The sequence below is a fragment of the Salmonella sp. SAL04157 genome (assembly GCF_046551635.1).
Lineage (GTDB): Bacteria > Pseudomonadota > Gammaproteobacteria > Enterobacterales > Enterobacteriaceae > Salmonella > Salmonella enterica.
In genome coordinates this window covers 228,079-342,346 of record NZ_JBGDVS010000006.1, presented here as the reverse complement: position 1 = coordinate 342,346, position 114,268 = coordinate 228,079, and the positions used below count along the sequence as shown (strand labels likewise).

The 114,268-nt window shown below is 53.7% G+C and carries 110 protein-coding genes, 1 other RNA gene, 2 pseudogenes and 1 other annotated feature (2 of these 114 running past the window's edge); of the genes and pseudogenes, 56 read left to right on the top strand and 57 right to left on the bottom strand.

Going from position 1 to position 114,268, the window contains the following annotated elements; translation table 11 throughout:
* The 5 genes from ribD to pgpA form a co-directional block, all read left to right on the top strand.
* Nucleotides 1–647, top strand: the 3' portion of a protein-coding gene (gene ribD / locus ACLJRE_RS15770; RefSeq protein WP_023212893.1) for a bifunctional diaminohydroxyphosphoribosylaminopyrimidine deaminase/5-amino-6-(5-phosphoribosylamino)uracil reductase RibD. Its footprint begins 457 nt before the window's first position; the window shows 647 of its 1,104 coding nt (coding positions 458–1,104); the start codon falls outside the window, past its left edge; it ends in the stop codon at nt 645–647.
* Nucleotides 648–735: 88 nt separating this feature from the next.
* On the top strand, nt 736–1,206 hold the full coding sequence (ribE, locus tag ACLJRE_RS15765; protein ID WP_001021370.1) for a 6,7-dimethyl-8-ribityllumazine synthase: 471 nt from the start codon (nt 736–738) through the stop codon (nt 1,204–1,206).
* A 20-nt stretch (nt 1,207–1,226) separates the two neighbouring features.
* Nucleotides 1,227–1,646: a transcription antitermination factor NusB gene (gene nusB, locus ACLJRE_RS15760; RefSeq protein ID WP_000801129.1), complete on the top strand. Its 420-nt coding sequence runs from the start codon at nt 1,227–1,229 to the stop codon at nt 1,644–1,646.
* 78 nt (nt 1,647–1,724) lie between these two features.
* Nucleotides 1,725–2,702 carry a thiamine-phosphate kinase gene (thiL, locus tag ACLJRE_RS15755; protein WP_023212894.1) on the top strand — a complete coding sequence of 326 codons (978 nt, stop codon included), beginning with the start codon at nt 1,725–1,727 and terminating at the stop codon, nt 2,700–2,702.
* On the top strand, nt 2,680–3,195 hold the full coding sequence (gene pgpA / locus ACLJRE_RS15750; protein ID WP_000154063.1) for a phosphatidylglycerophosphatase A: 516 nt from the start codon (nt 2,680–2,682) through the stop codon (nt 3,193–3,195). Before thiL ends, pgpA begins: the two co-directional genes overlap by 23 nt.
* A gap of 4 nt (nt 3,196–3,199) precedes the next feature.
* Here pgpA and ACLJRE_RS15745 read toward each other — a convergent pair.
* The 5 genes and pseudogenes from ACLJRE_RS15745 to xseB all read right to left on the bottom strand — a co-directional run.
* Nucleotides 3,200–3,291, bottom strand: a pseudogene (locus ACLJRE_RS15745) (hypothetical protein); the annotation flags it as partial.
* Between the two features lie 7 nt (nt 3,292–3,298).
* Nucleotides 3,299–4,273 (bottom strand): aldo/keto reductase, encoded by a 975-nt coding sequence (locus ACLJRE_RS15740; RefSeq protein WP_023212895.1) that lies wholly within the window; start codon nt 4,271–4,273, stop codon nt 3,299–3,301.
* A gap of 56 nt (nt 4,274–4,329) precedes the next feature.
* Entirely contained in the window at nt 4,330–6,192 is a 1,863-nt protein-coding gene (gene dxs, locus ACLJRE_RS15735; RefSeq protein WP_000006768.1) for a 1-deoxy-D-xylulose-5-phosphate synthase, read from the bottom strand.
* 23 nt (nt 6,193–6,215) lie between these two features.
* Nucleotides 6,216–7,115 carry a (2E,6E)-farnesyl diphosphate synthase gene (gene ispA, locus ACLJRE_RS15730; protein WP_000348074.1) on the bottom strand — a complete coding sequence of 300 codons (900 nt, stop codon included), beginning with the start codon at nt 7,113–7,115 and terminating at the stop codon, nt 6,216–6,218.
* Nucleotides 7,116–7,358, bottom strand: coding sequence for an exodeoxyribonuclease VII small subunit (xseB, locus tag ACLJRE_RS15725; protein ID WP_001124944.1), 243 nt, complete (start codon nt 7,356–7,358; stop codon nt 7,116–7,118). It lies immediately after the preceding gene.
* A gap of 209 nt (nt 7,359–7,567) precedes the next feature.
* Between xseB and thiI the strand changes: the two genes are divergently transcribed.
* Nucleotides 7,568–9,016, top strand: a complete 1,449-nt coding sequence (gene thiI / locus ACLJRE_RS15720) for a tRNA uracil 4-sulfurtransferase ThiI (protein WP_000668648.1) — start codon at nt 7,568–7,570, stop codon at nt 9,014–9,016.
* A 43-nt stretch (nt 9,017–9,059) separates the two neighbouring features.
* On the opposite strand, the gene phnV is transcribed toward thiI, so the two are convergent.
* The 5 genes from phnV to phnR all read right to left on the bottom strand — a co-directional run bounded on the left by phnV (nt 9,060) and on the right by phnR (nt 13,768).
* Entirely contained in the window at nt 9,060–9,857 is a 798-nt protein-coding gene (gene phnV / locus ACLJRE_RS15715) for a 2-aminoethylphosphonate ABC transport system, membrane component PhnV (RefSeq protein WP_000909790.1), read from the bottom strand.
* Between the two features lie 2 nt (nt 9,858–9,859).
* Nucleotides 9,860–10,720 carry a 2-aminoethylphosphonate ABC transporter permease subunit gene (phnU, locus tag ACLJRE_RS15710; protein ID WP_001527315.1) on the bottom strand — a complete coding sequence of 287 codons (861 nt, stop codon included), beginning with the start codon at nt 10,718–10,720 and terminating at the stop codon, nt 9,860–9,862.
* A gap of 2 nt (nt 10,721–10,722) precedes the next feature.
* A complete protein-coding gene (phnT, locus tag ACLJRE_RS15705; protein ID WP_023212896.1) occupies nt 10,723–11,832 on the bottom strand; it encodes a 2-aminoethylphosphonate ABC transport system ATP-binding subunit PhnT in 1,110 nt (369 codons plus the stop codon).
* 5 nt (nt 11,833–11,837) lie between these two features.
* Nucleotides 11,838–12,851 (bottom strand): 2-aminoethylphosphonate ABC transporter substrate-binding protein, encoded by a 1,014-nt coding sequence (phnS, locus tag ACLJRE_RS15700; protein ID WP_001527485.1) that lies wholly within the window; start codon nt 12,849–12,851, stop codon nt 11,838–11,840.
* 197 nt (nt 12,852–13,048) lie between these two features.
* Entirely contained in the window at nt 13,049–13,768 is a 720-nt protein-coding gene (gene phnR, locus ACLJRE_RS15695) for a phosphonate utilization transcriptional regulator PhnR (RefSeq protein WP_023212897.1), read from the bottom strand.
* Between the two features lie 139 nt (nt 13,769–13,907).
* On the opposite strand from phnR, the gene phnW reads away from it, so the two are divergent.
* The 3 genes and pseudogenes from phnW to ACLJRE_RS15680 all read left to right on the top strand — a co-directional run.
* Complete coding sequence (gene phnW / locus ACLJRE_RS15690; protein WP_001527479.1) at nt 13,908–15,011, top strand: 2-aminoethylphosphonate--pyruvate transaminase; 1,104 nt, start codon at nt 13,908–13,910, stop codon at nt 15,009–15,011.
* 9 nt (nt 15,012–15,020) lie between these two features.
* The gene (phnX, locus tag ACLJRE_RS15685; RefSeq protein WP_001527428.1) at nt 15,021–15,830 is read left to right on the top strand and encodes a phosphonoacetaldehyde hydrolase; all 810 of its coding nucleotides are present in this window, start codon (nt 15,021–15,023) and stop codon (nt 15,828–15,830) included.
* Nucleotides 15,831–15,835: 5 nt separating this feature from the next.
* A pseudogene (locus ACLJRE_RS15680) lies at nt 15,836–15,918 on the top strand (hypothetical protein); the annotation flags it as partial.
* An 8-nt stretch (nt 15,919–15,926) separates the two neighbouring features.
* On the opposite strand, the gene yajL reads toward ACLJRE_RS15680, so the two are convergent.
* Together yajL and panE are read right to left on the bottom strand one after the other, a co-directional pair.
* Nucleotides 15,927–16,517 (bottom strand): protein deglycase YajL, encoded by a 591-nt coding sequence (yajL, locus tag ACLJRE_RS15675; RefSeq protein WP_001527209.1) that lies wholly within the window; start codon nt 16,515–16,517, stop codon nt 15,927–15,929.
* Nucleotides 16,480–17,391 carry a 2-dehydropantoate 2-reductase gene (gene panE / locus ACLJRE_RS15670; protein ID WP_000705816.1) on the bottom strand — a complete coding sequence of 304 codons (912 nt, stop codon included), beginning with the start codon at nt 17,389–17,391 and terminating at the stop codon, nt 16,480–16,482. The genes yajL and panE overlap by 38 nt, the downstream gene beginning before the upstream one ends.
* A 125-nt stretch (nt 17,392–17,516) precedes the next feature.
* Between panE and ACLJRE_RS15665 the strand changes: the two genes are divergently transcribed.
* Nucleotides 17,517–18,008, top strand: coding sequence for a YajQ family cyclic di-GMP-binding protein (locus tag ACLJRE_RS15665; RefSeq protein ID WP_001138913.1), 492 nt, complete (start codon nt 17,517–17,519; stop codon nt 18,006–18,008).
* Nucleotides 18,009–18,054: 46 nt separating this feature from the next.
* Here the strand turns inward: ACLJRE_RS15665 and ACLJRE_RS15660 are convergent, their stop codons facing one another.
* The 8 genes from ACLJRE_RS15660 to ACLJRE_RS15625 all read right to left on the bottom strand — a co-directional run bounded on the left by ACLJRE_RS15660 (nt 18,055) and on the right by ACLJRE_RS15625 (nt 26,983).
* Entirely contained in the window at nt 18,055–19,419 is a 1,365-nt protein-coding gene (locus ACLJRE_RS15660) for an MFS transporter (RefSeq protein ID WP_001000935.1), read from the bottom strand.
* 220 nt (nt 19,420–19,639) lie between these two features.
* Nucleotides 19,640–20,530: a heme o synthase gene (gene cyoE / locus ACLJRE_RS15655; protein WP_000971352.1), complete on the bottom strand. Its 891-nt coding sequence runs from the start codon at nt 20,528–20,530 to the stop codon at nt 19,640–19,642.
* 11 nt (nt 20,531–20,541) lie between these two features.
* Nucleotides 20,542–20,871 carry a cytochrome o ubiquinol oxidase subunit IV gene (locus ACLJRE_RS15650; protein WP_000019878.1) on the bottom strand — a complete coding sequence of 110 codons (330 nt, stop codon included), beginning with the start codon at nt 20,869–20,871 and terminating at the stop codon, nt 20,542–20,544.
* Nucleotides 20,871–21,485 (bottom strand): cytochrome o ubiquinol oxidase subunit III, encoded by a 615-nt coding sequence (locus ACLJRE_RS15645; RefSeq protein ID WP_000179833.1) that lies wholly within the window; start codon nt 21,483–21,485, stop codon nt 20,871–20,873. The genes ACLJRE_RS15650 and ACLJRE_RS15645 overlap by 1 nt, the downstream gene beginning before the upstream one ends.
* Nucleotides 21,475–23,466 (bottom strand): cytochrome o ubiquinol oxidase subunit I, encoded by a 1,992-nt coding sequence (cyoB, locus tag ACLJRE_RS15640; protein WP_000467158.1) that lies wholly within the window; start codon nt 23,464–23,466, stop codon nt 21,475–21,477. The genes ACLJRE_RS15645 and cyoB overlap by 11 nt, the downstream gene beginning before the upstream one ends.
* A 10-nt stretch (nt 23,467–23,476) precedes the next feature.
* Nucleotides 23,477–24,433: a cytochrome o ubiquinol oxidase subunit II gene (gene cyoA / locus ACLJRE_RS15635; protein WP_001239448.1), complete on the bottom strand. Its 957-nt coding sequence runs from the start codon at nt 24,431–24,433 to the stop codon at nt 23,477–23,479.
* 452 nt (nt 24,434–24,885) lie between these two features.
* The gene (ampG, locus tag ACLJRE_RS15630; RefSeq protein ID WP_000098466.1) at nt 24,886–26,361 is read right to left on the bottom strand and encodes a muropeptide MFS transporter AmpG; all 1,476 of its coding nucleotides are present in this window, start codon (nt 26,359–26,361) and stop codon (nt 24,886–24,888) included.
* A 43-nt stretch (nt 26,362–26,404) separates the two neighbouring features.
* Nucleotides 26,405–26,983: a lipoprotein gene (locus tag ACLJRE_RS15625; protein ID WP_001539323.1), complete on the bottom strand. Its 579-nt coding sequence runs from the start codon at nt 26,981–26,983 to the stop codon at nt 26,405–26,407.
* A 303-nt stretch (nt 26,984–27,286) separates the two neighbouring features.
* On the opposite strand from ACLJRE_RS15625, the gene bolA reads away from it, so the two are divergent.
* The 9 genes from bolA to fadM all read left to right on the top strand — a co-directional run bounded on the left by bolA (nt 27,287) and on the right by fadM (nt 37,851).
* Nucleotides 27,287–27,604, top strand: a complete 318-nt coding sequence (gene bolA / locus ACLJRE_RS15620; protein WP_000973433.1) for a transcriptional regulator BolA — start codon at nt 27,287–27,289, stop codon at nt 27,602–27,604.
* Between the two features lie 346 nt (nt 27,605–27,950).
* The gene (gene tig / locus ACLJRE_RS15615; RefSeq protein ID WP_001198403.1) at nt 27,951–29,249 is read left to right on the top strand and encodes a trigger factor; all 1,299 of its coding nucleotides are present in this window, start codon (nt 27,951–27,953) and stop codon (nt 29,247–29,249) included.
* A gap of 247 nt (nt 29,250–29,496) precedes the next feature.
* On the top strand, nt 29,497–30,120 hold the full coding sequence (gene clpP / locus ACLJRE_RS15610) for an ATP-dependent Clp endopeptidase proteolytic subunit ClpP (protein WP_000122257.1): 624 nt from the start codon (nt 29,497–29,499) through the stop codon (nt 30,118–30,120).
* 250 nt (nt 30,121–30,370) lie between these two features.
* Complete coding sequence (gene clpX, locus ACLJRE_RS15605) at nt 30,371–31,642, top strand: ATP-dependent protease ATP-binding subunit ClpX (protein WP_000130314.1); 1,272 nt, start codon at nt 30,371–30,373, stop codon at nt 31,640–31,642.
* A 185-nt stretch (nt 31,643–31,827) separates the two neighbouring features.
* Entirely contained in the window at nt 31,828–34,182 is a 2,355-nt protein-coding gene (lon, locus tag ACLJRE_RS15600) for an endopeptidase La (protein ID WP_001067723.1), read from the top strand.
* A gap of 190 nt (nt 34,183–34,372) precedes the next feature.
* Complete coding sequence (hupB, locus tag ACLJRE_RS15595) at nt 34,373–34,663, top strand: nucleoid-associated protein HU-beta (protein WP_254888479.1); 291 nt, start codon at nt 34,373–34,375, stop codon at nt 34,661–34,663.
* A 290-nt stretch (nt 34,664–34,953) separates the two neighbouring features.
* Nucleotides 34,954–36,825, top strand: a complete 1,872-nt coding sequence (ppiD, locus tag ACLJRE_RS15590; protein ID WP_000969434.1) for a peptidylprolyl isomerase — start codon at nt 34,954–34,956, stop codon at nt 36,823–36,825.
* 149 nt (nt 36,826–36,974) lie between these two features.
* Entirely contained in the window at nt 36,975–37,349 is a 375-nt protein-coding gene (locus ACLJRE_RS15585) for a helix-hairpin-helix domain-containing protein (RefSeq protein WP_000680324.1), read from the top strand.
* A gap of 103 nt (nt 37,350–37,452) precedes the next feature.
* Complete coding sequence (fadM, locus tag ACLJRE_RS15580) at nt 37,453–37,851, top strand: long-chain acyl-CoA thioesterase FadM (protein WP_001194543.1); 399 nt, start codon at nt 37,453–37,455, stop codon at nt 37,849–37,851.
* 107 nt (nt 37,852–37,958) lie between these two features.
* On the opposite strand, the gene queC is transcribed toward fadM, so the two are convergent.
* Together queC and ACLJRE_RS15570 are read right to left on the bottom strand one after the other, a co-directional pair.
* Nucleotides 37,959–38,654, bottom strand: coding sequence for a 7-cyano-7-deazaguanine synthase QueC (gene queC, locus ACLJRE_RS15575; protein ID WP_000817203.1), 696 nt, complete (start codon nt 38,652–38,654; stop codon nt 37,959–37,961).
* A gap of 64 nt (nt 38,655–38,718) precedes the next feature.
* A complete protein-coding gene (locus ACLJRE_RS15570; RefSeq protein WP_001238163.1) occupies nt 38,719–40,419 on the bottom strand; it encodes an SgrR family transcriptional regulator in 1,701 nt (566 codons plus the stop codon).
* A 100-nt stretch (nt 40,420–40,519) separates the two neighbouring features.
* Here ACLJRE_RS15570 and cof point away from each other — a divergent pair, with 100 nt between their 5' ends.
* Nucleotides 40,520–41,338, top strand: a complete 819-nt coding sequence (gene cof, locus ACLJRE_RS15565) for an HMP-PP phosphatase (RefSeq protein WP_000113033.1) — start codon at nt 40,520–40,522, stop codon at nt 41,336–41,338.
* Nucleotides 41,339–41,387: 49 nt separating this feature from the next.
* Here cof and cdsH read toward each other — a convergent pair whose 3' ends face one another.
* Nucleotides 41,388–42,443, bottom strand: a complete 1,056-nt coding sequence (cdsH, locus tag ACLJRE_RS15560; protein ID WP_000987850.1) for a cysteine desulfhydrase — start codon at nt 42,441–42,443, stop codon at nt 41,388–41,390.
* Between the two features lie 112 nt (nt 42,444–42,555).
* On the opposite strand from cdsH, the gene decR reads away from it, so the two are divergent.
* From decR to amtB, 5 genes are all read left to right on the top strand, one after another.
* On the top strand, nt 42,556–43,014 hold the full coding sequence (decR, locus tag ACLJRE_RS15555; RefSeq protein ID WP_000884593.1) for a DNA-binding transcriptional regulator DecR: 459 nt from the start codon (nt 42,556–42,558) through the stop codon (nt 43,012–43,014).
* 40 nt (nt 43,015–43,054) lie between these two features.
* Nucleotides 43,055–44,827 carry a SmdA family multidrug ABC transporter permease/ATP-binding protein gene (locus tag ACLJRE_RS15550; RefSeq protein ID WP_001235560.1) on the top strand — a complete coding sequence of 591 codons (1,773 nt, stop codon included), beginning with the start codon at nt 43,055–43,057 and terminating at the stop codon, nt 44,825–44,827.
* Nucleotides 44,820–46,601 (top strand): SmdB family multidrug efflux ABC transporter permease/ATP-binding protein, encoded by a 1,782-nt coding sequence (locus ACLJRE_RS15545; protein WP_001256074.1) that lies wholly within the window; start codon nt 44,820–44,822, stop codon nt 46,599–46,601. Before ACLJRE_RS15550 ends, ACLJRE_RS15545 begins: the two co-directional genes overlap by 8 nt.
* A gap of 212 nt (nt 46,602–46,813) precedes the next feature.
* The gene (gene glnK, locus ACLJRE_RS15540) at nt 46,814–47,152 is read left to right on the top strand and encodes a P-II family nitrogen regulator (protein WP_000780341.1); all 339 of its coding nucleotides are present in this window, start codon (nt 46,814–46,816) and stop codon (nt 47,150–47,152) included.
* 31 nt (nt 47,153–47,183) lie between these two features.
* Entirely contained in the window at nt 47,184–48,470 is a 1,287-nt protein-coding gene (amtB, locus tag ACLJRE_RS15535) for an ammonium transporter AmtB (RefSeq protein ID WP_023212899.1), read from the top strand.
* A gap of 99 nt (nt 48,471–48,569) precedes the next feature.
* Here amtB and tesB read toward each other — a convergent pair whose 3' ends face one another.
* Nucleotides 48,570–49,430 carry an acyl-CoA thioesterase II gene (gene tesB / locus ACLJRE_RS15530; protein WP_000084176.1) on the bottom strand — a complete coding sequence of 287 codons (861 nt, stop codon included), beginning with the start codon at nt 49,428–49,430 and terminating at the stop codon, nt 48,570–48,572.
* A gap of 214 nt (nt 49,431–49,644) precedes the next feature.
* On the opposite strand from tesB, the gene ACLJRE_RS15525 reads away from it, so the two are divergent.
* A complete protein-coding gene (locus tag ACLJRE_RS15525; protein WP_000779802.1) occupies nt 49,645–50,214 on the top strand; it encodes a YbaY family lipoprotein in 570 nt (189 codons plus the stop codon).
* 32 nt (nt 50,215–50,246) lie between these two features.
* Here the strand turns inward: ACLJRE_RS15525 and ACLJRE_RS15520 are convergent, their stop codons facing one another.
* Nucleotides 50,247–50,636, bottom strand: a complete 390-nt coding sequence (locus ACLJRE_RS15520) for an MGMT family protein (protein ID WP_000961285.1) — start codon at nt 50,634–50,636, stop codon at nt 50,247–50,249.
* A gap of 84 nt (nt 50,637–50,720) precedes the next feature.
* Between ACLJRE_RS15520 and ffs the strand changes: the two genes are divergently transcribed.
* An RNA gene (ffs, locus tag ACLJRE_RS15515) (signal recognition particle sRNA small type) lies at nt 50,721–50,817 on the top strand.
* A gap of 49 nt (nt 50,818–50,866) precedes the next feature.
* Here the strand turns inward: ffs and ACLJRE_RS15510 are convergent.
* Entirely contained in the window at nt 50,867–52,417 is a 1,551-nt protein-coding gene (locus tag ACLJRE_RS15510; RefSeq protein WP_000213140.1) for an EAL domain-containing protein, read from the bottom strand.
* A 224-nt stretch (nt 52,418–52,641) separates the two neighbouring features.
* Between ACLJRE_RS15510 and ACLJRE_RS15505 the strand changes: the two genes are divergently transcribed.
* Both ACLJRE_RS15505 and ykgO read left to right on the top strand, forming a co-directional pair.
* Nucleotides 52,642–52,902 carry a type B 50S ribosomal protein L31 gene (locus tag ACLJRE_RS15505; protein ID WP_000801415.1) on the top strand — a complete coding sequence of 87 codons (261 nt, stop codon included), beginning with the start codon at nt 52,642–52,644 and terminating at the stop codon, nt 52,900–52,902.
* 5 nt (nt 52,903–52,907) lie between these two features.
* On the top strand, nt 52,908–53,048 hold the full coding sequence (gene ykgO, locus ACLJRE_RS15500; protein ID WP_001197749.1) for a type B 50S ribosomal protein L36: 141 nt from the start codon (nt 52,908–52,910) through the stop codon (nt 53,046–53,048).
* A 55-nt stretch (nt 53,049–53,103) separates the two neighbouring features.
* Here the strand turns inward: ykgO and ACLJRE_RS15495 are convergent, their stop codons facing one another.
* The 6 genes from ACLJRE_RS15495 to acrA all read right to left on the bottom strand — a co-directional run bounded on the left by ACLJRE_RS15495 (nt 53,104) and on the right by acrA (nt 59,903).
* Nucleotides 53,104–53,574 (bottom strand): YlaC family protein, encoded by a 471-nt coding sequence (locus tag ACLJRE_RS15495; RefSeq protein ID WP_000136183.1) that lies wholly within the window; start codon nt 53,572–53,574, stop codon nt 53,104–53,106.
* Between the two features lie 117 nt (nt 53,575–53,691).
* A complete protein-coding gene (gene maa, locus ACLJRE_RS15490) occupies nt 53,692–54,243 on the bottom strand; it encodes a maltose O-acetyltransferase (protein ID WP_001278791.1) in 552 nt (183 codons plus the stop codon).
* 178 nt (nt 54,244–54,421) lie between these two features.
* Entirely contained in the window at nt 54,422–54,640 is a 219-nt protein-coding gene (locus ACLJRE_RS15485; RefSeq protein ID WP_001280991.1) for an HHA domain-containing protein, read from the bottom strand.
* A gap of 27 nt (nt 54,641–54,667) precedes the next feature.
* Complete coding sequence (tomB, locus tag ACLJRE_RS15480; RefSeq protein ID WP_000344807.1) at nt 54,668–55,042, bottom strand: Hha toxicity modulator TomB; 375 nt, start codon at nt 55,040–55,042, stop codon at nt 54,668–54,670.
* Nucleotides 55,043–55,537: 495 nt separating this feature from the next.
* On the bottom strand, nt 55,538–58,687 hold the full coding sequence (gene acrB / locus ACLJRE_RS15475; protein WP_001132508.1) for an efflux RND transporter permease AcrB: 3,150 nt from the start codon (nt 58,685–58,687) through the stop codon (nt 55,538–55,540).
* 22 nt (nt 58,688–58,709) lie between these two features.
* Nucleotides 58,710–59,903, bottom strand: a complete 1,194-nt coding sequence (gene acrA / locus ACLJRE_RS15470; RefSeq protein ID WP_001039202.1) for a multidrug efflux RND transporter periplasmic adaptor subunit AcrA — start codon at nt 59,901–59,903, stop codon at nt 58,710–58,712.
* A gap of 141 nt (nt 59,904–60,044) precedes the next feature.
* Here acrA and acrR point away from each other — a divergent pair, with 141 nt between their 5' ends.
* Together acrR and mscK are read left to right on the top strand one after the other, a co-directional pair.
* Nucleotides 60,045–60,698, top strand: coding sequence for a multidrug efflux transporter transcriptional repressor AcrR (acrR, locus tag ACLJRE_RS15465; RefSeq protein ID WP_000101755.1), 654 nt, complete (start codon nt 60,045–60,047; stop codon nt 60,696–60,698).
* A 118-nt stretch (nt 60,699–60,816) separates the two neighbouring features.
* Entirely contained in the window at nt 60,817–64,179 is a 3,363-nt protein-coding gene (mscK, locus tag ACLJRE_RS15460) for a mechanosensitive channel MscK (protein WP_000178238.1), read from the top strand.
* A 41-nt stretch (nt 64,180–64,220) separates the two neighbouring features.
* On the opposite strand, the gene ACLJRE_RS15455 is transcribed toward mscK, so the two are convergent.
* The 3 genes from ACLJRE_RS15455 to priC form a co-directional block, all read right to left on the bottom strand.
* Nucleotides 64,221–65,144: an Rpn family recombination-promoting nuclease/putative transposase gene (locus tag ACLJRE_RS15455; RefSeq protein WP_023207518.1), complete on the bottom strand. Its 924-nt coding sequence runs from the start codon at nt 65,142–65,144 to the stop codon at nt 64,221–64,223.
* Nucleotides 65,145–65,213: 69 nt separating this feature from the next.
* Nucleotides 65,214–65,381: a pleiotropic regulatory protein RsmS gene (rsmS, locus tag ACLJRE_RS15450; protein WP_000051161.1), complete on the bottom strand. Its 168-nt coding sequence runs from the start codon at nt 65,379–65,381 to the stop codon at nt 65,214–65,216.
* Nucleotides 65,382–65,394: 13 nt separating this feature from the next.
* Nucleotides 65,395–65,922: a primosomal replication protein N'' gene (priC, locus tag ACLJRE_RS15445; protein WP_023212900.1), complete on the bottom strand. Its 528-nt coding sequence runs from the start codon at nt 65,920–65,922 to the stop codon at nt 65,395–65,397.
* A gap of 68 nt (nt 65,923–65,990) precedes the next feature.
* Between priC and ACLJRE_RS15440 the strand changes: the two genes are divergently transcribed.
* The 8 genes from ACLJRE_RS15440 (at nt 65,991) to hemH (ending at nt 74,213) form a co-directional block, all read left to right on the top strand.
* A complete protein-coding gene (locus ACLJRE_RS15440) occupies nt 65,991–66,368 on the top strand; it encodes a DUF454 family protein (RefSeq protein ID WP_001189860.1) in 378 nt (125 codons plus the stop codon).
* 152 nt (nt 66,369–66,520) lie between these two features.
* The gene (gene apt, locus ACLJRE_RS15435) at nt 66,521–67,072 is read left to right on the top strand and encodes an adenine phosphoribosyltransferase (protein WP_000127350.1); all 552 of its coding nucleotides are present in this window, start codon (nt 66,521–66,523) and stop codon (nt 67,070–67,072) included.
* 113 nt (nt 67,073–67,185) lie between these two features.
* Complete coding sequence (gene dnaX / locus ACLJRE_RS15430; protein ID WP_023212901.1) at nt 67,186–69,114, top strand: DNA polymerase III subunit gamma/tau; 1,929 nt, start codon at nt 67,186–67,188, stop codon at nt 69,112–69,114.
* Nucleotides 68,447–68,511: a sequence feature (DnaX frameshifting element), on the top strand. (Overlaps the previous gene by 65 nt.)
* 45 nt (nt 69,115–69,159) lie before the next feature.
* Nucleotides 69,160–69,489, top strand: coding sequence for a YbaB/EbfC family nucleoid-associated protein (locus ACLJRE_RS15425; protein WP_000467098.1), 330 nt, complete (start codon nt 69,160–69,162; stop codon nt 69,487–69,489).
* Complete coding sequence (gene recR, locus ACLJRE_RS15420) at nt 69,489–70,094, top strand: recombination mediator RecR (RefSeq protein WP_001195023.1); 606 nt, start codon at nt 69,489–69,491, stop codon at nt 70,092–70,094. Before ACLJRE_RS15425 ends, recR begins: the two co-directional genes overlap by 1 nt.
* A 110-nt stretch (nt 70,095–70,204) precedes the next feature.
* Nucleotides 70,205–72,079 (top strand): molecular chaperone HtpG, encoded by a 1,875-nt coding sequence (htpG, locus tag ACLJRE_RS15415; protein ID WP_001543201.1) that lies wholly within the window; start codon nt 70,205–70,207, stop codon nt 72,077–72,079.
* 299 nt (nt 72,080–72,378) lie between these two features.
* Nucleotides 72,379–73,023, top strand: coding sequence for an adenylate kinase (adk, locus tag ACLJRE_RS15410; protein WP_001220237.1), 645 nt, complete (start codon nt 72,379–72,381; stop codon nt 73,021–73,023).
* 227 nt (nt 73,024–73,250) lie between these two features.
* Complete coding sequence (hemH, locus tag ACLJRE_RS15405) at nt 73,251–74,213, top strand: ferrochelatase (RefSeq protein WP_001250078.1); 963 nt, start codon at nt 73,251–73,253, stop codon at nt 74,211–74,213.
* Here the strand turns inward: hemH and aes are convergent.
* The gene (aes, locus tag ACLJRE_RS15400) at nt 74,210–75,181 is read right to left on the bottom strand and encodes an acetyl esterase (RefSeq protein WP_023212903.1); all 972 of its coding nucleotides are present in this window, start codon (nt 75,179–75,181) and stop codon (nt 74,210–74,212) included. The two genes, hemH and aes, sit on opposite strands and share 4 nt — an antisense overlap.
* A 152-nt stretch (nt 75,182–75,333) precedes the next feature.
* Between aes and gsk the strand changes: the two genes are divergently transcribed.
* Nucleotides 75,334–76,638: an inosine/guanosine kinase gene (gene gsk, locus ACLJRE_RS15395; RefSeq protein ID WP_000671592.1), complete on the top strand. Its 1,305-nt coding sequence runs from the start codon at nt 75,334–75,336 to the stop codon at nt 76,636–76,638.
* A 48-nt stretch (nt 76,639–76,686) separates the two neighbouring features.
* Here the strand turns inward: gsk and ybaL are convergent, their stop codons facing one another.
* Nucleotides 76,687–78,363: a YbaL family putative K(+) efflux transporter gene (gene ybaL / locus ACLJRE_RS15390; RefSeq protein WP_000546202.1), complete on the bottom strand. Its 1,677-nt coding sequence runs from the start codon at nt 78,361–78,363 to the stop codon at nt 76,687–76,689.
* A 214-nt stretch (nt 78,364–78,577) separates the two neighbouring features.
* Nucleotides 78,578–79,798: an MFS transporter gene (locus ACLJRE_RS15385; RefSeq protein ID WP_001251593.1), complete on the bottom strand. Its 1,221-nt coding sequence runs from the start codon at nt 79,796–79,798 to the stop codon at nt 78,578–78,580.
* Between the two features lie 172 nt (nt 79,799–79,970).
* On the opposite strand from ACLJRE_RS15385, the gene ushA reads away from it, so the two are divergent.
* Nucleotides 79,971–81,623 (top strand): bifunctional UDP-sugar hydrolase/5'-nucleotidase UshA, encoded by a 1,653-nt coding sequence (gene ushA, locus ACLJRE_RS15380; protein ID WP_001642907.1) that lies wholly within the window; start codon nt 79,971–79,973, stop codon nt 81,621–81,623.
* A gap of 116 nt (nt 81,624–81,739) precedes the next feature.
* Here the strand turns inward: ushA and ybaK are convergent, their stop codons facing one another.
* The 4 genes from ybaK to copA all read right to left on the bottom strand — a co-directional run bounded on the left by ybaK (nt 81,740) and on the right by copA (nt 86,782).
* Nucleotides 81,740–82,219 (bottom strand): Cys-tRNA(Pro)/Cys-tRNA(Cys) deacylase YbaK, encoded by a 480-nt coding sequence (gene ybaK / locus ACLJRE_RS15375; RefSeq protein ID WP_023212904.1) that lies wholly within the window; start codon nt 82,217–82,219, stop codon nt 81,740–81,742.
* 201 nt (nt 82,220–82,420) lie between these two features.
* A complete protein-coding gene (locus ACLJRE_RS15370) occupies nt 82,421–83,215 on the bottom strand; it encodes a TraB/GumN family protein (protein ID WP_023212905.1) in 795 nt (264 codons plus the stop codon).
* A 76-nt stretch (nt 83,216–83,291) separates the two neighbouring features.
* The gene (locus ACLJRE_RS15365; protein WP_023212906.1) at nt 83,292–84,128 is read right to left on the bottom strand and encodes a lysozyme inhibitor LprI family protein; all 837 of its coding nucleotides are present in this window, start codon (nt 84,126–84,128) and stop codon (nt 83,292–83,294) included.
* A 152-nt stretch (nt 84,129–84,280) separates the two neighbouring features.
* Nucleotides 84,281–86,782 (bottom strand): copper-exporting P-type ATPase CopA, encoded by a 2,502-nt coding sequence (gene copA, locus ACLJRE_RS15360; protein WP_000083913.1) that lies wholly within the window; start codon nt 86,780–86,782, stop codon nt 84,281–84,283.
* 109 nt (nt 86,783–86,891) lie between these two features.
* On the opposite strand from copA, the gene cueR reads away from it, so the two are divergent.
* Complete coding sequence (gene cueR / locus ACLJRE_RS15355; protein ID WP_001026760.1) at nt 86,892–87,308, top strand: Cu(I)-responsive transcriptional regulator; 417 nt, start codon at nt 86,892–86,894, stop codon at nt 87,306–87,308.
* Here cueR and ACLJRE_RS15350 read toward each other — a convergent pair whose 3' ends face one another.
* Together ACLJRE_RS15350 and ACLJRE_RS15345 are read right to left on the bottom strand one after the other, a co-directional pair.
* Complete coding sequence (locus ACLJRE_RS15350; protein ID WP_000561177.1) at nt 87,309–87,761, bottom strand: NfeD family protein; 453 nt, start codon at nt 87,759–87,761, stop codon at nt 87,309–87,311.
* Complete coding sequence (locus ACLJRE_RS15345) at nt 87,758–88,675, bottom strand: SPFH domain-containing protein (RefSeq protein ID WP_000906146.1); 918 nt, start codon at nt 88,673–88,675, stop codon at nt 87,758–87,760. Before ACLJRE_RS15345 ends, ACLJRE_RS15350 begins: the two co-directional genes overlap by 4 nt.
* Nucleotides 88,676–88,821: 146 nt before the next feature.
* Here ACLJRE_RS15345 and fetA point away from each other — a divergent pair, with 146 nt between their 5' ends.
* Entirely contained in the window at nt 88,822–89,499 is a 678-nt protein-coding gene (fetA, locus tag ACLJRE_RS15340; protein ID WP_000140195.1) for an iron efflux ABC transporter ATP-binding subunit FetA, read from the top strand.
* Nucleotides 89,486–90,265, top strand: coding sequence for an iron efflux ABC transporter permease subunit FetB (fetB, locus tag ACLJRE_RS15335; protein ID WP_001002130.1), 780 nt, complete (start codon nt 89,486–89,488; stop codon nt 90,263–90,265). Before fetA ends, fetB begins: the two co-directional genes overlap by 14 nt.
* 85 nt (nt 90,266–90,350) lie before the next feature.
* On the opposite strand, the gene cnoX is transcribed toward fetB, so the two are convergent.
* From cnoX to tesA, 3 genes are all read right to left on the bottom strand, one after another.
* On the bottom strand, nt 90,351–91,205 hold the full coding sequence (gene cnoX, locus ACLJRE_RS15330; RefSeq protein WP_000116066.1) for a chaperedoxin: 855 nt from the start codon (nt 91,203–91,205) through the stop codon (nt 90,351–90,353).
* Between the two features lie 59 nt (nt 91,206–91,264).
* Complete coding sequence (locus ACLJRE_RS15325; protein ID WP_001172804.1) at nt 91,265–92,035, bottom strand: SDR family oxidoreductase; 771 nt, start codon at nt 92,033–92,035, stop codon at nt 91,265–91,267.
* Between the two features lie 154 nt (nt 92,036–92,189).
* Nucleotides 92,190–92,804, bottom strand: coding sequence for a multifunctional acyl-CoA thioesterase I/protease I/lysophospholipase L1 (gene tesA, locus ACLJRE_RS15320; RefSeq protein WP_001010574.1), 615 nt, complete (start codon nt 92,802–92,804; stop codon nt 92,190–92,192).
* Between tesA and ybbA the strand changes: the two genes are divergently transcribed.
* The 6 genes from ybbA (at nt 92,775) to ACLJRE_RS15290 (ending at nt 99,983) form a co-directional block, all read left to right on the top strand.
* Nucleotides 92,775–93,461, top strand: coding sequence for a putative ABC transporter ATP-binding protein YbbA (gene ybbA / locus ACLJRE_RS15315; protein ID WP_001603001.1), 687 nt, complete (start codon nt 92,775–92,777; stop codon nt 93,459–93,461). The genes tesA and ybbA overlap by 30 nt on opposite strands.
* On the top strand, nt 93,458–95,872 hold the full coding sequence (gene ybbP / locus ACLJRE_RS15310; protein WP_000561765.1) for a putative ABC transporter permease subunit YbbP: 2,415 nt from the start codon (nt 93,458–93,460) through the stop codon (nt 95,870–95,872). The genes ybbA and ybbP overlap by 4 nt, the downstream gene beginning before the upstream one ends.
* Before the next feature lie 185 nt (nt 95,873–96,057).
* On the top strand, nt 96,058–97,191 hold the full coding sequence (locus ACLJRE_RS15305) for a porin (RefSeq protein ID WP_000152866.1): 1,134 nt from the start codon (nt 96,058–96,060) through the stop codon (nt 97,189–97,191).
* A 256-nt stretch (nt 97,192–97,447) separates the two neighbouring features.
* A complete protein-coding gene (locus ACLJRE_RS15300; protein ID WP_000524317.1) occupies nt 97,448–98,278 on the top strand; it encodes a MetQ/NlpA family ABC transporter substrate-binding protein in 831 nt (276 codons plus the stop codon).
* A 36-nt stretch (nt 98,279–98,314) separates the two neighbouring features.
* Nucleotides 98,315–99,331, top strand: a complete 1,017-nt coding sequence (gene sfbB / locus ACLJRE_RS15295; RefSeq protein WP_000569656.1) for a virulence-associated ABC transporter ATP-binding protein SfbB — start codon at nt 98,315–98,317, stop codon at nt 99,329–99,331.
* The gene (locus ACLJRE_RS15290) at nt 99,324–99,983 is read left to right on the top strand and encodes a methionine ABC transporter permease (RefSeq protein ID WP_000342247.1); all 660 of its coding nucleotides are present in this window, start codon (nt 99,324–99,326) and stop codon (nt 99,981–99,983) included. Before sfbB ends, ACLJRE_RS15290 begins: the two co-directional genes overlap by 8 nt.
* 38 nt (nt 99,984–100,021) lie before the next feature.
* On the opposite strand, the gene mnmH is transcribed toward ACLJRE_RS15290, so the two are convergent.
* From mnmH to ppiB, 5 genes are all read right to left on the bottom strand, one after another.
* On the bottom strand, nt 100,022–101,107 hold the full coding sequence (mnmH, locus tag ACLJRE_RS15285) for a tRNA 2-selenouridine(34) synthase MnmH (protein ID WP_023212908.1): 1,086 nt from the start codon (nt 101,105–101,107) through the stop codon (nt 100,022–100,024).
* A 95-nt stretch (nt 101,108–101,202) separates the two neighbouring features.
* Complete coding sequence (gene purK / locus ACLJRE_RS15280; protein WP_000815601.1) at nt 101,203–102,270, bottom strand: 5-(carboxyamino)imidazole ribonucleotide synthase; 1,068 nt, start codon at nt 102,268–102,270, stop codon at nt 101,203–101,205.
* On the bottom strand, nt 102,267–102,776 hold the full coding sequence (gene purE, locus ACLJRE_RS15275; RefSeq protein WP_000098736.1) for a 5-(carboxyamino)imidazole ribonucleotide mutase: 510 nt from the start codon (nt 102,774–102,776) through the stop codon (nt 102,267–102,269). The genes purK and purE overlap by 4 nt, the downstream gene beginning before the upstream one ends.
* Before the next feature lie 117 nt (nt 102,777–102,893).
* Nucleotides 102,894–103,616 (bottom strand): UDP-2,3-diacylglucosamine diphosphatase, encoded by a 723-nt coding sequence (gene lpxH, locus ACLJRE_RS15270; RefSeq protein WP_000212281.1) that lies wholly within the window; start codon nt 103,614–103,616, stop codon nt 102,894–102,896.
* Nucleotides 103,617–103,618: 2 nt separating this feature from the next.
* Nucleotides 103,619–104,113: a peptidylprolyl isomerase B gene (gene ppiB / locus ACLJRE_RS15265; protein ID WP_000255991.1), complete on the bottom strand. Its 495-nt coding sequence runs from the start codon at nt 104,111–104,113 to the stop codon at nt 103,619–103,621.
* A 172-nt stretch (nt 104,114–104,285) separates the two neighbouring features.
* Between ppiB and cysS the strand changes: the two genes are divergently transcribed.
* On the top strand, nt 104,286–105,671 hold the full coding sequence (cysS, locus tag ACLJRE_RS15260; protein ID WP_000912375.1) for a cysteine--tRNA ligase: 1,386 nt from the start codon (nt 104,286–104,288) through the stop codon (nt 105,669–105,671).
* Between the two features lie 43 nt (nt 105,672–105,714).
* Here cysS and ACLJRE_RS15255 read toward each other — a convergent pair whose 3' ends face one another.
* The 5 genes from ACLJRE_RS15255 to folD form a co-directional block, all read right to left on the bottom strand.
* Nucleotides 105,715–106,539 (bottom strand): DUF2145 domain-containing protein, encoded by an 825-nt coding sequence (locus tag ACLJRE_RS15255; protein WP_000819112.1) that lies wholly within the window; start codon nt 106,537–106,539, stop codon nt 105,715–105,717.
* Nucleotides 106,536–106,973 carry an STM0539 family protein gene (locus ACLJRE_RS15250; RefSeq protein WP_001038577.1) on the bottom strand — a complete coding sequence of 146 codons (438 nt, stop codon included), beginning with the start codon at nt 106,971–106,973 and terminating at the stop codon, nt 106,536–106,538. Before ACLJRE_RS15250 ends, ACLJRE_RS15255 begins: the two co-directional genes overlap by 4 nt.
* Entirely contained in the window at nt 106,966–107,511 is a 546-nt protein-coding gene (locus tag ACLJRE_RS15245; RefSeq protein WP_000108748.1) for a metal-dependent hydrolase, read from the bottom strand. Before ACLJRE_RS15245 ends, ACLJRE_RS15250 begins: the two co-directional genes overlap by 8 nt.
* A gap of 127 nt (nt 107,512–107,638) precedes the next feature.
* The gene (gene ybcJ, locus ACLJRE_RS15240; protein ID WP_000190278.1) at nt 107,639–107,851 is read right to left on the bottom strand and encodes a ribosome-associated protein YbcJ; all 213 of its coding nucleotides are present in this window, start codon (nt 107,849–107,851) and stop codon (nt 107,639–107,641) included.
* A 1-nt stretch (nt 107,852) separates the two neighbouring features.
* A complete protein-coding gene (gene folD / locus ACLJRE_RS15235) occupies nt 107,853–108,719 on the bottom strand; it encodes a bifunctional methylenetetrahydrofolate dehydrogenase/methenyltetrahydrofolate cyclohydrolase FolD (RefSeq protein ID WP_000729165.1) in 867 nt (288 codons plus the stop codon).
* Between the two features lie 546 nt (nt 108,720–109,265).
* On the opposite strand from folD, the gene fimA reads away from it, so the two are divergent.
* From fimA to fimH, 5 genes are all read left to right on the top strand, one after another.
* Complete coding sequence (fimA, locus tag ACLJRE_RS15230) at nt 109,266–109,823, top strand: type 1 fimbrial protein subunit FimA (RefSeq protein WP_000681026.1); 558 nt, start codon at nt 109,266–109,268, stop codon at nt 109,821–109,823.
* 74 nt (nt 109,824–109,897) lie between these two features.
* Complete coding sequence (gene fimI, locus ACLJRE_RS15225) at nt 109,898–110,431, top strand: type 1 fimbrial protein subunit FimI (protein ID WP_023212910.1); 534 nt, start codon at nt 109,898–109,900, stop codon at nt 110,429–110,431.
* Between the two features lie 43 nt (nt 110,432–110,474).
* Nucleotides 110,475–111,167, top strand: coding sequence for a type 1 fimbria chaperone FimC (fimC, locus tag ACLJRE_RS15220; RefSeq protein ID WP_023212911.1), 693 nt, complete (start codon nt 110,475–110,477; stop codon nt 111,165–111,167).
* 30 nt (nt 111,168–111,197) lie between these two features.
* Nucleotides 111,198–113,810, top strand: a complete 2,613-nt coding sequence (locus ACLJRE_RS15215; RefSeq protein ID WP_023212912.1) for a fimbrial biogenesis usher protein — start codon at nt 111,198–111,200, stop codon at nt 113,808–113,810.
* A 14-nt stretch (nt 113,811–113,824) separates the two neighbouring features.
* Nucleotides 113,825–114,268: the 5' end (the start) of a type 1 fimbria D-mannose specific adhesin FimH gene (gene fimH, locus ACLJRE_RS15210; RefSeq protein WP_023212913.1), read on the top strand. Its footprint extends 564 nt past the window's final position; only the first 444 of its 1,008 coding nucleotides appear in the window; its start codon is at nt 113,825–113,827; its stop codon lies beyond the right edge, outside the window.

Here is a 114,268-nt window from a genome sequence, read left to right as displayed (position 1 = left end):
TGGGCGCCTCCGTGGATGGACGGACGGCGATGGCCAGCGGCGAAAGCCAGTGGATCACCTCGCCGCAGGCCCGGCGCGACGTTCAGCGCTTGCGTGCGCAAAGCCACGCTATCTTAACCAGTAGCGCGACGGTATTGGCTGACGATCCGGCCTTGACGGTGCGTTGGGCGGAGTTAGACGCCTCTACGCAGGCGTCTTACCCGCAGGAAAATCTGCGCCAGCCGGTGCGAATTGTTATCGACAGCCAAAACCGGGTAACGCCTGCGCATCGTATTGTGCAGCAGCCTGGCGAAACGTGGATTGCGCGTACCCAGGAAGATAGCCGCACGTGGCCCGATTCGGTTCGTACTATCAGCGTACCAGCGCACAACGGACATTTGGATCTGGTTGTGCTGATGATGCAGTTAGGCAGGCAGCAGATTAATAGCATATGGGTTGAAGCCGGACCGGGACTGGCGGGCGCGTTGCTGCAAGCCGGGCTGGTGGATGAACTGATTGTCTATGTCGCGCCTAAATTGTTGGGAACCCAGGCGCGGGGATTATGCGAATTGCCAGGGCTTGAGAAGCTCGCCGACGCGCCGCAATTTACCTTCAGCGAAATACGACATGTCGGCCCGGATGTTTGCCTGCATATGGTGAGCGTATGAGTTCTCCCGTCGAAAGGGGAGCAGCGCTCAAATTATTATGATAAAATCCGCCCCCCTGCGGGGCCAAATGAACCCTGGAAGAGAGAATATGAACATTATTAAAGCTAACGTTGCAGCCCCTGACGCTCGCGTCGCCATCACTATTGCGCGTTTCAATCAGTTTATCAACGACAGCCTGCTGGATGGCGCGGTTGATGCCCTGACGCGTATTGGTCAGGTAAAAGATGATAATATTACCGTAGTGTGGGTGCCTGGCGCCTATGAACTGCCGCTGGCGACCGATGCGCTGGCGAAAAGCGGTAAATATGACGCCGTGGTTGCGCTGGGAACCGTGATTCGCGGGGGGACTGCGCACTTTGAATATGTGGCAGGCGGCGCCAGCAATGGCCTGGCAAGCGTTGCCCAGGACAGTGGCGTGCCGGTAGCCTTTGGTGTTCTGACCACCGAGAGTATTGAACAAGCCATCGAACGTGCTGGTACAAAAGCCGGTAATAAAGGCGCAGAAGCTGCGCTGACCGCGCTTGAAATGATTAATGTATTGAAAGCCATTAAGGCCTGATTTTTTGTAAGGGGAATTCCGTGAAACCTGCTGCTCGTCGCCGCGCCCGTGAGTGTGCCGTCCAGGCGCTTTACTCCTGGCAGTTGTCCCAGAACGACATCGCTGATGTTGAATACCAGTTCCTGGCGGAACAGGACGTAAAAGACGTCGACGTTCTCTATTTCCGTGAACTGCTATCCGGGGTGGCGACTAACAGCGCGTACCTGGATGGTTTAATGAAACCGTATCTGTCCCGCCTGCTTGAAGAGCTGGGACAGGTTGAAAAAGCCGTGCTGCGTATTGCGTTGTTTGAGCTGTCAAAACGCAGCGATGTGCCTTATAAAGTGGCCATCAACGAAGCGATTGAACTGGCGAAAACCTTTGGCGCTGAAGACAGCCACAAATTCGTCAACGGCGTACTGGATAAAGCAGCTCCGGTGATTCGTCCCAACAAAAAGTGATTCACAGGCCGGAAAGATAGCGGGCGATGGATACCCGCCGTCTCCGGCCTTTTCTTTTTTTCTGCTGAGGCATAACGTATGGCATGTGGCGAGTTTTCCCTGATTGCCCGTTATTTTGACCGTGTAAGAAGCTCTCGTCTTGATGTTGAAACCGGTATTGGCGACGATTGTGCGCTCCTGAATATTCCTGAAAAGCAGACCCTGGCGATCAGTACCGATACGCTGGTGGCGGGCAACCACTTCCTCCCTGATATCGATCCTGCCGATCTGGCTTATAAAGCGTTGGCGGTGAATTTAAGCGATCTGGCCGCGATGGGGGCCGACCCGGCCTGGTTAACGCTGGCGTTAACGTTGCCGGAAGTGGATGAGCCGTGGCTGGAGGCTTTTAGCGACAGTCTGTTTGCGCTATTGAATTACTACGATATGCAGCTGATTGGCGGGGACACCACGCGTGGACCGCTGTCGATGACGCTGGGTATCCACGGTTATATCCCGGCAGGGCGCGCACTCAAGCGATCTGGCGCGAAGCCGGGCGACTGGATTTATATCACCGGTACGCCGGGCGACAGCGCTGCCGGGCTGGCGGTTTTGCAAAACCGGCTACAGGTGTCGGAGGAGACAGACGCTCACTATTTAATTCAACGGCATTTACGCCCGACGCCGCGTATTTTACACGGCCAGGCGCTGCGTGATATCGCCAGCGCGGCTATCGATCTTTCCGATGGTTTGATTTCCGATCTGGGGCATATCGTCAAGGCCAGCGGCTGTGGGGCAAGAGTAGATGTTGATGCGCTGCCAAAATCCGATGCGATGATGCGCCATGTTGATGACGGGCAGGCGCTGCGTTGGGCGCTTTCCGGCGGCGAAGACTATGAGCTGTGCTTTACGGTGCCGGAACTGAACCGTGGCGCGCTGGATGTCGCCATTGGTCAACTGGGTGTTCCCTTTACCTGCGTAGGTCAAATGAGCGCAGATATTGAAGGGCTGAATTTTGTACGTGACGGAATGCCTGTCACCTTTGACTGGAAAGGATATGACCATTTTGCCACGCCATAAAGATGTTGCGAAAAGCCGCCTGAATTTGCGCAATCCGTGGCACCTGCTCGCTACCGGCTTTGGCAGCGGGCTGAGCCCCGTGGTGCCGGGCACGATGGGCTCGCTGGCGGCGATCCCCTTCTGGTATTTGATGACGTTTCTGCCGTGGCAGCTTTATTCGCTGGTCGTGATGTTTGGGATCTGCATTGGCGTTTATCTTTGCCATCAGACGGCGAAAGATATGGGCGTACACGACCACGGCAGTATTGTCTGGGATGAATTTATCGGTATGTGGATAACGCTGATGGCGTTGCCGACGACGGACTGGCAGTGGGTGGCTGCCGGGTTCGTTATTTTCCGCATTCTGGATATGTGGAAACCCTGGCCGATCCGTTGGTTTGATCGCAACGTGCACGGCGGCATGGGGATTATGATCGATGATATCGTCGCCGGGGTGATATCCGCCGGCATACTGTATTTTATCGGTCATCACTGGCCGCTCGGTATTATTTAAAGGGTTTGCCGGATGGCGGCGTAAATGCCTTATCCGGCCTACCCCCGAACAATATGTCGATTTCGCAGGCCCGATAAGCGCCGCGCCATCGGGCAATGGCACATTATTTAAATCCCACCACCGGATGCTGTTTGTACGGCGTTTCGAGTTCGGCAATCTGCTCCGGTTTGAGCGTTAAATCAACGGCATTCAGCAACTCATCTAACTGCTCTTCACGCGAAGTGCCGATAATCGGCGCGGCGACGCCTCGTTTACTGAGTAGCCAGGCCAGCGCAACCTGCGCTCGCGTTGCGCCAAGCGCCTCGCTGACGCCAGCCAGCCGTTCCGCTATTTGCGCATCATTTTTATCGCTTTCAGCGTATAAATTTTTACCCACGTCATCCGAGACCTGGCGGGCCGTGGTTTCTCCCCAGGGGCGAGTTAAGCGTCCGCGCGCCAGCGGACTCCACGGAATCACGGCGACGCCTTCCTGCCAGCACAGCGGTAGCATCTCTCGCTCTTCCTCGCGGTAGATCAGGTTATAGTGATCCTGCATTGTGACAAACGGCGCCCAGCCGTGTTGTTTTTGTAGCGCCAGCGCCTGGGCAAATTGTGAGGCGTGCATTGAGGAAGCGCCGATATAGCGGGCTTTACCCGCCTTCACCACGTCGTTTAGCGCTTCCAGAGTTTCTTCTATCGGCGTGGTGTAATCCCAGCGGTGGATTTGCAGGATATCGACATACTCCATTCCCAGACGGGTGAGGCTATCGTCAATAGAGCGCAGGATTTGCGCGCGGGACAATCCTTCCGGCAGATCGCCGACGCGATGGAAGACTTTCGTCGCTACCACCACCTCGTCGCGCCGGGCGAAATCACGCAGCGCGCGACCGACAATCTCTTCGCTGCTGCCGTCGGAGTAGCTGTTGGCGGTATCAAAAAAGTTAATGCCGCCCTCAAGGGCGCGCTTGATGATGGGACGGCTGCTCTCTTCGGGAAGCGTCCAGGCGTGATTGCCGCGACTCGGCTCGCCGAATGTCATGCAGCCCAGACAAAGGCGGGACACCCGAAGATCTGTATTTCCTAACGTGTTGTATTGCATGACTCCGCTCCTGTTATACCCGTCACTCTTCAAGCATAGCAGGAGCAAAGAGGGGATTATGCCAGCCAGGCCTTGATTTTGGCTTCAATGCCTGCGGCGTCGAGCCCCAGTTCCGCGCGGGCTTCTTCCTGCGTTCCTTGCGGGATAAAGAAATCCGGAAGACCGATATTCAGCACAGGTACAGGTTTACGATGGGCCATTAGCACTTCGTTTACGCCGCTGCCAGCGCCGCCCATAATGGCGTTTTCTTCCAGCGTCACCAGCGCGTCATGCTGCGCGGCCATCTCCAGAATTAACGTGTCGTCCAGCGGCTTAACAAAGCGCATGTCGACCAGCGTGGCGTTCAGCGCTTCGGCGACTTTCGCCGCCTCAGGCATTAAGGTGCCAAAGTTCAGAATCGCCAGTTTTTCGCCATGACGCTTTACAAGGCCTTTACCAATAGGCAGTTTTTCCAGCGGGGTTAGCGCCACGCCCTGCGCATTACCGCGTGGATAACGTACTGCCGTCGGGCCGTCGTTATAGTGATACCCGGTAAATAACATCTGGCGACATTCGTTTTCGTCGCTTGGCGTCATGATCACCATATCCGGGATGCAGCGCAGATAGGAGAGATCGAACGCGCCCTGGTGCGTTTGCCCATCCGCGCCAACGATACCGGCGCGATCGATGGCGAACATGACCGGCAGTTTCTGGATAGCGACGTCATGGATAACCTGATCGTAGGCGCGTTGCAGGAAAGTAGAGTAGATCGCCACGACGGGCTTATAGCCGCCAATCGCCAGGCCTGCGGCGAAGGTGACGGCATGCTGCTCGGCGATGGCGACGTCAAAATAGCGATCCGGGAATTTACGTGAAAATTCCACCATGCCGGAACCTTCGCGCATTGCCGGGGTGATCGCCATCAGTTTGCTGTCTTTGGCGGCGGTTTCACACAGCCAGTCACCGAAGATTTTTGAATAACCGGGCAGACCGCCGCTGCTTTTCGGCAAACATCCGCTGGAAGGATCAAATTTAGGCACCGCATGGAAAGTGATCGGATCTTTTTCCGCGGGCTCATAGCCGCGGCCTTTCTTGGTCATGATATGCAGGAACTGCGGGCCTTTCAGGTCGCGCATGTTCTTCAATGTGCTGATAAGCCCCATGACATCGTGACCATCGACCGGCCCGATGTAGTTAAAGCCCAGCTCTTCGAACAGTGTTCCCGGCACAACCATGCCTTTAATATGTTCTTCGGTACGCTTGAGCAGTTCTTTAATTGGCGGTACGCCGGAGAAGACCTTTTTTCCGCCTTCGCGCAGAGAAGAGTAAAGCTTACCGGAAAGTAGCTGCGCCAGATGGTTGTTGAGCGCGCCGACGTTTTCCGAAATCGACATTTCATTGTCGTTCAGAATGACCAGCATGTCGGGCCGGATATCGCCTGCGTGATTCATTGCTTCAAACGCCATACCGGCGGTGATGGCGCCGTCGCCGATCACACAGACGGTGCGGCGATCTTTGCCTTCTTTCTCCGCCGCCACGGCAATGCCGATACCGGCGCTGATGGAAGTGGAGGAATGCCCAACGCTCAGCACATCGTATTCGCTTTCTCCGCGCCACGGGAACGGGTGCAGACCGCCTTTCTGACGAATGGTGCCGATTTTGTCGCGACGACCGGTAAGGATTTTATGTGGATAAGCCTGGTGTCCAACATCCCAGATTAGCTGGTCAAACGGGGTGTTGTAGACATAATGCAGCGCCACGGTAAGTTCTACCGTGCCCAGCCCGGAAGCGAAGTGCCCGCTGGAACGGCTTACGCTGTCGAGTAAGTAGCGGCGTAGCTCGTCGCAGAGTTTCGGCAGAATCTCTTTCGGTAACAGTCGTAACTCCTGGGTGGAGTCGACCAATGCCAGGGTAGGGTATTTGGCTATATCAAAACTCATCGCAAGCTCATTGGATATGGGGTTTATTTATCACGCTGGATTATGTAGTTCGCTAGCGCTTCCAGTGCCGAGGTGTCCAGTGATTGCGCGGCCAGCTGATGTAACGACTGACGGGCGTCCTCTATCAGGTCCCGGGCTTTATTCCGGGCTTGCTCAAGACCCAGAAGTGCAGGGTAGGTACTTTTGCCAAGCTGCTGGTCTGCGCCCTGACGTTTACCTAACGTTGCAGTATCGCCCACCACATCCAGAATGTCATCCTGAACCTGGAAGGCAAGGCCGATACTCTCTGCATAGCGGTCAAGTATCGGCAGAGTATTCCGTCCTTTATCGCCCGCGCTCAACGCGCCAAGTCTAACGGCGGCGCGAATGAGCGCGCCGGTCTTATGGCGATGAATGCGTTCCAGCGCGTCCAGAGTGATCCGCTGGCCTTCTGCCGCCAGATCCAATGCCTGACCGCCGCACATACCGGCGATGCCGCTGGCGTTCGCCAGTTCGGCGATCATCGCGATACGATCGCGATCGGCGACTTCCGGCATCGGCGCGTCGCTGATAATGGCAAACGCCAGCGTTTGCAACGCGTCTCCTGCCAGGATTGCGTTGGCTTCGCCAAATTTAATATGGCAAGTCGGCAGGCCGCGACGCAAATCGTCATCGTCCATTGCTGGCAGGTCGTCATGGATCAGCGAATAGGCATGAATGCATTCGACCGCCGCAGCTGGCGCATCCAGCGTTGCCGTACTGACGCCAAACATTTGACCGGTGGCGTAAACCAGAAATGGCCGCAGGCGTTTACCGCCTAATAATGCGCCATACTGCATGGCTTCGACCACGGGAGTGTTCTGAAAGGGCAGTGGCGCGATAAAACGGCTCAGCGCCTGATTCGCTTGCGTTACGCAAGCCTGTAGCTGCTGCGTAAAGTCCATTTACTCATTATCCGCGATAAAAGGCTCAGGTGAAGCCTCTTCATTATCAGACAGCAAAATTTGCACGCGCTGTTCCGCCTGCTGCAGTTTTGCCTGCCCCTGACGCGCCAGTTGTACGCCGCGCTCGAATTCATTCAGCGCGTCTTCCAGCGGCAAATCGCCGCTTTCCAGGCGGGTAACAATATGTTCCAGCTCGCTCAGCGCAGTTTCAAAGCTGGCGGGCGCCTCATTTTTCTTCGGCATGATGACTGTTTGACTCTCTGTAATGGCAGCACAAGTCTATGGTAACGGACTCACACTGATAAGCAAATAACGCGCAATGGTAAGGGGAAATGCGCAAGATGTCCGTGATAGTGATATACTTCCGCGCCTGGATGCAGCCGTAGGTATGGGCTGCTGTACTATTTCTCCACGACAAGCCTTAGATAGCTTGCTAAAGAACCATTGCCGCCATGAAGTTTATCATTAAATTGTTCCCGGAAATCACTATCAAAAGCCAATCTGTGCGTTTGCGCTTTATAAAAATTTTAACCGGGAACATCCGTAACGTTTTAAAGCACTACGATGAGACCCTCGCGGTTGTCCGTCACTGGGATAACATTGAAGTTCGCGCCAAAGATGAAAACCAGCGTCTGGCGATTCGCGACGCGCTGACCCGCATTCCGGGGATTCACCATATTCTTGAAGTCGAAGATGTGCCGTTCACCGATATGCACGACATTTTCGAGAAAGCGTTGGCGCAGTATCGCGAGCAGCTTGAAGGCAAAACCTTCTGCGTGCGCGTAAAACGTCGCGGTAAGCATGAGTTTAGCTCCATTGAGGTGGAGCGCTATGTCGGCGGCGGATTAAATCAGCATATTGAATCGGCGCGCGTGAAGCTCACTAACCCGGATGTGACGGTGCATCTGGAAGTGGAAGATGATCGCCTGCTGCTGATCAAAGGGCGTTATGAAGGTATTGGCGGTTTCCCGATTGGCACCCAGGAAGATGTGCTGTCGCTGATCTCCGGCGGTTTTGACTCCGGCGTCTCCAGCTATATGCTGATGCGTCGCGGCTGCCGCGTACACTACTGCTTCTTTAACCTCGGCGGCGCGGCGCATGAAATCGGCGTTCGCCAGGTGGCGCATTACCTGTGGAACCGCTTTGGCAGCTCCCATCGCGTGCGTTTTGTGGCGATTAACTTCGAACCGGTGGTCGGCGAGATTCTGGAGAAAGTTGACGACGGCCAGATGGGCGTGGTGCTCAAACGTATGATGGTACGCGCGGCGTCGAAAGTGGCGGAACGTTACGGCGTACAGGCACTGGTGACCGGCGAAGCGCTGGGCCAGGTATCCAGCCAGACGCTAACCAACTTGCGCTTGATCGATAACGTATCTGACACGCTGATCTTGCGCCCGCTGATCTCTTACGATAAAGAGCACATTATCAACCTGGCGCGCCAGATTGGTACGGAAGATTTTGCCCGTACGATGCCGGAATACTGTGGCGTGATTTCAAAAAGTCCGACGGTGAAAGCCATTAAAGCGAAAATTGAAGCCGAAGAAGAAAATTTCGACTTCAGTATTCTCGATAAGGTGGTAGAAGAAGCGAACAACGTCGATATTCGTGAAATCGCCCAGCAGACCCAGCAGGAGGTGGTGGAAGTAGAAACCGTGAGCGGTTTTGGCGCCAACGATGTGATTCTGGATATCCGTTCTGTCGACGAGCAGGATGACAAGCCGCTGAAAGTGGAAGGCGTCGACGTCGTTTCGCTGCCTTTCTACAAGCTGAGTACTAAATTTGGCGACCTCGATCAGAGCAAAACCTGGCTGCTATGGTGCGAACGCGGCGTAATGAGTCGCCTGCAGGCGCTCTATCTGCGCGAGCAGGGGTTTGCCAATGTGAAGGTGTATCGTCCGTAATTCCTTTGCCGGGTGGCGGCTATGTCCTACCCGGCCTACCGTTTTATTTGTGCCCCAACCGTTTTGCAATGCGCTCCAGCTTCATCATCAGCAGCAGCGTAATGGCCACCAGCACAATGGTCAGCGCCGCGCCGTCGGCGATATTTCCACGGTCGGTCAGGCTAAAGATAGCCACCGGTAGCGTCGTCCAGCCCGGCGGATAAATCATCATTGTCGCGCCCAACTCCCCCATGGAGAGCGATAAACTCAGCGCCAGCGCTGACATCATCCACGGCATCAATAACGGCAACGTCACGTGACGCAGACGATACCAGGGCGATGCCCCCAGACTCGACGCGACGTTTTCAATATCGGCGGAAATTCGCGCCAGTCCGGTCGACACGTTACTGAAGGTAAAGGCGGAAATCAGCACAAAGTGCGCTGTCAGCACAATCCATAGGGTGCCGTTCATTTGCAATGGCCCCTGGCTGAAAGCAACCAGAATGCCCAGGCCCACGGACACTGACGGAATCGCACTCGGCAGATAGAACACCATACTTAACCATTTCTGCGTTTTCACCCCATATTGACGCAGCGCCAGCGCCGCCCAAACGCCGCAAAGCAGCGCAAACAGGCTGGCGCAAAAGCCAATCGTGAGGCTGGCAAGTAGGGCATCCCATGCCGCACCGTGCAGAGCGTTAACAAAGTGGTTCAGTGTGAAGCCACTCGGCAGAATACCGTTCCACTGCTGGCTAAGGCTGGACATCAGAATCACTGCCAGCGGCAGGAAAAAGAACACGATAAACAGTACGCTAGCCACAACGCCCGCCGCTGCGCGTCCTTTAGGTGACCAAATTAGCATGGCTAGCTCCTTACGCTGGTACGCGATGCCGCCAGGCGATAGAGGGAGAACAGCCCCAGCGACAAGACAATGTTAATCAACGCAATCATGCAGGCGACCGTATAGTCGGACTCCAGAATCGCTTTGCTGTAAACCATCATCGGCAGGGTGTTAACTCCCTTCGCGCCAATAAACAGTACGATGCCAAACTCGTTAGTGGTCAACAGCAGGCACAGGCTGCCACCAGCCATCAGCGCCGGTAGCGCCGCCGGGAAAATCACCTGCCCAATCACCCGTAATGGGTGCGCCCCCAGAATGCTGGCTGCCTCTAGCTGGCTTTTATCAATTTGCCGCAGCGCGGCCATCAGTGGCCGCATCACCAGCGGAGTGAACACCGTGATCTCCGCCAGAATGACGCCCTGCATCGAGTAGAGAAAATCTACCGGCGGTAGCTCAAAGGCAAACAGGCTCATCAGCGTACCGTTGAGCAGACCCGCTGACCCATAAATAAAGGTGAACGCCAGCGTAATCAGGAAGGTCGGCAGCGCAATAAAAGTATCGACGACCCGACCAATCCACTCGCTGCCGGGGAAAGGAATAAACACCAGAATCAGCGACATCACGCTGCCCAGCAGCAAGCAACCGGCGGTGGCGAAAAAGGCGATTTGCAACGTGTTCAGCAACGCGCCGACAAAGCGTTTCGAGTCGACCACCTGGCGGAAGGTCTCGAGCCCGATCTCGCCATTGGCACCGCGTAGCGCCTGTTCAACGATGAGCGACAGAGGCCAGAAAAACAGCGTCGCCAGCACCAGCAACGGGAGCAGCAGCCACAGCAGCGGGCGTAGGTTAAGCGCCGGTTTTTCCAGTGGTAAAATGAGTGACATGGTTATACCTCAATCAGGACCGCATCATCCGGTTCGAACCACAGCGCCAGCTTGTCGCCCACGCGCGGCAGTGGATTGACATGCGTCAACACCATCCGCACCGTTTCGCCAGCAACGTCACACAACAGATGGGTTAAATCGCCCTGCCAGTGCACCGATTGCAGTGTGGCGTTGAAGCGGTTGCTGTAGGCCGAACGCGGCGTCAGGCTGAGGTGCTGAGGACGAATGCACAGCAGTTTGTTGTAACCGTGGTGGCTGCCCCGGCTGAACGCGCGAATCACCGCACCGCCGCAGCTGACGTCCACCAGCCCAGGAACCTCCGTTATCCCCAGCGCGATGGCGGAGAGAATATTGGCGCGGCCTAAGAATTCGGCGGCAAAACGATTGGGCGGATGCTGATATAGCGCGCGGGTTTCGCCGTGAGCAATCAGCGAGCCATCCTTCATAATGCCGATTTTATCGGCCAGGGTGAGCGCTTCCGTTTGATCGTGGGTGACGTAGAGAATAGTGAGTTCCGGCAGCTCACGGTGAAGACGGGCGATTTCTTCCACTATATTATGACGAATCTGTGCGTCCAGCGCTGACAGTGGTTCATCCAGCAACAGCACGCGCGGGCGCACGGCAATCGCGCGGGCGATGGCCACGCGTTGCTGCTGGCCGCCGGAAAGTTGATGCGGATAACGGGTGGCGTAATCACTCATGCCAACCGTTTTCAGCGCCTGCGTGACACGCTCATTAATTAGCGCCTTTGGCTGCTTCTGCGCACGCAGACCAAAAGCGACGTTGTCTTCCACTTTCAGATGCGGGAACAAGGCGTAGTTCTGCACCACCATCGCCAACCCGCGTTTATAGGGTGGCAGATGGGTGACGTCCGTATCGCCAATCAGAATACGACCGCCTGCAGGTTGCACAAAGCCCGCAACCGCACGCAGCACCGTCGTTTTTCCAGATCCTGATGGGCCAATCAGCGCCAGCACTTCGCCAGGTTCAATCGTCAAAGAGAGCGGTTTAAGCACCACGTTGCCGTGATACGCAACGCGCAGCGAGTCGAGGACTATCCCCGATGTCCCCTGCGATGCAGGGGCGTGAACGGCGGTCGTTTTCATCAGCATCAGGCTTACTCGCTTTCGGTCACTTTGTGCCAACGGCTAATATCTGCCGACAGCGAAACGGCTACGTCATCCCAATTGGGCTGCCAGATCTGCACGCCTTCTAACGCGGCAGTGGCGGCCTTATAATGTTCGTCGCTCGGCGTCACGTCGCTGCGTACCGGCATTCCCCAGGAGAGTTCGCTGACGCGAGTCTGCGCTTCTTTACTCAGCAGGAAGTTAATCAGCTTTTTACCATTTTCACTCTGCGGCGCCCCCTGGACCAGGCCAATGACATAAGGGATGGCCAGCGCGCTGCGCTCGCCTTTGTCGTTGGCCGGCCAGAAGATTTTCACGTTCGGGTTACGTTCCATCTGCGCGAGGTTCATTTGCAGGTCGCCGTTAGCGACGTAGATTTCACCTTTATTAACCAGCGCGGTTAGCTTGCCGGTAGAGGCAGATGGCCCGACGTTATTGGCCTGCAGCTTGCCGAGATACGCAAAACCGGCATCTTTACTGCCGAAGCTGTGGAAAGCCTGCAGCATTACCGCCGTGCCGTCAGCGGCCTGGCCTGGCGTGGAATACTGGAGTTTATTTTTGAATTTACCGTCAAGCAGATCCTGCCAGCTCGCCGGGGCAGTTTTCAGCAGCTTGCTGTTGTAGATAAAGCTCAGATAATTCTTTACCAGCGGCGAATAAAGGTTGTTGGCATCGGGGATAGCCGATGCGGCGTCGGTGTTAAAGTTCGCCAGCAGCTTTTCGGCGGCGGCGCGCTGAATGAATGGCGGCGCGGTTACCAGCACGTCGGCTTGCGGATTCGTACGCTCTTTTGCCAGACGTTCCACTACCACGCCACCACCGCCTTCAACATAGCGTACGGTAATGCCGGTCGCTTTAGTGAATGCGTCAAACTGCACCTGGTACCAGCTGTTATCGCCATCGTGCAGCCCGTCGATGGAGTACACTGTGACCACTGATTCCGCCCATGACGGGGCGCTGGCGAGAGCGAAGACAGACAGCAGAGCAAGTCGGGAAAGTTTCATCGTAATAGCCTCATAGCGTACATTGCATTTTCTGGCCTATACCAGGTTTGCTTTTTACGCTAAACGGCTTATGTGACAAAACGATGAAAAAGAAATAAATCAGTCCACGCTGGATGATGCTGCGCTTATCCGGATAGCCGTGAGACGATACGATTGGTAGGCCGGATAAGGCCCGCAGCCAACATCCGGCGCACCCGCTAGTGGGTATCTACCTCAATGCGCAGGCTGTCGTGACGCCAGTATTCGATATCCAGATCCAGCACTCGCCCGTGTTGATCGTAGTTCAGACGGCGCAGCAACAGCGCCGGGCGTCCTTCCATAACTCCCAGCGCCTGTGCGGCCTGCGCAGGCATGGCGGTGGGGTAGAACGACAGATGCATGCTGGTATAGGTGAGGTTGTAGTGCGACTCGTATACCTCGGTCAGGCTGCCGTTGAGATCGTACTGCAGCAGCTCAGGCACGCGGGCGGGCAAACAATGGTTTTCGCAGTAGCACACGGCGCGGCCATCGGCGTAACGCAGACGGGTCAGCAGATAGATTTGATCAAACGGCTGGAGCTGGAGGGGCTCCATAACCTCGACAGGCACGGTGGTTAACACGCCGCTCAGTAGCGCGGTTTTTGGCTCCCGCCCCTGCTCGCGACAAAGCTTATGGAAGTTGGTGTTCTGGGTCGGATCCAGCCACAGGCGTTCCGGCGTAACGAACCAACCGCGACGATCGGCGCGCCAGATAAGCCCACTGGACTCCAGCTGCGCCAGACTTTCGCGGATAGTAATGCGCGTGGTGTTGAAGATCGCGCACAGTTCGCGTTCAGACGGCAGTTTATCACCGCTTTTCAACGCACCGCTCTGAATACGCGCCTGAAGCTGCGCCTTGATCAACAGGTACTGCGGGATATCGCCCGGGATAGATTTCATGCTTACTCGCTTCCGTTTTGCCTGCCGCCATTATACAAGCAGAGATGAATTTTTTGTTGCAGCGCGATTTTCTCTTTGACCCGTCGCGGCAAAGATCGTCATGATAAATGCAATCTGGTATAGACCAAAGGTAAATAACATGACTTCGCGTAACTATCTGCTGCTGACTCCTGGCCCGCTCACCACCTCTCGCACCGTGAAAGAAGCGATGTTGTTCGATAGCTGTACCTGGGATGATGATTACAATATCGGCGTGGTAGAACAGATCCGCCAGCAGTTGACCGCACTGGCAACGGCCTCCGAAGGCTACACCTCCGTACTGCTGCAAGGCAGCGGCAGCTATGCTGTGGAAGCCGTACTGGGCAGCGCATTGGGGCCGCAGGATAAGGTGCTGATCGTCAGCAACGGTGCATACGGCGCACGAATGGTCGAGATGGCCGGCCTTATGGGTATCGCCCATCACGCTTACGACTGCGGCGAAGTTGTGCGCCCGGACGTACAGGCGATCGACGCGATCCTCAACGCCGACCCGACGATCAGCCATATCGCCATGGTGCATAGCGAAACGACCACCGGGATGCTCAACCCCATTGATGAGGTGGGCGCTCTGGCGCATCGCTATGGCAAAACCTACATCGTTGACGCCATGAGCAGCTTCGGCGGCATCCCCATGGATATTGCAGCATTACACATCGATTATCTGATCAGCTCCGCCAATAAATGCATTCAGGGCGTGCCGGGTTTTGCCTTCGTGATTGCCCGCGAGCAAAAACTGGCCGCGTGCAAAGGGCGTTCCCGCTCGCTGTCGTTAGATCTCTACGCCCAGTGGCGCTGCATGGAGGATAACCACGGCAAATGGCGTTTTACTTCGCCCACTCATACCGTCCTGGCGTTTGCCCAGGCGTTGAAAGAGCTGGCGGAAGAAGGTGGCGTGGCGGCACGTCATCAACGCTATCAGCAAAATCAGCGCAGCCTGGTGGCCGGAATGCGGGCGCTGGGCTTTAACACGCTGCTGGATGACGAACTTCATTCGCCCATTATCACCGCCTTTTATTCACCGGAAGACCCGCAGTATCGCTTTAGCGAATTTTATCGCCGCCTCAAAGAGCAGGGCTTTGTTATCTATCCAGGCAAAGTGTCGCAAAGCGACTGCTTTCGCATCGGCAACATTGGTGAAGTATATGCCGCCGATATCACTGCCCTGCTGACCGCCATTCGTACCGCCATGTACTGGACGAAATAAGGAACCATGATGAACCGTATTCACGCTGTTATTCTCGACTGGGCGGGCACCACCGTCGATTTTGGCTCCTTCGCGCCGACGCAAATTTTCGTCGAGGCGTTCCGTCAGGCATTTGATGTGGAGATCACCCTCGCCGAAGCACGCGTGCCAATGGGGCTGGGTAAATGGCAACACATTGAAGCGCTGGGAAAATTACCTGCTGTTGACGCGCGCTGGCAGGCAAAGTTTGGCCGCTCCATGAGTGCAGCAGATATTGATGCCATCTATGCCGCCTTCATGCCGCTACAGATTGCTAAAGTTGTCGATTTTTCTTCTCCTATTGCCGGAGTTATCGACACGATCGCGGCGCTAAGAGCCGAGGGCATTAAGATAGGCTCCTGCTCCGGTTACCCACGAGCGGTGATGGAGCGCCTGGTCCCCGCCGCCGCTGAGCATGGTTATCGTCCGGATCATTGGGTGGCAACGGACGACCTGGCCGCGGGTGGTCGCCCGGGGCCGTGGATGGCGCTGCAAAACGTGATTGCGCTGGGCATTGATGCGGTCGCGCACTGCGTGAAGGTAGATGATGCCGCGCCGGGCATTAGCGAGGGGCTTAACGCGGGGATGTGGACGGTGGGGCTGGCGGTATCGGGTAACGAATTCGGCGCAACATGGGACGCCTATCAGACAATGTCGCAAGAGGACGTTGCGACCCGCCGCGAGCACGCGGCCAGCAAGCTGTATGCCGCCGGCGCGCATTACGTGGTGGATTCACTGGCGGATTTACCTGGGGTGATTGCGCATATTAATGCGCGTCTGGCGCAGGGCGAACGCCCGTAAAATAACTGCCGGATGGCGCTGCCGCTTATTCGGCCTACAGACTGTACCGTTTTGTAGGCCGGATAAGGTATTTACGCCGCCATCCGGCAATCATTCTTACTCGTAGTAGTTATAAATCCCCGCCGCCATCACTAGTTGCGAAGCCACTTCATGCGCTTTTTCACGACCAACCAACAGGTCGATGATTTTCAAACCAAAATCGATAGCGGTACCCGGTCCCTGGCTGGTTAATAATTTTACCCGCGCATCCCACACCACACGCTTATCCTGCCACTGTTCGGCGGGGATCTTATCTTTCAGCGCTGGAAAACCGGTCATATTGCCGATAGGGAAGATATCGTGCGGCACGAGCACTGTAGCGGCTGTGGCGCAAATGGCTGCGACAATGCGCCCGGAGCGGTGAAACTGCTTTACGGTTTCGACCAGCAGCGGGCTGTCGCGAAAGCACTCGGCGCCTTTAATTCCGCCGGGCAACACGATGATGTCATAATCGCCGTCGGCAACTTCAACCAGCGGCGCATCCGCCAGTAGCTTTACACCGCGCGAGCAGACAATCGTCAGGCCGCCATCGCTGGCGACGCTTGCAGTAGTGACCTTAATTCCGCCGCGAACCAGCAGATCGATAGTAGTGACCGCTTCGGTCTCTTCACTACCAGGGGCGAGGCATACCAGTGCCTGAGCGCTCATACTCACTCTCCTTTCGCTTTACCATTTCAAACAGGCGGCTATTTTCCGGAACGGCGAGACCGTGCACGCGGGCGCGCTTGAGTAAATAACCGGTGATGTAGTCAATTTCGGTATGGCGCATGGCGCGCACGTCCTGCAACATGGATGAGATGTTTTCTGCCGTACTGTCAATCACTTGCTCAACATAATAGCGTAAATCGTCTGCCGATGTGTGGTAGCCTTCACGTTCAATCACGGCGGCGACCTCTTCGCAAATCGCGTTGATTTCATCAGTATGATGGCGCAGCTCGCCGTTCGGGCAGTTCCAAAGCGCGGTGAGCGGGTTGATAACACAGTTGACCGCCAGTTTGCGCCACATCTCTGCGCGGATATTGTTATGCCAGGCGACATCGGGCAGTACCCCCTGCAGGATATCGGCGAGATAACTGTAATCGCCGTCTTGCTCGCGCGCCGGGCCAATATGCGTAGTACCGTTAGCGACATGAATAATGATATTACCGTCGCGGCGCGCAGCATGGGTGATAGTCCCCATCAACATCGGCTGTTGGATATTTTGCAGTTCTTCTATGGTTCCCATTCCATTATGAATGAGCAGAATAGGCGACGTCACCGGTAGGGTTGACGCCAGGGTTCGTACTGCGTCGGAAACCTGCCACGCTTTCAGCGTGACTAACAACAGTTCGCTCTTCGCCAAAAAATCCGGATCGTTTGCCGTCAGTGATTCGTTGAAAAAGGAACCATCGGTATCGATCAGATTTACGCTGCAATAAGGTTGTGGCACCCGTAGCCAGCCCTGTACGTCATGTCCGTGTTTGCACAGTGCCGAAAGCCAAAGTTGTCCTAAGGCTCCGCATCCCAGTACAGTAATTTTCATTGTTCCTCCTCACCTGCAACAGCGCCAGGTGTTATGGCGCTAATTATAGCGTCATCAGCTAAGCTTCTCGTTAAGCCTCGTTGCAGGTATTATGCAACGCAACGAAAATGAAGGGAGAAGAAAAGATGCCATCTTTCGATATTGTTTCTGAAGTTGATCTGCAGGAAGCGCGTAACGGCGTGGATAACGCGGTTCGCGAGGTTGAGTCTCGTTTTGACTTTCGTGGCGTAGAGGCGACTATTGAACTGAACGATGCCAATAAAACCATCAAGGTGCTGAGCGAGTCCGATTTCCAGGTCAATCAGTTGCTCGATATTCTGCGCGCCAAGCTGCTTAAACGCGGTATTGAAGGCGCTTCGCTGGATGTACCGGACGAGTTCGTGCATAGCGGTAAAACCTGGTATGTGGAAGCGAAGCTGAAGCAGGGCATTGAAAGCGCCGTGCAGAAGAAAATCGTCAAGCTGATTAAAGACAGCAAACTGAAGGTGCAGGCGCAAATTCAGGGGGAAGAGATTCGCGTGACGGGCAAATCACGTGACGATCTGCAATCGGTAATGGCGCTGGTTCGCGGCGGCGATTTGGGCCAGCCGTTCCAGTTCAAAAACTTCCGCGATTAAGTTGTTATGCCGGATAGAGCCTCGTCGCCATCCGGCAATGCTGCATTCATCCTTTGCTGATAAGCTGTTCAACTTCAAAGCGATTGGTCACTTTGCTGTCGATTTTGACGTAAGCGGAATGCTCTTCCGCCACGATCAGCGCTTCGCTTACGCCTTTCATTGCCAACAGTCGCTGTTTTAGCCTGTCGTCAGCAACGATATCCGCTGGAATTTCCACACGCAGGCTGCTGACATAGGGCGGCTCTTTCATGGTACTTGCCACCGCCAGCCATACCATCGCCAGTACGGCCCCGGCAAGAAAAACGGTTTGCCCATCAAACGTGCCGTCTATCCAGCCGCCCAGCGAGCCGCCAAGCGCCACGCCAAGAAACTGACTGGTAGAATAGACGCCCATCGCCGTTCCTTTATACCCCGCGGGCGACTCTTTGCTAATAAGAGAAGGCAGCAGCGCCTCCATCAAATTAAAGGCAAGGAAAAAGAGTTGTACGCCAATCACCAGCTCCCAGAAATGCTGGCCCGCTCCCCACAACACGATTTCCGCGACGATAATGAGCCCCACGCAGAACAGGAATACCTGCTTCATCCGCCGTTTGACTTCAGCATAGATAATAAAAGGCACGACGGCGGCAAAGGCGATCACCATGGTTGCCAGATACACCTTCCAGTGTTCGGCGGCAGGAAAACCGGCATCGGCAAGCTGGCCGGGCAGGGCGACAAAGGTGGACATCAATAAAATATGCAGACACATAATGCCGAAATTAAGCTTGAGCAGCCTCGGCTCCGCCAGCACTTTACTGAAGCTGCCTTTGACCATCCCGGATTCGCGATTCAGCACATGGTTGGTACTGTTGGGAACCACCCAGATCGTCAGAAGAATGCCCAGGGTGGCGAGGGCGGCGATCATCCAGAACAACGCGTTCAATCCCAGACTATGGGTAACAATTGGCCCTAATACCATCGCAATCGCGAAGGTGATACCAAAGCTGACGCCGATAAACGCCATCGCTTTGGTGCGGTTTTGCTCTCGGGTCAGGTCAGACAGGAGCGCCATGACGGCGGCGGCAATAGCGCCGGACCCCTGTAGCGCTCGCCCCAGAATAATGCCCCAGATTGAGTGGGAGAGCGCGGCAATGACGCTGCCCGCGACAAATACCGCCAGTCCGCCGACAATCAGTGGTTTACGGCCAATGCGGTCGGACAGCAGCCCAAAGGGAATTTGAAAGATAGCCTGCGCCAGCCCGTAAATGCCGATCGCAATGCCGATTAATGCTTCGCTGGCGCCCTGTAGCGCCATACCGTATGTGGTCAGTACCGGTAGAACCATAAACATGCCCAGCATACGCAACGAAAAGACGGTCCCTAAACCCCATGTGGCACGCAGCTCCCCTGGCGTCATTTTATAATCGTTCATTGCCACCTCTGTATGAAATTCGCACCTAGTGTAAAGCGCCAGGTTGGTTGGGTAAATATGCGCTTTATTAACAAATGTTGTGGTGGTGAGGGTAGGCCACGAGAGACGAAAAATGCCGGATGGCGATACTCACGTCGCTTATCCGGCCTACAGGTAACGTGCTTTTGTAGGCCGGATAAGGCATAAGCCGCCATCCGGCATAGAAGAGGTGACGATGAACTTACCAGACGTAAGTCAGCAGATTCTGCGAATTCGGCACCATAAAATCAACGGACATCATGATACTCAGCGCGGTAATCGCAATGATAGAGAAGCCGAACAGCTTGCGCGCCCAGACCTTATCATCTTCCACTTTGTAACCGCGTAGCGCCATGCCGAGCCACCAAACGCTGACCGCCGCGGCGACCACCAGGTATTTGTAACCGGCATAACCGCCCAACGTTAGCATTAGCGTTGCAACGGCAAACGCAATGATGTACAGCGTGATGTGGTTTTTAGCGACTGAGATTCCTTTTACCACCGGCAGAACCGGGATATTGGCCGCCTGATAGTCCTTAAAGCGGAAAATGGCGATGGCGTAAGAGTGCGGCATCTGCCAGAGGCTGAAAATAGCCAGCAGGATCGCCGCGCCGCTGTCAAAGTCGCCCGTTACGGCGCAGTAGCCAATCACCGGCGGCGCTGCGCCGGAGAGAGAACCAATCAGCGTTCCGTAGACGGAGTGACGCTTCATGTACAAGCTGTACACGCCAACGTAGACCACAAAGCCCATCACCCCCAGCCAGCAGGCCAGAGGATTAGCGCCAAACCACAGCAGCATAAAGCCAGCAATACCCAGCAGGGTGGCGTATACCAGCGAGACGCCAGGAGAAATCAGGCCTTTGACCAGCACCCGATTCTTGGTCCTTTCCATCTTCCTGTCGATATCCCTGTCGATGTAGTTGTTAAATACACAACCCGACGCCACAACCAGTGAGACCCCGACCAGCGTATAAATGAACAGGGGATAGTCAATGCTGCCCTTTGAGGCCAGCAGAAATCCCCCGATCACCGAGATCAGGTTGCCAAAGATGATGCCTGGTTTCGTTACTTGCAGGTATTGCTTAAACATCATACTCGCCGCTCTTAGTGCATCATCATGTTGTAGTTGAGGTTCCACATAATCCAGATGGAGCCCACAACCAGGATGGCGATGATCAGCACGGTAAAGATGAAGGCCGTCATGTTCCAGCCTTCATCAGATTTGGTGTTCATGTGCAGGAAACACACCAGATGCACCAAAATCTGCACCACTGCCATTGCCAGGATAGATCCCAGAATAACGGCCGGAGAGGCAGCGCCAGTCATCACCATCCAGAATGGAATAACCGTCAGGATGACCGACAGGATAAAGCCGGTCATGTACGTTTTTACGCTGCCGTGGGATGCGCCGCCGCTCTCGGTAGAATGACTCATTACATCGCCCCCATCAGATAAACAACAGTGAATACGCAAATCCAAATCACATCCAGGAAGTGCCAGAACAGGCTCAGGCACATGATGCGGGTACGGTTAGTGCTGGTCAGACCGCGACGGGCAACTTGCACCATCAGCACCGCCATCCAGATCAAACCGGAAGTGACGTGCAGACCGTGCGTGCCGACCAGCGCGAAGAACGCAGACAGGAAGCCGCTGCGATCCGGGCCCATACCGTTAACAATCAGGTGATGGAATTCATAGAGTTCCATCCCGATAAATCCGGCGCCAAACAAGAAGGTCAACGCCAGCCAGGAGATAACCTGGCTCTTGTTGTTCTTGTGCATGGCGATCGCCGCCATGCCGTAGGTAATGGAGCTAAATAACAGCAGGAAGGTTTCAACCAGAACGAACGGCAGTTCGAAAATGTCCTTACCTGTCGGGCCGCCAGCGGTGCCGTTCACCAGAACGGCATAGGTAGCAAACAGAATAGAGAACAGAATGCAGTCGCTCATCAGGTAGACCCAAAATCCGAAGATTTTGTTCTGGCCTGCGTCATGGTGCCCGTGTTCGTGCGCGTGGGCAGTCGCGTGCGTTAAAGTATCAGTTGCCATTTTTCAGCCCTGCCTTAGTAATCTCATCGAAATGCTGGTTTTCCAGTTTTTCGACTTCCGGGACCGGCACGTAGTAATCCACATCTTCATCAAAGCTTTTTACAATCCAGCTGATGATCATGCCTGCGAAACCCACTATCGCCAGCCACCAGATATGCCAGATCATGGCGAAGCCAAATACCGTCGCGAAGGCGGCGATAACAATACCGGCACCACTATTTTTCGGCATATGAATCTCTTCATACTGTCCAGGCTGTTGGTACGCTTCGCCTTTTTCTTTCATTTCCCAGAAGGCGTCACGTTCGTGAACGTGCGGCACAACGGCAAAGTTATAGAACGGTGGCGGAGACGAGGTTGACCACTCCAGCGTACGGCCACCCCATGGGTCGCCGGTCAGATCGCGGTTCTGATCGCGGTCGCGAATAGAAACGAAGATCTGAATCAGTTGGCACAGGATACCCAGCGCAATCAGCGCGGCACCGGCGGCGGCAACCATCAGCATCGTATGGAACTGCGGATCAATTTGCTGGCTGAGGCGACGGGTCATGCCCATGAAGCCCAGTACGTACAGCGGCATAAAGGCTACAAAGAAACCGATAATCCAGAACCAGAAGGCGCGTTTACCCCAGGTTTCGTTCAGCTTGAAGCCAAACGCCTTCGGCCACCAGTAGGTCATACCCGCGAAGCAGCCAAACACCACGCCGCCGATGATCACGTTATGGAAGTGCGCAATCAGGAACAGACTGTTGTGCAGGACGAAGTCCGCGCCCGGTACCGCCAGCAGAACGCCGGTCATACCGCCGACCGAGAAGGTCACGATAAAGCCGATGGTCCACATCATTGCGGAATGGAAGACAATACGGCCCTGATACATGGTGAACAACCAGTTGAAGATCTTCACCCCGGTCGGGATGGCGATAATCATGGTGGTGATACCGAAGAAGGCGTTAACGTTCGCGCCCGCGCCCATCGTGAAGAAGTGGTGCAGCCAAACGATAAACGACAGTACGGTAATACAGACGGTCGCCCAAACCAGCGAGGTATAGCCGAACAGACGTTTACGCGAGAAGGTCGCTGCGATTTCGGAGAATACCCCGAAGACCGGCAGAATCAGAATGTACACTTCCGGATGGCCCCAGGCCCAAATCAGGTTGATGTACATCATCATGTTGCCGCCCATATCGTTGGTAAAGAAATGGGTGCCCAGATAGCGATCCAGGGTCAGCAACGCGACGGTAACCGTCAGAATCGGGAAAGAGGCGATGATCAGTACGTTGGCGCACAAAGAGGCCCAGGTAAAGACCGGCATCTTGAACATTGTCATACCCGGCGCACGCATCTTCAGGATCGTCACGAAGAAGTTGATACCGGTTAACGTCGTACCAATACCCGAGAGTTGCAACGCCCATATCCAGTAATCGACCCCGACGCTGGGACTGTACTCTATTCCCGATAGCGGCGGATAAGCCAGCCACCCTGTCTGCGCGAATTCACCCACGCCCAGTGAGAGGTTAACCAGGATAACGCCGACAACGGTGAACCAGAAGCTCAGGTTGTTCAGGAAAGGGAACGCAACGTCGCGCGCGCCGATCTGCAGCGGAACCACCAGGTTCATCAGACCGATAACGAAGGGCATCGCCACGAAGAAGATCATGATTACGCCGTGAGCGGTAAAGATCTGATCGTAGTGGTGCGGCGGTAGAAAACCCGCTTCGCCTGCGGAGGCAAGCGCCTGCTGGCTACGCATCATGATGGCATCGGCGAAACCACGTAACAGCATCACAATTGCGACGATGATATACATGATGCCGAGGCGTTTATGGTCAACCGACGTTAACCACTCTTTCCATAGGTAGGTCCACTTACCGAAGTAAGTAATCGCTGCCAGTATCGCCAGTCCCCCGACGATAATTGCAGCGATCGTTACCATGACGATAGGTTCATGGAACGGTACTGCATCCAGTGATAATTTTCCGAACATCTTATCTTCCTCAACCCTTGGAGTTGGCGGATTCCGCGTGGCTCATGTCCATACCTTCCATTCCTTCATGCGAGCTGTGCTCACCTTCAGGTTGGGTCATGTCCATGCTCTTACCGTGGTCCATGAATTTGTTAATAACGTCCTTGAACAAATCTGGTTTCACGCTGGAGAAATATTCCACCTTGTTGTACTCGCTTGGCATAGCCACTTTCTCGAACGCCGCCATATCATTCATGGTGTTCGGAGACTGCTTCGCTTTTGCGACCCATTGGTCGAATTCTGCGCGGTCTTTGGTGGCGATAGCTTTAAACTTCATACCAGAGAAGCCCGGGCCGCTATAGCTGGCGGAGATGCCATCGTAGGTTCCGGGTTCGTTGGCGATCAGATGCAAACGTGTTTGCATACCGGCCATGGCATAAATCTGGCTACCCAGACGCGGGATAAAGAAGGAGTTCATCACGGAGTTGGAGGTCACTTTGAAATAAACCGGCGTGTTCGCCGGGAAGGCGATCTCGTTGACGGTGGCGATACCCTGCTCCGGATAGATGAAGAACCATTTCCAGTCCATGGAAACCACTTCGATGGTGATCGGTTTTTCGTCATGCGCCAGCGGCTTGCTTGGTTCAAGCGCGTGCGTGGTTTTCCAGGTCAGTACGGCAAGGAAAATGATGATTAAGATAGGCACCGTCCAGACCACGGCTTCCACTTTATTGGAGTGTGACCAGTTCGGGCTATACTTCGCATCCTTATTACTCGCACGATACTTCCAGGCGAAACCAACAGCCATCAAGATGGCGGGAATAACGACGATCAACATCAGGCCAAATGCCGTCAGTATCAGCGAACGTTGCTCCAGTCCAATCTGTCCTTTGGGATCCAGCAGCGCAGAATTACAGCCACTGAGTAATGCAGTGCCTGCAATTAATGACAACCATCCCAAACTTTTATTGTATTTCCTGAGTCTCATTTAACGACCTCAATTCCACGGGACCTGGTGGCGTTTAAAGTGTAGGGGCATTTTACGGTAAGGTTACATTACTGTAAACATGATTGGTTCTGTGTTACCAAGTTCTGCCGCGCATGTCACATATGTTGCCAAGTATGTCGAAATAACTTTAAGACACTGTTGAAACTTTGCGTTATAACGGATGAGGTCTGTAAGTGGGATGTTGAGGGATAATTGGTATAACCAATGTGAAAATAAAACAATTACTTAACAATTTATTATCAATAAAAGGACAATCAACGGCAGAAATTTAAATTTAATCGGCTGAATCGTGTAAAGAAAATAGGTAGCGTAGAAATTACCAATAATTTCCAAAATTCTGTTGCGCACAAAAAGACAAATATATTTTTTATCAATTGATGGTTATTTAGCCGTTATAATTCCGGGTCGTTATTACAACGGCAAATAATGTTTTAGAGCAGGCGTGTTTTTCGTAGCGCCAGGTAGTCCAGCAACCCGCCAAAGACAATGCCGCACACGGCAACCGCTACCGCGGTCTCAAGCAATCCGGGCAGGAATGAGAAGTTGGTGTAATCCACCGCGTTCATGGTCAGCAGGAGTACCCATACCGCCAGCAAAGCGACGCCCGCGAGCAGGATTGAAAGCGCGAAATTGTAGGCGCCACGGTATTGCGTGCGGGGAATGAAACGCTCGCTCTGCCAGCTATATTCCAGCGTTTGCCGACAGACCAGCAACAGTAACAGCCCGGGAACGGCGGCGACAACCGAGAAGAGGTAGAATGTCGGCCAGCCGTGCGCTTCAACGAACCAGCCCGCTACGGGACCAACATAAACGCGGCCTACTGCGGAGAGGGCCGACAGTAGGGCAAACTGTGTTGCGGAAAACGACTTATTACATAGCGTCATTAATAAGGCGACAAAGGCGGCAGTCCCCATCCCGCCGCACAGATTTTCGAAAAAGACCGCCGCGCCCATGCTGAACATGTTTTTATCGGTAATGGAGAGCAACCAGTAACCGGCGTTGGACGCGCCTTGCAAAATGCCGAAAATCAGCAGCGCGCGAAACAGCGAAAGACGCTGCATTAATATGCCGCCGTATAACGCGCCGACGATTGTCGCCAACAGGCCCAGCGTTTTATTGACCACGCCGACTTCGCCGGCGTCAAAGCCGACGCCGCGAATCAAAAAGGTGGTGGTCAGGCTCATGGCGAAGGCGTCACCCAGTTTATAAAGCACAATGAGCAGTAAAATCAGCCAGGCGTTATTACGGCCAAAGAAATCGCGTAGTGGCGCGACGACGGCCTGTTCCAGCGATTTCGGGGACGGGATACTATCGGTCGGCTCCGGCGCCAGTAAGGTGGCGATAATGCAGGGGATCAGCAATGCCGCCATCAGCCAGTACATGCCCTGCCAGCCGAGCCAGCGATCGGCCAGCCATAGCGCCAGTCCGCCGGAAACCAGCATCCCCAACCGGTAGCCAAGCACGCTGATTGCCGCGCCAGCGCCGCGTTCTTCTGCGGGTAAAACATCGGTTTTCCAGGCGTCGAACACGATATCCTGCGAGGCGGAGCAAAAAGCAATCACCACCGCCAGCGCCGCCATCCAGCGTAGCTGCGTGCCGGGTTCAAGAAAGCCCATCGCCGCAATCGCCGCCAGTAACAACAGTTGGGTGGCGAGTAACCAACCGCGACGACGACCTAAAAAAGGCGGCGTGTAGCGGTCCATCAGCGGGGACCAGAGAAACTTAAACACATAGGCCTGACCAACCAGCGAGAAGAAGCCAATCGTTTTAAGATCGATATTCTCGACGGTCATCCACGCCTGTAGCGTACCGGAGGTGAGCGCCAGCGGGAGGCCGGAGGCAAAACCCAATATCAGCAGAATGGCTGAACGCGGTTGCTGGAAAATACGTAAATATTGACTTGACATAGGCATCTACAGACCCGGCTTCTGCCGGGTCTTGTTGTTGCTATTAACGGGCGTTTTGCTTGATAAAATCGTGAATACTGGTGTCCTGAGACATATCAGCGATAGTATCGGTCAGAACACTGTTCACCGCGTCGGCAATATTCTGGTTAGAGGCCTGGAATGCCCCTTCAATAGAGTAGTTGGCGCGATAGTTTTTGGTCATCTTGTTGCCATTTGCCGCGGTCGCAATAATCGCGATATCCGCTTTGGTCGCGATGTTGTAGCGCACGCTGCCCTGGGAAACATCAGCATACAGTTGGTTAACAATAATCTGCAGATTAACCGCGCCGTTAGGCCCGATCATATAGCCCCGCGCCGTCATCTGTTTTTCCAGGACTTCTTGTAACAGGAAGCGTAAATCGCGGGAGGCGGTTAACGTTACCAGCTGGTTGTTACGCGTGACTTTCGCTAACGCTTGATCCTGGCGTTGGTCCGCGCCGGTAATGCTAACGGTGACGCCCATCAGGCTCGGATCCTGCTGTGGCAAGGTGATCTTCGGCGCGACGTCAATGGTCGTCGGCGGTGTGGCGCATCCTGCCAGCATAAACAGAGCGACTAACGGAAAGAGAAGTTTTTTTAACATATTCAGGCTCTCAATGACGCTTAAAACGTGATAGGTAAAAATTCCCGCCATCATAACACCGCTAACGGCGAGGGGAAGTGGTCAACGCAGGTAAATTCGTCGTAATGTCCGATTTGGTATTGATAACGGCGCGAGCGGGGATTTTGAGCGCTAAAAGAATGATTAAGGCAGTAAACTTCATACGTTTGGCTGAAATAATCAGACGAAAGCTAAATTTTTGTTGTCATGCTGTAATGGAAACGGTAAAAGCGGCTAGTATTTAAAGGGATGGGTGACATCACAGCGTTGTCGGAGGAGATTTTCATGATGATACGTGAGCAAATAGAAGAAAAATTAAGGACAGCGTTCGACCCCGTGTTTCTCGAAGTTGTGGATGAAAGCTATCGTCACAATGTTCCTGCAGGATCGGAAAGTCATTTTAAGGTCGTGCTGGTGAGCGATCGCTTTACAGGCGAACGTTTTCTTAATCGTCATCGGATGATTTACGGTACGTTAACGGCGGAACTCTCCACAACCGTACATGCGCTGGCACTGCATACTTATACCCTCAAAGAGTGGGAAGGGTTGCAGGATACTATCTTCGCGTCGCCTCCTTGTCGCGGCGCGGGAAGCATCGCGTAGCAAAACGGATTTGCAACTACCTCCGCTTTTCCAGTATGTTGCTACAGAATTATGTGAAAACGGCCTGCGGGCCGTTTTGTTTTGTCTGAATTTTGAGCGTGTCGTACAGTATTCAGACAAAAATTAGCCGAGAATTGTGAAAACCGCCGCAGCATCGCACAATCACCGTTCTCGACTCACAAAAGTGATGCCGCTATAATGCGCCGTCTTATATATGAACGTCTTCGGGATGATTCTGACGACAGGGAATGTGATTGATTATGAGAACATCCCGGTTCCGCGAAGCAAATAGCACGTGCTTGCGGAGTAGAGTTGACCGAGCACTGTGATTTTTTGAGGTAACAAGATGCAAGTTTCAGTTGAAACCACTCAGGGCCTTGGCCGCCGTGTAACGATTACAATCGCTGCTGACAGCATCGAGACCGCTGTAAAAAGCGAGCTGGTCAACGTAGCGAAAAAAGTACGTATTGACGGCTTCCGTAAAGGCAAAGTACCGATGAATATCGTCGCTCAGCGTTATGGCGCTTCTGTTCGCCAGGACGTGCTGGGCGATCTGATGAGCCGCAACTTCGTTGACGCGATCATCAAAGAAAAAATTAACCCGGCAGGCGCGCCGAACTATGTTCCGGGCGAATACAAAGTGGGTGAAGACTTCACTTACTCCGTCGAGTTTGAAGTCTATCCGGAAGTTGAACTGACCGGCCTCGAGTCCATCGAAGTTGAAAAACCGGTTGTTGAAGTCACCGACGCTGACGTTGATGTGATGCTGGACACCCTGCGTAAGCAGCAGGCGACCTGGAAAGAAAAAGACGGCGCTGCTGATGCGGAAGACCGCGTGACCATCGACTTCACCGGCTCTGTAGACGGCGAAGAGTTCGAAGGCGGCAAAGCGACCGATTTCGTTCTGGCGATGGGCCAGGGTCGTATGATTCCGGGCTTTGAAGACGGCGTTAAAGGCCACAAAGCTGGCGAAGAGTTCACTATCGATGTGACCTTCCCGGAAGAGTACCACGCTGAAAACCTGAAAGGTAAAGCGGCTAAGTTCGTTATCAACCTGAAGAAAGTTGAAGAACGTGAACTGCCGGAACTGACCGAAGAATTCATCAAACGTTTCGGCGTTGAAGATGGTTCCGTAGCCGGTCTGCGCGCTGAAGTACGTAAAAACATGGAACGCGAGCTGAAAGGCGCGGTGCGTAACCGCGTTAAGTCTCAGGCGATCGAAGGTCTGGTAAAAGCTAACGACATCGACGTACCGGCTGCGCTGATCGACAGCGAAATCGACGTTCTGCGTCGTCAGGCTGCGCAGCGTTTTGGTGGTAACGAGAAACAGGCTCTGGAGCTGCCGCGCGAACTGTTCGAAGAACAGGCTAAGCGTCGTGTAGTTGTCGGTCTGCTGCTCGGCGAAGTCATTCGTACCAACGAGCTGAAAGCGGACGAAGAACGCGTTAAAGGTCTGATCGAAGAGATGGCGTCTGCTTACGAAGATCCGAAAGAAGTGATTGAGTTCTACAGCAAAAATAAAGAGCTGATGGACAATATGCGTAACGTCGCTCTGGAAGAACAGGCTGTTGAAGCGGTTCTGGCAAAAGCGAAAGTGTCTGAAAAAGCCACTTCCTTCAATGAGCTGATGAACCAGCAGGCGTAATTTTTCGCATTAAAAGCACGAAATTTGCACAAAAACCCGTCACCTTTCAGTGACGGGTTTTTTTTTGTCACGCATTTTGCATGGTAAGGGTGCGAAAACCGCGTTTCAGTGTTAGCGTTAGAGCAAAAGATTGTTATGCTTGAATTATGGCGATGCCGTACCCATTACAGAGGGACTGGCTGATAATCCGTCCATCAGGTTACAATCAGTACAGCAGATTTTTTCAATTTTTATCCAGGAGACGGAAATGTCATACAGCGGAGAACGAGATAATTTGGCCCCTCATATGGCGCTGGTGCCGATGGTCATTGAACAGACCTCACGCGGTGAGCGCTCTTTTGATATCTATTCTCGTCTACTTAAGGAACGCGTCATATTTCTGACCGGCCAGGTCGAAGACCATATGGCTAACCTGATCGTGGCGCAGATGCTGTTCCTGGAAGCGGAAAACCCGGAAAAAGATATCTATCTGTACATTAATTCTCCTGGCGGCGTAATTACTGCGGGGATGTCCATCTATGACACCATGCAGTTTATTAAGCCAGACGTCAGCACCATTTGTATGGGACAGGCGGCCTCTATGGGGGCGTTTTTGCTGACTGCCGGGGCGAAAGGCAAACGTTTCTGCTTGCCGAACTCTCGCGTCATGATCCACCAGCCGCTGGGCGGCTACCAGGGCCAGGCGACGGATATTGAAATTCACGCCCGCGAAATTTTGAAAGTAAAAGGGCGCATGAATGAACTTATGGCGCATCATACGGGTCAATCTCTTGAGCAGATTGAACGTGATACTGAGCGCGATCGCTTCCTCTCCGCGCCTGAAGCGGTAGAGTACGGTTTGGTTGACTCAATTTTGACCCATCGTAATTGATGCCCTGGACGCAAGTGTGCCGCTATACACTTCATCCTTCACGCTACCTCGGTGTTGGCTGCCAGCGCGCCTCCCGGTGACTTACTTATGTAAGCGCTGCGGAGTCGCTGAGTTGCCGCCTTGATGTAGCTCGAATGATTTTGTGTATATACTAATGAAGGGCGGCACAACGCTGATTAGCGGCTTGCGCCTGAGAATGGCATTTGCGTCGTCGTGTGCGGCACAAAGAACAAAGAAGAGGTTTTGACTCATGACAGATAAACGCAAAGATGGCTCGGGCAAATTGTTGTACTGCTCTTTTTGCGGCAAAAGCCAGCATGAAGTGCGCAAGCTGATTGCCGGTCCATCCGTGTATATCTGCGACGAATGCGTCGATTTATGTAACGACATTATTCGCGAAGAAATTAAAGAAGTTGCTCCGCACCGTGAACGTAGTGCGCTGCCGACGCCGCATGAAATTCGTACTCACCTGGACGATTACGTTATCGGCCAGGAGCAGGCGAAAAAAGTGCTGGCGGTGGCGGTCTATAACCACTACAAGCGTCTGCGTAACGGCGATACCAGCAATGGCGTCGAGTTAGGCAAAAGCAACATTCTGCTGATTGGACCGACCGGTTCCGGTAAAACGCTGCTGGCGGAAACGCTGGCGCGCTTGCTGGATGTGCCGTTCACTATGGCGGATGCGACCACGCTGACCGAAGCGGGTTACGTGGGTGAAGACGTCGAGAATATCATTCAGAAACTGTTGCAGAAATGCGACTACGACGTGCAAAAAGCGCAGCGTGGGATTGTCTACATTGATGAAATCGATAAGATTTCGCGTAAATCAGACAATCCGTCCATTACCCGCGACGTTTCCGGCGAAGGCGTACAGCAGGCGTTGCTGAAACTGATCGAAGGCACCGTCGCCGCGGTTCCACCGCAGGGCGGTCGCAAACATCCGCAGCAGGAATTCTTACAGGTAGATACCTCTAAGATTCTGTTTATCTGCGGCGGCGCGTTTGCCGGTCTGGATAAAGTGATCGCTAACCGTGTTGAAACCGGCTCCGGCATTGGTTTTGGCGCGACGGTGAAAGCGAAGTCCGACAAAGCCAGCGAAGGCGAGCTGTTGTCGCAGGTTGAACCGGAAGATTTGATCAAATTTGGTCTGATTCCTGAGTTTATCGGTCGTCTGCCAGTGGTGGCGACGCTGAACGAACTCAGCGAAGAAGCGCTGATTCAAATCCTGAAAGAGCCGAAAAATGCGCTGACCAAGCAGTATCAGGCGCTGTTTAACCTGGAAGGCGTCGATCTGGAATTCCGTGACGAAGCGCTGGACGCTATCGCCAGGAAAGCAATGGCGCGTAAAACCGGCGCCCGTGGCCTGCGTTCTATCGTCGAAGCGGCGCTGCTGGATACCATGTACGATTTGCCATCTATGGAAGACGTCGAAAAAGTAGTGATCGACGAGTCCGTTATTGCCGGTCAGAGTAAGCCGTTGCTGATTTACGGCAAACCGGAAGCGCAGGCTTCTGGCGAATAATTAAACATTCATACAATCAGTTAGCCAAAAAAGGGGGGATTTTATCTCCCCTTTCGTTTTTCCTGTAAACACGCCGTTGAATGTGTGGGAAACATCCCCATATACTGACGTACATGTTATAGGTGGTATGGAGCACAGCTATACTATCTGATTACCTGGCGGACACTAAACTAAGAGAGAGCTCTATGAATCCTGAGCGTTCTGAACGCATTGAAATCCCCGTATTGCCCTTGCGCGATGTGGTGGTTTATCCGCACATGGTCATACCCTTATTTGTAGGGCGGGAAAAATCTATCCGTTGTCTGGAAGCGGCTATGGACCATGATAAAAAAATCATGCTGGTCGCCCAGAAGGAAGCATCAACGGATGAGCCGGGTGTAAACGATCTTTTCACCGTCGGGACCGTGGCCTCTATTTTGCAGATGTTGAAACTGCCTGACGGCACCGTAAAAGTGCTGGTCGAGGGGTTACAGCGCGCGCGTATTTCCGCGCTGTCTGACAACGGCGAACATTTCTCCGCGAAGGCGGAGTACCTTGATTCGCCAGCCATTGATGAGCGAGAACAAGAAGTGCTGGTGCGTACCGCTATCAGCCAGTTCGAAGGCTACATCAAGCTGAACAAAAAAATTCCGCCGGAAGTGCTGACGTCACTCAATAGCATTGACGACCCTGCACGTCTGGCTGACACCATCGCCGCGCATATGCCGCTGAAACTGGCGGATAAACAGTCCGTACTGGAGATGTCCGACGTTAACGAACGCCTGGAATATCTGATGGCGATGATGGAATCTGAAATCGATCTGCTGCAGGTTGAGAAACGCATTCGCAACCGCGTGAAAAAGCAGATGGAGAAATCCCAGCGCGAGTACTATCTGAACGAGCAAATGAAAGCGATTCAGAAAGAACTTGGCGAGATGGACGACGCGCCGGACGAAAACGAAGCGCTGAAGCGTAAGATCGACGCGGCGAAAATGCCAAAAGAGGCGAAAGAGAAAGCGGAAGCGGAACTGCAGAAGCTGAAAATGATGTCTCCGATGTCGGCGGAAGCGACCGTGGTGCGCGGCTACATCGACTGGATGGTGCAGGTGCCGTGGAATGCGCGTAGCAAGGTCAAAAAAGACCTGCGTCAGGCGCAGGAAATCCTTGATACTGACCATTATGGTCTGGAGCGCGTGAAAGACCGCATCCTTGAGTATCTCGCGGTTCAAAGCCGTGTAAATAAAATCAAGGGGCCGATCCTGTGTCTGGTGGGGCCGCCGGGGGTAGGTAAAACCTCGTTGGGCCAGTCCATCGCTAAAGCAACAGGGCGTAAATACATCCGTATGGCGCTGGGCGGCGTGCGTGATGAAGCGGAAATCCGCGGTCATCGCCGGACTTACATTGGCTCTATGCCGGGTAAACTGATCCAAAAAATGGCCAAAGTGGGGGTTAAAAACCCACTGTTCCTGCTCGATGAGATCGACAAAATGTCTTCTGACATGCGCGGCGATCCGGCTTCCGCACTGCTGGAAGTGCTGGATCCAGAGCAGAACGTGGCGTTCAGCGATCATTACCTGGAAGTGGATTACGATCTCAGCGATGTGATGTTTGTCGCCACTTCCAACTCCATGAACATTCCGGCGCCGCTGCTGGATCGTATGGAGGTGATCCGTCTGTCCGGTTATACCGAAGATGAGAAGCTGAATATTGCTAAACGTCACCTGCTGCCGAAGCAGATCGAGCGTAACGCGCTGAAGAAAGGAGAACTGACGGTCGACGATAGCGCGATTATCGGTATTATTCGCTATTACACGCGTGAAGCGGGCGTGCGTAGTCTGGAGCGTGAAATCTCCAAACTGTGCCGCAAAGCGGTTAAACAACTGTTGCTCGATAAGTCGTTAAAACATATCGAAATTAACGGCGATAATCTGCACGACTACCTCGGTGTGCAGCGCTTTGATTATGGCCGCGCGGATAGCGAAAACCGCGTAGGTCAGGTGACGGGGTTGGCGTGGACGGAAGTGGGCGGCGATCTGTTGACCATCGAAACCGCCTGCGTACCGGGCAAAGGCAAGCTGACCTACACCGGTTCGCTCGGTGAAGTGATGCAGGAATCCATTCAGGCGGCGCTGACCGTGGTGCGCGCGCGCGCGGAAAAACTGGGTATTAATCCGGACTTTTACGAAAAACGCGATATCCACGTTCACGTGCCGGAAGGCGCAACGCCGAAAGACGGTCCAAGTGCCGGTATCGCGATGTGTACCGCGCTGGTTTCCTGCCTGACCGGTAATCCGGTGCGCGCAGATGTGGCAATGACCGGTGAGATCACGCTGCGCGGTCAGGTGTTGCCGATCGGCGGCCTGAAAGAAAAACTGTTGGCGGCGCATCGCGGCGGGATTAAAACGGTCTTAATTCCATTCGAAAATAAACGTGACCTGGAGGAAATTCCGGACAACGTGATTGCCGATCTGGATATTCACCCGGTTAAGCGTATTGAGGAAGTTCTGACGCTTGCTCTGCAAAATGAACCGTCTGGAATGCAGGTTGTAACCGCAAAATAGTGACCTCGCGCAAATAGCGCTAATAAAAACAGGGCTGGCAGGCTATTTCGGACTTGCCAGCCTTTTTTTGTATAGCTAATTTAGATGGTTGATTGGGTCTGCCACCATTAACGGGTGTTGTAAGGGCGTGGCAGGCCTGATATAACTGCTGCGCGGTCGTACTTCGAAGGATTCAGGTGCGATATAAATTATAAAGAGGAAGAGAAGAGTGAATAAATCTCAACTGATCGAAAAAATTGCTGCAGGGGCTGATATCTCTAAGGCTGCGGCTGGACGTGCGTTAGACGCGATTATTGCTTCTGTTACCGAATCTCTGAAAGAAGGGGATGACGTTGCACTGGTAGGCTTTGGTACTTTTGCTGTTAAAGAGCGTGCTGCCCGTACTGGTCGCAACCCGCAAACAGGTAAAGAGATCACCATCGCCGCAGCCAAAGTGCCGAGTTTCCGTGCAGGTAAAGCGCTGAAAGACGCGGTAAACTAAGCGTGATCCCCTCGGGGGATGTGACAAAGTACAAGGGCGCATCAACTGATGTGCCTTTTTTATTGACGATTCGGGACTTTCTGCGCGTTGCGGGCTGACAATTGCCCTCGTTTCTTGTCACAATAGGCTTTTGCGCGCCGCGTTCAGAAAATGCGATGCGCGTGAAGTCTATATACGCAAATCATTCAGGTTGCGTCGACGCGGCAACTGAGCGAATCACTCGGTAGCCAGCAGAGAAGCCGCCTGAAAGATAAAGTGTAAAGTCACCTACAGCGGAGTGTGGTTACACCATGATGGACAGCTTACGCACGGCTGCAAACAGTCTCGTGCTCAAGATTATTTTCGTTATCATTATCGTGTCGTTCATTTTGACCGGCGTTAGTGGTTACCTGATTGGCGGAAGCAATAACTACGCCGCAAAAGTGAATGGCCAGGAAATCAGCCGGGCACAGTTTGAGAATGCGTTTAATAACGAACGTAACCGTATGCAGCAGCAGTTGGGCGACAGGTATTCTGAACTGGCGGCCAACGAAGGTTATATGAAAAGCCTGCGCCAGCAGGTGCTGAATCGTCTGATAGATGAAGCGCTGTTGGATCAATATTCCCGCGAACTGAAACTGGGCATCAGCGATGAGCAGGTAAAGCAGGCGATTTTCGCCACTCCCGCTTTTCAGGTGGACGGTAAGTTTGACAACAACCGCTATAACGCGATTGTGAATCAGATGGGAATGACCGCCGATCAGTACGCTCAGGCGCTGCGTAACCAGCTTACCACTCAGCAACTGATCAACGGCGTGGCCGGTACTGATTTTATGCTGAAAGGGGAAACCGACGAACTGGCGGCATTAGTCTCTCAACAGCGCGTGGTGCGTGAAGCCGTTATTGATGTCAACGCGCTGGCGGCGAAGCAGCAGGTGACCGATCAGGAAGTGTCCAGCTACTACGATCAGAATAAAGTCCGCTTTATGACGCCGGAACAGTTCCGCGTAAGCTATATCAAGCTGGATGCCGCGACGATGCAGGCACCGGTCAGCGATGCGGATATTCAGGCCTATTATGACCAGCATGTAGATCAGTTTACTCAGCCGGAGCGTATTCGTTACAGCATTATTCAGACCAAAACGGAAGATGATGCGAAAGCGGTACTGGATGCGCTGAACAAGGGCGAAGATTTCGCCACGCTGGCGAAAGAGAAATCTACCGATATCATCTCTGCGCGTAATGGCGGCGATATGGGCTGGCTGGAAGAGTCTGCCACGGTGCCGGAACTGAAAAACGCCGGATTAAAAGAAAAAGGCCAGATATCTGGTGTGATTAAGTCGTCTGTCGGTTTTCTGGTGGCGCGTCTGGATGATATTCAGCCTGCCAAAGTGAAACCGTTAAGCGAGGTTCGCGACGACATTGCCGCGAAAGTGAAACAAGAAAAAGCGCTGGATGCTTACTATGCGTTGCAGCAGAAAGTGAGCGATGCGGCAAGCAACGACAATGAGTCGTTAGCAGGCGCTGAACAGGTCGCTGGTGTAAAAGCCGTTGAAACCGGCTGGTTTAGCCGTGACACCTTACCGGAAGAGCTGAACTTCAAACCGGTAGCCGATGCTATCTTTAATGGCGGTCTGGTAGGCGAAAACGGTACGCCGGGGCCGAATTCAGACATTATCACCGTGGATGGCGACCGGGCTTTTGTTGTACGCGTGAGCGAACATAAACCTGAAGCCGTGAAGCCGTTGGCAGAAGTGAAAGAACAGGTCACTGCCCTGGTGAAGCATAACAAAGCGGAACAACAGGCGAAGCTGGATGCGGAAAAACTGCTGGTCGAGCTGAAAGCGGGCAAAGGCGCGGAAGCGATGAAAGCGGCGGGTCTGAGTTTTGGCGAGCCTAAAACGTTAAGTCGTACCAGTCAGGATCCGGTGAGTCAGGCGGCCTTTGCATTAAGCCTTCCGACGAAAGATAAGCCAGTTTATGGCGTGGCGAACGATATGCAGGGTAACGTCGTTCTGCTGGCGTTTGACGAGGTGAAAGCGGGTGCCATGCCGGAAGCGCAGAAAAAAGCGATGGTGCAGGGCATCACGCAGAACAATGCGCAAATTGTCTTTGAAGCGCTGATGAGTAATCTGCGTAAAGAGGCGAAAATCAAAATCGGCGACGCTCTGGAACAGCAGTAATCGTCGAGGCGCTTCGCAAAAAATTGCAAAACGTTGTATCCCACAAAGGCCGCTTTCGCGGCCTTTTCCATTTCTGAGAATTGCCGTTTGTTCGTTTTTCTCCGCCCCGCTATCGTGGCTGCACTGTTAACAAACAAGGAGAAAACAGTATGAAACACGGAATTAAAGCACTGCTTATTACACTTTCTTTAACCTGCGCGGGCATGGCCCATAGCGCACTGGCGGCGACGCCTGTCGCAAAAAATGCAGCGGTGGAAACAAAAGCGGATACGCCTTCTTCATCCTCCGCCAAAGCGGCATTACCTACTAAAGCCAGCGATGATGAAGGTACCAGGGTGAGCATTAATACCGCGTCTGCGGAGGATCTGGCGCGGGTGATGAACGGCGTTGGGCTGAAAAAAGCGCAGGCTATTGTGAGCTATCGGGAGGAGTATGGTCCTTTTAAAACGGTGGATGATTTAAAGCAGGTGCCGGGAATGGGAAGCGCGCTGGTGGAGCGTAATCTGGCAGTTTTAACATTGTAATCACTTGCACAGTGGCAAAAATTTGCCAGACTGTAGAGGTCATACCAGTTATGACCTCTGTACTTGTCGTTTACTTATAACAACAACGTAAGGTTATTGCGCTATGCAAACACAAATCAAAGTTCGTGGATATCATCTTGATGTTTATCAACATGTTAATAATGCCCGCTATCTGGAATTTCTGGAAGAGGCCCGTTGGGATGGGCTGGAAAACAGCGACAGCTTTCAGTGGATGACGGCCCGCAATATTGCCTTTGTGGTGGTAAACATCAATATAAATTACCGTCGCCCGGCGGTATTGAGCGATCTACTGACCGTGACCAGCCAGGTACAACAGCTTAACGGTAAAAGCGGCGTATTAAGCCAGACGATTACGCTGGAGCCAGAAGGGCAGGTGGTGGCCGATGCGCTCATCACGTTTGTTTGTATTGATTTAAAAACGCAAAAAGCGCTGCCGCTGGAAGGCGAATTGCGTGAAAAGCTGGAACAGATGGTGCAATAACGCCCCTCGCTGTCTGATGGCGTTGAACTGATCCGGCCTGGCGATATTGACCATGGTGAATATCGCCAGGCCGGATAAGGTGCATGCACCGCCATCCGGCAAAACAATCACCTTAACCCGGTTTTTTGCTTCATTGCCGCCATCACCGCCGCTTTATTCGACAGATAATGATTCAGGCCGTTAGCGCGCAGATTACAGGCCGCGCAATGACCACAGCCATCGCCTTTAATGCCGTTATAGCAGGTCAGCGTCTCTTCGCGAACCAATTCCAGTTGGCCCCAATAATCGGCCAGTGCCCAGGTTTCAGCTTTATCAATCCACATTAAGGGCGTTTCGAAACGGATATCTTTCGCCATGCCCAGATTTACCGCGTGATTCAGCGCTTTGACGAACTCATCGCGGCAGTCTGGATAGCCGGAAAAATCGGTCTCGCAAACGCCGGTGATCACCGCTTCGGCTTTGACCTGATAAGCGTAAATCGCCGCCAGCGTCAGAAAGAGAATATTGCGTCCCGGTACGAAAGTATTGGGGATACCGTCAGCGTTTGGTTCATAGTCCGGCACCGGAATGCTATCCCGCGTCAGGCTGCTGACCGCCAGTTCGTTCAGCAAAGTGACATCCAGCACTTTATGCGCGCGTGCGCCAAGTTTTAACGCCAGCGCGCGCGCGACATCGATCTCTGCGCGGTGGCGCTGACCATAATCAAACGTGACACAATGCACTTCATCATACTGATGCCGCGCTTGCGCCAGACAAGTGGTGGAGTCCTGACCTCCACTAAATACAACAACGGCGCGTTTCATAGTTATCCTGATCAATGACGAAAACCAATATGGTAACGCGTACGGATAATCCCGACCAGCTTCTTCACGGCGAAGGCGGCGGAAGCCAGGCTTCGCTAAATTCAAACCAGCCGCGAGGGGTGAGTCGAACGCCGTTAACGCCCGGTGGGGCGCTGATGCGATAGTGATAATTAAACAGCGGCGTAAGTGTGGCGTCATCCATCAGGTTGGCAAAAACTTGTTGTAGCGCGGCGCGGCGATCTTTTTCATTGGGCTGAATTTGCAGAGCGTCAAGCGTAGCCTGCAGATGGGAAAACGCAGGCGCGTCCAGGACATGTGACCAGATCTGATCGCAACGTAGCCACTGCTCCAGCGTATATTCCGGCGCTTCGCCGATCAGCCTGTCGCCCATCATCAGATCCGCTTGCGCCAACGCAGGGCAGTTATCCCAGTTTTTGGCATTATGAAAAATCAATGTTAACTCACAGCCGAGCGTCGCCAGGTAATGTCGAAGCTGTTCCGCCATCGTATGCAGCTCTACGGGAAGGTGGTACGCCAGGGTAAGTTTTTTCGGCAATGGCGTTTCATCAACGTCCTGCCATTGCGGGATTGTCCAGCCGGGTAGCAGCCCCTGACTTGGCATAATCAAGTTCTCATCTACCGGCAAGGTTTTCAGCAGCGAAGTATGATGGATAATATGTATCAGACGCCGCGCCTGCTGTACGTTGAGCCGTGAGCCCTTTTTGAGGGTTAAATAGCAAAAACCCAGACTAATACCACTACTTACCTGACTCAGCGTCGCCAGCTCTTCCGGTTTGCCGATGGCAATCTGCACCGGATGGCGGCAACTGGTGCCCAGATCCTGGGCAAACAGTTGCGGGGTGATCCAGAATTCAATCGCTTTCAGCAGCGGATGGCTGAGGTGATAATGGTCATGACTTTCCAGACGCACCAGTTCCGGCGTGAACAACGCCAGGCGAAAAGGACCGGTGCCGATAAGCGGCAGGTCAGGATGCGCCAGACCGCTACAATAGCTCGCCAGACGATGCGCCAGCCAGTAATCAGGTCGGTGAAGGAGAAAGGTCAGGCACTGAGGATGCGTTACTTCGATCCGTGCGACGCTAATAAACAATTTGCTTAGCGCCGGTAGGGTAAGCAGCCTTTCCAGGCGTTCGTGTAGCTGCGCGGTGTCCACCGCATCGCCATTATGCCAGTGCAGCGTGGAGCGAATATAAAAATCCCAGCGTAAACCGTCGGCGGAAACCTCCCAGTGATGCGCCAAATCCCCGCAAGGATATTGGCTATCGCGGTCGAAGCGCGTTAACCCGGAAAAAACTTGCCCTGCGAGATGCTGTTCCGCGCGTCCTGGCAGGAAACCCGGCTGCAGCGGATCAAGCGGACGATAGTAGGGAATACGCAATGTCGGCGTATCGTTTTGCCATTGGCCGCCCATAAAAGGCTGGAGCATCGCCCGTAACTCGCCAGGCGCCAGCTGCGCCAGTTCCAGTACGTTGAGCTGCTGCCCTTTTTCCAGCGCCTGTTCCATCATGGCGGTGCGGAGCGATTCCGGCGTGACCAGAAACTGGAGCCGTCCACGTTTCCCGCGCCCGGACTGCGCCTCCCATCTTAGCCAACCCGCCTGCTGGGCCTGACGCAGCAGCGTTCGCAGATGGCGCTCGCTACAAAAACAGCGTTCGGCCAGTTCGCTAACGGTGACATGTTGCGTTTCCCCGGCGGAAGGCTGCCAGAGGCGTTGATATTGATTAAGCCGATTCAGTAGCCTCATAGAAACCCGGAACACTTCCTTTTATCTGTTCACTATTACTTCCGTATATCTCAGGTAATACTGAACAACAAGTTAACCGCGTCACAGTGTGGAGAAAGAGATGGCCCGTCTGGCAGCATTTGATATGGATGGCACGTTATTAATGCCCGATCACCATTTGGGTAGAGAAACGATCGCCACGCTGGCGCGTCTGCGCGAACGCGATATCACTCTGACATTCGCTACGGGTCGTCATGTGCTGGAGATGCGGCATATTCTGGGGACGCTTTCACTGGATGCTTATCTTATTACCGGTAACGGGACGCGAATTCACTCGCTGGAAGGCGACGTGCTGCATCGTCAGGATCTCGATCCTCAGGTTGCCGATACGGTGATGCATCATGCCTGGGATACCCGAGCCAGTATGCATGTGTTTAATGACAACGGCTGGTTTACAGGCCAGGAGATCCCCGCGCTACTCCAGGCGCACGTCTACAGCGGCTTTCGTTATCAGGTTATCAATATAAAAAGCATTCCGGCCCATCAGGTGACGAAGATCTGTTTTTGCGGCGATCATGACGATCTGATCCGTTTGCGCATTCAGCTCAATGAGGCGATGGAAGAACGCGCTCACCTCTGTTTCTCTGCCGTCGACTGCCTGGAAGTGCTACCGCTGGGGTGCAATAAAGGATCGGCGCTGGCGGTATTGAGCAATCATTTAGGGCTTTCACTGGCAGATTGCATGGCATTTGGCGACGCGATGAACGATCGGGAAATGCTGGGCAGCGTCGGGCGGGGGCTCATTATGGGCAATGCCATGCCGCAGCTTATCGCCGCGTTGCCACACCTTTCGGTTATCGGACATTGTGGTAATCAAGCGGTATCACACTTTTTGACGCATTGGCTGGACAATCCGCATCTACCTTATTCCCCCGAATGAGAGATCTCTTCCAGCAAGCCAGACATTCAGTCTGGCTTTTTTTTGGTGTCTAGTCGCCGGTAAGTAATTTTGCGATGGCCGCTGACCACGGCGTCAAATCGCCGATATGGTCGCTAACCCAGGACGGATGGTAATAGGTATCCAGATAGCGATCGCCGCTATCGCACAATAATGTCACGATAGCGCCGGTTTCTCCAGCCTCGCGCATCCGGGCCGCAAGCTGCAGCGCTCCCCACATATTCGTGCCGGTAGAGGCACCGACTTTACGGCCTAGCTGCGTTTCCAGCCAGTGTGCGGTGGCAACGCTGGCGGCGTCCGGCACGCGCAGCATCTCATCTACGACATCCGGAATAAAAGAAGGCTCTACTCGCGGACGACCAATTCCTTCAATTTTACTGCCCACCGGGCTGCGTAATGAAGCGTCGCGATCCTGCCAGTAAGGTAAAAAGACGGAATTTTCCGGATCCACCACCATGAGCTGAGTATCATAGCCCTGGCAGCGAATATAGCGCCCAATCGTCGCAGAGGTTCCGCCCGTTCCGGCGCTCATGACGATAAATCGCGGTACCGGATGGGGTTCGTTGCGCATCTGGCGGAAAATACTGTCGGCAATATTATTGTTGCCCCGCCAGTCGGTAGCTCGTTCTGCGTAGGTAAACTGGTCCATATAGTGACCGTTCAGTTCATGCGCCAGCCGCTCGGAGGCGGCATAAATTTCGCAGGCGCTCTCCACAAAATGACAGTGGCCGCCGTAAAATTGAATCTGTTCGATTTTACGTTTTGCGGTACAGGCGGGCATGACGGCGATGAACGGCAGTCCCAGTAAACGCGCGAACCAGGCTTCGGAAATCGCCGTTGAGCCTGATGACGCTTCAATAATCGGAGTGCCTTCTTTAATCCAGCCATTGCACAGCCCATAAAGGAACAGCGAGCGCGCCAGACGATGCTTGAGGCTACCGGTGGGATGCGTGCTTTCGTCTTTCAGGTAAAGCTGGATACCTGGAAATGCCGACAGGGGCAAACGAATAAGATGCGTATCCGCCGAGCGCTGGTGGTCAGCGTTAATTTCATTAATGGCATTTTTAACCCAATTGCTACTCATCATTAATATCCATTTATCATTTTGTGCCAAGAGTAGCGAAAAGTACGGAAAAAATTGTTGCTATTTGACCTTTAAATTACAATGTAAGGAGAAAAATATTCTCTATGGGGTGGGTATGTTAGATAAAATTGACCGTAAACTGCTTTGCTTATTGCAGCAGGACTGTACCCTCTCTTTGCAGGCGCTGGCGGATGCCGTTAATCTGACGACAACACCTTGCTGGAAGCGGCTTAAACGCCTGGAAGATGACGGTATCCTGCTTGGCAGGGTCGCGCTGCTGGACCCGGAAAAACTGGGGCTGGGATTAACCGCTTTTGTGTTGATAAAAACGCAGCACCACAGCAGTGAATGGTACTGTCGGTTCGTGACCGTCGTCTCTGAGATGCCGGAAGTGCTTGGCTTCTGGCGGATGGCGGGGGAATACGACTATCTGATGCGAGTTCAGGTGGCCGACATGAAGCGGTATGACGACTTCTATAAACGTCTGGTCAATAGCGTCCCAGGACTGTCAGACGTCACCTCCAGTTTTGCGATGGAACAGATTAAGTACACCACCTCTCTGCCCATTGAATAATTCTCCCGGTATTGCCGGAAATCATATCAGGAAATAACGCGTGCGATTATTTGCTCAATTAAGCTGGTACTTTCGCCGGGAATGGCGTCGCTATCTTGGCGCGGTGGCCCTGCTTATGCTTATTGCGATGCTTCAGCTAATCCCGCCCAAAGTGGTGGGGATTGTCGTGGATGGCGTAACCGCACAGCATTTTACTCCAGGCCGAATAGCGATGTGGATTGGCACCATTGCCCTGATCGCCGTAGTGGTCTATTTGTTGCGCTATGTCTGGCGCGTGCTGCTATTTGGCGCTTCTTATCAATTAGCCGTCGAACTGCGTGAAGATTATTATCGCCAGCTGAGTCGTCAGCATCCTGAATTTTATCAGCGCCATCGGACGGGCGATCTTATCGCGCGTGCGACGAATGATGTGGATCGCGTCGTATTTGCGGCGGGCGAGGGCGTTCTGACGCTGGTTGACTCGCTGGTAATGGGCTGCGCGGTACTGATTGTCATGTCGACGCAAATTAGCTGGCAGCTAACGCTATTAGCGCTGTTGCCGATGCCGATTATGGCGCTGATGATCAAACGTTACGGCGATCGGCTGCATGACTATTTCAAACTGGCGCAGGCCGCCTTCTCCAGCCTGAACGACCGCACGCAGGAGAGTCTGACCAGCATCCGCATGATCAAAGCGTTTGGTCTGGAGGACCGCCAGTCTTCGCTGTTTGCGGCGGATGCCGAAGATACCGGCAAGAAAAATATGCGCGTGGCGCGTATTGACGCGCGTTTTGATCCAACCATTTACATCGCCATTGGCATGGCGAACCTGCTCGCGATTAGCGGCGGAAGCTGGATGGTGGTTAACGGCAGCCTGACGCTGGGCGAACTCACCAGCTTTATGATGTATCTGGGGTTGATGATTTGGCCGATGCTGGCGCTGGCCTGGATGTTTAATATCGTGGAGCGGGGTAGCGCCGCTTACAGCCGCATCCGCGCCATGCTGGCGGAAGCGCCGGTAGTTAAGGATGGCGAAGAGCCGGTCCCGGCGGGGCGCGGCGAACTGACGGCGGCCATTCGTGAGTTTTGCTATCCGCAAACGACGCATCCGGCGCTGGAGAATGTGAACTTTCGTCTTAAACCGGGTCAGATGCTGGGGATATGCGGTCCGACCGGCGCGGGGAAAAGCACAATATTGTCGCTTATCCAGCGCCATTTTGATGTGACGCAGGGAGAGATCCGATTCCATGACATGCCGTTGACGCATCTGCAACTGGATAGCTGGCGTAGCCGACTGGCGGTCGTCAGCCAGACGCCGTTTTTGTTCTCGGACTCTATTGCCAATAATATTGCGCTCGGACGCCCGGAGGCGACTCAGGAGGAGATTGAACAGGTGGCGCGTTTAGCCAGCGTACATGAGGATATTCTCCGCTTGCCTCAGGGCTACGACACGCAGGTAGGTGAACGTGGCGTCATGTTATCGGGAGGGCAAAAACAGCGTATCTCGATTGCCAGAGCGCTACTGTTAAATGCGGAAATTCTGCTTCTCGATGATGCGCTTTCTGCAGTAGATGGCCGCACGGAGCATCAGATTTTGCATAATTTGCGCCAGTGGGGCGAAGGGCGTACGGTCATCATCAGCGCGCATCGTTTATCCGCGCTGACCGACGCCAATGAAATTATCGTTATGCAACATGGTCATGTTGTTCAGCGCGGCGATCACGATCAACTGGCGCAGCAGATTGGCTGGTATCGCGATATGTATCGCTATCAGCAACTGGAGGCCGCTCTGGATGACGCGCCGGAACGCGGCGAGGAGGCGGTGAATGCGTAGTTTTGGACAGCTATGGCCGACGCTGAAACGGTTGCTGGCGTATGGCTCGCCATGGCGAAAACCGCTCTCTGTCGCGGTGATGATGCTGTGGATTGCGGCAGCGGCGGAGGTTAGCGGTCCGCTGCTGATCAGCTATTTCATTGATAACATGGTGGCCCGCCACCATTTACCGTTGGGCAAGGTCGCGGGGCTGGCGGCCGCCTATGTGGGGCTACAATTTCTGGCGGCGGGTCTGCATTACGCCCAGTCTTTATTATTTAACCGGGCGGCCGTTGGCGTGGTTCAGTCCTTGCGCACGGACGTCATGGATGCCGCCTTGCGTCAGCCGCTAAGCGCCTTCGACACGCAGCCTGTCGGACAATTAATTTCACGCGTGACCAACGATACGGAAGTCATCCGCGATCTGTACGTCACGGTCGTCGCGACGGTATTACGTAGCGCGGCGTTGATCGGCGCCATGCTGGTCGCCATGTTCAGCCTTGACTGGCGGATGGCGCTGGTGGCGATTTTGATTTTTCCGGCGGTATTGACCGTGATGATCATTTATCAGCGCTACAGCACGCCGATTGTACGCCGCGTGCGGGCATACCTGGCGGATATTAACGACGGCTTTAACGAAATCATCAACGGGATGAGCGTAATCCAGCAGTTTCGCCAGCAGGCGCGCTTCGGCGAACGCATGGGCGAGGCCAGCCGCTCGCACTATATGGCGCGAATGCAGACGTTGCGCTTGGACGGCTTTTTGTTGCGCCCGCTGCTTAGCCTCTTTTCCGCGCTCATTTTGTGCGGTCTGTTGATGCTTTTCAGCTTTACGTCTGCCGGCACGATTGAGGTCGGGGTGCTGTATGCGTTCATTAGCTATTTGTCACGTCTGAACGAGCCGCTCATTGAACTGACCACCCAGCAATCCATGCTACAGCAGGCGGTTGTGGCGGGAGAGCGTGTTTTTGAACTGATGGATCGCCCGCGCCAGCGCTATGGCAGCGACGACAGGCCGTTACAAAGCGGGGCGATTGATATTGATCATCTGTCGTTTGCTTACCGCGACGATAATCTTGTTTTACAGGACATTACGCTATCAGTACCGTCCCGTAGCTTTGTGGCGCTGGTGGGGCACACCGGCAGCGGGAAGAGCACGCTCGCCAGCTTATTAATGGGGTACTACCCTCTGACGCAAGGCGAAATTCGGTTGGATGGGCGAGAGATCTCCTCTCTTAATCATCGCGTTTTACGCCAGGGCGTGGCGATGGTTCAACAGGACCCGGTAGTGATGGCGGATACCTTTCTGGCTAATGTGACGCTGGGGCGCGATGTCTCCGAGGCGCAGGTGTGGCAGGCGCTGGAAACGGTACAACTGGCAGACCTGGCGCGCGGCCTGAGCGACGGGCTGCATACGCATCTCGGCGAGCAGGGAAATACGTTGTCCGTCGGGCAAAAACAGCTATTGGCGCTGGCGCGCGTGCTGGTTGACGCCCCGCAAATATTAATTCTTGATGAAGCGACGGCCAGCATCGATTCCGGCACTGAGCAGGCGATACAGCAGGCGCTGGCGGCGATTCGCGAGCGCACCACGCTGGTGGTTATTGCCCATCGGCTATCGACAATCGTGGAGGCGGATACCATTCTGGTTCTCCATCGCGGCCAGGCGGTGGAGCGCGGGACGCATCAACAATTGCTGGCGGCGCAAGGGCGCTACTGGCAAATGTATCAATTACAGCTAGTTGGCGAGGAGTTAGCCGCCAGCGTACACGAAGAGCCCGGCCCTGCGGCGTAAGGTTTTGCGCCACAGGGCAAAACCTCGCCCATCATGCACCGTCGTGGTGCGTTTTTCTTTCCCTGCTTCGATTTTGGGGCGCGTCAATATAAAGACGCGCCGCTAACCGCGCTTTTCCTCGCTCGCCAGCTTCTGGCACATCCTTTGCAATATCCATTCTGAAGAGTCCATGCGCGGCGGCAGCCGTTACCTAATTCTGACTGGAGGGTTCTATGAAGCTGGTTACCGTGATTATCAAACCGTTCAAGCTGGAGGACGTGCGGGAGGCGCTTTCTTCCATTGGCATTCAGGGACTGACTGTCACCGAAGTGAAAGGGTTTGGCCGTCAGAAAGGACACGCCGAACTGTATCGCGGCGCGGAGTACAGCGTGAATTTCCTGCCGAAGGTCAAAATTGATGTGGCTATCGCCGACGACCAACTGGAAGAGGTGATCGATATCATCAGTAAAGCGGCTTACACCGGAAAAATTGGCGACGGCAAAATTTTCGTCGCGGAGCTCATGCGCGTTATTCGGATTCGTACCGGCGAAGCTGACGAAGCAGCGCTGTAAGACCCGCCACACAGCAACAGGAAATGAAAAAATGAAGATAGCGATGATAAAAACCACACTGGCTTCACTGGCGCTGCTGCCTGGGCTAACGATAGCCGCGCCGGCGGTTGCCGATAAAGCGGATAGTGCTTTTATGATGATTTGCACCGCGCTGGTGCTGTTCATGACGATACCGGGTATCGCGCTGTTTTACGGCGGATTAATTCGCGCTAAGAACGTGTTGTCAATGTTAACGCAAGTGACCGTCACCTTTGCGCTGGTCTGTATTTTATGGGTGGTGTACGGCTATTCGCTGGCTTTTGGCGAAGGGAATCATTTCTTCGGTAATGCTGATGGGGCGATGTTGAAGAATATCGCGTTGACGGCGGTAACGGGTACGATTTATCAATATATTCATGTCGCGTTTCAGGGATCTTTCGCCTGTATTACCGTCGGGCTGATTGTCGGCGCGCTGGCGGAGCGTATTCGTTTTTCGGCGGTACTGATTTTTGTCGTGGTGTGGTTCACGCTCTCTTATATCCCGATTGCGCACATGGTGTGGGGCGGCGGCCTGCTGGCTGCTCACGGCGCGCTGGATTTTGCCGGTGGTACGGTGGTGCATATTAACGCCGCAATCGCCGGGCTGGTGGGGGCTTATTTAATTGGCAAACGCGTCGGCTTTGGGAAAGAAGCATTTAAACCCCATAACCTGCCGATGGTCTTTACCGGTACTGCGATTCTGTATATCGGCTGGTTTGGATTTAACGCGGGTTCTGCTGGTAGCGCAAACGAGATAGCAGCGCTGGCCTTTGTGAACACCGTGGTGGCGACCGCCGCCGCGATTCTGGGGTGGATTATCGGCGAGTGGACGCTACGCGGTAAGCCTTCCCTGCTGGGAGCGTGTTCCGGCGCGATTGCCGGTCTGGTCGGCGTGACGCCAGCCTGTGGCTATGTTGGCGTTGGCGGCGCGCTGGTTATCGGCGTTATTGCGGGGCTGGCGGGATTGTGGGGAGTCACCATGCTTAAACGTCTGCTACGGGTAGATGATCCGTGCGACGTATTTGGCGTTCACGGCGTTTGCGGAATAGTCGGCTGTATCCTGACCGGCGTTTTTGCCGCCAGTTCGCTGGGCGGCGTTGGCTTTGTCGACGGCGTTACGATGGGACATCAGGTGATGGTACAGCTGGAAAGTATTGCTATTACGGTCGTCTGGTCCGGCGTTGTCGCGTTTGTTGGTTACAAACTGGCGGATATCTTTGTTGGACTGCGTGTACCGGAAGAGCAGGAGCGCGAGGGGCTGGATGTGAACAGTCACGGCGAGAATGCGTATAACGCGTGATTGCGCACCATGCCTGATGGCGCTGCGCTTACCCAGTCTACCGTAGGCCGGATAAGCGCAGCGTCATCAGGCCATTAACGCCGCATAGCGGCATGTTTTTTAATTGTGATTGCGCATTACCCCTTCCTGCACGGTTGAAGCGACCAACGCGCCATCCTGAGTATAAAACTCGCCGCGAACAAAGCCCCGGGCGCTGGAGGCGGAAGTGCTCTCCACGCTATAAAGTAGCCATTCATTAAAATTGAACGGACGATGGAACCACATAGAGTGATCGATAGTGGCGATCTGAATGCCCTTTTCCAGAAAACCGATGCCGTGAGGCTGAAGCGCGACGGGAAGGAAATTCAGATCCGAGGCGTATCCCAGTAAATATTGATGGACGCGAATGTCATCCGGAACGGTGCCGTTGGCGCGAATCCATACCTGACGCACAGGCGCGGCGACGTGACCTTTCAACGGATTGTGAAATTCGACGGGACGAATTTCCAGCGGGCGATCGCAGAGAAACTTTTCTTTCAGAATCGGCGGCAGTAAATGCGCCAGCGATTGCGCGATTTCCGTTTCTGACGGTAGTCCTTCCGGCCCGACTGCCGTCGGCATGGTTTTTTGATGTTCAAAACCCGGTTCCGGCGCCTGGAATGAGGCGGTCATATAAAAGATGGGTTTCCCGTTCTGAATAGCGGCAACGCGGCGGGCGCTGAAGCTGTTCCCATCGCGCAGCACTTCTACGTCATAGATAATGGGTTTTTGGCTGTCGCCTGGCCGCAGAAAATAACTGTGGAATGAATGCACCAGTCGCGCTTCCGGCACCGTTTCTTTGGCGGCATAGAGCGCCTGGCCCACCACCTGACCGCCAAATACCTGGCGCAGCCCTAAGTCTTCACTTTGGCCCCGAAAGAGTCCTTCTTCAATTTTTTCCAGATTCAATAATGTCAGCAAATTATTCAGTGTCTGACTCATACATACTCTCCAGGTGACAACGATGCCGAAGCGAGGTAGGGCAGAGTATAACGCAATTTTGCAAGTGGTCCGATGGGTACAAAAGTCTGAATAACAGACCAATTCCAGGCAAAAATGAGTGACATGTGCCACACTTAATCACGTTATGTTTCTGTTAACCACTCTTCCGGCGGGGGGAAAGGCCTGCTGGTGCATTGATGATAAGGAGAATTGAATGAAACTCGTGCACATCGTAAGTGGTTTAGCGGTTGCGATATCTCTGGCGGCCTGCGCTGATAAAAGCGCTGATATCCAGACGCCTGCGCCAAACCCTAACATGTCGATTACAGCTAACCAGTCTACTATTCAGCAACCCAATGTTTCCGGTACCGTCTGGATCCGCCAGAAGGTCGCTCTGCCGCCAGATGCGGTGCTGACCGTGACGCTTTCAGATGCTTCGCTGGCTGATGCGCCGTCTAAGGTGCTGTCGCAAAAAGCGGTACGTACCGAAGGTAAACAGGCGCCTTTCAGTTTTGTGTTGCCGTTTAACCCATCAGATATTCAACCTAACGCGCGTATTCTCCTGAGCGCGGCCATCACCGTTGACAATAAGCTGGTATTTATTACCGATAGCGTGAAACCGGTGATTAACAATGGCGGCACTAAAGCGGATCTGACGCTGGTACCGGTACAGCAAACGGCGGTGCCTGTGCAGGCCAGCGGTGGTGCGACGACGACGGTTCCATCGACTTCGCCGACCCAGGTCAATCCGTCTTCTGCCGTTCCTGCGCCTACCCAGTATTAATCCTGCGCCAACCCTCTCCGTTACGGAGAGGGTTAATATACCCAGCGATAGCGTTGTAAATCGATTTGTCCGCTTCCCGACACCACCACGCCTTCCGCCAGTAATGCCTGACGTTGCCGCTGTAGATCCGGCCCGGTAAGTGATATTGCGCCGTGGCGGTTCACCACCCGATGCCATGGTAAAGTGCTGCCTTCCGGCAGACGTTTTAACACTCCGCCGACCTGACGCGCCGCCCGAGGGGAACCGGCAAGCCGGGCGACATCACCGTAGGTCGTGACAAATCCTTCCGGGATCGAGGCGACGATTTGCCAGACGCGTTGAGGAAAAGTGTCCTGAATATCCATAATAGAATCCTGCGTTAATGCTTCAGGATAATCTGGAATAAGGGGGGAGGAAAGCCCGGATGCGCAAGAAACCAGCATCCGATGCCTGATGGGTTGCAATTGCACGATATAGCAGTGATAATGCGCCTGCGCGTTGATTCACAACGCTCTCAATGGGGGCTCTGTTGGTTCTCCCGCAACGCTACTCTGTTTACCAGGTCAGGTCCGGAAGGAAGCAGCCAAGGCAGATGACGCGTGTGCCGGGATGTAGCTGGCAGGGCCCCCACCCATTTGTGCTTCTCCACACTGTTTTTTTCTGCTGTGCGACGTTATAGCCGCTGTTCCGCCCAAAGAATAAATGCCGTAGCGGGTAGGGGCTTACTGTATAACCAGCCCTGACCATAATGTACGCCATGCTGGCGTAGCCACTGTTCTTGCCTGGTCGTTTCGATGCCTTCTGCGACCATCTTAAGTTTGAGCGTTTTCGCCATTTCAATAATATGCGGCGTGACGTTTTTATATTCCAGCGCATCGACAAAAGATTTATCAATTTTAAGGACATCTACATCCAGATTTTGTAAGTAGCTGAGGCTGGAATAGCCGGTGCCAAAGTCATCAATATAAATTGAATGTCCCGCGTTACGGTATCTGGCGACAATTGGCGCGCTGGTTTTCGGATCGGCGAACTCGCGTTCTGTTAATTCAAGCGCGATTTGCGACGGAGAAATTTGGCTACGGTTCAGCAGCGTGCTTAACAGCGTCGGCAACGTTTCCGACGCCAGATCGGATGCCTCAAGATTGATTGAAATATGTTGTTCGGGATGGGACTTTAACCAACTCCCCATGTCTTCAAAAACGGTGTCGATGATTAGCCGGGTTAGCGGCTCCGTGAGCCCGGTTTGTTCAGCCAGCGCGATAAAAATTTCCGGCGAAAGGAAGGTGCCGTCCGCCTGTTGCCAGCGAGCTAAAGCTTCGGCACCGACAATTTTTCCGCTGCTCAGGGAGACAATAGGCTGATAGTGTACGTTAATTTCGCGATTGTCTATCGCATCCTGGAGACGGTGGCGGGGCGACTGTAGCCGACGCAAAATACGCAGAATAAAGGCCGCAGCCAGCAGACCCGTTACGATGCCCGCCGGTAGCCAGATAAATGCCTGTCGATACCAGCTCCTTTCCAGCGGAGCGGTCGGTGCCCAGCTTACGATAGTAATGCCCATTTCCGGAAAGGGGTGGATAGCATACTGAATGCCTCGGTTTTCCAGCCGCAGGGGCGTCTCATGGTGAATGAGCGGAAGAATAGCGGGGTCAAGGTTACCGCTGCTGGCAACCACAGTATTGCGTTCCCGGCCAATAATAGCGACGTCAATCGGCCATGCGCCAAACGGAATCACATCGATAAAGGATGCCGGGTCGATCATCACGATATAGCTGTCGCTCCCGAGTGCCGCCATATAGCGTTTTATACCCAGATCGTTTTGCGCCGTAAACCAGGCGCGATAACCGTCGCGAGTGATTTTCATGGGCGGAGGGAACGCGGGAATATGGCTCTCTTTTTCAAGTGAGGAGCAAACGGGAATCGAATTTTTAAGGTACAGAACTTCTTGGACATACCGAAAGCTATAAGACACGCGGCGCATGGCGAGTAAATGGGCGCTGCTGCAGGGCTCGCCTTTAAAGGAGGCAATATGCGTTAACGCGGCTTTTGCCTGGTCACTGACCCTTTCTGTACGTAGCGCCACCCGGGACGAGAAGATATCCAGCTCTTCATTAAACCTTTTTTCAACTTGACGGTGCGCCAGCCACAGACTCAATCCTATCGGGAAAAGGACAGACAGGATAAGCACTCCCGTTACCAGGCTGACCAGATGTCGTGTTGTCACAGTGATGTCCTTATAAACACAGCGTAGAGAAAGTATATCCGATCGTAAATCGCGCCCTCGAATGATAAAGCTATTTTATCGATTTTACAGATATAGGGGCCAGACTAACGCGTTACGCCACATTGCTTTTGCCGCCAGGAAGAGATCGTGAATGTTTACCGGTTGAAAAAGGAGCGTTGATAGCGTATTTTATTGTTATGTTATAACATAATTGAGAGAGCGCAATGAAACCTGATATTCATCCTGTATACCGCACCGTCGTATTTCACGACACCAGCGCAAATGAATATGTGAAAGTGGGATCAACTATCAAAACTGAACGTGAAATCGAACTGGACGGCGTGACATATCCGTATGTCACTATTGATGTGTCATCAAAATCGCATCCTTTTTATACCGGTAGACAGAAAACGTTTGATAGCGAAAGTAGCGCCGCACGCTTCCAGAAACGTTTCGGTCATTTTATCGGCGCTAAAAGGGGGTAAATGAAATGCAGGTGTTAAACTCACTTCGCAATGCAAAACAACGGCATCCGGATTGCCAGATAGTCAAACGCAAAGGACGCTTATACGTGATTTGTAAAACAAATCCGCGTTTTAAGGCGGTTCAGGGGCGTAAAAAAAGGCGTTAAAAAAACAACAGTTCAGGGAAAGCAGTGCGTACCAGGGAGGGTGCGCACTTTTTTATTACCGGCTGGCTTCTGCGCGGGCCAGCGTAAAAATATCGTAGAAGGAAAGTTCGCCCTTACGGGCAACCATTTTTTGCAGCTGGACTTTATGTTCATTATCCACCTGTGGAGATTGAAGAATCGTCTCAATGAGCGTGGGGGGAACAAAGCGGGTGTTGTACCATTCGCCGTTGTAACAGACCCGGAGGTCCAGCACATCGATGTCGTTATAGTGATAACGCGGGGCGATGTCGAAAAAGAAGAAGCCATTAAATGCGATAAATAACACCACTAACAGCCACACTGACCCCACCAGCGTTTCTGATTGCAGCATGACCGCCAGCGTCGCAAACCAGGCCGCATACATCGCGATAAATAACCCAGGATGCTTGCGGATAAAACTGATACTAAAACGCGGCCTGTTATCGCGTTTTTCACGGACGTTTAAGTCATCAATAGTTTCGCTAAGCAGGCGCTGTATCTCTGTCATCTTTTGCCTTCATGATTTCTGCGACATAGGAGGTAATAACAGCCCATTTTAAAGGGAGGTGTAACGTGAAAAAAGTAACAGATTAGCCCCGAATTAGCATAACAGTTATCATTTTGGCTACAATTTTTTAATGATTCGCGCCGGGTTTCCGCCTACCACGACGTCTGGCGGTACGTTTTTTGTCACCACAGCGCCTGAAGCGACGACGACGTTATCGCCGATGGTTACGCCAGGATTAACGACGGCTCGTCCGCCTATCCAGACGTTATTTCCAATAGTGACGGGTTTACCGAATTCTCTGCCGCTGTTGCGTTCGACGGCGTCCAGCGGGTGCGTGGCGGTATAGATATGTACCCCTGGCGCGAGCATACAATTATCGCCAATATGAATTGGGCAAACATCAAGCATGACGCAGTCGAAGTTAGCGTAAAAGGAGTGACCAAGAAAAATATTATAGCCGTAGTCGCAACGAAAGGAAGGTTCAATATAGGCGTCTTCGCATCGACCCAACAGGTCGCGTAAAATCGCCTGACGCTTATTTATTTCATCAGGCGTAGTATAATTGTATTGATGGATGAGTTGACGCGCCCGCAGTCGATCCTGGCATAAAGTTTCATCGGTCGGGCAATACAGTGCCCCAGCGATCATTTTTTGTTTTTCGTCACTCATCGCGCGCTCCCCTTGGTGGATATTATCGCAATAGAAGCAATAATAAAGTATTAGAGGGAACGTTCCCTGCTATTGGTATGTGATCTATCTCACTGTTTTATAATAGCCCGTTGTGTTATTAGCCAGAACGAGGAGGCAGATAACACCTGCGTGTTCTCTAAAAAGTAATGTAGCGTGATTAACGAATGAATTTCCATACTGAAGAGGGGATTTTGTCGTAGAGTTTGTTCATTGTCAATTCTGCAAGACGGTGATCCGCAGCTGAGTAAAATACAGCCAGCTCATTGTCGGACAATTCATATTTATTTTTCTCAATGACGCGCTCCAGAGTGTCAATTGTCTGACAGCGCCGTAAACGCATCAAATAATCAGTTTTAGTTAATGGTTTATCAGACATAAATTCTACCTATGATTGTAATAATTTTTAACAAGACAAACTAACAGGATTGGCCCTGGTGGCGTTGACGAAACAACGGAACAGGCGGTTGCCCGATTTACGCCATTTTTGCAAATCCTGCGTATTAATACCATAGCTGCTGAACAACATAAAGGTGTCGTCCAGGTATTCATCTATCTGCGCAATCAATTTATTGTCTTCATTGTACTTAATTTTATAATTAAGAGCGAAAGTTGCAATATGCTCTATCAGCTCATTGAGCTGCAGGTTGACTGCTGAGGTCGGGTCATTAACCCAGCCATGGTTGCTTTCTTCAAGGTTTGCAAGACAGTCATGATACAGGGTTTCGCAAAGAAATTTAAGCTGTGCTATATCATGTCTTTTGGGTGAGTATTCGTCCATAATGCATCCCCTTTTTAGTGGCTTAAACTAACCGAACACCTTCGGGATGGATACAACTAACTAACCTGGTACTTCCCACGTCACCTTATGATTTAACTATAATCTACTCTAAAAAACTTTTCATCGTCATATTACGAAAAATTACAATTGCGTGAAAGCCGCGTGTTGCCATACTTTTTCGAATTTTAACAGTGATCGTCGGTCGCCTAAAAAGGAACCAGTTTTATTGTTTGTGTAATCATTGGGTTAACGTTTTTTAGCTTTTCAGGCTAAAACAATAGACTCTGACAGGAGAAAATAGCCAGGAATATTCTTAATATTTCTTAATTAATGGCTGAATTAAGAAATGGCCAACTTTCCTAAGAAAAGCCTTTAACGCAGTAAGGATTATACCTTTTATTAATATGGCAAAAAATAATCAATCTAACAATAAGCGTATTTTATGATTTTTGCGTAAAAAAGGCCGCTTGCGCGGCCTTATCTACAGTGAGCAAATCAGCGATGTTCTGTCGAATGACTATGCTCAATATCTTCGCTTTTACGGCTAAAGCGGCGGCGTACCACCACGAAGAAGACCGGTACGAAGAAAATAGCCAGTACGGTTGCCGTTACCATCCCGCCCAGTACGCCAGTACCTACCGCATTCTGCGCGCCGGAACCCGCGCCGGAACTGATAACCAGCGGCATAACCCCCAGCATGAACGCTAACGAGGTCATCAAAATCGGGCGCAAACGCATCCGGACGGCCTCCAGCGTCGCTTCTACCAGACCTTTCCCTTCTTTATCCATTAAGTCTTTGGCGAATTCGACGATAAGTATCGCGTTCTTCGCCGACAACCCAATGGTTGTGAGCAGGCCCACCTGGAAGTAAACGTCGTTAGTCAGTCCGCGGAAGGTCGCGGCCAGCAGCGCGCCGATAACCCCAAGCGGAACAACCAGCATTACGGAGAACGGGATAGACCAGCTCTCATACAATGCCGCCAGACACAGGAAGACGACGATCAGCGAGATAGCATACAGGGCAGGGGCCTGGTTGCCGGACAACCGTTCCTGGTAGGACATCCCGGTCCAGTCATACCCAATGCCTGACGGCAGCTTGCTGGCCAGTTCTTCCATCATCGCCATCGCTTCACCAGTACTCTTGCCTGGCGCCGCCTGACCCAGAATTTCCATCGAAGGCAGACCGTTATAGCGTTCCAGACGCGGCGAACCATATTCCCAGCGGGAAGAGGAGAATGCGGAGAACGGCACCATCTGACCATCGCTACCACGAACGTACCAGTCGTTAATATCATCCGGCAACATGCGGTATTTCGCTTCGGACATCACGTAAACTTTCTTCACACGACCGCGATCGATAAAGTCGTTTACATAGCTGCCGCCCCATGCTGCGCCCAGCGTGGTATTGATGTCGCTAATAGACACGCCCAGCGCCTGAGCTTTTTCCTGGTCGATATCGATTTTAAACTGCGGCGTATCCTCCAGGCCGTTAGGTCGAACGCCTACCAGCAGATCAGGATATTTCGCTACCTCGCCGAACAACTGATTACGCGCCTGGGTCAGTTTTTCATGACCAAGTCCCGCCTGGTCAATCAACTCGAAGTCAAACCCGGTTGCGGTGCCCAGTTCAACAATCGCCGGCAGGTTAAAGGCGAAGACCATCGCATCTTTAATTTGTGAAAACGCTGCGGTTGCCCGCTGGGTAATCGCTTCAACCTTGTTTTTTTCGCCTGGACGATCGGCCCAGTCTTTCAACGACACGAATGCAATACCGGTATTCTGACCGCGCCCTGCAAAACCGAAGCCGTTGACGGCGAATACCGATTCAACGTTGGCTTTCTCTTTGTTCAGATAGTAATCCGTGACCTCATCCAGCACTTTTTGCGTGCGCTCTTGCGTCGCGCCGGCGGGGAGCTGGACCATTGTCAGGAATACGCCCTGGTCTTCATCCGGCAAGAAAGAGCTTGGCAGACGAACGAACAGATAAGCCATACCGACGACGATAATGAGATAGAGCAGCAGATAACGCCCGGTGCTGCGCAGAATATTGCCTACGCTATCGGTGTAGTGATGCGTGCTCTTATCGAACAGGCGGTTAAACCAGCCGAAAAAGCCTTTTTTCCCTTCGCCATGATCGCCTTTGGCGACGGGTTTGAGCATCGTCGCGCACAGCGCGGGCGTCAGGATCAGCGCGACCAGCACCGACAGCGCCATCGCCGATACGATGGTGATAGAGAACTGACGATAAATTGCCCCGGTTGAGCCGCCAAAGAAGGCCATCGGAATAAATACCGCCGACAGTACCATCGCGATACCCACCAATGCGCCCTGAATCTGGCCCATGGATTTGCGCGTCGCTTCCTTCGGCGGAAGGCCTTCTTCCGTCATAACACGTTCGACGTTCTCGACCACCACGATGGCGTCATCCACCAGCAAGCCGATGGCGAGCACCATCCCGAACATCGTCAGCGTGTTTATCGAGAAACCGAATGCCGCAAGCACGGCAAAGGTTCCCAACAACACCACCGGAACCGCAATAGTCGGAATCAACGTCGCGCGGAAGTTCTGCAGGAACAGGTACATCACCAGGAACACGAGGATAATCGCTTCGACCAGCGTTTTTACCACTTCATGAATAGAGATCTTCACGAACGGCGTGGTGTCATACGGGTAGACGATTTTCATCCCTGGCGGGAAGAACGGTTCCATTTTTTTCAGTTCGGCGCGAATAGCGGTAGCGGTATCCAGCGCGTTGGCGCCGGTAGCCAGTTTGATGCCAAGACCTGACGCTGGCTGACCGTTAAATTTCGCGATGACGTCGTAGTTTTCGCCGCCAAGCTCAATTTTCGCTACATCCCGCAGACGAACCTGGGAGCCATCCTGATTCACCTTCAGCAGGATTTTGCCAAACTCATCCGTTGAGGTCAGACGCGTTTGGGCAATAATCGATGCGTTAAGCTGCTGGCCTTTTACCGGCGGCGTACCACCGAGCTGACCTGCCGCGACCTGGGCGTTCTGCGCTTTGATCGCGTTAATCACGTCGACCGGCGTCAGTTGGTATTTGGTCAGCTCTGTCGGATTCATCCAGATACGCATCGCATATTGCGAACCAAACAGCTGGACGTCGCCCACCCCAGAGGTACGGCTGATCGGATCTTTCATATTGGCGGCAACGTAATCCGAAATATCCTCCTGGGTCATGGTGCCGTCGGTGTTAATGACGCCCACTACCATCAGGAAGCTACTTGAGGACTTCTCAACGCTCACGCCCTGTTGCTGTACTTCCTGGGGAAGTAACGGCATTGCCAGTTGCAACTTGTTCTGAACCTGAACCTGCGCGATATCCGCATCGGTGCCGGATTCAAAGGTCAGCGTGATCTGCACGGTCCCCGTGGAGTCACTGTTGGAGGACATATACATCAGGTTATCGATACCGTTCATATTCTGTTCGATAACCTGCGTGACGGTATCCTGTACCGTTTTCGCATCAGCGCCAGGGTAGGTTGCGGAGATCGTCACTGCTGGTGGCGCAATCGTCGGATATTGCGCTACCGGCAATTTGAGGATCGCGAGCCCCCCTGCCAACATGATGATGATGGCGATCACCCACGCAAATATGGGGCGATCGATAAAGAAATTAGGCATGTCTTAACGGCTCCTGTTTAAGTTAAGACCTGGGCTGAGCAGGTTGATCACCGCTTGCGGCTTGCTGTTTGTTATCCGCGGTAATTTCCTGCACTTTAACCTGTGCGCCAGGACGTACTTTTTGCAGCCCGCTGACGACTACGCGGTCGCCCGCTTTCAACCCGTCAGTCACCAGCCACTTATCGCCGATCGCCTGGCTTGCGACGATTTGGCGGGTTTCCACTTTGTTATCAGCGCCAACCACCAGCACCGTGGCATCGCCGCGTGGAGTACGGGTAACGCCCTGTTGTGGAACCAGTAATGCCGTCGGTTTTGTCCCTTCCTGCAGACGTGCGCGAACGAACATTCCTGGCAATAAGGTGTGATCCGGGTTAGGGAAGATGGCGCGCAAAGTAATAGACCCGGTGGTTTGGTCAACGGTCACGTCGGAGAATTCAAGCGTACCGGACTGCGGGAATTTGATACCGTCGCTGGTCACCAGATCGACCTTCGCTTTGCCGTTTTCCTGCTTCAGCGAACCATTTGCCAGCTCCTGCTTCAGGCGCAGGAAATCATTGCTGGACTGGGTCACATCGACATAAATAGGGTCCAACTGCTGCACTGTCGCCAGCGCCGACGCCTGACCGTTCTGTACCAGCGCGCCTTCCGTTACGGATGACTTACCAATACGACCGCTAATCGGCGAGGTGACTTTGGTATACGCCAGGTTGATACGTGCGGTTTCAACGGCGGCTTTTGCTGCGACAACGGCGGCAGTCGCTTGTTGCGCGTCAGCCAGCGCCTGATCGTATTCCTGCTTACTGATGTACTGCGTACCCAGCAGCTTTTGATAACGCTTCACCGTCAGTTCAGCGATATTCGCGGCGGCCTGCGCTTTTGCCAGATCGCCCTTAGCGCTGTCGTAAGTCGCCTGGTAGGTCGCAGGATCAATCTGATAGAGAGAGACTCCCGCTTCGATATCACTTCCCTCAACGAAATTACGCTTCAGGATAATGCCGCTTACCTGTGGGCGAACTTCGGCGATACGGTAAGCAACGGTACGACCCGGAAGTTCAGTTGTGATTTGCAGTGGTTCCGTTTTTAGTGTGACAACTCCAACTTCTGGCATCTGCTGGCCGCCTTGCTGGTCCTGTTTGTCGTCACATCCTGTTAGCGCTAAGCTGCCTGAGAGCATCAGAACGACCGCCAGAGGCGTTAACCCTCTGTTTTTGTTCATATGTAAACCTCGAGTGTCCGATTTCAAATTGGTCAATGGTCAAAGGTCCTTAAACCCATTGCTGCGTTTATATTATCGTCGTGCTATGGTACATACATCCATAAATGTATGTAAATCTAACGCCTGTAAATTCACCGACATATGGCACGAAAAACCAAACAACAAGCGCTGGAGACACGACAACACATCCTGGATGTGGCCCTGCGTTTGTTCTCGCAGCAAGGCGTATCGGCAACCTCGCTGGCGGAGATTGCGAACGCTGCTGGCGTGACGCGCGGCGCAATCTATTGGCATTTCAAAAATAAGTCGGATTTATTCAGTGAGATCTGGGAGCTATCAGAATCCAATATTGGTGAGCTTGAGATTGAGTATCAGGCAAAATTCCCCGACGATCCACTATCTGTATTAAGAGAAATTTTAGTCCATATTCTTGAAGCTACTGTAACAGAAGAACGACGCCGCTTATTGATGGAGATTATATTCCATAAATGTGAGTTTGTCGGAGAAATGGTTGTGGTTCAACAGGCGCAACGTAGCCTTTGTCTGGAAAGTTACGATCGGATTGAACAAACGTTAAAACATTGTATTAATGCTAAAATGCTGCCTGAAAATCTGCTGACCCGTCGTGCGGCGATACTGATGCGCAGCTTTATTTCAGGGCTCATGGAAAACTGGTTATTTGCTCCGCAATCGTTTGATTTAAAAAAAGAAGCTCGCGCCTACGTCACGATCCTGCTGGAGATGTATCAATTGTGTCCGACGCTGCGCGCGTCGACGGTCAACGGCTCCCCCTGATAATATTCCAGGAAAACTCCTGGACATTTTCTGTGTCGCTATTCTGTTTGTTACAGGCGTGATATTCTTGCGACTCAATTATTTCCGGTCTGCTTGCCGGTTCAGACACTTCATTCTCATGACTATGTTGCAGCTTTATAAACGTTCACAGCATTTTGTTTTTATTACAATTAGCGTCCTTATTATCCTGCTGTCCTGTCAGTCTCTGGCATTTGCCCGGGGGCAAACGAATGGCGACCTGCCGTCAAAAGCGGATGTGCAAAACCAGCTGGATACGCTGAATAAGCAAAAAGATCTCTCCGCCCAGGATAAGCTCGTCCAGCAGGACCTTATTGATACGTTAGCTACGCTGGAGAAAATCGAGCGGGTGAAAGAGGAGACCGTACAGCTACGGCAGAAGGTGGCGCAGGCGCCTGAAAAAATGCGTCAGGCGACGGCTGCGTTGAATGCGCTGAGCGACGTCGATAATGATGATGAAATGCGAAAAACGCTGAGTGCGCTTTCGCTACGTCAGCTTGAGCTGCGCGTGGCGCAGGTACTGGATGATTTGCAAAATTCGCAAAACGATCTTGCCGCTTATAACAGCCAGCTTGTTTCGCTACAGACCCAGCCTGAGCGCGTGCAAAACGCCATGTATACCGCCTCGCAGCAAATACAGCAAATCCGTAACCGTCTGGACGGCAATAACGTCGGGGAAGCCGCGCTTCGCCCCAGCCAACAGGTGTTATTACAGGCAAAACAGGCGCTGCTTAATGCGCAGATCGACCAGCAACGTAAGAGTCTTGAAGGGAATACCGTTTTGCAGGACACCCTGCAAAAACAGCGCGATTACGTGACGGCCAACAGTAATCGCCTTGAACATCAGCTTCAACTTTTACAGGAGGCGGTCAACAGTAAACGACTTACGCTAACGGAAAAAACGGCCCAGGAGGCCATTTCGCCGGACGAAACGGCGCGTATCCAGGCGAACCCGCTGGTAAAACAGGAACTGGATATTAACCATCAACTCAGCCAGCGTCTGATTGTCGCGACCGAAAACGGCAATATGTTGATGCAGCAAAACATTAAAGTGAAAAACTGGCTCGATCGCGCGCTGCAGTCGGAAAGAAATATCAAAGAACAGATTGCCGTCTTAAAAGGCAGCCTGTTGCTGTCGCGTATTCTTTATCAACAGCAGCAAACCCTGCCCTCCGCCGACGAACTCGAAGATATGACCAACCGCATTGCGGATTTGCGTCTGGAGCAGTTTGAAATCAACCAGCAGCGTGATGCCTTATTCCAAAGCGATGCCTTTGTCGACAAGCTGGAGGAGGGGCATACCAGCGAGGTGAATGATGAAGTTCATGATGCGTTGCTTCAGGTGGTGGAGATGCGCCGTGAGCTATTGGATCAGCTAAATAAACAGTTGGGTAACCAGCTGATGATGGCGATTAACCTGCAAGTTAACCAGCAGCAGTTGATGAGCGTCTCGAAAAATCTGAAAGCCATTCTGACGCAGCAGATTTTTTGGGTGAACAGTAACCGCCCTATGGACTGGGACTGGCTTAAAGCGTTCCCCCAAACGTTAAAAGAGCAATTCAGCGCCATGAAAATCACGGTGAATTGGCAAAAAGCCTGGCCCGCGGTATTTATTGCTTTTTTGGCCGGGTTGCCGCTCTTGCTCATCGCCGGTTTAATCCGCTGGCGTCTGAAATGGTTAAAAGCGTATCAACAGAAGCTGGCCGCCGCCGTGGGATCGCTGCGTAACGATAGTCAGCTCAATACGCCAAAAGCTATTCTGATCGATCTGATCCGCGCGCTGCCGGTGTGCCTGATTATCCTCGCGCTTGGACTGATCCTGCTGACCATGCAGCTAAATATCAGCGATCTGCTCTGGGCCTTTAGTAAAAAGCTCGCGATGTTCTGGCTGGTCTTTGGACTGTGCTGGAAGGTGCTGGAAAAAGAGGGCGTGGCGATACGCCATTTTGGTATGCCGGCGCAGTTGACCAGCCACTGGCGTCGCCAGATTGTACGCATTAGCCTCGCATTGCTGCCGCTGCACTTTTGGTCTGTGGTGGCGGAGTTGTCGCCGCTGAATCTGATGGATGACGTGCTGGGGCAGGCGGTTATTTTCCTCAATCTGCTGGTCATAACATTGCTGGTGTGGCCACTGTGCCGGGAAAGCTGGCGCGATAAAGAATCTCACGGCATTCGACTGGTGACCGTGACGATTCTTTCCATTATTCCGGTGGCGTTAATGGTATTAACGGCGACCGGCTATTTCTATACCACGCTGCGCCTGGCGGGACGCTGGATTGAAACCGTCTATCTGGTCATTATCTGGAACCTGCTTTATCAAACGGTGCTGCGCGGGTTAAGCGTAGCGGCGCGCCGGATTGCCTGGCGACGCGCGCTGGCTCGTCGTCAGAACCTGGTAAAAGAGGGAGCGGAAGGCGCGGAGCCACAGGAAGAACCCGCCATCGCGTTGGAGCAGATTAACCAGCAAACATTACGTATCACGATGCTGCTAATGCTTGCCCTGTTCGGCGTTATGTTCTGGGCGATTTGGTCCGATTTGATCACCGTATTCAGCTATCTTGATAGCATCACGCTGTGGCACTACAACGGCTCCGAAGCTGGCGCTGCGGTGGTGAAAAGCGTGACGATGGGCAGCTTGCTATTCGCCATTATTGCCGCGATGGTGGCCTGGGCGCTCATCCGCAACTTACCCGGCCTGCTGGAAGTGCTGGTGCTTTCACGCCTGAATATGCGCCAGGGGGCTTCGTATGCGATCACCACGATCCTTAACTACGTCATTATCGCTGTTGGCGCGATGACAGTATTCGGATCGCTCGGCGTCTCGTGGGATAAACTCCAGTGGCTGGCGGCGGCGTTGTCGGTGGGTCTCGGTTTTGGGCTACAGGAGATCTTCGGTAACTTTGTCTCGGGTTTAATCATCCTCTTCGAACGTCCGGTACGCATTGGCGATACGGTAACGATCGGCACCTACTCCGGCACGGTCAGTAAGATTCGTATTCGCGCTACCACTATTACCGATTTTGATCGTAAAGAAGTGATCATTCCGAACAAAGCGTTCGTGACGGAGCGGCTGATTAACTGGTCCCTCTCCGATACCACGACCCGTCTGGTGATCCGGCTTGGCGTGGCTTATGGCTCGGATCTGGAGAAAGTGAAAAGAGTCCTGCTACAGGCGGCGATGGAGCATCCGAAGGTGATGCACGATCCGGAACCTGCCGTATTCTTCACCACCTTTGGCGCCAGCACTCTGGATCATGAACTGCGTTTATACGTGCGTGAATTGCGCGATCGTAGCCATACGGTGGATGAACTGAACCGCGCGATCGATCGACTGTGCCGTGAAAATGATATCAATATCGCCTTTAACCAGCTTGAGGTGCATCTGCATAACGCGAAGGGCGACGAAGTCACTGAAGTGAAGCGCGATCTCAACGGCGGCGATCTGGCGCCTACGGCAAGCTAAAAGGCGGTGGGCTGCGCGCTTTATGAGTGCGCGCGGCGCCGCTAATGAGAAAGCGTAGAAAGCTCTTCCGGCGTAATGCCGGTGACGCTGGCGATGAGCCCGGGTTCCAGCCCGTTGGCAAGCATTTTGCGGGCAATAGCGCGCGCTTCGGCCTCACGGCCTTGTGCTAACCCTTGCTCAAGGCCTTTTTGCAACCCTTCCGTTCGGCCTTTTTCTTCCAGCCATTCCGCTATTGTCATCAGTTGTTCCTTATACTGCGGCGCGCCCTGCGCCAGTTGACGAATCAGCGCCCCGGGTTCTGCGGCGTTTCCTGCTTTCAACATATAGTTGATCAGCACACTGAGCTGTGTGTCCGTCAAATGATCCTGCGTTAAAAGCGTGATAAGGGGGTCGAGCAGTTCGCTTAAATCGCGTTGACGAATATGTTTTTGCAGGAGCTCTAACATCGCTATCCGCCGATGCTGCAAAAGCTGATTATCCGGCATTATCGTCAGGTCGACCAGCGCAAATTCGCAGCTGTATAAGGCCTTCGCCATATCCGGTTTCACAAACATATTATGCCAGTTAAGGCTATAGGGCCACGGGCTTTCCGGACCGTGATAAAAGAGGATTGGTACCACCAGCGGCAAGGTATCATGACCGGCATCCAGATGACGCTGCATGGCGGCAATGGCGTAACGCATCAGGCGAAAAGCCATCAGCCGGTCTGATTTGCTCTGATGTTCAATGAGCGCGTAAACATACCCGGGGCCGTGTTGGGTATGCAGAGAGTAGAGGATATCTGAATAGCGGCTGCGTAAATTGTCTTCAACAAAACTCCCTGACTCCAGCTTCAGTGAATCCAGATCGCAGATTGCAAGAAAGTCTTCTGGCATGTGGAGAGCCAGAAAGTCGCGGGCGACCTCTTTTTGCATCAGCATCTGTCGAAATACCGCATCGTGCGGCGTGGTGGGTAGACGTTCCATGACCCGTCCCTTGTTGCCTGACTGTAGCGACCACTCTGTCAGCGACAACGAGGACAAACCAGAGGGCAATTACTCTGTTTGCGAGTCGTCTTCCGTACTTTTTAACTTGTTTTCATAATCACGCATAACTATTTCCAGCGCGCGTAGCACCGTTCGTGCCGGTAAGCGATTCTCTTCAAGCAGCACAATTAAATCCACGGCCAGTTTGACTTCATCAGGGGCATTTTCAAGCGACATACTTTCTCCAGGATTAACGGGTTAAACGCGCCAGTACGTTTTCTATTTTCTCCAGCGCATGTCGGCAGCGCGCCAGCCGTCCTTCATAGATCTCGACTTCCTTTTGCAGCGTTTGTTGTTCGACAAGGCTGGTCGCCTGCGCCAGACGAATTTTGCGCTCCTGTGTCATCGCCAGTAGTCGACGTTCAAACTCCTGATGCTGTATTCGTCTGCGCTGCCAACGGCCAAGCCCTGGCGCTGCGGTGTCCCACTGGCGCAGCGACCAGGCGGCGGTTTCACGCGATATCGCCTCCAGTTGCGAAGCCAGATGTTCCGCCAGCCAGGCGACTTGCGGCAGTTGCTCATGTTTTACCGCCTGACGCAACGCGGCGAGATTGGCGTCAGCCTCTTCCAGATATCCCTGCAACAGAGTACTGCGGGTACGGAAAAGATGTCGGTCAAAGCGCGCGCTTAACGTCGCATGTTGCGCCAGCGGCGCGCAGCGTTGGCGTAGCGTCGCCAGCCTCTCTTTCAGCGTCTGTAACAGCATAGCGGTTTTCAATTCAACACCCCGATGAAAATAAGACAGGCTGTGCTACAGTAGCCTTCTGTTTGATAACGATTCGCATTATGCAACGTACTATTTTAATCATCATTGGCTGGCTGGCGGTAGTATTAGGGACATTGGGCGTGGTTTTGCCCCTGTTGCCGACAACGCCGTTCATTTTACTGGCGGCCTGGTGTTTCGCCCGCTCGTCGCCGCGTTTCCATGCCTGGTTGTTATACCGCTCATGGTTTGGCGGTTATCTGCGCCACTGGCAGCGCTATCGGGCCATGCCGCCGGGAGCGAAACCGCGAGCGATCGCGTTGATATTGCTGACCTTTGGTATCTCGCTGTGGCTGGTGAATATGATGTGGGTGCGGGTGCTGCTGTTGGTTATTTTGGCCTGCCTGCTGATTTTTATGTGGCGGATACCGGTGATTGATGAAAAGCAACAAAAGCGCTGAAGCACACGAATCGCTGTTGCAATTGTCGTTCACAGCCAGTAAATTCGACCGTTTTCGAGCACAGGCGCAGGCGGTCAAAGAGTAACCGAGCGTTACCCCTGACTGAAAAGTATTGCGCCGTGAGTAACACCGTACTTAGCAGGCATATATCCATGACCGCGACTGCACAGCAGCTTGAGTTTCTCAAAAACAGCATCAAAAGCATTCAGGATTACCCGAAACCGGGCATTCTTTTCCGTGATGTCACCAGCTTACTGGAAGACCCGAAAGCCTACGCGCTCAGTATTGAACTGTTGGTTGAGCGTTATAAAAATGCGGGTATCACCAAAGTGGTCGGCACCGAAGCGCGTGGCTTCCTGTTTGGCGCGCCGGTTGCGCTTGGGCTGGGCGTTGGTTTTGTTCCGGTACGTAAACCGCGCAAATTACCGCGTGAAACTATTGCCGAGACCTATGAATTAGAGTACGGCACCGATCAGCTGGAAATCCATGTCGACGCGATTAAACCTGGCGACAACGTGCTGGTCGTGGATGATCTGCTGGCGACTGGCGGCACCATTGAGGCGACCGTGAAGCTGATCCGTCGTCTGGGCGGGAAAGTCACCGATGCGGCGTTCATCATCAATTTGTTCGATCTGGGCGGCGAGCAGCGTCTGGAAAAGCAGGGGATTACCTGTTATAGCCTGGTGCCGTTTCCAGGGCATTGATTCAGGCTATCCGCACTGCTATTTTAGCCAGAGAGACAACCTCGCTGTATCGGCGAGGTTGTGTTAGCATTACCCTTCTATGAATCCACCTTCCAGCGTTTCAGAGCCTGCCAATGAGTTATCAGGTCTTAGCCAGAAAATGGCGCCCACAAACCTTTGCTGACGTCGTCGGCCAGGAACATGTGCTGACCGCACTGGCGAACGGCTTGTCGTTAGGGCGCATTCATCACGCATATCTTTTTTCCGGCACGCGCGGCGTCGGTAAAACCTCTATCGCCCGGCTGCTGGCGAAGGGGCTGAACTGCGAAACCGGTATTACCGCGACGCCGTGCGGCGTTTGTGATAACTGTCGGGAAATTGAGCAGGGGCGTTTTGTCGATCTCATTGAGATTGACGCCGCATCGCGTACCAAAGTCGAAGACACCCGCGACCTGCTGGATAACGTCCAGTACGCGCCTGCGCGCGGTCGCTTTAAAGTCTATCTGATCGATGAAGTCCACATGCTGTCGCGCCACAGCTTTAATGCGCTACTTAAAACGCTTGAAGAGCCGCCAGCGCATGTGAAATTTTTACTGGCGACCACCGATCCGCAGAAGCTGCCGGTGACCATTTTGTCGCGCTGCCTACAGTTTCATCTCAAAGCTCTGGATGTTGAACAGATTCGCCATCAGCTTGAGCATATTCTCAATGAGGAACATATCGCTCACGAACCCCGCGCGTTGCAGTTGTTATCACGTGCGGCTGACGGCAGCCTGCGCGATGCATTAAGTCTGACTGACCAGGCGATCGCCAGCGGCGACGGGCAGGTTTCGACGCAGGCGGTAAGCGCCATGCTCGGTACGCTGGACGACGACCAGGCTTTGTCATTAGTCGAGGCAGTGGTTGACGCTAACGGCGAACGCGTCATGTCGCTTATCAACGAGGCGGCGGCGCGCGGTATTGAATGGGAAGCGCTGCTGGTCGAAATGCTTAGCCTGCTGCACCGTATTGCGATGGTGCAACTTTCGCCTGCCGCGTTAGGCAGCGATATGGCGGCTATCGAGCAACGGATGCGCGAACTTGCCCGGACGGTGCCTCCCGGCGATCTTCAGCTCTACTATCAGACGTTGTTGATTGGTCGCAAAGAATTGCCCTGGGCGCCGGACCGGCGGATGGGCGTTGAAATGACGTTACTGCGTGCGCTGGCGTTTCACCCGCGTATGCCCTTGCCGGAGCCTGAAACGCCGCGGCAGTCTTTTGCGCCCGTGGCCCCAACGGCGGTAATGACGCCGCCACAGGTGCAGCAGCAGTCGGCGCCCGCGCCGCAGACATCGCCAGCGCCGCTGCCGGCGTCTACCAGTCAGGTGCTGGCGGCGCGCAATCAGCTACAGCGCGCGCAGGGAGTAACCAAAACAAAAAAGAGTGAACCGGCAGCCGCATCCCGCGCGCGGCCGGTGAATAACTCTGCGCTGGAGCGGCTGGCCTCGGTTTCGGAGCGCGTACAGGCGCGCCCGGTGCCGTCTGCGCTGGAAACGGCGCCAGTAAAGAAAGAGGCTTATCGCTGGAAGGCCACCACGCCGGTAGTACAAACCAAAGAAGTGGTGGCTACGCCAAAAGCGCTTAAGAAAGCTCTGGAGCATGAAAAAACGCCGGAGCTGGCGGCTAAACTGGCGGCGGAAGCGATTGAGCGCGATCCGTGGGCGGCGCAGGTAAGCCAGCTTTCTTTGCCTAAGCTGGTGGAGCAGGTGGCGCTTAATGCCTGGAAGGAGCAGAACGGCAACGCGGTTTGTCTGCATCTGCGCTCGACGCAGCGGCACCTCAATTCCAGCGGCGCGCAGCAAAAGCTGGCGCAAGCGCTCAGCGATCTGACGGGAACGACGGTTGAACTGACCATCGTTGAAGATGATAATCCCGCGGTGCGTACGCCGCTGGAATGGCGTCAGGCTATTTATGAAGAGAAACTCGCGCAAGCGCGTGAGTCAATTATCGCGGATAATAACATTCAGACGCTGCGTCGATTCTTCGACGCCGAGCTGGATGAAGAGAGTATCCGCCCCATTTGATCGTAAGCCTGGCTTGCGATTGTGAACCATCAAGAGAGAGAGCTTATGTTTGGAAAAGGCGGTCTGGGCAATCTGATGAAACAGGCCCAGCAGATGCAGGAAAAAATGCAGAAAATGCAGGAAGAGATTGCGCAGCTGGAAGTGACCGGCGAATCCGGCGCGGGTCTGGTGAAGGTTACCATCAACGGCGCGCATAACTGCCGCCGCGTGGAAATAGACCCAAGCCTGCTGGAAGATGACAAAGAGATGCTGGAAGATCTGGTCGCTGCGGCCTTCAACGATGCGGCGCGCCGCATTGAAGAGACGCAAAAAGAGAAGATGGCCTCCGTCTCTTCCGGTATGCAACTGCCGCCAGGCTTTAAGATGCCATTCTGATGCAAACCAGTCCGCTGTTAACTCAGCTTATGGAAGCGTTGCGCTGCCTTCCGGGCGTCGGCCCTAAGTCGGCGCAGCGGATGGCGTTTACCCTGTTGCAGCGCGATCGCAGCGGCGGAATGCGCCTGGCGCAGGCGCTGACCCGGGCGATGTCGGAAATCGGCCACTGCGCCGACTGCCGCACCTTTACCGAGCAGGATGTTTGTAATATCTGTTCGAACCCGCGGCGTCAGGAAAACGGCCAGATTTGCGTGGTGGAGAGTCCTGCGGATATCTACGCCATTGAGCAGACCGGGCAATTTTCCGGGCGGTATTTCGTGCTGATGGGCCACCTGTCGCCGCTGGACGGCATCGGGCCGGATGATATCGGTCTCGATCGTCTGGAACAGCGGCTGGCGTCAGAAAAAATCAGCGAGCTGATCCTCGCGACCAACCCGACGGTTGAAGGGGAGGCTACCGCGAACTATATTGCCGAGCTGTGCGCGGAGGCCGGCGTCGAAGCCAGTCGTATCGCCCACGGCGTGCCGGTTGGCGGCGAACTGGAGATGGTCGACGGTACGACGCTGTCCCACTCGCTGGCGGGACGCCATAAGATTATTTTCTGAACAAACGGAGGCGGCATTCGCGGCCTCCGCTTGAAATCACACCCGCTTGTCCCCATCTCACCCTCAACGTATTTTTACCATTAAAAATGGCATTGTTGAGGTCTATCCACATGAAAGGACAAGAAACGCGTGGTTTTCAGTCAGAAGTTAAACAGCTTCTGCACCTGATGATCCATTCTCTTTATTCCAATAAAGAAATCTTCCTGCGTGAACTCATCTCTAACGCCTCAGATGCGGCGGACAAGCTGCGTTTCCGCGCTCTGTCAAACCCGGACCTGTATGAAGGAGATGGCGAGCTGCGTGTGCGCGTCTCTTTCGATAAAGATAAGCGTACGTTGACCATTGCCGATAACGGCGTGGGGATGAATCGTGATGAGGTGATTGACCACTTAGGCACCATTGCCAAGTCCGGCACCAAATCTTTCCTCGAATCAATGGGGTCCGATCAGGCGAAAGATAGCCAGCTCATCGGTCAGTTTGGCGTAGGCTTCTATTCCGCGTTTATTGTGGCCGATAAAGTGACCGTACGTACTCGTGCGGCAGGCGACAAGCCGGAAAATGGCGTGTTCTGGGAATCGGCAGGCGAAGGCGAATACACCGTTGCCGATATCACCAAAAATGACCGTGGTACGGAAATCACCTTACACCTGCGTGAAGGCGAAGATGAATTCCTCGATGACTGGCGCGTACGCTCGATTATCAGTAAATATTCCGATCACATCGCATTGCCGGTAGAGATTGAAAAACGGGAAGAAAAAGACGGCGAAACCGTGATTTCCTGGGAGAAAATCAACAAGGCCCAGGCGCTGTGGACCCGTAACAAGTCGGAAATTAAAGACGACGAGTACAACGAGTTTTACAAGCACATCGCGCATGATTTCACCGATCCGCTGACCTGGAGCCACAACCGCGTGGAAGGTAAGCAGGAGTACACTAGCCTGCTGTATATCCCGTCGCAGGCGCCGTGGGATCTGTGGAACCGCGATCACAAACATGGTCTGAAGCTTTACGTACAGCGCGTGTTCATTATGGACGATGCCGAGCAGTTCATGCCGAACTATCTGCGCTTCGTGCGCGGCCTGATTGATTCTAACGACCTGCCGTTGAACGTCTCCCGTGAAATCCTGCAGGACAGCACGGTAACGCGTAATCTGCGCAGCGCCCTGACCAAACGCGTTCTGCAAATGCTGGAAAAACTGGCGAAAGACGACGCGGAAAAATATCAAACCTTCTGGAAACAGTTCGGTCTGGTGCTGAAAGAAGGCCCGGCGGAAGATCACGCCAACCAGGAAGCGATCGCCAAACTGTTGCGCTTTGCCTCCACCTATACCGACTCTTCCGCCCAGACCGTGTCGCTGGAAGATTACGTCTCCCGGATGAAAGAAGGGCAGGAAAAAATCTACTACATCACCGCAGACAGCTATGCGGCGGCGAAAAACAGCCCGCACCTGGAACTGCTGCGTAAGAAAGGCATCGAAGTGCTGCTGCTCTCCGATCGCATCGACGAGTGGATGATGAACTACCTGACCGAGTTTGACGGTAAAGCATTCCAGTCGGTCGCTAAAGCCGATGAGTCCATCGAAAAACTGGCGGATGAAGTCGACGAAAACGCGAAAGAAGCGGAAAAGGCGCTTGAGCCGTTCGTGGAGCGTGTCAAAACCCTGCTGGGCGATCGCGTGAAAGAGGTGCGTCTGACGCATCGTTTAACCGACACGCCGGCGATTGTCACCACCGATGCGGATGAAATGAGCACCCAGATGGCGAAACTGTTCGCCGCGGCCGGTCAGTCCGTGCCGGAAGTGAAATACATCTTTGAGCTCAACCCGGATCATGTGCTGGTCAAACGCACTGCCGATACCGAGGATGAAGCGCAGTTTAAAGAGTGGGTCGAGCTGCTGCTGGATCAGGCGCTGTTCGCTGAACGCGGTACGCTGGAAGATCCGAACCAGTTTATCCGCCGTATGAACCAGTTGCTGGTGTCCTGATAACGCTCATCTGATTGCCGGATAGCGACGCGAAGCATCTTATCCGGCCTACGGACGGGTACTGTTTTGTGACTGCCGGATAGCGACGCGAAGCATCTTATCCGGCCTACGGGCGAGTACTGTTTGTAGGCCGGATAAGCGCCAGCGCTATCCGGCATTTTTTATAATGCCTTCTCTTTTCTGGATTTCTCTTCGTTAACCGTTTCAGCATCAGGCGGCTTCCTTGAGCGAAATGCGTGATGGTGGTATCGTTTAGCGCTTTTTAAAAAATATCGACAACCTTTGAGGGGATTTTCGTAATGCGTATTATTCTGCTTGGCGCTCCGGGCGCGGGTAAAGGAACTCAGGCTCAGTTCATCATGGAGAAATATGGTATTCCGCAAATCTCCACTGGCGATATGCTGCGCGCCGCAGTGAAATCAGGCTCCGAGTTGGGCAAACAGGCGAAAGATATCATGGACGCCGGTAAACTGGTGACCGATGAACTGGTGATTGCGCTGGTTAAAGAGCGTATCGCCCAGGAAGACTGCCGTAACGGTTTTCTGCTGGACGGTTTCCCGCGCACGATCCCGCAGGCTGACGCGATGAAAGAAGCGGGTATTGTGGTGGATTACGTGCTGGAATTCGACGTACCGGACGAACTGATCGTTGACCGTATTGTGGGTCGTCGCGTACACGCCGCCTCTGGCCGCGTTTACCACGTAAAGTTTAATCCGCCGAAAGTGGAAGGCAAAGATGACGTCACCGGCGAAGATCTGACCACCCGTAAAGACGATCAGGAAGAGACCGTTCGCAAACGTCTGGTGGAATATCATCAGATGACCGCGCCGCTGATTGGCTACTACCAGAAAGAAGCGGAAGCGGGCAACACCAAATACGCTAAAGTTGATGGTACGCAGGCCGTTGCCGACGTGCGCGCAGCGCTGGAAAAAATCCTCGGTTAATTTTTTCGCGTAGTGAACCGCTTATCAGGCCTGCCATTATCCCGCAGGCCTGATAAGCGTAACGCCATCAGGCAATCGGTGCCGGATGCGGCCTGAACGCCTTATCCGGCCTACTGGCATCGTTAGCGCCATTCGGCAAATTCTCGTCTTACCTCTCGCAGCAATTAGTTCTTCTTTATCACTTTTCCGCTACAATTATCAACAATTTGAATAGATAAGAGGCGGCAATGCGTCAGACGAAAACCGGTATCCTGCTGGCTAACCTTGGCACGCCAGATGCCCCAACTCCCGAAGCGGTAAAGCGCTACCTGAAACAATTTTTAAGCGACAGACGCGTGGTGGATACTCCTCGTCTGCTGTGGTGGCCGCTGCTGCGTGGCGTTATTTTACCGCTGCGTTCGCCGCGCGTCGCGAAACTCTATCAATCTATCTGGATGGATGGCGGTTCGCCGCTCATGGTATATAGCCGCGAACAGCAACAGGCGCTGGCCGCGCGGTTGCCAGACACGCCCGTCGCGCTGGGGATGAGCTACGGTTCGCCCTCGCTGGAAAGCGCTGTCGATGAACTGTTAGCAAGCGACGTCGACCATATCGTCGTGCTGCCGTTGTACCCGCAATACTCTTGCTCAACGGTGGGCGCAGTCTGGGACGAACTGGGGCGGATACTGGCGCGTAAACGTCGTATTCCCGGTATCTCATTTATTCGCGATTACGCGGATGACGGCGCTTATATCGATGCGCTGGCGAAAAGCGCGCGTGAGTCGTTCGCCAGACACGGCGAGCCGGATGTGCTTCTGCTCTCCTATCACGGCATTCCACAACGTTATGCGGATGAAGGCGATGACTACCCGCAGCGCTGTCGCGATACCACGCGCGAACTGGTTTCCGCATTGGGACTGCCGCCGGAAAAGGTAATGATGACGTTCCAGTCGCGCTTTGGCCGTGAACCGTGGCTGACGCCGTACACCGATGAAACGCTAAAAATGTTGGGTGAAAAGGGGACTGGCCATATTCAGGTCATGTGTCCGGGATTTGCCGCGGATTGTCTGGAGACGCTGGAAGAGATAGCGGAACAGAATCGCGAGATCTTCCTTGAAGCGGGCGGTAAAAAATATGCGTACATTCCGGCGCTGAACGCGACGCCGGAACATATTGATATGATGCTGAAACTCACGGCGCCGTACCGTTAACGCGGCGTCTTCATCCTCGCCATAAAGAAGCGTGCGCCGTCCTGCAAGGCATCGTCGGCGATTGTCATCATTCGCGAATAGTGCAGAAAGGCGTGCAGTGTGCCGGGATACATTTTGTATTCGCAGGGCTGCTGGTGCGCCTGTAATGTCTGGTGCAGCAAGCGGCTGTCATCAATGAGCGGATCAAACTCCGCGCTGGCAATAAAGCAGGGCGGCACATCGCGCGTGAGATCGTTATTAAACAGACAATACCAGGGCGATTCCCGATCTTCTTCGTTACGCAGATAGGCCTTTTCGTACATGTCCAGATCTTCACGCGTCAGGCCGTCCCACGCGCCGCCGAACAGACGGCGGCTTACCGAGTCCTGCAACCCATACAGCCCATACCACAACAGAATCGCGATAACGTTACCGCAGCGAATGTGCTTATCACGTAGCCAGAGCGCGCTGGCAAGCGCCAGCATGGCGCCTGCGGAATCCCCGGCGAAACCGATTTTCTCCACGTTGAGCGAGTATTCATCGGCATGTTGAGAGAAGTAGCTGCATACCGCGACGGTTTCTTCGATGGCCTGCGGATAACGCGCTTGCGGCGACAGCGAATAATCAATACCGATCACGGTGCAGCCGGTATAACGCGCCAGCAGACGCATTATCCGGTCATGCGTATCCAGATTACCGAGGATAAATCCGCCGCCGTGCAGATAGTATAAGGTGGCCTGGCTGGTCGGCTGCGGCGAGTAGAGCCGGGTTGTTACATCGCCATAAGGCGTAGGGACGACGCAGGTGCGGGTGGTCATGGACGGCGCGTCGGCATTCCAGAAACGGCGCTCAAGAAGATAATACTGACGCTGGGTCTCAATATCGCCATCGGCAGGCCAGGGAGGAAGGTCTGGTTGCTGGAAGTTTACGACGGCTGTCATTTCGTCTGACAGTCGGGTGAGTACGGGAATTTTATTTTCCGGCTTCATAAAACGCTCCTTGTGAAAGTGAACCATTGTAAAAAACGCGGCCGGAGAAACTGCGATCTCGTCGTCCGATATTGAAACGCCATCGTCCGTCGCGCGCAGCGGGGGGAATGTGCTACCATGCAGCGCTCCGTTATTCATCCGTAAGCACAATCATGAAATTTCCCGGTAAACGTAAATCCAAACACTATTTTCCCGTCAATGCGCGTGACCCGTTGTTGCAACAAATTCAGCCAGAACAGGAAACCAACGCCTCCTGGGTCGTCGGTATCGACCAGACGTTGGTGGATATTGAGGCGAAAGTGGATGACGATTTTATTACACGCTATGGATTAAGCGCCGGGCATTCTCTGGTGATAGAAGACGAGGTGGCGGAGAAGCTGTATCAGGAACTGACGCGGGAAAATCTGATCACCCATCAGTTTGCTGGCGGCACCATAGGCAATACGATGCATAATTACTCGGTACTGGCGGATGACCGTTCGGTGTTACTGGGCGTGATGTGCAGCAATATTGAGATTGGCAGCTACGCTTATCGCTACCTGTGTAATACTTCCAGCCGTACCGACCTGAATTATCTGCAAGCCGTAGATGGCCCGATTGGCCGCTGTTTCACGCTGATTGGCGAATCCGGCGAGCGTACCTTCGCTATCAGCCCCGGCCATATGAATCAGTTACGGGCGGAAAGTATTCCGGAAGCGGTGATCGCTGGCGCTTCCGCGCTGGTGTTGACCTCATATCTGGTGCGCTGTAAGCCTGGCGAACCGATGCCTGACGCGACGATGAAAGCGATCGAATACGCGAAAAAGCATAACGTGCCGGTTGTCATGACGCTGGGCACCAAATTTGTGATCGCCGATAATCCGCAGTGGTGGCAGGCGTTTCTCAAAGAGAATGTCTCGATTCTGGCAATGAACGAAGAAGAAGCGGAAGCGCTGACCGGCGAAAACGACCCGCTGCTGGCGGCGGATAAGGCGCTGGACTGGGTCGACCTGGTGTTATGCACCGCCGGGCCGATAGGGTTATATATGGCGGGCTTCACCGAAGAGGAAGCAAAACGTAAAACCCAGCATCCGCTGCTGCCAGGGGCTATTGCTGAATTTAACCAGTATGAATTTAGCCGGGCAATGCGCCATAAAGATTGTATTAATCCGCTGCGCGTTTATTCGCATATTGCGCCGTATATGGGCGGGCCGGAAAAAATCATGAACACCAACGGCGCGGGCGATGGTGCGCTGGCGGCGCTGCTGCACGATATTACGGCGAACAGTTACCATCGTAGCAACGTACCGAACTCCAGTAAGCACAAATTCACCTGGCTGACCTATTCGTCGCTGGCGCAGGTGTGTAAATATGCTAACCGTGTCAGTTATCAGGTACTGAACCAGCATTCTCCGCGTCTGACACGCGGGCTGCCGGAGCGTGAGGACAGCCTGGAAGAGTCGTACTGGGATCGCTAATCTGTCTTGCCCGATGGCGCTGCGCGCATCGGGCCGTCCGGCAAACCCTTAACTGGCGACGACTTCACCTGCGGGCGGCGTTTCAAGCAGTTCCAACATCGCCCGGGCAATTTCTCGCTCGCCCATCACTACCTGATTGGCTCCCCGCTCGGTAATATATTTCACTTCATCATCATAGTGCGCGCGGGCGATTATCTCGATATCAGGACTTTTTTCTCGCGCTGAGGCGACAATCTCGCCGGCTTCGTAACCGTTGGGGATGGTCAACAACAGCCAGCGGGCGCAGTCCAGATGCGCCAGATTCATGATTTCTTCGTTAGCGGCGTTGCCCAGCACGGCGCGAATCCCGCGTTCGCGCAGCTCATCCACGCGGGTACGGGACGTTTCGATAACCACCAGCGGAATCCCCGCCGCCAGTAATTTTTCTCCCAGCAGACTGCCTACGCGGCCAAAACCCACCAGCAGGGCATGATTACAGATATCCACCGGAATTTGCTTCTCTTCTTCGATAGCCTCTTCCAGAGTTTGCTCTTCCAGCGTTTCGGTTTTCGCCAGATACTTCTCCAGCAGGGTAAACAGTACGGGATTAAGCATAATCGACAAAATAGCGCCTGCCAGCACCAGGTTCTGTCCCGCTTGCGGCAGCAGGTTGAGCGCCATGCCGAGTCCGGCGAGAATAAAGGCGAACTCGCCGATTTGCGCCAGGCTGGCGGCAATGGTCAGCGCGGTTCGCGGCGAGTGGCCGAACATACGCACCAGGAAAAATGCAGCGATCGATTTGCCAAAGACGATAATAGCAAGCGTCGCCAGCACCGCCAGCGGCTGTTGAATCAAGACTAACGGATCGAACAACATGCCGACGGAAACAAAAAACAGGACGGCAAAGGCGTCGCGCAGCGGCAACGTATCGTGCGCCGCCCGGTGACTCAGTTCCGACTCATTAAGCACCATTCCAGCGAAGAACGCGCCCAGCGCAAAAGAGACGTCAAACAGTTCTACCGCGCCAAACGCAATGCCTAACGCCAGGGCCAGTACGGAAAGGGTAAATAATTCGCGCGAGCCGGTGGCGGCGCTGCGGGCCATAATCCACGGCACCAGGCGGCGTCCGACTAGCATCATGATGGCGATAAACGCCACCACTTTACCAATGGTTATCCCCATATCGACTGCCAGCGAGGCTATGCCGACATCGCCTTTTTCCACCATGCCGGCAACGGCGGGCAGCAAGACCAGCGTCAGCACCATCACCAGATCTTCGACAATCAGCCAGCCGATGGCGATTTGCCCGCGCTGGCTATCAAGGAGTTGTCGCTCCTCAAGCGCGCGCAGCAGGACGACGGTACTGGCGGTAGACAGACAGAGCCCAAAAACGATGCCGGTCATTAATGACCATCCCAGCACGGCGGAAAGCGCCATACCCAGCAGCGTCGCCACCGCTATCTGAGCGACAGCGCCGGGAATGGCGATAGACTTTACCGCCATCAAATCCTTCAGCGAAAAATGCAGCCCGACGCCGAACATCAATAGAATCACGCCGAGCTCCGCCAGCTCCGGCGCCAGTTTGGTATCCGCAACAAAACCAGGGGTAAAAGGTCCCGCCAGAACGCCCGCTAACAGATATCCCACCAGTGGAGAAATACGCAATTTGTTGGCAATCATGCCGAGAATAAAAGCGAGCACAAGGCCGCCGACAATGGTGGTGATAAGCGGGGTAGCGTGATGCATTCCGTCTCCTTTGGTTGCTGGACTCCAAAACTCCGGGTAATAGTTTATGACAATTTCAATCAGGATGTTTATAAAAAATGGTTGTGTTTTATAAAAAGATACGATCTGAAGGCAAAAAGAGCACGGAACGTAAAAGTGATAAGTATGGGATGGACAAAGCAAGATGGCATCAGGATGTACAGGCGGTTAAAGCGTACCTTTAACCGCCATAAAATCATGCTTTATGTCGATTATCAGGTAAGAATATGGTCAGTATCCCCAGAAGCGGCAGGAAAGCACAGATTTTATAAACTAAATAGATACTGGTATGGTCGGCAATCAGCCCCAACACCGCTGCGCCCAAGCCTCCCATTCCGAAGGCAAACCCGAAAAACAGGCCGGAAACCATACCGATGCGTCCTGGCAGCAGCTCCTGGGCATACACCAGAATGGCGGAAAACGCCGACGCGAGAATAAAGCCGATAATCACCGTTAAAATCCCCGTCCAGTACAGCGTGGCGTAGGGTAAAACAAGGGTAAACGGCGCGACGCCGAGAATAGAGCCCCAAATCACATATTTTCTGCCGATTTTATCGCCCACCGGCCCGCCGATTACCGTCCCGGCAGCCACCGCAAACAGGAAGGCAAACAGATGGAGCTGCGCGTTTTGTATTGATAATCCGAATTTTTGCATCAGATAAAAGGTGTAGTAGCTACTGATGCTCGCCATATAAAAATATTTCGAGAAAATGAGTAGCAATAACACGCTGACCGCCAGCACGACCTTATTGCGCGGCAGCGGGTTAGCGATTATCGCTTTTGGCTTGCCTTTCGCTATCCGGTGCTGGGCTGCATACCAGCGGCTGATCTGCGCCAGCACCACGATCGCCAGCAGCGCGGCCAGCACAAACCAGGCGACATTCCCTTTGCCATAGGGCGCGATAATCACGGCGGCCAGCAGCGGGCCCAATGAACTGCCGAAGTTTCCGCCGACCTGGAAGATAGACTGCGCCAGACCATGACGTCCGCCGGAGGCCATGCGCGCCACGCGGGACGATTCCGGGTGAAAAACGGACGAGCCGGTACCCACCAGCGCCGCAGCGAGCAATACGCCGCCAAAACTTCCCGCCATTGCCAGCAGTACCAACCCGCTCAGGGTAAAACACATGCCGACAGGCAGCGACCACGGCATGGGATACTTATCCGTCCAGTAGCCGACGACCGGTTGCAGTAGCGATGAGGCGAGCTGGAACGTCAGGGTGATCAAACCTATCTGGACGAAGGTCAGCGAGAACTCCGCCTGCAACAGGGGATAAATGGCTAAGATTAGCGACTGGATCATATCGTTCAGCAGATGGGAAAGACTGATCGCGCCCAAAATACCAAACGAAGTACGTGCTTTAGCGGCCGCTGCGGGCGCGCCGGCTAACGGCTGGGTTGGTTCACTCATGGCCATAGAAAGTCACTTAAATTTTATGCGATGTTGGAGATAGTAGGATGTGTAATTATTACTTGCCTAACATACCTGTGAAATGTGTTTGAAGGAAGTCTCAATTCTGAAAACATATTTGTCTATTATTGCAAGGAAAGGTAATTTCTGCGGTTGATATTGAGTCAGGGAGAGAAAGATGAAATTTTTGAAACGGGGTGTGGCGCTAGCGTTACTGGCGGCGTTCGCGCTGACGACTCAGCCTGCACAGGCTTACGAAAAAGATAAAACCTATAAAATTACTATCCTGCATACCAACGATCACCACGGTCACTTCTGGCGCAGCGAATATGGCGAATATGGTCTGGCGGCGCAAAAAACGCTGGTGGACAGTATCCGTAAAGAGGTGGCGCAAGAGGGGGGAAGCGTCCTGTTGTTATCCGGCGGCGACATTAATACCGGGGTGCCGGAATCCGATCTCCAGGATGCGGAGCCCGATTTCCGCGGGATGAATCTGATTGGCTACGACGCTATGGCCGTCGGTAATCATGAGTTTGATAACCCGCTCACCGTATTGCGCCAGCAGGAAAAGTGGGCGAAGTTTCCCTTTCTTTCCGCCAATATTTATCAAAAAAGTACCGGCGAGCGTCTGTTTAAGCCGTGGGCTATTTTTACACGCCAGGATATAAAAATCGCGGTAATTGGCTTAACCACCGATGACACGGCGAAAATAGGCAACCCGGAATATTTCACCGATATTGAGTTTCGTAAACCTGCTGAAGAAGCAAACGTGGTGATTCAGGAACTTAATATGAATGAAAAACCGGACGTGATTATCGCGACCACGCATATGGGACATTATGACAACGGCGATCACGGTTCGAACGCGCCGGGCGACGTTGAGATGGCGCGTAGCCTGCCTGCCGGTTCGCTGGCGATGATTGTGGGCGGTCACTCACAAGACCCGGTATGCATGGCGTCGGAAAATAAAAAACAGGTGAATTACGTACCGGGAACGCCCTGCGCGCCGGATAAGCAAAATGGTATCTGGATCGTGCAGGCGCATGAGTGGGGTAAATATGTGGGCCGCGCGGATTTCGAATTCCGTAACGGCGAGATGAAAATGGTTAACTACCAGCTTATTCCGGTAAATCTCAAGAAAAAAGTGACCTGGAATAACGGGAAAAGCGAGCGTGTACTTTACACGCCGGAAATCGCAGAAAATCCGCAAATGCTCTCGTTATTAACGCCGTTCCAGAATAAAGGTAAAGCGCAACTGGAGGTGAAAATTGGTAGCGTGAATGGCCTTCTTGAAGGCGATCGCAGTAAGGTCAGATTTGTCCAGACCAATATGGGACGGGTGATTCTGGCTGCGCAGATCGCGCGCACCGGCGCCGATTTTGGCGTGATGAGCGGCGGCGGTATTCGCGACTCGATTGAGGCGGGAGATATTACCTATAAAAGCGTGCTCAAGGTACAGCCGTTCGGCAACATTGTGGTGTATGCCGATATGAGTGGCAAAGAGGTGGTTGATTATCTCACCGCCGTAGCGCAGATGAAACCGGACTCCGGCGCTTATCCACAGTTCGCCAATGTGAGCTTTGTCGCCAAAGAGGGCAAGCTCACCGATCTGAAAATCAAAGGCGAGCCTGTTGATCCGGCCAAAACCTACCGCATGGCGACGCTGAGTTTCAACGCCACGGGCGGCGATGGTTATCCGCGCATCGATAACAAACCGGGATACGTGAATACCGGGTTTATTGACGCGGAAGTGCTGAAAGAGTTTATTCAGCAAAATTCACCGCTGGATGCGGCGGCGTTTACGCCAAAGGGTGAGGTGAGCTGGCTGTAGCGGTACGGATAGCCATTTCTGCCTGATGGCGCGCAGCCTTAAGGCCTACGGATTATGTCTGCTGTAGGCCGGATAAGGCGTTTGCGCCGCTATCCGGCAATGTATTTTACGCAGGCTTAATCCCGACGCGCGATATCAGCGAATTTAGCACCCAGTATGGCGGCCAAATCGTCAGCCGCCAGTTCAATATCCAGCCCGCGTTTACCACCGGAAACATAAATAGTGGCAAACGCGCGGGCAGGCGCGTCAATCAGTGTGGGCAGCCGTTTCTTCTGTCCCAGCGGACTGATCCCGCCGACCAGATATCCCGTGGTGCGTTGCGCCACCATCGGGTCGGCCATATCGACCTTTTTCGCGCCCAGAGCTTTGGCGACTTTTTTCAAATCCAGCTGCCCGGCTACAGGCGTCACGGCGACGGCCAGTTGCTTCATCTCGCCATTCACGGCGACCAAAAGCGTTTTATACACCTGATCGGCGTTTAGCCCGAGCTTACGCACCACTTCATCGCCAAAGTTAGTTTCATTCGGATCGTGATCGTAGGTGTGAATGTTAAACGGAATCTTGTTTTTTTCGAGTAACTTAACTGCGGGTGTCATAACGTTCCTTCTTACTACAGACGTGATTTGCCATCAGCATACGCCCGAAAGCGGACTAAAAAATAGTATAATCTTGTGCATTAGGTCTTGGCAGTTGCGGCAACTTTGAGCGACAATCTGAAGATCCGAAGCGAAAGCGTCGGGATAATAATAACGATGAAATTCCTCTTTGACGGGCCAATAGCGATATTGGCCATTTTTTTATTTCAATATTTGCGGTAGGTTGCCTTCGCCGTACAGATGTAGCGCCCCTACGGCTACCACGTAGCGTCCCGGCGGCAGTGCCAGCAGCGCGTCGCGCCAGGCTTCATTGCGTTTCACCATCAGTACATCATACAGCGGTTGGCTAAACGTTCTGGGGAGCGAAGCGCCGACGCTGGTCGGCGGCTGTTCAAGCCACCAGCCGATCATCACCTGCAAAAGCCGTGCGTTGGTGTGCCAGTGCGTCAGCGTGTCGTCGAGCAGCGCCATCCCGCCATCGGGCAGATCGCAGAGTAGTTCGAGCTGGTGTTTCGCCCCTTCCAGCTCTTGCACCGGCAGCGACACTTCGCGGGCAGCCTGTAATAGCTGATAATCAATGCCATAGTCCGGGCGCAATCCCAGCCGTTGCGCCTGCGTGGCCTGTAGCACCATAGCTATCTGCCATAAAGGTTGATTATCAAAATGGATCAGCGGCATACCCAACTCGCTGACCCGTTTTTCCAGTGCGCTTAGCTGCCCGGCGCTGAGACGTTCGACCAACGGCGGACATTTGGGGAGATTGCTGAATGGCGTTTCGTTACCGGAAATATCCGCTTCAACGACCAGCGCGTCGGCCTGGCGTAGCTTTTTCACCAGCTTTGCTGGAAGAGGAGCCATATCGCGCGTCCCCATATGAATACTGCCAACCAGATGCAGATGACGACCGCCGGGCAGGGAGAGATCGATAGCAGGCCAACTATTTGGGGTACCACGCAGCGCGCGCCATAAACGTTTAAGTTGATTTAATAGCTCCATACGCGCTCCCTTTGAAAAAGCTCATGCTAGCGCGTTGGAGAAAAGGGCGCAATGCGCCCTGACTGGAGGTCAACGATCAGTCGGGTAGTTCGCTGCCGTCGAGATAGGCCGTTCTGGCGATGGTCATTTCAAGCTGGCATGTATAAATACTGATGCGCTTTTCAGCAGGTAAGGCCTCGGATTTTGCATCGCTAAGTTTGCCGCACTGCTGCTCTTTTTTGGTCACCCAGACTCGCTGCTCTTGTTTTAATGCCGTTCGGGCAGAGGCGGGTAGTGAATTCCAGACCTGATTAAGCTCGCGATCTCTACTCTCAAATTTCTTTGCTGCGATTTCAATCAGTGAGCTATTTTTTTTCTTTATGAGGTTATCACCAGATACCGTCATTCTTGCCATTACATAAATAGACCACGCCAATTTATCGGTTTTTTTCACCGGGGTGACGACAATATCTTTGTTGTTGTCAGCAAGCTGGATATTGTAGTTAACCTCTTTCCAGGTCACCGTATTGTTTATTACCTGTCCATTCCCTTGTGAAATATAGAATAGAGTATCTGGTAAGTATTTAATTACTTTAAACAATGACTGAGGAATACCCATGGCGACGGTAGCCGAGCAAATTCGTAGGTTGGCATTTTCTGATTGAGGATTTTGCGTTATTACATCACTGAATTGAACATGAATAGCCCGGAGTTGCTGCTCGTACTGAGTCTGGGGGATATCGAAGAAAAGCGTGGAAGGCGCTTTAATATAGTCTTGCTGTAAACGACCTAATGCTTCATTGTAAATCCACTCTTTTGCCGCCGTGACTGCATTATCATTGCCACATTTTAACTCTGGAGTGGAATCAAATAATCCTGCATAACTAACTGCGGGAGAAAGCAGGAAAAGAAGCGTAACTGCTTTTCTAAACATAAATAACACATCCTTATGATTCAAAAAAACATTATAAAATGTTGTTTTTTATTTTTCTACAGGATGTGCGGTTAAATTTTTATATATTGATACGGTAAATTACTGATGGCTTAATAATATATCAGGCAGCTAATGCTGCCTGACAGGACTTTTTACGCTTTCGGTTTAAAGCGCAATAGCCGGTTGGCATTGCTCACGACGGTAATGGAAGACAGCGCCATTGCCGCACCCGCTACTACCGGGTTTAACAAGGTACCGGTAAACGGCCACAGAATACCGGCGGCCACCGGGATACCAATGCTGTTGTAGATAAATGCGCCAAGCAGGTTTTGCTTCATATTGCGCAACGTCGCGCGCGAAATGGCCAGCGCATCCGCCACGCCCATCAGACTATGGCGCATCAGCGTAATCGCCGCGGTTTCAATCGCCACATCACTGCCGCCGCCCATCGCGATACCGACGTCCGCCTGCGCCAGCGCGGGCGCATCGTTGATACCATCGCCGACCATCGCAACCTGACGACCCTGGCTTTGCAGACGTTTAATCGCATCGGCTTTGCCATCCGGCAGAACGCCCGCAATCACTTCATCAATACCCGCTTCTTTGGCAATCGCGTTAGCCGTCGTTGGGTTATCCCCGGTGAGCATTACCAGACGGTATCCGGCGTTGTGCAGGCGTTCAAGCGCGGCAATACTATCGCTGCGCAATGGATCGCGTACCGCCAGTAACGCCGCCGCTTTACCGTCAATCGCCAGCAGGACCGGAGTAGAGCCTTGCGAGGCCTGCGCGGTGATTTCCGCCGTCATATCATCCGTGGCGACGTGCTGTTCGTTCAGCAACGCCTGGTTCCCCAGAAGCAGTTGATGACCTTCCGCTTCACCGCTGACGCCCAGTCCGCGCAGCGTTCTGAAACCGTTCACCTGAGGCAGTTTATCGTCGCCGGCTTTTTCCAGAATCGCATGGGCCAGCGGGTGGCTGGAGCCTTGTTCGAGCGCGGCTGCCAGACGTAATGCCTGAGCTTCCTCAACGCCGTTAAAGGTTTTTACCGCCACCACTTGCGGCTTGCCTTCCGTCAGCGTCCCGGTTTTATCAAAAACGAGGGTATCCAACGTACTGGCGCGTTGCAGGGCATCGGCGTCGCGTACCAGCACGCCGAATTCGGCAGCGCGGCCTACGCCGGAAATAATCGACATTGGCGTCGCCAGGCCTAATGCGCAAGGGCAGGCGATAATCAGTACGGTGGTGGCGATGACCAGCGTATAAACAATTTGCGGCGCCGGCCCGAAGAAATACCAGATAGCGGCGCTGAACAGCGCAATGGCCACGACTACGGGAACGAATACCGCAGAGATTTTATCGGCCAGTTGGCCAATTTCCGGTTTACTGCTTTGCGCCTGGCGTACCATGCGAATAATGCGTGACAGCGTGGTATGACTGCCCACCGCGCTGGCGCGGAACAGGACGCTGCCGTCCTGGACGACGGTACCGGCATGAACGCTGTCGCCTTCGCCTTTTTGCTGCGGAATGGGTTCGCCGGTCAGCATGGCTTCATCAAGCCAGGCTTCGCCCTGGGTAATTTCGCCATCCACCGGCACGCGATCGCCGGTAGTGAGCCGCAGCAGCATCCCTGGCTGAACGTCCGCCAGCGGGACGCTTTTTTCGCCGTCTTCTGTCACGACGCGTGCGGTGGGCGGGGTGAGATCGAGTAATTTTTCCAGCGCTTTTGAGGAACGCTGACGGGCGCGCGCTTCCAGCATGTGTCCGAGATTAATCAGACCGATAATCATCGCGCTGGCTTCGTAATAGAGGTGCCGCGCTTCCATCGGGAACCACTGCGGCCACAGGTTGACGCTCATGGAGTAGAGCCAGGCGACCCCGGTGCCGAGCGCCACCAGCGTATCCATCGTCGCCGTGCCGTTCAGCAGGCTTTTCCACGCGTTACGGTAAAAATGACCGCCCGCAAAGACCATCACCGCAAGCGTGATCAGGCCAATAGCCAGCCACAGGCTGCGGTTGTCGCCGGTCACCATCATGTTATCGCCGATCATCCCCCAGACCATGACCGGTATACCGACCGCCAGAGCGACGATGGCCTGCCAGCGAAAACGTTTCATGGTGGCGATGGCGGTTTCCTGCTGGCGCTCGCGGCGTTTGATGTCATCTTCAATCGCCTCTGCGCCGTAGCCGGCTTTTTCCACCGCCTGCACTAAATCAGCGGCGGACGCGCTGCCCATCACCAGCGCAGTGCGTTCCGCCAGGTTTACCCGTGCCTGCGTGACGCCCGGTACGCTTTGTAGCGCATGTTGTACGCGGGTGACACAACTGGCGCAGCTCATGCCGCTTAACAGCAACTGTTGGCTTTCTTCATCGGCCGTCGCTACCGGAAGCTCATGAGGAACCGCTGCCAGTGCTTCCGACGGGATTGATGACTCCGTCAGCGGTTTAGCCTTTGGGTGGCTTAACGTCGCGCCATACCCGGCTTGTTTGATGGTTTCAATTAACGCGTCCGCACTGGCGGTACCGGTAACGTGCGCTTCGGTTACGGTGACGTCCGCCAGCTCAACATCCGGACGTTGTTCAAGACTTTCTTTCACGCGTTTAACGCAATGACCGCAGGACAAACCGTCCAGGGTCAGGTCGATAGTTTGAGACATAGTAAAAACTCCTTTATGATTGGTCATCAATTCATTGACCTTAGTAATCGTAGTGACTCACTGTGATAAAGGTTAAACCTTCCAGCAAGGTTAAGGTCAAGGGGGAAATATGAATATTAGCGATGTGGCGAAAAAAACCGGTTTAACCAGCAAAGCCATTCGGTTTTATGAAGAGAAAGGGCTGGTGACGCCGCCATTACGTAGCGAAAATGGTTATCGCACCTATACGCAGAAGCATTTAAACGAGTTGACGTTGCTGCGACAGGCGAGGCAGGTGGGGTTTAATCTGGAAGAGTGTGGCGAACTGGTCAATCTGTTTAACGATCCGCGACGCCATAGCGCAGATGTGAAAAAGCGGACGCTGGAAAAGGTCGCGGAGATCGAGCGCCATATCAGCGAGCTGCAATCAATGCGCGATCAATTGCTGGCGCTGGCGGAGAGTTGTCCCGGCGATGACAGCGCCGACTGCCCGATTATTGATAATCTTTCTGGCTGCTGTCATCACAAGGCGCAAAAGCCACGTTGATTAAACGGCGCGAATGCGTAAGGTGATGCCTTCCACGGCGATCACTTCGACATGCGTACCTGCGCGCAGGTCTTCGTCAGCGCATACCGGCCACGAGCTGTCGCCGACACGCATATGACCCCGTCCGTTCACTAACGCGGCATCAAGCATAAACCGGCGGCCTACCAGTTGTTGTCCGCGTTGGTTAAGGCGGCTGTCGGTCGGCTTCTGTTCCCGCACGCGACGCGCCAGCCAGCGCCACCAAAGCCAGGCCGCCAGCAACGTTAAGGCCGCAAACAGCACGCCCTGCCATTCCCAGCCGAGCGGTAAGAGCCAGACGGTTAAGCCGGTAATCACTGCCGCCACGCCGCTCCACAGCAAATAGCCGTTACCGCCGAGCATTTCCGCGGCCAACAACAGGCCGCCGAGGCTAAGCCAGAAGATATGCGGATGTACCAGAATCATCGCTATCATGCTTTTTTCCGTTCGCTGGCGCTGTCCTTAACCAGCTCGCTGATCCCGGCGATAGCGCCCATCAGACTGCTGGCATCCAGCGGCATCATGACCACTTTGCTGTTATTCGCCGAGCCGATTTGCTGTAACGCTTCGGTGTATTTCTGCGCCACGAAATAGTTTATCGCCTGAATATCCCCGGCGGCGATGGCTTCAGACACCATCTGCGTAGCGCGGGCTTCCGCTTCGGCGGAACGTTCGCGCGCTTCCGCCTGCAGGAAAGCGGACTGACGTTCGCCTTCGGCTTTCAGAATCTGCGACTGTTTTTCCCCCTCGGCTTTCAGGATTTCCGCCTGACGCACCCCTTCGGCCTCAAGGATATAGGCGCGTTTGGTACGTTCCGCTTTCATCTGGGCGTTCATCGAGGAGATCAATTCCGCGGGCGGGCGGACATCGCGAATTTCGATACGGGTAACTTTAATTCCCCACGGGTTGGTGGCTTCATCGACAATATGCAGCAGCCGTGTGTTGATGCTGTCGCGCTGGGAGAGCATCTCATCCAGCTCCATCGAACCGAGCACCGTACGGATATTGGTCATGGTCAGGTTAATGATCGCCAGTTCCAGGTTGCTGACTTCATAAGCGGCGCGCGGCGCATCGATAACCTGAATAAAACAGACCGCATCGATAGTGACGTTGGCGTTATCTTTTGAGATCACCTCCTGCGACGGAATATCCAGCACCTGCTCCATCATATTGATCTTGCGGCCAATTCTGTCCATAAATGGTACAACAAGGCTTAATCCCGGCTGCAGGGTTTTGGTGTAACGTCCAAAGCGCTCCACCGTCCACTGGTATCCCTGCGGAACGATTTTGACGCCCGCGCCGACGATCACCAGCGCGACGAAAATGAGAATAGGGATAAGAATGAGCATAGCTAAACCTCCTGTTGCGTTGTCCATAAACCGATTTTGCTGACGAATTAAGCGAATTATACCTGATTCAGTAAAGCATGTTCCCCCCTTATTAATTACAGGGATACACTATCGCTATAAAAATATGAACAACGGATGCGCAATAAATGACAGAACGTAGCATGTTGCTTGAGTTAAAGCAGGTCGGTTACCGGACTGCGACGACAAAAATAGTGAATAACATCAGTTTTACGCTGCAACGCGGCGAATTTAAGTTAATTACCGGTCCTTCTGGCTGCGGAAAAAGTACGTTGTTGAAAATGGTGGCCTCATTAATAAGCCCTGATATCGGCGTGATTCTTTTTGAGGGGCAGGATATTACTACTCTGAGTCCGGAAGCCTATCGCCAGCAGGTTTCTTATTGCGCTCAGACGCCAGCGCTATTTGGCGATACGGTTTACGATAACCTGATTTTTCCCTGGCAAATTCGCCATCAGCGCCCGCAGCCGACAGCCTTCGCAGACGATCTGGCGCGTTTTGAACTGCCGGAGACGATTCTGCAAAAACCGATTACCGCGCTTTCCGGTGGAGAAAAACAGCGTATTGCTCTAATTCGTAATCTACAGTTTCTGCCGAAAATACTGTTACTCGACGAAATAACCAGCGCGCTGGATGAACATAACAAACGGAATGTGAATGATATTATTCATCGCTATGTTCGCGATAAGCAGGTCGCTGTCTTGTGGGTAACGCATGATAAAGATGAAATTCAACACGCGGATAAGGTGATAACGTTAACGCCATCTGCCGGAGAGATGCAGGAGGCGCGTTATGAACGAGCATAATATTACCAATACCTCGCTGGCGTTATCGATGCTGCTAGTGGTGGTCGCGATGCTCATCAGTCACAAGGAAAAGCTGGCGCTGGAAAAAGATATTCTGTGGAGCGTATGCCGGGCGGTGATACAGCTCATTATTGTCGGCTATGTACTGAAATACATCTTTGGCGTTAATCATGCCGCCCTGACGCTGCTAATGGTGCTGTTCATCTGTTTTAACGCTGCCTGGAACGCGCAAAAGCGCAGTAAATATATCGATAAGGCATTTCTCTCCTCGTTTATCGCCATCACCGTCGGCGCCGGACTAACGCTGACGGTACTGGTGCTTACCGGTTCGATTGAATTTGCGCCGATGCAGGTGATTCCCATCGCTGGCATGGTCGCCGGCAATGCGATGGTGGCGGTAGGGCTGTGCTACAACCAACTGGGGCTGCGTTTTCATAGCGAGCAGCAGCAAATCCAGGAAAAGTTAAGTTTGGGCGCAACGCCGAAAATGGCCTCCGCCGGGCTTATCCGCGATAGCATCCGCGCATCGCTTATCCCGACGATCGACTCGGCAAAGACCGTTGGGCTGGTGAGCCTGCCGGGGATGATGTCCGGGCTGATTTTTGCCGGGATCGATCCGGTAAAAGCGATTAAATATCAAATTATGGTAACGTTTATGCTGTTGTCGACAGCCAGCCTGTCTACCATCATTGCCTGCTATTTAACCTACCGGAAGTTCTATAATTCGCGTCATCAGTTGGTAGTGATGCCGCTCAAGAAATCATGATAGTGGCCGGATGATGGCGCAAGCGCCTTATCCGGCCTGAGGACGACAGGTAGGCCAGATAAGCGCGCCATCAGGCAAGAGAGGATTAATACAGTAGCGCGTACAACTGGCGGCGGTATTTCGACGCCAGCGCGTCGCCGGTGCCGAGCGCGGCAAGGATCTCCTGGAAGGTTTTGCGCGTTTGTCCCTCGGCGGCGGCAAGATCTTTTCTCAGATGGCTGAACAGCAATTCCAGCGCTTCTTCATTACGTCCGACCTGGTGCAACTGCAACGCCAGTTGCGTTGCCAAAGCCGCATCCTGCGGATTCTCCGCGACTTGCTGCTGAAGTTGCTGAATTTCCGGCGTATCCGCCGCCTGTTTAAGCAGTTCGATCTGCGCAACCAGCCCCTGATAACGGGTATCCTGATCCTGTAGCGGGATAGTTTTTAACACCGCTTCGGCCTCTTCAGAGCGGTTCAGCGCAATTTGCGCTTCCGCCAGTAACAGGCCAATCTCACTGTTCTGCGAAGAGAGCTGCCAGGCGTCTTTGAGCAACGGCAGCGCGTCAACATAGTTGCCCTCCTGCATTAACTGCATCGCTTGTTGCGCTTTTAGCTCTTCTTCACGCGGCAGTACTTTATCCAGCAGAGCGCGGATCGCCTCTTCCGGCTGCGGTCCCTGGAAACCATCGACCGGTTGGCCATTCTGGAACAGATAGACTGTCGGGATGGCGCGCAGACCAAACTGAGCGGCGATCATCTGTTCGGCGTCGCAGTCCAGCTTTGCCAGAATAAACTGACCGTGGTACTGGGCAGCCAGACTTTCCAGCACTGGCGTTAATTGCAGACAGTGTTGGCTGCGTTCAGACCAGAAATAGAACAGTACCGGCGTGGTCATGGACTGCTCTAAGGTCTGCTGCAGGTTGGATTCATTAATATTGACAATGTTCTGTACGGACATGGCGTCGCTCTCTTTTGTCTGTGTCACGTTTACATGGGGGCTGACGGGCGCGCTTCAACTCAGCTTTGTAAAATTTTATCCAGCATCCGGCCCGGCAATAGGCGTTTCAGCGCCATCACTGCCCAGGTGACCAGCGTAACGGGATAGCGCAGCCTGGGTTTATCGCTTGCAAAAGCATGACGCACTTTCGCTACTACCGCGTCAGGATCGCGGGTGAAACGTGCGGCGATGCCGGGATTTTCTACCGGTTTATCACGCTGCGTCTGGTTAACGTTATCCGTAAAACGGGTACGAATTGGTCCCGGTTCTATCAGACTCACTTTAATGCCTGTGTGCCGTAGCTCCATACGTAGCGCGTCAGACCAGGCTTCGAGCGCATATTTGCTGGCGGCGTAAGCGCCGCGCCCTGGGGTGGAAATCAGCCCCATCACCGATGAGGTCATCACAATGCGTCCTTCGCCATGCGGCAACATGGCGGGAAGTAAGCGCATAGTAAGCTGATGCGCGCCGAAGAAATTACTGGAAAACTGTTGCTCCATCTGCTCACGGCTGATGGTGGAAAGGGGGCCATACACGCCGTAGCCGGCATTGTTAAAGATCCCATACAGACGATTATCGGTCAGGGCGATCACTTCATCGGCGGCACGATCCACGCTTTCAGGGGAGTCGAGATCGATCAACACGCCGGTAAATCCCATACTGTTCATCCGGGCGACATCATCAGGTTTGCGGCAGCCCGCCAGGATTTGAAAGCCCTGGCGTTTAAGTTCAAGCGCGCTGTCCAGACCGATTCCGCTGGAACATCCTGTTATTAAGACCGATTTTTGCATAACTTTACCTGTCAGGATCTCCGTTGATTTAAGAGTCGTGGTTAACTATATCCGTCATACTTCAAGTTGCCTGTGCGTTCGTTTACTCCAGTCACATAGGTATCTATGCTCCTGGACATTCTCTTACGTGCCGCCTTCATGCAACTCGAATTATTCAGGAGAGAAAAGGGGTCAACTGCTTCGCCATCCAGTCGGCAATAAACGGCTGGGCGTCGCGGTTGGGATGAATGCCGTCATCCTGCATCCACTGCGGTTTCAGATATACCTCTTCCATAAAAAACGGTAACAGAGGAATATCGAACTCTTTGGCGAGCTTAGGATAAATGGCGCTAAAGGATTCATTATAACGGCGACCGTAGTTTGCGGGCAGATGAATTTGCATCAGTAACGGTTGGGCATCGGCGGCTTTCACCGTCTGAATGATTTTACGTAGCGTCTGTTCGGTTTGCGCAGGTGCAAAACCGCGTAGTCCATCGTTGCCGCCAAGTTCCACCACTACCCAGCGCGGGTGATGCTGTTGCAACAGCGCCGGCAAACGCGCCAGTCCCTGCTGCGAGGTATCTCCGCTTATACTGGCATTAACGACCGACGTTTTGTTTTGCCATTTATCATTAAGGAGCGACGGCCATGCCGCGCTGGCGGCCATACGGTAACCGGCGCTGAGGCTATCGCCCAGAATTAATAAGGTGTCTGCGGCGGCGGCACGGAAAGTTAACAGGATCAAAAACAGGAAGGGCAAATGCCAGCGGAAAACAGTGTTGAAGTTCATCGTCTCAGGAAGTCCGTCGGTCAGGGTGAGCATGAGCTTCCCATCCTTACCGGAGTTGAACTGGTTGTCAAACGCGGCGAAACCATTGCGCTGATTGGCGAATCAGGATCGGGAAAATCTACGCTGCTGGCGATTCTCGCCGGACTGGATGACGGCAGTAGCGGAGAGGTCAGTCTGGTGGGGAAACCGCTTCACCAGATGGACGAAGAGGCGCGGGCGCAGCTTCGCGCTCAGCATGTCGGTTTTGTTTTTCAATCCTTCATGCTTATTCCTACGCTTAACGCGCTGGAAAACGTTGAGCTACCGGCCCTGCTACGCGGTGAAAACAGCGGTCAGAGTAAGGCGGGGGCGAAAGCGCTGCTCGAACAACTGGGACTGGGAAAACGGCTTGACCACCTTCCGGCACAGCTTTCCGGCGGCGAACAGCAGCGTGTAGCGCTGGCGCGCGCGTTTAACGGGCGTCCTGATGTGCTGTTTGCCGATGAGCCGACGGGCAACCTTGACCGTCAGACCGGAGATAAAATCGCCGACCTGCTATTTTCGCTTAACCGCGAGCACGGCACCACGCTGATTCTGGTGACGCACGACCCGGCGCTGGCGGCGCGCTGCGACCGGCGGCTGCGGTTGGTCAACGGTCAGTTACAGGAGGAGGCATGATAGCTCGCTGGTTCTGGCGCGAATGGCGCTCGCCGTCGCTGATTATTGTCTGGCTGGCGTTGAGTCTGGCGGTGGCCTGCGTACTGGCGCTCGGCAGTATCAGCGACCGGATGGAAAAAGGGTTAAGTCAGCAAAGCCGCGAGTTTATGGCAGGCGATCGGACGCTGCAAAGTTCGCGGGAGGTACCGAAGGCCTGGCTTGAAGAGGCGCGTAAACGCGGCCTTAACGTGGGCGAGCAGTTAACCTTTGCGACCATGACGTTTGCTGGCGATACGCCGCAACTGGCCAGCGTGAAGGCGGTAGATAGCGTTTATCCGATGTACGGCGAATTGCAAACCCGTCCTGACGGAGTGAAACCGCAGCCGGGTAGCGTACTGCTGGCGCCGCGTCTGATGGCGCTGCTTAATTTGAAAACGGGCGATACCATTGATGTCGGCGACGTGACCTTGCGTATTGCCGGTGAAGTGGTGCAGGAGCCGGATTCCGGGTTTAACCCTTTTCAGATGGCGCCGCGTCTGATGATGAATATGGCCGATGTGGCAAAAACCGGTGCGATACAGCCGGGGAGCCGCGTGATGTGGCGGTATAAATTCGGCGGAACGCCGCAACAGCTTGCTGGCTATGAAAGCTGGCTGTTACCGCAGCTTAAACCGGAACATCGCTGGTACGGACTGGAGCAGGATGACGGGGCATTGGGGAAATCGCTCGAACGTTCGCAGCAGTTTTTGCTGCTTTCGGCGTTATTAACGCTACTGCTGGCGGTAGCTGCCGTCGCGGTGGCGATGAGCCATTACTGCCGTAGCCGCTACGATCTGGTGGCGATTTTAAAAACGTTGGGCGCGGGCCGGGCCCAGTTGCGTAAACTTATCATCGGACAGTGGTTGATGGTGCTGGGGCTTTCCGCCGTCACGGGAGGCGCGATTGGGTTACTGTTTGAAAACATATTGCTGGTGCTGCTAAAACCGGTATTGCCCGCCGATTTGCCGCCCGCCAGCCTGTGGCCCTGGCTGTGGGCGCTGGGTGCGATGACGGTCATCTCTCTGCTGGTCGGTTTACGACCTTATCGATTGTTGCTGGCGACCCAGCCGCTACGGGTGCTGCGCCGCGATGTTGTCGCTCGCGTCTGGCCGTTAAAAATTTATTTGCCTGTCGCCTGCGCCGTCGTGGTGGCGCTGCTCGCCGGATTGATGGGCGGAAGTATGCTGTTGTGGGCGGTTCTGGCGGGTGCAGTGATACTGGCGCTGCTGTGCGGTCTGGTGGGCTGGATGCTGCTTAACGTGCTGCGCGGCATGACGTTGACGTCGCTACCGCTGCGTCTGGCCGTCAGCCGACTTCTGCGTCAGCCGTGGTCAACGTTGAGTCAGCTTTCGGCGTTTTCGCTTTCGTTTATGCTGCTGGCGCTCTTGCTGGTGCTGCGCGGCGACCTCCTTGATCGCTGGCAACAGCAGCTCCCGCCGGAAAGCCCGAACTATTTCCTTATCAATATTGCTTCAGAGCAGGTCGCGCCGCTGAAAGCCTTTTTGGCGGAACATCAGGTGATTCCGCAGACGTTTTATCCGATTGTGCGGGCGCGGTTAACCAGGATAAATGGTAATCCGACGGAAGGTCAGCAGGATGAGTCGCTCAACCGTGAACTGAATTTGACCTGGCAGGATACGCGCCCGGCGCATAATCCGCTGGTCGCCGGTCACTGGCCGCCAAAACCGGGCGAAGTCTCTATGGAAGAGGGGCTGGCGAAGCGGTTGAACGTCAAACTCGGCGATAGCGTAACCTTTATGGGCGATACCCAGGCATTTAGCGCTAAAGTCACCAGCCTGCGTCAAGTGGACTGGGAAAGCCTGCGGCCCAACTTTTTCTTCATTTTTCCTTCCGGGGCGCTGGACGGGCAACCGCAAAGCTGGTTGACCAGTTTTCGCTGGGAGAATGGCAACGGCATGTTAACGCAGCTTAACCGCGAGTTTCCTACCGTCAGCCTGTTAGATATCGGGGCGATCCTGAAACAGGTGGGACAGGTGCTGGAGCAGGTCAGTCGGGCGCTGGAGGTGATGGTTGTGCTAGTCACCCTCTGCGGCATGTTGCTATTACTGGCTCAGGTACAGGTCGGGATGCGTCAGCGCCATCAGGAGCTGGTGGTGTGGCGCACGTTAGGAGCCGGAAAGAAACTGTTGCGTACCACACTCTGGTGCGAATTCGCCATGCTGGGGTTAGTTGCCGGGCTGGTCGCCGCGATTGGCGCGGAAACGGCGCTGGCGATCTTACAAATCAACGTTTTTGATTTCCCCTGGGAGCCGGACTGGCGTTTATGGGGCGCACTGCCGTTTTGCGGCGCGCTGCTGCTTTCCGTATGCGGCGGCTGGCTTGGCGTTCGTTTGCTGAAAGGCAAAGCGCTATTCCGACAGTTTAGTGGATGATTCATGATGTGAATAATTTCTCGCCGGTTTTTAAAACGGCGCGTACTTTTTTAGTCGCACAAATTGCTAACTCCTTGATTTTTAGTAGCACAAATCATTAAAAAATACACAACACGTAAGGTTTTATAACAGTTATTATTTGCCTGCTAAATGATTTGGATTGGCTATCTATCAAGGAAAATATAATGACAATTAAAATAACAGCGTTGGCGGCATCGATCGGCGCGGCAGTGGCTTTCATGCCTTTCGCTACTCAGGCGGAAATCACCGTTTTAAAACAAGATCCCCAGGCGGGTAATCCACTCAGCCGACTCAATTTCACCGTCGGCGGGAGTATTCGTCCGCAGTTCCAGAATATGACCGGCAATGACGGCGCGAACGGTTATAAACGTAATGGTTTTGATGGCGGGACGCGTTTCCGCTTCGCCGCGGATTACTATCTGTTTGATGATATCAGTTGGATTAGCTATTACGAGCTGGGCGTCAATATCCCTGCGGTATTTGACTGGGATAACCATTATGCGAAGGGCGCGACTGATACCACTCGCCGTATGCTGTATACCGGCTTCAAGAGCGCGACGTGGGGAACGCTGACCTTCGGTCAACAGAACAGCATTTATTACGATGTGGTGGGCGCAAAAACCGATATCTGGGATTACGACATGATAGGTCAGGCGCCGGGCAACGGGATTAACGGCGACTACGATGGTTCTTATCGCACGCGTAAATCATTGAAGTATAAGAAAAGCATTGGTAATGTCGATCTCTACGCGTCTTATCTGTTCAGCGACGATTATAATGCCAATAACGGCCTGAATTACAAACGTAAAGGCGGCGGTTCTTTAGGCGCGGATTACCATCTCACCGACGATCTGACCTGGGGGACGGCATGGAACTATACCCGTGCGGAGATGCGCGGCAACGGCAATAAAACTTACGATCAAAATATTGTCGGTACCGCGTTAAGCTGGACGCCGGAAAACTGGACTATCGCCGCAGGCGGCGGTTGGTATCAGAACTTTATGACGACCAAAAAAGTGTCTGTGAATGATTACTTTGCCGGCGATGCGTGGGGGCTGGAATATTTTGTCGGTTACGCTTTCCCGATTGGTCAGTATGCCGTGAAAGCTATTCAACCGTACTTTATGGGCGACCGCATTGAATATGTGAATGGCCGCGACTATCTGCGTACCGATAACGGCGTGGGGATCACCTTCCAACTGGATTATGGTTTCCGCGTTGATTATGAACATGTTTTCACCTCCAGCACTGACAATCTGGGCGATATGAACCTGGTGCGTCTGCGTTACGATTTCTAAAGCGTTTTCCTCTGCCGGATGTTGGCGTTAAGACCTCTTATCCGGCATTTCCCTCTACGCTATTCCCGCCTGACACACGCCTGAGCGCCTGCCTCGTACATTTAACGACACACCAGGAAACATCATGAAATAATTTCAAGGACAGCAGGCTGTGATCTGTGTCATGTTAAGAAATAGCCTTTCGTTTGGGCCAAAACAGACGATGCCGCATGAACGGCATCCGGCACAGCATCACACTATTTAAAATGGAGAAATTATGGGATTGCGTCAGAGTTTACGCATTGCGGCCAGCACGCTATTACTGGCCTGCGGATTACAGTTTGCCCATGCCGATAGTTCCCCGCAAACGATCGTATTTGGCGTCGCGCCAGGGCCGTATGGCGACATGGTGAAGCAGGCGATTGCGCCGACATTAAAAGAAAAAGGGTATAAGGTCGTGGTGCGCGAGTTTAGCGACTATGTCCAGCCCAATATGGCGTTAGCTAACGGCAGCATTGACGCCAACCTCTTTCAACATACCCTCTATTTTGACAAATTCACCGCTGACAAAGGGTTGAAGCTCAGCAAACTTATTGTGGTACCGACCGCCGGGATGGGCTTCTATTCACGTAAAATCAACAGTCTGGATGCGCTTAAAAAAGGGGACATTATTACCCTCTCCAACGATCCGACCAACCTGGCGCGCGGCCTTCGCTTCCTGCAATCGTTGGGGCTTATCACGATTAAGGACAATATCGATCCGACCAAAGCCTCTGAACGAGATATCGCCAGCAATCCAAAAGGACTGGTTTTCAAACCGCTGGAAGCCGCACAGCTACCGCGCACGCTGGATGGCGTGACCGGCGCGCTGGTTAACGGGAACTTTGCGGTGGCGGCAGGACTGGATCTTTCCAGCGCGATTAAGCAGGAACACCTGGATGAGAATCTGAAAAATATCATTGCGGTACGCAGTGAAGATGCCGATAAGCCGTTTGCCAAAGATATTGTCGAGGCGGTGAAATCGCCGGCTTATCGCGCGGTCATCGACGATCCAAAGAATATTTATAGCGCCTTCCAGAAACCGGAATGGATGACCGCGACACCCTGATCGCAGCGGTAGCCATCCCCAATTTCTGAGGTGAATATGATTGAAATAGAAAAAGTCTGCGTCGATTTTACCGCCGGTCGCGGTACCCCCACGCGCGCGGTGGATGATGTGAGCCTGCATATCGCCGCGGGCGAGATTTTTGGCATTGTTGGTACCAGCGGCGCAGGAAAAAGCACTCTGCTGCGTACCCTGAACGCCTTAACGCGTCCCAGCCAGGGGCGCGTCAACGTCAACGGCGTGGAAATCTCGGCGCTGGACGGAAAAGCGTTACGCCAGGCGCGGCAGCGTATTGGTATGATTTTCCAGCATTTTAACTTAATGCATACCCGGACAGTGGCGCAAAACGTGGCGTTTAGCCTGAAAGCGGCTGGCTGGGAACGCAGCAAAATCGCGCCGCGGGTGGCGGAAATTTTAACGCTGGTGGGCCTTGCCGATAAAGCGAACCGTTTTCCGGTACAGCTCAGCGGCGGGCAAAAACAGCGGGTGGGGATAGCCCGCGCCATCGCTAACCATCCGGATGTGTTGCTATGTGACGAACCGACTTCCGCTCTGGATCTGGAAACTTCCGCCACGATTCTGGCCCTGCTCAGAAAGATCAACGCACAGCTCGGGATTACTATTGTGCTGATCACCCATGAAATGAACGTGATCAAATCTATTTGCGATCGCGTGGCGGTGATGTCGGGCGGTAAGGTTGTGGAATCGGGCGAGGTGTTTGATGTGTTTGCCCACCCGCAACACGCTTTCACACAGCAACTGGTGTCTCATACCCTTAATTTGACCCTGCCGGAACGTTTACGGGAACACCTGCCCGGGCAGTTGCTGAAAATTTTGTTTATCGGCGATTCGGCGGAGCAGCCGGTACTGTCAGAGGTGGCGATCAAGTTTGGCGTCGCGGTCAATATCCTGCATGGCAAGATTGAGTATATCGGCGAACGCGCGTTGGGCATTCTGGTGGTGCAATTAACCGCGCCGCATAATCCAACGGCGGTGGCCGCCGCCGTGGAGCATATCCGTCAACGTACCGCACAGGTGGAGGTGATCCGTGGATGATTTATTGCCGGATTTAACGCTGGCGTTCAATGAAACTTTCCAGATGTTGAGTATTTCAACGGTGCTGGCGATTCTTGGCGGTCTACCGCTCGGTTTTCTGATTTTTGTCACCGATCGTCATCTGTTCTGGCAGAACCGTTTTATTTATCTCGTCGCCTCGGTTCTGGTGAATATTATCCGCTCGGTGCCATTTGTTATTTTACTGGTGCTGTTACTGCCGCTAACGCAGCTTTTGCTGGGTAATACGATTGGCCCGATTGCAGCCTCCGTCCCGCTGTCGGTGGCCGCAATCGCGTTTTATGCACGCCTGGTAGATAGCGCGCTCCGTGAAGTCGATAAAGGGATTATTGAGGCGGCGCTGGCATTCGGCGCTAGTCCGATGCGTATTATCTGTACCGTACTGTTGCCGGAAGCCAGCGCAGGGCTGCTGCGCGGCCTGACGATTACATTGGTAAGCTTAATCGGCTACTCGGCGATGGCCGGGATTGTCGGCGGCGGCGGGGTAGGCGACCTGGCGATTCGCTATGGCTACTACCGTTACGAAACCGAAGTGATGGTTGTTACCGTGGTGGCGCTGATTGTGCTGGTTCAGGTCGTTCAGATGCTGGGCGACTGGCTGGCAAAACGTGCCGACAAGCGCGACAGACACTAAGCCGGCTCAATGTAGCGTCAGCCGGCAATAAAAATAAGCTATTGCGCTTTTAGCCAGTTGGCAACGTCTTGCCATGTGCCGCGAAAAACGATATTCGCGGCTTTTTTCTCCAGTTGATAGCGATACATTGGGTCGTAATATTCGTTAAGTAGCGGAACCAGCCATGCCATATGGCCGTCGGTGCTGCCGCTGGATAATTGCTCCGCCAGCGCCCTATCCAGCGTGTCCGTCAGTTCGGCAAAGCGTTGCAACCCCAGACGGCGGCGAATAGCGAACAGTCCATGATGAAGATATTCACTATACGCCTGCCAACCGGCTTCATCGCCGTAGGCGTGGGTGAAGTCGTGATGCATACGGATGAAATACTCTTCACGCAGTCGTTCCAGACGAAGCGCAAACGGATCTTCCACTACCGCAATGGGGGCCTGCGCCATTCTTTCGCGTAAACACTCAGGCAGATGGTTGGCGCCGATCGTTCGCCCTTCATCTTCCAGTACCCACCTTTTTAGCGTCTGACGCGCGTTAATTTTCAGCAATTCAACGGCAAGTTTGTTTTCAAAACTGGCCTGGCTGAGTTGGGGTTTCAGCGTGCGGCCAAAAGAGGAGCCGCGATGACGCGCGAGACCTTCCAGATCCACGCCGTTGGGCTGTTGTCGCACCAGTTGCGTTTTGCCGCTGCCCGTACAGCCGCCAATTAAAAGTATCGGTTTTTGCGCCAGTTGCCAGGTCGCCTGAATTGCTGTCTGACGCAGCGCTTTATAGCCGCCTTCAATAAGCGGGCAGTCAATCCCTGTTTCTTGCAGCCAACGTTGTACGATATGTGACCGCTGACCGCCGCGCGCGCAGCACAGATACCCATTGGGGAAACGTTGATACGCGGCTTTCCAGGCCTCAAGCCGCTGCTGGCGAATGTCGCCGCAAACCAGCCGATGCCCCAACGCTAACGCCGCATCCGCGCCCTGACGTTTGTAGCAGGTGCCGACGGCGGCCCGCTCGTCATCCATCATCAATGGCAGGTTGATAGCGCCCGGCATGGCGCCCTGTTCAAACTCAATCGGCGCGCGTACATCAATTAAAGGCGTATCGGCAAGGAGGAGCGCGCGATAGTCCGTTCCATCGTTCATGTGTAATCCCGAAAAACAAAACAGCAATAGCGAGATTTTACGCGCTGAGGGAGGAGCCGGGAAAGGGGAAGATCATTCTCCCGGCATTTTATGTGTTATTTAAGCTTACTTTGCGCCCAGATAATGCCGCTGGCGTATTCGCCCGGCAGGAGCGGAGAGAGCGCTTCCAGGGTGGCGCTAAGACGTGACGTATCGCTGTCGGTCAGATTCAGATGGCCGACTTTTCGCCCCGGACGTACCGCTTTATCATACCAGTGCAGATGTACCAGCGGCAGCTTCAGCCAGTCGTAATTCAGCTCGCTGCCGATCAGGTTGATCATCACCGACGGGGCGTTAATCACCGGCGCGGGCAACGGCAGGCCGGTAATCGCGCGCAAATGCAATTCAAACTGACTGATGCTGGCGCCATTTTGCGTCCAGTGTCCGCTGTTATGCACGCGCGGCGCCAGTTCATTGATTAACAGGCCTTCCGGCGTGATAAAACATTCCATTGCCATTACGCCGACGTAGTTCAGCGCCTGCATAATTGCTGACAGCATTGATTCCGCCTGCTCCTGCTGTTCGGCGTTCGCCTGTGGGAACGCGACGCTGGTCCGCAAGATGCCGTCCTGATGCAAATTGTGCGTCAGCGGGTAAAACACGGTACTGCCGTCATGAGCGCGCGCGCCGACTAACGACACTTCGCCGGAAAAATGGATGCCGCGCTCAACAATACATTCGCCATAGCAGTCATCCGGCAGTTGCCCGGTTTCGTCCGCGCGTAGACGCCACTGCCCGCGACCGTCGTAGCCGCCAACGCGACGCTTAATAATCGCCAGTTCGCCCAGGCGGTCAAAGATGCCGGACCACTCGTCGGCGCTTGTCAGCAGCTGCCACGGCGCGGTCGCGAGTCCCAGTTTATCGAAAAGCTGTTTTTGTGTCAGACGGTCGGCGATGATCGGAAATACATCGCGATTGACGAATGCCGGGTGGCGCGCCAGCTCGCGGGTAAGCGCGGTTTCCGGCCAGCGCTCAATCTCTGCGGTAATGACGCTCTGCTGTACCGGCACGGCGGTAGGCTCTGCATCCAGGCCAACCGGCCAGACGGCGATACCCAGCGGTTCGCCCGCCTGGCGCAGCATTCGGCCCAGTTGCCCGTTGCCGAGAACGCAAACTTGCTTCATAGCGTCCCCCGCGGATCGGGATTTTCCAGAACTTCATCGGTTTGCGCTTTGCGCCAGTCGGCAATGCGCTGATGCAGTTCCGCGTCGTGTTGCGCCAGAATCTGCGCTGCCAGCAGTGCGGCGTTAGCGGCACCGGCTTTACCGATCGCCAGCGTACCCACCGGAATGCCGCGCGGCATCTGCACGATGGAGTAGAGGCTATCCACACCGCTTAGCGCAGCGCTTTGTACCGGTACGCCGAGTACCGGGACCAGCGTTTTTGCCGCAATCATTCCCGGCAGATGTGCCGCGCCGCCCGCGCCGGCAATAATCACTTGATATCCGTTCTCTTCCGCCGTTTCGGCGAAGCTGAACAGCTTATCGGGGGTGCGATGGGCGGAAACCACTTCTACATGGTGCGGGACATCCAGAATTTCAAAAATTTCGGCGGCGAATTGCATGGTAGCCCAGTCGCTTTTGGACCCCATCACGATGGCGACACGCGCCGGATTATTGCGGGAAGACATGCGTCTTAAAACTCCTGTGGTGCGGGACACGCTGCTTTTGAGGTGTCAGAGAATAGCATGATAATCAGGCAAGGAAAACGGTTGCGTGTACGCCGTAACGGACGATTCGACGAACATTTACAGGGGGAAGGCGATTAACTCAACGTTGTCCGGCGTGACTTTTACCATTGAACCTTCATGATGCCATGCGCCTAACACCACGCGGAATGCGGGCTGGTCGTTGGCGGAAAGTTCATGCACCGCCGGGCGATGGGTGTGACCGTGAATCAGCCACTGTACGCGGTGTTTTTCCATTTCGGCGACGACGGTCTGCGCATTGACGTCCATAATATCCAGCGATTTGCTGCTGTTGGCGGCTTTACTGCCGGCGCGCATTCTGGCGGCGATACGGCGGCGGATAAACAGCGGCAGGGTAAGGAACAGTCGTTGAATCCACGGATTATGGACTTTGGCGCGAAACGCCTGATAACCGGCATCATCGGTACAGAGCGTATCGCCGTGCATAATCAATACATTGCGGCCATACAGGTCGAGCACCTTTTCCTGCGGCAGTAGAATCATGCCGCTTTCGCGGGCAAAGCGTTTGCCAATCAGGAAATCACGGTTACCGTGAATAAAGAAGCAGGGGACGCCGGAATCAACCAGCGATTTAATGGCAACGGCCATTTCACGATGTAGCGGGTTGGGGTCGTCGTCGCCAATCCAGGCTTCGAAGAGATCGCCAAGAATATACAGCGCGTCGGCCTGACGGGCTTCTACGGCTAAAAAACGCAGAAAACCGGCGACGATCGCCGGTTCTTCCGTTTGCAGATGCAAGTCTGCAATAAACAGTGTCGCCACGATTACTCGCTGACGGTCACGTTTTCAATGATGACGTCTTCTTTTGGTACGTCCTGATGCATACCGCTACGGCCAGTGGCGACGCCTTTGATTTTATCTACCACGTCCATACCTTCTACGACTTCCGCAAAGACGCAGTAGCCCCAGCCTTGCAGACTTTCGCCGGAGAAGTTCAGGAAGTCGTTGTCTGCCACGTTGATGAAGAATTGCGCGGTAGCCGAGTGTGGTGCCTGAGTACGCGCCATTGCCAGCGTACCACGGGTATTTTTCAGACCATTGTTGGCTTCGTTTTTGATCGCCTCTTTGGTGGCTTTCTGTTTCATGCCCGGCTCAAAGCCGCCGCCCTGAATCATAAAACCGTTAATCACACGGTGGAAAATGGTGTTGTTGTAAAAACCTTCGCGGCAGTAGTCCAGGAAGTTTTTAACTGTTTCAGGCGCTTTATCATCAAAGGTTTTGATTACGATATCGCCGTGATTAGTGTGGAAAGTAACCATTTTTGCATCCTGTTCCAAGAGAGTGGTGCTTTAGCCCGCAATGGGGCACATATAGGGGCTTGTTATAGCATAACCGTAAGCTGCGATCACCTTGCAAAGTGTGCTGCTTCGATTACGAATAATATGTATCATACGGAGATTATTACCCACACACGTCTATACGGAATCTTCGATGTTAAAAATTTTTAATACACTGACGCGCCAAAAAGAGGAATTCAAACCCATTCATGCCGGGGAAGTCGGCATGTACGTGTGTGGTATCACCGTTTACGATCTCTGCCACATTGGCCACGGACGCACGTTTGTCGCTTTTGACGTTGTCGCACGCTATTTGCGTTTTCTCGGTTATAAGCTGAAGTATGTGCGTAACATTACCGATATCGACGATAAAATTATTAAACGCGCCAATGAAAACGGCGAAAGTTTTGTCGCGCTGGTCGACAGAATGATTGCGGAAATGCATCAGGACTTTGACGCGCTGAATATTCTGCGTCCGGACAGCGAGCCGCGTGCGACGCACCATATTCAGGAAATTATCGAGCTCACCCGCACCTTAATCGAGAAAGGGCACGCCTATGTGGCGGATAACGGCGATGTGATGTTCGATGTACCGACCGATCCGACTTATGGGCAGCTTTCCCGTCAGGATCTTGAGCAGCTTCAGGCGGGCGCGCGCGTGGATGTCGTTGACGTGAAGCGTAACCCGATGGACTTCGTGCTGTGGAAAATGTCGAAAGAGGGCGAGCCGAGCTGGCCGTCGCCGTGGGGCGAAGGGCGTCCGGGCTGGCACATTGAATGTTCGGCGATGAACTGCAAGCAGTTGGGCAACCATTTTGATATTCACGGCGGCGGTTCTGATCTGATGTTCCCGCACCATGAAAACGAGATTGCCCAGTCTACCTGCGCGCATGACGGCGAATACGTCAACTACTGGATGCACTCCGGTATGGTGATGGTGGATCGCGAGAAGATGTCCAAATCGCTGGGCAACTTCTTTACCGTGCGCGACGTGCTGAAATACTACGATGCGGAAACCGTGCGCTACTTCCTGATGTCCGGGCATTACCGTAGCCAACTGAACTACAGCGAAGAGAACCTCAAGCAGGCGCGCGCCTCGCTGGAGCGGCTATACACTGCATTGCGTGGAACGGATAAATCAGCGGCCCCGGCGGGCGGCGAGGCGTTTGAAGCGCGTTTCGTGGAGGCGATGAATGACGATTTCAATACGCCGGAAGCCTACTCCGTCCTGTTTGATATGGCGCGTGAAGTCAACCGTCTGAAGGGCGAAGATATGGCCGCCGCGAATGCGATGGCGTCTCATCTGCGGAAGATTTCCGGCGTGCTGGGACTGCTGGAGCAGGAGCCGGATGTTTTCCTGCAAAGCGGCGCGCAGGCGGATGACGGTGAAGTTGCGGAAATTGAAGCCTTGATTCAACAGCGTCTGGATGCCCGTAAAGCGAAAGACTGGGCGGCGGCGGACGCGGCGCGCGATCGTCTCGCTGAAATGGGTATTATTCTGGAAGATGGCCCGCAGGGCACCACCTGGCGGCGTAAGTAAGCGCTTTTACAGGCCGCTCTATTTGCATAGAACGGCCTGTTTTTTATTTTTTCGCGCCGGGCGAAAGATAAACACACACTGACTCCCCCAGATTCTGATGTTCACACTTGGGTATTGCCCGGCTGTAACGGGCAATAAAGCGGATGACGCTGTCGCCGCTGTTTAGCCCCACATTTCCTTTTCGCAGCAATTCTGCTGGCTGATCGTCGGTGAAAACGTTAGGGGTGAACAGTTTTGCGCCTAATCGTTCAAAAGTGCCAGCACTAACGATAGAGGGTTGATAACCCTGAAGCTGCAACCAGCGGCGGGCATCATTACGTGACCAAATCTGCGCATCGTTTGCTCGCGCAAACACTTCGAGAAGCCAGCCATTCGAATTCTGATAAGGGCCGGAAAAAGGCCACGCAATCAGGTTGTAGCGGGGACTGTGGAAGAGATTGAGTTTGATAGCGCTATGTAAGAGCGTTTGTAATGCCGTCGCGATATCTGAACGCGGGCGCAAAACGGCAATGCTCTGATTCACCAAGTCATCAGCCAGAAACTCATACAGACCTTGTATATAGAGCGCTGATTCAGCGGTTCCGCAAGTATTCAGATTATGGTAAACCCGCCAGTCTCCGTTTGGCTGGCGCATGGCATAGCCAGCATGTGACCAGGTTAAATGTCGGCTCGACATATCTTGCCCCTGGCGAACCAGAATGACGACCGGATCGGGTTGACTGTTAAGCTGTTGTTTGAGTTGTAACGCCTGATCCATTGTCGCTGCGATGCTCTCCGGCGTGTTTGCTTTTTGGTGGCAGTTAGCACTGTCTGCATAAGCGTTGAGCGAGATTGCGCTGAGCCAGAGGGCAAACGCGAATCGCTTCATTTGGCCGGTACCGTCTGGTTGCTGGAAAGTCCTGCGTCGTCCTGATTTACCATATGGGCAAGGACTTTGCCCTCTTTTTTCAAATAAGCGCCGGTGCCTTCCTGCGTTTTTTCCAGAGTGACTTTATCACCTGCTTTGAGGTTGCCTTCTTTGACGACATTTAGCGGAACTTGCATTTTAATGTCTTTGTTATCGGGAGACTTAGTGGTTATCAGCGCGGTTTTTTGCTTTTTATTTTCGACAACAGATCCAATGATCAGGTTGAGCGGCAGCAGTACGGGGGAGAGTATAATTCCGCTAACCAGTGCGGAACTGCCCACGCTGACAACCGCAGACGATGCCGCATACCAGCCAGTGGCAGACATTTCTTCGCTATAGCTGGCGTGGGAAAATGAGAAACAGACGACCGCGGCGGCGAATGTCATTTTATTCATATTGATTCCTTTTAATATGCGTTTTAAGTACCCATAGAAATAACACTAAAATACTTCCCGGCAACCACACCCACAGCAATTCTGAGAGAATGACCTGATGCCCATACGGCGTGATGTAGCTTGAAAGCGCAAACGGTGCGACTTTAATCACCTGCCAGGGCGCAAAAAAACGCTCATCTGACCACGGCCACAGCCAGCCGACGCCTTTACCACCCGTGGTTATCGAATCCAGCAGGCTGTGCGACAACAATGAAACGGTTAAAAACAGCCAGCAGCGCACCTGCCCAGCTCGAAACCATCGTCGTCCCGCGAGTACGCACAACAGGGGGAGGACGAATGCGAAAAGTAAAGAGTGGGTAAATCCGCGATGGCCGAAAACGTTGCCGTAGGCGATGCCAAATTTAAAGGCCAGCACGTCGGCATCGGGGAGCATCGCCAGCACAACACCGGCAAATGGCAGGCGAGGAGGGATAACTTTCAGGCCTAAGCCTGCGCCAGGACACAGGGGAACGGCGGCGTGGGTGATAACGGTAGACATAGCGATCGTTCACAGGGAAATAGCCATGCTAGCAGTTGGAACGCAGAGGATTAAGTGGATGATTATCTGAAAAGACAGCGTAATCAGGCCGGATAAGACGCTTTGCGTCGCTATCCGGCACTCTGTATCAGGCCACGACGTTCACACTTTGGCCTTCGAAGCTAACGGTTTGCCCGGCGACAATTTTGCAGCGTTTACGCGTTTCAACCGCGCCATCAACCTTCACCAACCCGTCGGCAATGGCGATTTTCGCCTGCGCGCCGCTTTCGCTCCAGCCTTCCAGCTTGAGCAGATCGCACAGCTCGACGTGCGGGTGTTTGCCTAAAGAGAATGTCGCCATGTTATTTTCCTTGTGGATCGTGATATTCAATGCACGCCTGCAGCGTGTTTTCGATAAGCGTAGCGACCGTCATCGGGCCGACGCCGCCCGGTACTGGCGTGATGTATGACGCGCGCGCCGCGGCTTCGTCAAACACGACGTCGCCAACGACCTTGCCATTTTCCAGACGGTTAATACCGACATCAATCACAATTGCGCCTTCTTTAATCCATTCGCCGGGAATAAAGCCCGGTTTACCTACGGCGACAATGAGCAAATCAGCATGCTCGACATGGTGACGCAGATCTTTGGTAAAGCGGTGTGTAACGGTAGTCGTACAGCCAGCCAGCAGCAGCTCCATGCTCATCGGGCGTCCAACGATATTGGACGCGCCAATGACCACCGCATTCAGGCCGTAGGTATCAATATTGTAACGCTCAAGCAGGGTCACAATACCGCGGGGCGTACAGGGACGCAGGCGCGGCGCACGCTGGCACAGACGACCGACATTATAAGGATGAAAACCGTCTACGTCTTTATCTGGCGCGATACGCTCCAGCACTTTAACGTTGTCGATGCCTGCCGGTAAAGGCAACTGCACCAGAATACCGTCAATCGTGTTATCTGCATTCAGAGTATCGATAAGCGCCAGCAGTTCGGCTTCGCTGGTGGTTTCTGGCAGGTCATAGGAGCGGGAGACGAATCCCACTTCGTCGCACGCTTTACGTTTGCTTGCGACATAAATCTGTGAGGCCGGATTGCTGCCGACCAGCACTACAGCCAGGCCGGGAGCGCGAAGACCTGCTGCGACACGTGCCTGAACTTTTTGAGCAACCTCAGATCGCACCTGCTGCGCAATCGTTTTACCGTCAATAATCTTTGCTGCCATCAGAGAGAAGATTCCATCTGTTACTTCAAGTCAAAGGGGATGACGCTATTTTGTCAGAAGCGGGCCTCGCTGTCAGTTAACGTTTGTGTTTCCGATGCAAACGCGACGTCTCCCCCGTTCGTTGCCGATGCTGAGACGTGACCCGTAAGCGCGCCATGATTAACCAAAAAGAAACAATTCATCACCCTGGCTATGGTTACCGTAATCCCTCGTCGTTAATAGCATCGGGCGGCATAATGCGACATTTTATACAAAATAAGATTAGACCCTTCTTATATCCCAATAAGAATTAGCTTAGGTCATTAAAAGAGTTTGCGGCTATTTTTTATTTAGCGAAATGTTTAATTTATTACCGTGACGAAATGTCATATTCGCAAAGATTAATTACTGCGTCTGATACTCAGGGGAGAAACAGAAAACTAATTAATCTGCGATATCTATCTTTACAGGATGCAGAGATAACTTTTCTGACATGCTATGTCGATAATAATTCAAACGGAGCCGACAGGATGCCGAAACCGGGTGTGTGTAATTCAAGGGAAATCCATGAAACATAAATTAATGACCTCTACTATTGCGAGTCTGATGTTTGTCGCTGGCGCAGCGGTTGCGGCTGATCCTACTCCGGTGAGTGTGAGTGGCGGTACTATTCATTTCGAAGGTAAACTGGTTAATGCAGCCTGTGCCGTTAGCACTAAATCCGCCGATCAAACGGTGACGCTGGGTCAATACCGTACCGCCAGCTTTACGGCGATTGATGATACGACCGCGCAGGTGCCTTTCTCCATCGTCCTGAATGACTGCGATCCGAAAGTGGCGGCTACCGCTGCCGTGGCTTTCTCTGGTCAGGCAGATAACACCAACCCTAATTTGCTGGCTGTCTCCTCTGCGGACAATAGCACTACCGCAACCGGCGTCGGGATTGAGATTCTTGATAATACCTCTTCACCGTTGAAACCGGACGGCGCGACCTTCTCGGCGAAGCAGGCGCTGGTTGAAGGCACCAATACGCTGCGTTTTACCGCACGCTATAAGGCAACCGCCACCGCCACGACGCCAGGCCAGGCTAATGCCGACGCCACCTTTATCATGAAATACGAATAATCCCGTTTGGGAACGCCAGGGAAGGGAGGCGCCTCAACGGAAGAGGCTATCGGGGATAAAAGAGAACATAGCAGATGATAAGGAAAGGCGCGGCGCTAGTGGGGCTTGTTTTGATGTCGCCCGTTATTGCGCAGCCGGTAATGGTGGAGAGCGGGCGTATTCACCTGCGCGGACAACTGGTCAATGGCGGCTGCGCTGTCGCCACAGAAAGCCAGGATTTGCGCGTACTGATGGGACAGTACCGCACGAATGCGTTTATCGGTCCTGGCAGCTTCGCTCCCGTCAGCGTTCCATTTTCGTTACGGTTAATCTCCTGTAGCGCGGAGGTCTGGCGTCATGTCGGCATTGCGTTTGCCGGCGTTACGCCTGCGGAAGATCCCCATGTTTTTCTGGCCAGCGGCGAGGGTATCGGTAATGCCGGAATCGGCCTGGCATTATTTGATGACCAGCAGCGGCAAATCATACCTAACACGTTACCGCTTCATTACACGCCCATTTTAACGTCAGAAATGACTTTGCATTTTACCGCCCGCTATCGGGCAATTTCAGAAAATATGACGCCGGGACGAATTCATTCAGAAGTGTGGTTTACGCTGGTTTACCCATGAATTTTCTTGCCGACGTGACTCAATGCAAAAGGTATTTTTTACCATGCTGAATAGTATAAAATTAGGCTTTATTGTTCTTCTCACGCTATTTACTTCGCTGAACGTACAGGCGGCGGGGGGGATTGCATTAGGCGCCACGCGTGTTATTTATCCCTCGGCGGCGAAACAGACTTCTCTGACAATCAGTAATAGCGATACTCAAGAACGTTACCTCGTCAATTCATGGATCGAAAATAGCGCCGGGCAGAAAGAAAAAACGTTTATCGTTACGCCGCCTTTATTCGTCAGCGAACCCAAAAGCGAAAACACGCTGCGTATTATCTACGCCGGGCAACCGCTACCCGGGGATCGGGAGTCGTTATTCTGGATGAACGTGAAAGCCATCCCGTCGGTCGATAAAAGTCATATTGAAGGAAAAAACGTTCTGCAACTGGCGATTCTGTCGCGCATCAAACTATTCGTGCGCCCGGCGAATTTGCCGCAGACGCCGGAAGACGCGCCGACTTTGCTGAAATTTTCCCGTATCGGCAACCATCTCAAGATAACCAACCCATCTGCTTATTACCTCACGCTGGTCAATATCAGCGTGGGCGCGAAAAAGATTGATAACGTGATGATCGCGCCAAAAAGCGACATGCAAATTCCCTTACCGACTGGCGCGCAGGGCAGCGTGACATTTCAGACCGTCAATGATTACGGCGCATTGACGTCGGCGACAACGGCCAGTCTCGGTTAAGCAGATCGCGTGAAGCCACACGAGAACACGATGAAGAAGACAACCTGGTTTGCAGGGCGATTTCCCGGCTATGTATCACCGTTAAGCGGCGTGGCGCTGTCGGTGTTGGCGGCGCTGTGTCCGCTGACGAGCCGCGGCGAAAGTTATTTCAACCCTGCGTTTTTGTCGGCGGATACCGCGTCTGTGGCGGATTTATCTCGCTTTGAAAAAGGTAATCATCAGCCTCCCGGTATTTACCGGGTGGATATCTGGCGTAACGACGAATTCGTAGCGACGCAGGATATCCGTTTTGAGGCGGGCGCCGTGGGCGCCGGCGATAAATCCGGCGGCCTGATGCCTTGTTTTACACCGGAGTGGATTAAACGGCTGGGCGTGAATACCGCGGCGTTCCCTGTCTCAGATAAAGGCGTCGATATCACGTGTATTCACCTTCCTGAGAAAATCCCGGGCGCGGAGGTCGCGTTCGATTTCGCGTCGATGCGCTTAAATATTAGCTTGCCGCAGGCGTCATTGCTCAACAGAGCGCGTGGCTATATCCCGCCGGAAGAGTGGGATGAAGGGATACCCGCCGCACTCATTAATTACAGTTTTACCGGTAGCCGCGGAACAGACAGCGATAGCTATTTTTTGAGTCTGTTGAGTGGTTTGAACTATGGCCCCTGGCGGCTGCGTAATAACGGAGCCTGGAACTATTCGAAGGGGGACGGCTATCATTCGCAACGCTGGAACAACATTGGCACCTGGGTACAGCGCGCCATCATTCCGCTAAAAAGCGAACTGGTCATAGGGGACAGCAATACCGGGAACGATGTTTTCGACAGCGTCGGCTTTCGCGGAGCGCGGCTGTACTCTTCTGACAATATGTATCCCGATAGCCTGCAGGGCTACGCCCCCACGGTCAGAGGGATCGCCCGGACGGCGGCAAAGCTGACGATACGACAGAACGGGTATGTTATCTACCAAAGCTATGTGTCGCCGGGCGCGTTTGCGATTACCGATCTTAATCCTACCTCTTCCAGCGGCGACCTTGAGGTGACGGTAGATGAAAAAGACGGTAGCCAACAACGTTACACGGTGCCTTACTCTACCGTTCCGCTATTGCAGCGTGAGGGCAGGGTGAAGTATGACCTGGTGGCCGGGGATTTTCGCAGCGGCAATAGTCAGCAGTCTTCGCCATTCTTTTTCCAGGGAACGGTGATTGCCGGCCTGCCTGCGGGGCTGACGGCTTACGGCGGTACGCAGCTTGCCGATCGTTACCGTGCCGTGGTGGTCGGGGCGGGGCGAAATTTGGGCGACTGGGGAGCCGTGTCGGTCGATGTCACACATGCGCGTAGCCAACTGGCAGATGACAGCACCCATCAGGGGCAATCGTTGCGTTTTCTGTACGCCAAATCGCTGAATAATTACGGGACGAATTTTCAATTGCTGGGTTACCGCTATTCCACACGCGGATTTTACACCCTGGATGATGTGGCATACCGCAGTATGGAAGGGTACGACTACGAATACGATAGCGACGGACGCCGCCATAAAGTGCCGATGGCGCAGAGCTACCACAATCTCCGCTACAGCAAAAAAGGCCGCTTTCAGGTCAATATTTCGCAAAACCTGGGGGATTACGGGTCACTGTATCTTTCCGGCAGTCAACAAAATTACTGGAATACGGCGGATACCAATACCTGGTATCAACTGGGATACGCCAGTGGATGGCAAGGCATAAGTTATTCGCTGTCATGGTCGTGGAGCGAGTCGGTGGGGATCTCAGGCACCGACCGCATTCTGGCATTCAATATGTCCGTTCCGTTTAGCGTTCTGACCGGACGGCGCTATGCGCGCGACACTCTTCTTGATCGTACTTATGCCACGTTTAACGCCAACCGCAACCGCGACGGCGACAATAGCTGGCAGACCGGCGTGGGCGGCACGCTTCTGGAAGGACGTAATCTGAGCTACAGCGTGACGCAAGGGCGTAGCAGTAGCAATGGTTATAGCGGCAGCGCCAGCGCTAGCTGGCAGGCGACGTATGGCACGCTGGGCGTGGGATATAACTACGATCGCGATCAGCATGACTATAACTGGCAACTTTCCGGCGGCGTGGTCGGTCATGCGGATGGTATTACGTTTAGCCAACCGTTGGGCGATACCAATGTCTTGATTAAAGCGCCGGGAGCGAAAGGCGTGCGCATCGAAAACCAGACCGGCGTGAAAACGGACTGGCGGGGCTATGCGGTAATGCCCTACGCCACGGTATATCGCTATAACCGCGTCGCGTTAGATACCAACACGATGGACAACCATACCGATGTCGAGAATAACGTCAGCAGCGTGGTGCCGACAGAGGGCGCGCTGGTGCGGGCCGCTTTTGATACGCGGATAGGCGTAAGGGCCATCATTACCGCGAGGCTTGGCGGACGTCCGTTACCGTTTGGCGCGATAGTACGAGAAACCGCCAGCGGCATTACCAGTATGGTCGGCGATGACGGGCAAATTTATCTGAGCGGCTTGCCGCTAAAAGGTGAACTGTTCATCCAGTGGGGAGAGGGGAAAAACGCGCGTTGTATCGCCCCTTACGCCCTGGCGGAGGATAGTCTGAAGCAGGCGATTACGATAGCCAGCGCGACCTGTATCCGTCCGGCGTCATAAAAGGAAAAATAGAGATGAAAATATACTCAGCGCTATTGCTGGCGGGGACCGCGCTCTTTTTCACCCATCCCGCGCTGGCGACGGTTTGCCGCAATTCAAACGGGACGGCGACCGATATCTTTTACGACCTGTCAGATGTTTTCACCAGCGGCAATAATCAGCCGGGACAGGTGGTTACGCTACCGGAAAAATCAGGTTGGGTCGGCGTAAACGCGACGTGCCCGGCGGGGACAACGGTAAATTATACCTACCGAAGCTATGTATCAGAATTACCGGTACGAAGCACCGAAGGAAATTTTAAATACCTCAAGTTGAATGACTACCTTCTGGGCGCGATGAGCATCACCGATAGTGTCGCTGGCGTATTTTATCCGCCCCGTAACTATATTCGCATGGGCGTCGACTCTAACGTGTCGCAGCAAATGCCGTTTGGCGTGCAGGACTCAAAGCTGGTTTTT

Bases quoted from the DNA above. Each gene is read 5' to 3' on its own strand.
- ribE (WP_001021370.1), top strand. From the start codon at position 736: ATGAACATTATTAAAGCTAACGTTGCAGCCCCTGACGCTCGCGTCGCC.
- thiL (WP_023212894.1), top strand. From the start codon at position 1,725: ATGGCATGTGGCGAGTTTTCCCTGATTGCCCGTTATTTTGACCGTGTA.
- pgpA (WP_000154063.1), top strand. From the start codon at position 2,680: ATGACCATTTTGCCACGCCATAAAGATGTTGCGAAAAGCCGCCTGAAT.
- ACLJRE_RS15740 (WP_023212895.1), bottom strand. From the start codon at position 4,273: ATGCAATACAACACGTTAGGAAATACAGATCTTCGGGTGTCCCGCCTT.
- dxs (WP_000006768.1), bottom strand. From the start codon at position 6,192: ATGAGTTTTGATATAGCCAAATACCCTACCCTGGCATTGGTCGACTCC.
- ispA (WP_000348074.1), bottom strand. From the start codon at position 7,115: ATGGACTTTACGCAGCAGCTACAGGCTTGCGTAACGCAAGCGAATCAG.
- xseB (WP_001124944.1), bottom strand. From the start codon at position 7,358: ATGCCGAAGAAAAATGAGGCGCCCGCCAGCTTTGAAACTGCGCTGAGC.
- thiI (WP_000668648.1), top strand. From the start codon at position 7,568: ATGAAGTTTATCATTAAATTGTTCCCGGAAATCACTATCAAAAGCCAA.
- phnV (WP_000909790.1), bottom strand. From the start codon at position 9,857: ATGCTAATTTGGTCACCTAAAGGACGCGCAGCGGCGGGCGTTGTGGCT.
- phnU (WP_001527315.1), bottom strand. From the start codon at position 10,720: ATGTCACTCATTTTACCACTGGAAAAACCGGCGCTTAACCTACGCCCG.
- phnT (WP_023212896.1), bottom strand. From the start codon at position 11,832: ATGCTGATGAAAACGACCGCCGTTCACGCCCCTGCATCGCAGGGGACA.
- phnS (WP_001527485.1), bottom strand. From the start codon at position 12,851: ATGAAACTTTCCCGACTTGCTCTGCTGTCTGTCTTCGCTCTCGCCAGC.
- phnR (WP_023212897.1), bottom strand. From the start codon at position 13,768: ATGAAATCTATCCCGGGCGATATCCCGCAGTACCTGTTGATCAAGGCG.
- phnW (WP_001527479.1), top strand. From the start codon at position 13,908: ATGACTTCGCGTAACTATCTGCTGCTGACTCCTGGCCCGCTCACCACC.
- phnX (WP_001527428.1), top strand. From the start codon at position 15,021: ATGAACCGTATTCACGCTGTTATTCTCGACTGGGCGGGCACCACCGTC.
- yajL (WP_001527209.1), bottom strand. From the start codon at position 16,517: ATGAGCGCTCAGGCACTGGTATGCCTCGCCCCTGGTAGTGAAGAGACC.
- panE (WP_000705816.1), bottom strand. From the start codon at position 17,391: ATGAAAATTACTGTACTGGGATGCGGAGCCTTAGGACAACTTTGGCTT.
- ACLJRE_RS15665 (WP_001138913.1), top strand. From the start codon at position 17,517: ATGCCATCTTTCGATATTGTTTCTGAAGTTGATCTGCAGGAAGCGCGT.
- ACLJRE_RS15660 (WP_001000935.1), bottom strand. From the start codon at position 19,419: ATGAACGATTATAAAATGACGCCAGGGGAGCTGCGTGCCACATGGGGT.
- cyoE (WP_000971352.1), bottom strand. From the start codon at position 20,530: ATGATGTTTAAGCAATACCTGCAAGTAACGAAACCAGGCATCATCTTT.
- ACLJRE_RS15650 (WP_000019878.1), bottom strand. From the start codon at position 20,871: ATGAGTCATTCTACCGAGAGCGGCGGCGCATCCCACGGCAGCGTAAAA.
- ACLJRE_RS15645 (WP_000179833.1), bottom strand. From the start codon at position 21,485: ATGGCAACTGATACTTTAACGCACGCGACTGCCCACGCGCACGAACAC.
- cyoB (WP_000467158.1), bottom strand. From the start codon at position 23,466: ATGTTCGGAAAATTATCACTGGATGCAGTACCGTTCCATGAACCTATC.
- cyoA (WP_001239448.1), bottom strand. From the start codon at position 24,433: ATGAGACTCAGGAAATACAATAAAAGTTTGGGATGGTTGTCATTAATT.
- ampG (WP_000098466.1), bottom strand. From the start codon at position 26,361: ATGTCAAGTCAATATTTACGTATTTTCCAGCAACCGCGTTCAGCCATT.
- ACLJRE_RS15625 (WP_001539323.1), bottom strand. From the start codon at position 26,983: ATGTTAAAAAAACTTCTCTTTCCGTTAGTCGCTCTGTTTATGCTGGCA.
- bolA (WP_000973433.1), top strand. From the start codon at position 27,287: ATGATGATACGTGAGCAAATAGAAGAAAAATTAAGGACAGCGTTCGAC.
- tig (WP_001198403.1), top strand. From the start codon at position 27,951: ATGCAAGTTTCAGTTGAAACCACTCAGGGCCTTGGCCGCCGTGTAACG.
- clpP (WP_000122257.1), top strand. From the start codon at position 29,497: ATGTCATACAGCGGAGAACGAGATAATTTGGCCCCTCATATGGCGCTG.
- clpX (WP_000130314.1), top strand. From the start codon at position 30,371: ATGACAGATAAACGCAAAGATGGCTCGGGCAAATTGTTGTACTGCTCT.
- lon (WP_001067723.1), top strand. From the start codon at position 31,828: ATGAATCCTGAGCGTTCTGAACGCATTGAAATCCCCGTATTGCCCTTG.
- ppiD (WP_000969434.1), top strand. From the start codon at position 34,954: ATGATGGACAGCTTACGCACGGCTGCAAACAGTCTCGTGCTCAAGATT.
- ACLJRE_RS15585 (WP_000680324.1), top strand. From the start codon at position 36,975: ATGAAACACGGAATTAAAGCACTGCTTATTACACTTTCTTTAACCTGC.
- fadM (WP_001194543.1), top strand. From the start codon at position 37,453: ATGCAAACACAAATCAAAGTTCGTGGATATCATCTTGATGTTTATCAA.
- queC (WP_000817203.1), bottom strand. From the start codon at position 38,654: ATGAAACGCGCCGTTGTTGTATTTAGTGGAGGTCAGGACTCCACCACT.
- ACLJRE_RS15570 (WP_001238163.1), bottom strand. From the start codon at position 40,419: ATGAGGCTACTGAATCGGCTTAATCAATATCAACGCCTCTGGCAGCCT.
- cof (WP_000113033.1), top strand. From the start codon at position 40,520: ATGGCCCGTCTGGCAGCATTTGATATGGATGGCACGTTATTAATGCCC.
- cdsH (WP_000987850.1), bottom strand. From the start codon at position 42,443: ATGATGAGTAGCAATTGGGTTAAAAATGCCATTAATGAAATTAACGCT.
- decR (WP_000884593.1), top strand. From the start codon at position 42,556: ATGTTAGATAAAATTGACCGTAAACTGCTTTGCTTATTGCAGCAGGAC.
- ACLJRE_RS15545 (WP_001256074.1), top strand. From the start codon at position 44,820: ATGCGTAGTTTTGGACAGCTATGGCCGACGCTGAAACGGTTGCTGGCG.
- glnK (WP_000780341.1), top strand. From the start codon at position 46,814: ATGAAGCTGGTTACCGTGATTATCAAACCGTTCAAGCTGGAGGACGTG.
- amtB (WP_023212899.1), top strand. From the start codon at position 47,184: ATGAAGATAGCGATGATAAAAACCACACTGGCTTCACTGGCGCTGCTG.
- tesB (WP_000084176.1), bottom strand. From the start codon at position 49,430: ATGAGTCAGACACTGAATAATTTGCTGACATTATTGAATCTGGAAAAA.
- ACLJRE_RS15525 (WP_000779802.1), top strand. From the start codon at position 49,645: ATGAAACTCGTGCACATCGTAAGTGGTTTAGCGGTTGCGATATCTCTG.
- ACLJRE_RS15520 (WP_000961285.1), bottom strand. From the start codon at position 50,636: ATGCTGGTTTCTTGCGCATCCGGGCTTTCCTCCCCCCTTATTCCAGAT.
- ACLJRE_RS15505 (WP_000801415.1), top strand. From the start codon at position 52,642: ATGAAACCTGATATTCATCCTGTATACCGCACCGTCGTATTTCACGAC.
- ykgO (WP_001197749.1), top strand. From the start codon at position 52,908: ATGCAGGTGTTAAACTCACTTCGCAATGCAAAACAACGGCATCCGGAT.
- ACLJRE_RS15495 (WP_000136183.1), bottom strand. From the start codon at position 53,574: ATGACAGAGATACAGCGCCTGCTTAGCGAAACTATTGATGACTTAAAC.
- maa (WP_001278791.1), bottom strand. From the start codon at position 54,243: ATGAGTGACGAAAAACAAAAAATGATCGCTGGGGCACTGTATTGCCCG.
- ACLJRE_RS15485 (WP_001280991.1), bottom strand. From the start codon at position 54,640: ATGTCTGATAAACCATTAACTAAAACTGATTATTTGATGCGTTTACGG.
- tomB (WP_000344807.1), bottom strand. From the start codon at position 55,042: ATGGACGAATACTCACCCAAAAGACATGATATAGCACAGCTTAAATTT.
- acrB (WP_001132508.1), bottom strand. From the start codon at position 58,687: ATGCCTAATTTCTTTATCGATCGCCCCATATTTGCGTGGGTGATCGCC.
- acrA (WP_001039202.1), bottom strand. From the start codon at position 59,903: ATGAACAAAAACAGAGGGTTAACGCCTCTGGCGGTCGTTCTGATGCTC.
- acrR (WP_000101755.1), top strand. From the start codon at position 60,045: ATGGCACGAAAAACCAAACAACAAGCGCTGGAGACACGACAACACATC.
- mscK (WP_000178238.1), top strand. From the start codon at position 60,817: ATGACTATGTTGCAGCTTTATAAACGTTCACAGCATTTTGTTTTTATT.
- ACLJRE_RS15455 (WP_023207518.1), bottom strand. From the start codon at position 65,144: ATGGAACGTCTACCCACCACGCCGCACGATGCGGTATTTCGACAGATG.
- rsmS (WP_000051161.1), bottom strand. From the start codon at position 65,381: ATGTCGCTTGAAAATGCCCCTGATGAAGTCAAACTGGCCGTGGATTTA.
- ACLJRE_RS15440 (WP_001189860.1), top strand. From the start codon at position 65,991: ATGCAACGTACTATTTTAATCATCATTGGCTGGCTGGCGGTAGTATTA.
- apt (WP_000127350.1), top strand. From the start codon at position 66,521: ATGACCGCGACTGCACAGCAGCTTGAGTTTCTCAAAAACAGCATCAAA.
- dnaX (WP_023212901.1), top strand. From the start codon at position 67,186: ATGAGTTATCAGGTCTTAGCCAGAAAATGGCGCCCACAAACCTTTGCT.
- ACLJRE_RS15425 (WP_000467098.1), top strand. From the start codon at position 69,160: ATGTTTGGAAAAGGCGGTCTGGGCAATCTGATGAAACAGGCCCAGCAG.
- recR (WP_001195023.1), top strand. From the start codon at position 69,489: ATGCAAACCAGTCCGCTGTTAACTCAGCTTATGGAAGCGTTGCGCTGC.
- htpG (WP_001543201.1), top strand. From the start codon at position 70,205: ATGAAAGGACAAGAAACGCGTGGTTTTCAGTCAGAAGTTAAACAGCTT.
- adk (WP_001220237.1), top strand. From the start codon at position 72,379: ATGCGTATTATTCTGCTTGGCGCTCCGGGCGCGGGTAAAGGAACTCAG.
- hemH (WP_001250078.1), top strand. From the start codon at position 73,251: ATGCGTCAGACGAAAACCGGTATCCTGCTGGCTAACCTTGGCACGCCA.
- aes (WP_023212903.1), bottom strand. From the start codon at position 75,181: ATGAAGCCGGAAAATAAAATTCCCGTACTCACCCGACTGTCAGACGAA.
- gsk (WP_000671592.1), top strand. From the start codon at position 75,334: ATGAAATTTCCCGGTAAACGTAAATCCAAACACTATTTTCCCGTCAAT.
- ybaL (WP_000546202.1), bottom strand. From the start codon at position 78,363: ATGCATCACGCTACCCCGCTTATCACCACCATTGTCGGCGGCCTTGTG.
- ACLJRE_RS15385 (WP_001251593.1), bottom strand. From the start codon at position 79,798: ATGGCCATGAGTGAACCAACCCAGCCGTTAGCCGGCGCGCCCGCAGCG.
- ushA (WP_001642907.1), top strand. From the start codon at position 79,971: ATGAAATTTTTGAAACGGGGTGTGGCGCTAGCGTTACTGGCGGCGTTC.
- ybaK (WP_023212904.1), bottom strand. From the start codon at position 82,219: ATGACACCCGCAGTTAAGTTACTCGAAAAAAACAAGATTCCGTTTAAC.
- ACLJRE_RS15370 (WP_023212905.1), bottom strand. From the start codon at position 83,215: ATGGAGCTATTAAATCAACTTAAACGTTTATGGCGCGCGCTGCGTGGT.
- ACLJRE_RS15365 (WP_023212906.1), bottom strand. From the start codon at position 84,128: ATGTTTAGAAAAGCAGTTACGCTTCTTTTCCTGCTTTCTCCCGCAGTT.
- copA (WP_000083913.1), bottom strand. From the start codon at position 86,782: ATGTCTCAAACTATCGACCTGACCCTGGACGGTTTGTCCTGCGGTCAT.
- cueR (WP_001026760.1), top strand. From the start codon at position 86,892: ATGAATATTAGCGATGTGGCGAAAAAAACCGGTTTAACCAGCAAAGCC.
- ACLJRE_RS15350 (WP_000561177.1), bottom strand. From the start codon at position 87,761: ATGATAGCGATGATTCTGGTACATCCGCATATCTTCTGGCTTAGCCTC.
- ACLJRE_RS15345 (WP_000906146.1), bottom strand. From the start codon at position 88,675: ATGCTCATTCTTATCCCTATTCTCATTTTCGTCGCGCTGGTGATCGTC.
- fetA (WP_000140195.1), top strand. From the start codon at position 88,822: ATGACAGAACGTAGCATGTTGCTTGAGTTAAAGCAGGTCGGTTACCGG.
- fetB (WP_001002130.1), top strand. From the start codon at position 89,486: ATGAACGAGCATAATATTACCAATACCTCGCTGGCGTTATCGATGCTG.
- cnoX (WP_000116066.1), bottom strand. From the start codon at position 91,205: ATGTCCGTACAGAACATTGTCAATATTAATGAATCCAACCTGCAGCAG.
- ACLJRE_RS15325 (WP_001172804.1), bottom strand. From the start codon at position 92,035: ATGCAAAAATCGGTCTTAATAACAGGATGTTCCAGCGGAATCGGTCTG.
- ybbA (WP_001603001.1), top strand. From the start codon at position 92,775: ATGCCAGCGGAAAACAGTGTTGAAGTTCATCGTCTCAGGAAGTCCGTC.
- tesA (WP_001010574.1), bottom strand. From the start codon at position 92,804: ATGAACTTCAACACTGTTTTCCGCTGGCATTTGCCCTTCCTGTTTTTG.
- ybbP (WP_000561765.1), top strand. From the start codon at position 93,458: ATGATAGCTCGCTGGTTCTGGCGCGAATGGCGCTCGCCGTCGCTGATT.
- ACLJRE_RS15305 (WP_000152866.1), top strand. From the start codon at position 96,058: ATGACAATTAAAATAACAGCGTTGGCGGCATCGATCGGCGCGGCAGTG.
- ACLJRE_RS15300 (WP_000524317.1), top strand. From the start codon at position 97,448: ATGGGATTGCGTCAGAGTTTACGCATTGCGGCCAGCACGCTATTACTG.
- sfbB (WP_000569656.1), top strand. From the start codon at position 98,315: ATGATTGAAATAGAAAAAGTCTGCGTCGATTTTACCGCCGGTCGCGGT.
- mnmH (WP_023212908.1), bottom strand. From the start codon at position 101,107: ATGAACGATGGAACGGACTATCGCGCGCTCCTCCTTGCCGATACGCCT.
- purK (WP_000815601.1), bottom strand. From the start codon at position 102,270: ATGAAGCAAGTTTGCGTTCTCGGCAACGGGCAACTGGGCCGAATGCTG.
- purE (WP_000098736.1), bottom strand. From the start codon at position 102,776: ATGTCTTCCCGCAATAATCCGGCGCGTGTCGCCATCGTGATGGGGTCC.
- ppiB (WP_000255991.1), bottom strand. From the start codon at position 104,113: ATGGTTACTTTCCACACTAATCACGGCGATATCGTAATCAAAACCTTT.
- cysS (WP_000912375.1), top strand. From the start codon at position 104,286: ATGTTAAAAATTTTTAATACACTGACGCGCCAAAAAGAGGAATTCAAA.
- ACLJRE_RS15255 (WP_000819112.1), bottom strand. From the start codon at position 106,539: ATGAAGCGATTCGCGTTTGCCCTCTGGCTCAGCGCAATCTCGCTCAAC.
- ACLJRE_RS15250 (WP_001038577.1), bottom strand. From the start codon at position 106,973: ATGAATAAAATGACATTCGCCGCCGCGGTCGTCTGTTTCTCATTTTCC.
- ACLJRE_RS15245 (WP_000108748.1), bottom strand. From the start codon at position 107,511: ATGTCTACCGTTATCACCCACGCCGCCGTTCCCCTGTGTCCTGGCGCA.
- ybcJ (WP_000190278.1), bottom strand. From the start codon at position 107,851: ATGGCGACATTCTCTTTAGGCAAACACCCGCACGTCGAGCTGTGCGAT.
- folD (WP_000729165.1), bottom strand. From the start codon at position 108,719: ATGGCAGCAAAGATTATTGACGGTAAAACGATTGCGCAGCAGGTGCGA.
- fimA (WP_000681026.1), top strand. From the start codon at position 109,266: ATGAAACATAAATTAATGACCTCTACTATTGCGAGTCTGATGTTTGTC.
- fimI (WP_023212910.1), top strand. From the start codon at position 109,898: ATGATAAGGAAAGGCGCGGCGCTAGTGGGGCTTGTTTTGATGTCGCCC.
- fimC (WP_023212911.1), top strand. From the start codon at position 110,475: ATGCTGAATAGTATAAAATTAGGCTTTATTGTTCTTCTCACGCTATTT.
- ACLJRE_RS15215 (WP_023212912.1), top strand. From the start codon at position 111,198: ATGAAGAAGACAACCTGGTTTGCAGGGCGATTTCCCGGCTATGTATCA.